Raw genomic sequence first — 115343 nt, forward strand, 5'->3', positions numbered from 1 at the left:
AATTGGGGGTTGGCCATGTCGCAATTGTACATTAAATTTGGCGATAGATTACAAGCTGACAGAGAAAATTACCTCGGAGGCTGAAAAGGCAAAACTAAAATCCTGACACAGTTCAGCGTACACTCCCCTTAAATCTTGTTCTATTTTTTTCATTAAAACTTCGCCCTTATCATGCTCTTAGCCGTTGACGTTGGCAATACGGATACCGTTTTTGGAATTTGGCAAAACAATAAATGGACTCATATCTTCAGAACACGCTCGCTTACTGAAGAACCCTCTTTCCATTATGAGACCAATCTACGGCTACATTTTTTGGAAGCCAATCTAGCCCTTGACAAAGTAGAAATTACGGTTTTGAGTAGCGTGGTTCCTCCCCTTACCGCTACTATTAAAAATATGCTTACACACTTATTTGGAAAAGCACCCGTAGTCGTAGGCCCAGAAGTGTATCCCGGCTTGAAAGTAGAAATTGAACATCCTCACGAAATTGGAAGCGACCTCGTTGCCAACGCAGTAGCAGCTTTTACAAAATATAACCGCAATGCCGTGGTGGTAGATTTTGGCACGGCTCTTACGTTCACTACCGTATCGGGTCAGGGAAAAATCTTGGGAGTAGCTATCGCTCCAGGCCTTAAAACCGCCGTAAAAGCTTTGTTTTCAAATACCGCCCAATTGCCCGAGGTTCCCTTGAAACTACCCGAATCTGCCATTGGCAAAAATACGACTCATGCCATACAAGCGGGTATTTTGCTTGGGTATGAAAGCTTAGTGAGAGGGATGATTACGCGTATACGCCGCGAACTTGACGGTGACTGTATCGCCTTGGCTACGGGTGGACTCTCCTCTATTATCGACACCTTACACGGAGAGTTTGTGGAAATCAACCGAAATCTGACCTTAGATGGTTTACGTATTATAGGTCAAAAAATTCAAAGTGAGGCAAAAAAATAAGAATGCGTCAACCAACGCATTCTTACCAACAACACTAACATCTATAGTTTAATTTTATAAGAAAGACCTATCAAAAAGCGGTTTTCTTGCTTTCCTATCAACCGATAATCGGTAAAACCAGAAAGTTCGAGCTTATGATGTTTGTTAATCTTCATCTCCACTCCTGCTTTGTTTCGCATTTGGTCAAAACTACCACCAATTTCGTAGAATAAGTCAGTGGAGATATAAGGGGTAAAGCGTGTTTTGTTAGGATACGACAATTCAAATTTGTTTCTCACATAGCTGCTATTGTTTTCGGCAGCTTGGTCATCATCTTGAAACTGATTTTGATAACGCAATCGATAGTCAAACTTCAACTTCCACAGCTTGTGGTCATAAGCCAAATCGGCATAAAATCGATTGTAGGAACGATACTCATATCCTGAGCCATCGGCATTTTTTTTGCGCCGCCCGATATATCGATAATACCCCGCCACCTCCCAATGCTTTCCCAATTTATAACCTACTCCAAGCTCTCCTAAGTAAGCCCTCAAAATCGAGAGGTTGTCGGTCAGACGAGTTTGGGCGTTAAGACTCACCGAAAGCGATTTATTGATTTTCTTTTCTACTCCTATTCCCGACCACAGCCCAATATCAGTGGCTTGGGCAAGAACTAGTTGCGGAGCCACCCATAGCGTCACAACCAAAGTTGATATTTGCCAGCCATTAGCAATAAAACGAGCGTCGGAATTAGGCATTTTCCAAAACAGGCTTTTCCAGTTTCTTTTCATTGGAGGCGGTAGTTTGGTAGTAAAAAATAGTAATGAGTGCCGAATCTTTCAAAAAATCCATATTTTGGATTTCCAAACGGTGAATGTCAAGCCCTGTCCTAGCCTGAAGGTCACGGAGCAGTTCTGCTTTCTTCTCGGGCAATACCAACTCAATTTTATCATAGTAGATATTCTTAGTTAGTTCTCTCTTCATCAGCAAGTTACCTTCTAAGAGCCAAATAGCCAGTATGATTATTCCATTTACCAAGCCCAATTCATCCCAGCTTCCTTTAATGATAGCCGATATAAGCCCAATCGAAATTAAGATAAACAGGTAAGTCATGTCTTTGGCCGAAATTCCTTCGGTACGATAGCGCAACATCGAAAACACAGCAAACAACCCAAAAGCTGCTCCCATCGACATTTGTACTTTATTGAGTAGATAGGTCACCAGAAAAATGACCAAATTGAACCCAAAAAATGTAAGGAAGAGGTCGGTTCGGCGATATATACGATAATAAATCAACCTCACCAAAATCGTTACAGTGAGCAAATCAACCGCAAGTCTTACAAAAAACTTTTCGGGGAGCTTGTTAAACCATTCAAAGGTATCGGCTACTGCCAATTCTTGTAAGAAAATCATAATTTAAGGTTTTATATTATCAATGGCCCAATCGTTCATTTTTAAAAAATACTTCAATTTTGTCTTAAACCTATTTTGCTTCACAGCCTCGTTGAGGCTAATTACACCTAAGCAATATTTGCTTAGCGAGCCTTGGCGAAGCTGATAGCGTTTCATCAAATCCAAAAACATCGAGTGCTTAAGTGAATCTTGCTTTACTTCAGCTATCACTAGCTGTTCATAGCTTTTACGAGTACTATCATTCCGAAAAGATAGATTAAGGTCAAGTGTCAAGCGCTCAGCTGTAGTACGGCTCACCAAGGTAAGCCTAGTATAATCTACCCACAAAACAGGTGTCAAAAGGCTTGGCTCGAAAGGAGTTTGACGGCGCAAAAAAGCCTGAGTTTCTTCGCCTATCGTTGGAGTAACCTTTTTGATAGGAATACGTGTTTTGATCGTACGGCCTTTATTGTTTTTAAATTTTACTTCTGTAAAACTCACATCCGTTTGTACATAATTCCGCTGTCTAATCTTATATCTATTGAATCTTCCAGCTTGGTGTTCATGATAAAACTGTAAATCGGGTGTATCAAAATAAAGCGTTTGATAATCGCACATACGCTGCCCTTCAATTTCTAATAGGCGATAATGAGGTCTTAAGTCATCAAGAATACTAGACAACATCGACAGAGGCACCAAAAATTTGGCGTCGGTTCGATTCATAAGTTTTACCCCGTCCATTTCTGCTAGTGAAATAGGCTCGTACAAACTTGCCTTTTGGACTATAGTGGGCGGAATGATAAATGCTCCCATTTATTTCAAAAAATTATTAACATCCTGATTACGAGTCACCACGTGTTGCTTTAAGATACCCAACGCAGCTGTAAAATCTGCTGTATTGGTAAGATTGGTATAAGGCGCTACTTCTTTTTCCGCCCCATTTATATAAGGGGTAATGAGAGTGGTATATTTATCAAAAAGCTCGTTCATTTTGGTAGGAGTGAAAACATTGTCTGTAAATGTCCTGACATACTGTTTGTATTTAGCATAGTACACGGCATCTGCTGCTACATTTCGGATGAGTGGCCAGCCTGTCCCCACTTCAGTCATGGCTAGAGACACAGCAGATCTGCCACCACCCCCTCCGGCCATATTGCCTCCGTTGGTCGAAGTAGAAGTCATGGACATGTTATGATCCCAAGGTATCCAAGTGAGCTTATTGGTGGGTGAATTATAGAGATAGTAGTTGTGCGCCATCGCACCATACGAATCCCAGTTGACGATGGTATTGTTGATAGCCAAGTACTTGAGGTAATTATCTACATTAAAAGTCTTCTCCAAATTGGTACGCCACTGTGTAGGGTTGGTGGTTCTATCGGTACTATTGAGAGCTGTCACAAATGCCTGCACATCGCTGTAGTCGGGAGTAGTTTTGTTGTTTTTCTTTTCAAATTGAGATTGCACAAAAGTCTGGAATGTTGATTCGGGTTTATAAATATTACCCTTATCCTCCCCAAATTGACTTTTTACCATTGTATCATCAATTACCTCCACCATGGTATATACGCCGCAGTATTTAAGGCCTTCGCCAAAGTCAATGTAGATTTTGTAGAAGGCAGTCTGAGCCGCAGCCACGCCCCCCATTCTGAAAATATCAGCTACTACTTTTTCGCGAATAAGCGAATTGTCGGAATAAGCAGGCGACATCGACAGCTCCTGAAAACCATAAAAACGCTGATTGTCTATCTCAGGATATTGGTCTTCATATTCATCCATTTTGAGGCGAAAAGGCAACTTATAAATCCCCGCCCTCCAAGTAGACGAAAGACTTGAGTTCCCTTTGAGTCGAAAGCCAACTTTATTCCATACCTTCCCATTGAACTTCATGGTAGCTGCTACATAAATAGGATCTCCATTGATAAGGTCTAAGGCACCATTGTTGCCTCCATTATTACCGTTTCCTCCAGGTATTCCACCCGAAGGAGGGTTTCCTCCGGGAGGCCCCCCCCCTTGATTCCCCCCATTGTTCATACCTCCTCCTGCTCCAAATGCTGACCCGCTTTTGGTCTGCATGTCTGCTTTGATAGCCGTCCAATCAGCGGCGGTCAGCGTGATTTCAAGACTATTCACTTTGTCTTGCGGAAATACTACTGCATAATTTGGGTCTACCCCATTGCTATGAGACTCGGTAGTCCAGTCAGGATTAGATTCACTACTAACACTATCTAGCGTTTTGTCCTTACAGGCCATAGTTATCCACATCAACGTGACGGTCAGCCCCGCATAACGAATCCATTTCATAATTAAATTTGGTATCAGGTAAGTTATTAATTTATACGCAAAATTTTTGATTGTCGTTGCAGACTACTTTTGTACTTTTTCTAGAAATTCTCTAATGGCTTTCTGACGCTCTATCACGTGGGTATTCAGTTGGGCTGTGCTATTTTTAAATTCTTCAATACTCCTCAGATAAGAATAAGGACGCCGCTCTTCCAGTTTCCCATTTACGTAAGGGGCAATCAAAGCATGATTTTTTGCAAATATTTTTTTCATGTTTTCGGTGGTAAAAATATTCTCACTAAATGCTCTGACATAGGCAATATATTGTGAAAAATAAACAGGGTCATCGGCCAAATAACGAATCAAAGGCCATTGTTTACCGACTTCTCTTATATCCAACGACACGCTACTTCCCATAGGAAAAGGAGGTGGTGAGCCAAATCCCTCGGGCGGACGAAAACCTTCAGGAGGTCCCTGCCTAGCATCCACCATAGGACGCATATTTCCGCCCCTTACCGACATCGCTTCGTTGTGATCCCACGGAATCCAAACCAGACCTCTGGTAGGAGAATGATATAGATAATAATTGTGCGCCATTCCGCCGTACGAATCCCAATTGACGATGCAATTGTTCACGGCTAGATATTTTAGAAAATGAGCTACATCAAACGTCTTTTCAAGATTAGCCCGCCACTCAGCGGCATTGCTCAAACGCAGTGAATCATCATTGAGAGCTTTGACAAAAGCCTGAACATCACCATAATCTGCCTTCTTTTTATTGTTTTTTTTCTCAAATTGGCGTGCATTAAAACGCGCTAAGGTAGATTCGGGTTTGTAAATATTTCCCTCAGAATCTCCCCACTGCGTCTTCACCATTGTATCATCAATCACTTCTACAAGAGTATATACACCACAATATTGTAGACCTTCTCCAAAGTTGATATAGATTTTATAAAATGCCGTTTGGGCAGCTGGCACACCCGCTTTACGGAATATATCCGCCGTTATTTTTTCTCGTATCAAAGAATTATCTCCCACCGCTGGAGAAAAAGACAATTCCTTGAAGCCCCCAAAATTTTTAGGTTGATGAGAAGGAATTGATTTTTTCTTTTCGTCGAAAGCCAACCTGAACGGAAGTTTGTACACGCCTTCTCCCCAAGCTCTCATCAGCGTCGAATTTCCTTTGAGTCGAAAACCCACTTTATTCCAAATCTTACCATTGAATTTCAGCGAAACAGACACGTATCGAGGCTCTCCTGTACCAAAATTCATAGGAGGACCTCCCCGTTCCGTAGCAGGACCAGAAGCTCTCTCTCTATCAAAATCCATTCGAGGTGGGCGGCTCATTTTACCAAATTCACTTTTAAATTTACTCTTCATATCTAGTCTGATACTGTCCCATGCAGCCTTTGGGAGCGTTATTTCTATAGTGTTGACCCGCCCTTGTGGAAACACTAAATTATAATTTGGTTTTGATACACGAGTTGTTTTAGCATGTTGTTGACTAAACACCTCCGTATAAAACAAAGTGGCTATCAGTATTGCTAGTAAAACCTTAGCTAGTTTCATTTTATGCTGCGTTTGTTAGGGATTACGGGAGCAAAACGCAACACGTGGCACAAACTTTAGGAAGTGTAGAAATTGGGGCTGAATGTGTAGAACAATGTTAAGAAATTGTTAAGAAAAATAATCTAATATTGTCTCACTCTAAAAAATCATGAACAATGAAGTATCTCCAGCGATACAGTGTTTTGTTGCATATATTGGGGTGGAGCGTGTTTATATGCACGCCCTTCTTGGTCTTTCCATTTTCGGAATTTTCGGAAGAGCCTTATTTCAAAAGGATGATATTCATCAAATTATTTGAGAATGGGCTCTTTATTTTATTTTTTTATCTCAATCTCCAACGATATACACCCACCTTGCTCACCACCAAAAAAGCATTACCTTTTATAGCAGCTTTTTTGGTAGGTTTTTTTATTTGCCTTTTGGTTCCCGATTTCTTACTGCGTTCGTTTGTCTTTAATGGACATGGTTTTGTCCCAAAACCTCCTACTCATTTCCGTGGAGTTCAGCCACCTCCGCCGCCTTCTTTTTTTATTCCTATTCCCCGTATTATCGCTACTTTCTTATCTTTTTCTTTTGTGTCTTTGGTAAGCTCTATGCTGGCGCTGGTCCGCGACCGCTTACGCGAACAAGAAGAAAAACAACAGATTCAACTAGAAAAAGTGGCGGCTGAGCTAGCGGTTTTAAAACTTCAAATCAGTCCGCATTTTTTGTTCAATACCCTCAACAATCTACGTTGGCTTACGCGCCAAAAGTCTGATAAAGCTGAAGAAATAGTGGTAAAATTATCTCAATTATTGCGGTACATGATTTATGAAGCAGAGGCCGAAAAAGTCCCTTTAATAAAAGAAATCAATCATTTAGAACACTACATCGACCTTCAAAAAATAAGGCTCACCTCCAAAGATGAGGTTTTGTTGATATACGAAGGAGAAATCGACTCGTTAATTATTGAGCCGTTGTTGTTTATTCCGTTTGTAGAAAATGCCTTCAAATATGGCCTACACAGCACCAATAAGAGTCAAATCATTTTCAAGATAATCGTCCAAAATAAGCAACTCATTTTTACGGCTCAAAATCCTATTTTTGAGAACAATCTCCCGCCCGAAGGACAGTCTGGTATTGGAATTCAAAATGTACGACAACGATTAGCGTTACATTATCCAGACACCCATGATTTACAAATCAAACAAGAAAACGGTATTTTTAAAGTTAGCCTCCATTTAGTTTTACAACCATGACACAACTTAAGTGTATTGCCATAGATGATGAGCCTTTTGCGCTTGAAATGCTCGCAGACGATATTGGTCAAGTGGATTTTTTGGAACTAGCAGCCACCTTTTCCAACCCGCTCTCGTCGGTAGAACTGCTTTCTGAAGGAATGATTGATTTGATTTTTTTGGATATACAAATGCCTACTCTGACGGGTATTCAGTTTTTAAAGAACCTTCAAAAACCTCCAATGGTGATTTTTATTACGGCCTATCAACAATACGCTCTTGAAGGATATGAGCTCAACATCATTGATTATTTGCTCAAACCTGTCCCATTTGAGCGATTTTTAAAAGCCTGCGAAAAAGCACAAGAATTGTTTCTACTACGTCAAAAAGATATAGTAACACCCGCTATAGCGGAGCAGAATTTCTTCTTTGTTTTTTCGGAATATAAGCAAATCAAATTGTTTTTTGATACCATCCTTTACATTGAAGGCATGAAAGACTACGTCAAAATATATACTACACAACAAGCTAAGCCTATTTTGACACGGCTTAATTTAAAAGCCATAGAAGCCAAACTCCCCGTCGGTCAGTTTTGTAGAGTACATCAATCATTTATTGTAGCACTCGACAAGATTACAGCATTTCAGAAATCTAAAATTCAGATTTCACAGACGCAAATACCCATTGGGAGTCGGTTTTTGAATCAATTTGAGGAGCAATACCGCAAGCCAAACTAACGCGCCAAAAGTACAGTACCTGTTTTGACAAAAGCTTTCCCTAAAGAATCTTTGATTTCGATACGGTAAATATAAGTTCCTTCCGAAGCCGGCTGACCGTTGATTTTTCCGTCCCAGCCGTCAAAAGCGTTATTGGTTTCAAAAAGAGGCTGTCCCCACCGATTGTAAATAATTAGCTTTGATGTATCCAAAAATTGTCCTTTAGGAGCAAATTTATCGTTGATATTATCATCATTTGGAGAAAACGCATCTGGCACAAAAACCGTAGCTTCGCGTTGAAACACAAAGAAGTTGGAATAACTAGCCCCTGCTCCTCCTTGAGGATAAGCAATGATACGATATCTAAACAATTGTTGATCAGGGTTATAAACTTCAGGATTGTAGCTCAAATTTCCGCCTACAGGTACTTGGTCTACCAAAACGCCCTGTTCGTCCAAAATCTCCAACTCGTATTGATTCACCTGAACTCCAAAGGGAGACTGAGAGGTCCAATCTACCGTTGTGGTGGTTTTGGAAGTGAGATAAACACTACAGAGAGGCGGCGTAGGTTCTGAGCGATTTCCGCAAGCATTTTCATATTGGATTTTATAACAATAAGATTGTTTTGCAGGATTTGCTTCGTTGTCGATATACAAAAATGAGTTACTTTGGGTAGCTATTTCTTTAAAATTATTGCTACCATCATCCGAGCGTAGATAAACTAACCTATAAGAATTTGTAATTCCCGAAGTAGGAGATGTACTGATTACATGTATTTTTTGGGTACTCTCGTCTACACTAACGGAGGGCGTTCTTACTACAGAGGGAATGATGTTAGAAATCGCTTTGACGCATTTGAGCGATGATACCGACTCCACACCTCCCGATAGCTGAACTACTAATTGATAGCAATATTGCTCTCCACATACTACATTGGCGTCTATTTGGGTAGTGGTACCAATACTCGGGATAACCTGAGCTATGGATGAGTTTCGGACAATTCTATAACCTAGAAAATTTGGATCCGTAGGATATTGCTTCCATTTCAGCTCATTTTGTCGATTTTGGGCAGTTACTTCTAGGTTGGTAGCACATACCACATTAGAGAGTTGCGTAGAAGTATTTTCGCAGCCGTCTTTTGCCGACAGTCTAAAGCAATAATCGTTGTTGAGAGCATTGATGTTACTTACTATCACCGTAGTAGTATCATTGGTCGTCATAAGTTGACCTGAGCTACGATAAGTCCCGTTGTTTTCGCTTACTTCTACTTCGGCAGCAGCGCCTTGGGTCCCTCTCACCAAGATTGCTACAGTGCCATTGTCGCGCACTGTTACTTTACGAATCGCCACTGATGAAAGAGGTGTAGTATTGAGAGCTATATCTGCGGAAGGTTTGACACAGCCTCCTACCACCTCACCTCCTACCAGTCCCGACACCAACACCCTAGCAGTACTGCTAGCCGAGGAATAAGTATGGAGAGATTTCATGTTGCTGCTTTTTGATACCAAGTTTGTGGTACCATCCCCCCAATCAATCCTAAATTCATCATACCGTTGCGCTGTGCTATCGTCAGGAATAGTCACTTGTACTTGGCGCCCACTACAAGCTCTTACCGTAAAATTAGGTGGATAATAAACCTCCACTGTTTGGCAAGCAATGGAGCCGGTACCATTACTAGCAAATTGTAAAATCTGATAAGTACCTTGCTTAAAATATTTGAATTTTTTTACATTCGTTAGGCCCCCGTTAGGTAATGTAGGATCCCCTCCTTTATAATCAAAAACATAAGAATCATTTGCCACTGCTCCTTCAACCGTCACCTCAAAACCGTTGTTTTGGAAAGCACACCCCTTGACTGTTCCATTCACGCCATTGACCTTGAAGCCTCCCTGAGCTGCATTGGAAGGAGGGTTTGTACACCAGTTGGTCGACTGCTGAGCATAAACACCTGTAAAACAGATACATGAAAACAAAAATAAAAGATATCTCCTCATAGCTTTTCGATTTCTACTTTCCTTCCCGCCAAAGAACGTATCTTTGTCGAAAGTTGTTTCACTAACACACTGAGTACGGTTTTGCTTTAACAAGTATGTAAGCATAAAACGTGATTTTCAACATTCTATTTCTTATCTGATACATGGATAGCAATAATAATACCAATTCCATTCCACTCGACTCAATTGAAGATGCGATTCGTGAAATTAGGGAAGGAAAAATCATCATTGTAGTAGATGATGAAGACCGAGAAAATGAGGGAGACTTCATATGTGCTGCCGAAAAGATTACTCCAGAGATGGTCAATTTTATGGTAAAAGAAGGACGCGGTTTGATGTGTGCTCCTCTTACAGTAGAACGCTGCGACGAATTGGGTCTTAAAATGATGGTCGGTAACAATACCTCTAGTCACGAAACTCCTTTTACGGTTTCGGTAGATTTGTTAGGTTATGGCTGTACTACGGGAATTTCGGCTTCTGACCGTGCCAAAACTATCCAAGCCTTGGTAAATCCTGATACGCGCCCCGAAGAACTGGGACGCCCTGGACATATTTTTCCGCTTCGTTCGATGCCAGGTGGGGTATTGCGGCGTACAGGCCATACCGAAGCCGCCATTGATTTTGCTAGGCTGGCGGGATTGGCGCCTGCAGGTGTGCTAATCGAAATCCTTAATGAAGACGGTAGTATGGCTCGTTTGCCTGAGCTAAGGGTATTGGCAGACAAGTTTGGGATGAAGCTAGTATCCATCAAAGACCTGATTGAGTACCGCCTTCGTACCGAAACGCTCATTAAGCGTGAAATCGCCGTAGATATGCCTACTGAATGGGGGCATTTTGAGATGGTTGCGTTTAGACAAACCAATACCGACGATTTACACTTAGCTCTTATTAAAGGCACTTGGGAAAAAGACGAACCTATTTTAGTAAGAGTGCATTCTTCTTGTGCTACTGGCGATATTTTTGGTTCGTGCCGTTGCGACTGCGGCCCACAGCTTCATGCTTCTATGCAAATGGTCGAAAAGGCGGGCAAGGGAGTGGTGGTTTATATGAATCAAGAAGGGCGTGGTATCGGTCTCATCAACAAATTGAAGGCTTATAAACTTCAAGAAAATGGTCTTGATACTGTGGAAGCCAATATCGCTCTAGGCTTCAAAATGGACGAGCGTGATTATGGTGTAGGAGCCCAAATTTTGCGAGATTTGGGAATTAGTAAAATCAATCTGATTTCAAATAATCCCAAGAAAAGAGTAGGCTTGATGGGATATGGTCTCGAAATAGTGGACGTAACCCCCATCGAGATGCTGGCCAACCCTTATAATGAAGGGTACTTGCTTACCAAAAGAGATAAAATGGGCCATCGCCTGACTCAATTTGCGAGTGTAAAAGAATAGCTTTTTTTAACTCTTCATATACCCATAAAAAATGGAAATCGGTGAATGTCGATTTCCATTTTTTATTAAACAACTTCCTTTTAAAACAATACCGCTCTAATCACTAGCGGACTAGAAGTAGGGTAAATGTTTTCGGAAGGATAAGAAGGATTGACGAGGCTATTGTAGCTCAGATTGTAAAGCAGCATAATGTTGAATGCTTTAATAAATCGCCCACCTATGGGTGTAGAATAGGAAGCTCCCACCAGTGCAGAATTAATCCATTTGCGACGTGCAATCCCATTGGAGAGATAATCGCGGTATTGGACATTTAAGGTTTCGTACTCTGCGTTTAGGTTGATGCTTTCAAATACATTAAACATCCCAAATACTCGCCCTCCGTAATTATCGTAGCTTTCTTTGTAGGCAGCAGTACTCCCAAACGAACGATAACGAATACTCGTGTATTGATAAGTGATACCCGCACCTAAGGCCAAGCGATCTGTTACTTGATACCCCGCCACCGGCGATACGCCAATACTGGTCACTGTTCCAAACGAAAGAGGGCCGATACTTCCCCCTAAGCGCAATTTGTCTAAAGCTGAAGGAGCACGCTCGGGTTTTTTCTTGGGAGGTTCATTCATAACCTTGATAGGTCCTTCTTCCTGCCTTACCGGAGGTGCATCGGGATTAGCTGTATTTTGGGCTAAGGCCGAAAATGCAAAAAGCCACCCAAGAACCCCTAGCATCAATGTGGTATTTCTCATGGTCTTGTTATAAATAAAAAATAAAAGATACGTTGTATAATACGTTTGAAACAAGGCTTTTGTTTCAAACGAAATTCAAAGATAAGCTATTGCGTAGTTAGCTCTCTGAAAACTTCTTCGAGGGATTTACCTTCATTTTGTAAATCTTCCAAAATACGATTGGCCACCACTCTACCTCGGTTGATAATCACAACACGATTGCAAATAGCTTCTACTTCTTGCATAATATGTGACGAAAATAATACAGTTTTTTGTTGACCAACGGTCTTGATAAGATTTCGAATCTCAATGATTTGGTTAGGATCTAAGCCAGTAGTGGCTTCATCTAAAATAAGTACGGGTGGATTATGAATCAATGCTTGCGCCAAGCCTACACGCTGCCGATAACCTTTGGATAACTGCCCAATTTTTTTGTGTTGCTCTATCTCTAACCCACACATTTCTATCATTTCATTGACTCGAATGCTAAGTTCTCTGCCTTTGAGGTCATACAAAGCTCCCACAAAACGCAAAAACTCTTTGATGTACATATCAGTATAGAGAGGATTATGTTCTGGCAAATACCCTATACTACGCCGTACTTGCATGGAGTGCTGAGCTACATCAAAACCATGGACTTCTACTTTACCGCTTGTAGCAGACAAATAGCAAGTGGTGATTTTCATGGTAGTAGACTTACCCGCACCATTAGGGCCCAAAAAACCTACAATTTCTCCGGGATTTACATCAAAACTTATATCATCGACCGCCTTTTGGCTGCCATAAATTTTCGTAAGGTTTTGGATACGGATAGACATGTTTTTTATAGAATTGGGGCGAAAATACAAAATTCTCACTTAGGGTCTTGTATCTTTGCTAGTAGGATTGAGGTAGATTATACGTTATCTGAAATTTTTTATCTTTTAATTCGCTCCAGATAACATTTAACGGACAATATTTTATGAGATTGTTTTATCGTTTTACATTCATATTTTTAAATTTATTACTAGCTCAAAATAAATTATTTGCGCAGTTTCCTTTTATTGTGACCAGCAATGTACCCACCACCAGTATCTGTTCGGGTACTAACTTGTCAGTGGCGTTTTTGGTTTCGAACGTTACTGGAAATAGCCAATATACCGTTCAGCTTTCCAACGCTAGTGGGTCTTTTACTTTCTCTACTCCTACCGTACTTGCCACTGGTACAAGTAGCCCTATTGTCGTTACTATTCCCGCCAATACTCCCGTGGGAGATTATCGTATTAGGGTCATTACTGATGTGGCGGGGGTTACGTATGTCCCGTCCGAATCTTTCACCCTACTTCATCCTGCCACAGCTACCATCAAAGGCGACACCACTATCATCAGAGGAGGGAGTGCCACCCTCACTGTTCAGTTTACAGGCAGTAGCCCTTGGACTTATACATTTACCAATACCAACACTGGCACTACTTCTACCAATCCTCTACTAGGTGCTGTACAGCCCACTGTTTCGACGACCTATACCTTACAATCTGTCAGTAATGCCTGCGGTGCTGGCACCGTAGCAGGCAGTGCACGAGTCAAGGTACTTCCTATCATCAATGCTAGTTTTACTCCTACAAGCCTTTGTGCGGGAGCTTCTTCGTCAGTAGCGTTTACTCAAATAGGTAGTTTTGATACTACCCAAGTGACATATACTGCCCAATTGTCAAATGCTACGGGGAGTTTTGGCAGTCCTATTGCCATAGGTACAGCTGCTGCTAGCCCTATTAGTGTGGTGATGCCGGGCAACCTCGCCGCTGGAACGGGCTATCGCATCAGAGTAGTAGCCAGTGCCGCCGCCTCTTCCAATACCACTAATGCTTTTACGATAAAACCCTTACCCACGGCTATCATTAGTGGCACCACTACCATCGGAATTGGCGATTCCACCAACCTTTCACTTGCGTTTACAGGTGAAGCACCTTGGACTTACCAAATCAGTGGCCGTACCGCTGCCACCACCACTACCACCCCCACCACTGTACGAGTAGCGCCCACTACCACTACTAGTTACACGCTCACTTCAATAAGCAATGCCTGTGGCATAGGTACCATGTCGGGCAATGCTCTTATCACTGTCATTCCCCGTATTAGTGTAGCAGAATTAGCTTTAGGAAGTGTCTGTGCGGGAGTAGGGGTAAGTTTGCCTTTTACTGTTAGTGGCACTTTCTCGACTGCCGTAACGTATACGGCTCAGCTATCTGATGGCGCGGGCAGTTTTGCAAGTCCTTTGTCATTAGGAACCGCCTCAAGTAGTCCTATCAATATTACTTTACCCACTACATTACCGGCAGGTAGTTTGTATCGTATTCGGGTGATTGCCAGTGCTCCTGCTAGCAGTGTAAGCAGCGAACCCTTTATACTTAAAGTACGTCCTAGTGCTTCTATTAGTGGCAATACAACTATCAATTTTGGAGAAAACACCTCTTTGGTACTCACATTTTTAGGAGAAGGCCCCTGGACGTATACTTTATCCGACGGAAGCACTGGTTCCACTTCTACCTCTCCTCTGACCCTAAACCTGACTCCCTCTCAAACCACGGCTTATACCATCACATCGGTCAAAAACGCCTGTGGAGAAGGAACTGCTACTGGTAGTGCTACTGTGACGGTGATTCCCCGAATCATGACAGAAGACTTGAACGCCGGCATCTGTTCAGGTAAAGAAACAGACATAAAATTTACGATTGGCGGCTCACTCCCAGCCAATACAGTATTTCAGGCGCAATTATCTGACAAAAATGGCTCTTTTGCCAACCCAACCATTATTGGTACGGCCAATCAAAGTCCCATTAGGGTATCTATCCCTACAACGCTCGAACAAAACGGGAAGTATCAAATACGTACCATAGCAATAAATAATGCGGCGATTGTGAGTGTTCCGTCGGCTCCTTTTTCATTGGCTCTTGCACCTACTGCTGTACTTAGCGGCGGCGGTAATTTTCCCATCAAACCTGGCGAAGAGTTTTTATTGATTATACAGCTAGGAGGTGATGGCCCTTGGACGTACGTATTGTCTGACAATACTACGGCTACTACTAGTACGTCTCCTGCTATCGTCACAGTAAAGCCCGACTTTCCGACAACGTATACCTTAAAATCAGTCTCTAATGGTTGTGGTACGGGTACGGTTTCGGGCAGTGCCACAGCCAATGTCATCATCACGAGCATTAATACAACCCAACCAGATATTTTTACGGTGTTCCCGAATCCTTCTACCAATCAGCTTTATCTCAAAACCTCTCATCCCAAAGCTCAAGAATGGGAACTGCTGGATTTGCAAGGTAGGCTAATTCAAAAACGGCAATGGGATATGAGACCTGATTTTGAAGACACTATTGATATACGTAATCTCCCTTTAGGTACTTATCTGATTCGCGTCAGAATTGAAAACCAATGGCTTCATAAAAAAATCATAAAAAAGTAAAGGCGGGAGTTCCCGCCTTTACTTTTTTAGCCTTGATGTTCTTTCCGCAACAAATCATTGACGGTTTTGACGGGGTTGAAGGTAATAAGTGGTACTTCCACAAATACCGTATTCCAATCAGACATCGAACCATTCCAGAGTCCTGGAAGCTCTTGGGCTTTTAGATCTTTACCATCTTTTGATTTTTGGGTAATAAATCCGGTATTAATATCTCTAAAAGACATCAGTGAAAACTTTTTGCCTTTGTACCCTCTCAACGAACATACCAAATCGACGGGATTGAAGTGGGTAGCGGTATCAAACAAAGCTTTTTGGACCGAATCACTCATATCAATCTGCGCTGATTCTACTACTTGAAGAGAAGTGGTACCGTCAGGATTAAGTGCCCAGAAAGGGCCACCACCTGGCTCGCCTACGTTTTTAACCATACCGCAAAGCCGTACAGGACGGTCTAGCTTTTCGGCAAAATAGGCAAGTTTTTGGGCACTACTCCAAGTTTCAAAATCTGCTGGCGGTAAAGTGTAAAGTATTTTTTCATAAAATGAAGCTAGTTCTTCAATGAGTGTATCATCTTTACCACCGTTTTCGATATTTTCTTGAAAATCGAATATCTGCTGACGATATTTCAAAAGCAATGCTCCCAATACTTTTTTGTAAACAAAAGTGGTTTCTTTGAGCTGATCAGGTACTACATTATCAATATTTTTGATAAAAACCACATCTCCGTCTTGGTCATCCAAATTGGCCAACAAAGCACCATGTCCTGCTGGTCTGAAAAGCAAACTGCTGTCCGAGTTGCGGAAAGGAGTATTGTCTATATTGACAGAAATGGTATCGGTCGAGGGCTTTTGTTCGGAAAAGTTAATCTCATACGTTACCCCAAACTCATCTTCATAATGGGGTTTTACGACGTCAATCAATGCTTCAAAACGGCTACGGTGCTCAGGCGAAACCGTAAAATGAATACGAACTACCCCTGCCGCATTGGCATAATTGGTTCCTTCAATCAAATGCTCTTCCACGGGAGTGCGAGCGCCTGTTTCATAACGATGAAATTTCAATAGCCCTTTTGGCAGATTACCATAATCTAGGCCCTTGCTTGAAAGAAGATAATCAGCGATTTTCTGAAAATTACCCGCTGCAATTTCGGTTTCAATGTCAATATCATCTTTTGCCATTGCGGTTTTGAGATCCTCAAAAAAAGCAAAATCGCGTAAACGTTCACCAAACTCTACGATAGACTTATCACTCTTGCCTTCATCTTTATAAGCAAAAAGTGATTTAAACATCCGAGTAGCGGCGCCCGAAGCGGGTACAAATTTTAATAAAGAAATATCAGCCGATTGTGCATCAAACTCCTCCACCAATGTGGCTAATTCGTTTTCCTCAACTCGTACCACTCCGTCTCCCACTGTAGCCGCTTTGAGTACTTTTAGATAAGGAAAACCTGTTTGAAAATGAGCAATTTGTTGCTGAATCGTTTCAAGTGAAATCCCTTGGTTAGCAATTTGAATAAGGTCTTTTTCCGTAAACATGATATAAGAGAAGTAGTTGAATTAAGATTATGTTTGAATGATAAATTTTCAGAATAAAAAATATATTTGTTTTGTCATATTTAATTTAAAATAACTCATAAAACAGGCTTGAAAGTAAAAAATATTTCTGAAGTTGATGACCATTTGATAAAAAAACAACATTAAAATGATTTTACGTCGTACCTTTGTATAAAAATAAATATCCGCGTATGTCTCACTCTCATCCCTCCGAACATCCCAAAAAACTCGTAGTAGTACCTTGTGCTATTTTCGAGAAGGAGGGTCGTATCTTTGCTGCTCAACGCAGTGATGGTATGTCGCTGGCTTTCAAATGGGAGTTTCCGGGCGGCAAAGTAGAAGAAGGTGAAAGCGAGGAAGAAACCCTTCACCGAGAGATAATGGAAGAGATGAGTGTTGAGATTGAAATCGGGGTTCGTTTGGCGCCTACATACAAAGAAGATACGCATCGAATCATATGCCTGGTGCCTTATATATGTCGTATTATGAGTGCCCCTATTGTACTTACAGAACATCTTCAATACAAATGGGTAAAGATTGAAGAAATATACAAGTTGGATTGGGCAGAAGCAGACTTAGGCGTAATCCAGACATTCTTCCAATACCGCGATTCGAAACTTCTCTGCCGCAATCCTAAGCTAAGAGTTAGAGTTTAATGATTTTACGCTCAATCGTCGCTCCTGCAAACACCATTTTGAGTAGATATACCCCTGCTGGTAAACTATGAATATCTACTTCAGTCTGATTTCGTTGACTTCTTCGTAAGCTTCCTTGTTTTACTACCTTAGCTTCCACATTCCACAATTCCCACTCTAAAGTTTTGTTTTGAGTAGCTTCTACTTCTATGAAAATTCTATTTTGAGCAGGATTGGGATACACCTTTATCTGACTCTCTTGAGGCATGGTACTCGTTACGAATACATTCACCCTTGCACTTCCACTCACTGTTCCTATACCACAAATATTTGTCACCGATTTTAGGGTATAAGTAGTTGCCAAGTCAGGGGAGACAGGCAGGGATACAAAACGCTCAGTAGTAGTGGCAGAAGTACTATCAGATAGTTTGTAAGTCCAAGGTGCTTGTCCTTGAAATGAGAGTTTCAATAAAGCCTTCTCTCCTAACTGTACAATTGTATCACCGCTTATGCTCGCTTTTGCACGTTGTTTGATAGAAAAGACACCCGTCGGTGCTATATTGTATACACTGACTTGGTCGGGAATTGTCCTCAATTGGTAATTTCCTCCAAATTCGACTTCTTTAGGAACCACAATTTTGATAGGGCTCTCAATACCACTGCCTATGTTTTTAGGAGTATTAAAACTGCCATTGGCATCAGACAGCTGCGCCACAAAACGGATATTGTTGGGCAAAGTACCTGCTACTTGAAAATTCAAAAATGCCGTAGTTTCGTCACATAGCACTTCATTGACTGACAAAGTGCTTGTAATTTTTGGAACTACTACTACCTGAACTCTCCCTTGGTATTCGCCATTTCCGCACGCATTTGCGAAAGTTTCCAACTCGTACAGGGTCGTCATTTGGGGGGTTATAGAAACAAGGAGGGGATTGATAGTAGTGGTAGCCGTTGCTCCTCCTGATAATTTATAAGTCCAGGGTGGCGTACCCATAAACACCAATTTCAACTCAGCACTTTTACCTGCCTCTATAGTTGTATCTCCGCTAAGGGTTGCCGTTGCTTTTTGTTTGATTGCAAAAGCATCCGAAGCGGTATACTCAAACCCAGGAGCATTGGCAATCACTCTAATTCTATAGGTTGCACTTTGCGGTATTCCCTTCGGAATTGATACACTTAATTGAGCATTTTGTTCTCCACTATTTTCTAAAAAAGTAGGTTTCTCAAAACTTCCCTTCTCATCTGATAATTGTACTCGATATTGCCACTGACGTGAGTCAGTATTTTCTACTAAATAGGCCACATTAAGATTTTGGCCTTCACAAACGGCTTGAGGAGTACGGGTCTTTATGGAAGGTTTGACGGCAATATTAACCACAAACTTTTGTTCTAAACAGCCCCATTCATCTTTTACTGTAATGACAGTATCTTGTAAAAGTCTAAAATCAAAAGTCGATGTCGTAGTTCCATCTGGCCACCGGTAAACTCCTTTCCAATCGGGTCTCAAAACTACCTTCTCTCCATGTTGAGCTTTTAAACGAACGGTTTTAGGAACATTTTTAAAAATCGTAAATTGGTCTCTTACAATGCCGTCATTACAAAGCCAATTAAAATCCAGTCGATTATCTTCTACTTCTATCACTACCGAGCCGCCATTGATTGAATTTTTGAATGGCATGGCAGGATGAGCGATTCCATTAAAACCATTGTTTTGTCCCGACGAGCCTGCCACTACATAAATCACGCCTTCGTCGCCGCCATTTTTGACGTACGCACAAGCGTTTTCTCCCCCATCATAGCGCCCTGACGAAAGGCTCGTCAAGTGCAAATCATCACGAAAGGTATCCGAAAGTCCCGTATGCCCACGCATAGGACGTGAGCGTTCGTACAAATGACTATGCCCACTCAATACCAAATCTACTTTGAATCGCTCCAAAATAGGATTTAGATTTTGGCGAATAAGCTTCAGCTGCTCTTCATAATCCGAATCATGGGAATTTCGAGTATATGGAGGATGATGAAACATCACAATCGTCCAAGGTTGTTTGTTGGCAATAAGGTCTTTTTTGAGCCATTCCACTTGAGGACTTAATGTATCGTACAATCGGTATCGGTCTTCTTCAATCCCATAAGAATCCAGCGCCACAAAATGCACATTGCCATAGTCAAAAGAATAATACATTTCGGAACCCGACACTACCCCACCAGCTTCGGCTTTTGTGGGTAAAGAAAATATCTGAAAATAAGCAATATCTCGGCGGTTTTGCGCACCCGAATAATATTCATGATTTCCCGGAATAGCCCATAATACATTGTTTTTTAGGAAGTAATCTTGATATACATTAAAAAAATTGTACTGGTATTCTTCATCGGTTCCGATAGCATAGGCATTGTCACCCAGCAGCAGCAGCACATCTGTCTGTCGATTATCTTTTTTGATGCTATTGAGATAAGCATCTCTTACTGACCTTTGATTGGGCGAGCCATCACCCATATCGCCCATTGCCCATATCCGAATTTTTTGCTTGCTGCCTGGCAAAGGAGCAGTTTTGAAATAGTAATCAACCCCTTCCTTTATTTCTCCATTGTTGTCAATCCCATAATAATAAACGGTGTTAGGTTGCAAACCTGTAATGATGATTTCGTGTTCAGTCACAACGGCATCATTTTTTACCATTTGTGTTTTGGAGTTTAATCCAGTCCCATAAAAGACTTTGGTATAAGTAGCCGCATCGGTACGCCATTTGACAACTACGCTAGTAGGGGTCCCTATTTGGAGATAAGGCCCCCTTATTAGTTTTTGGGCAAAAAGAAAAGGCGCATTTGCGCAAAAAAAACAAAAGAATAAAAACCGCTTATCAAGAAACAACATACGAAAGGTCGGGAAAGCAAAATGTCTCAACAAAATTGCGCATTTTTTTACTATTTTGCTTTTCTATTTTTAAACCCTTTTCCTTCATGAAAACCTTCAAAATTTTGGCACAGGTGACTACGCTGGTTATACTGGCATTTAGCGCTTGTAAAGCCCCTTCCGAAACTACAAAAGTACTTACCCAAGCCGACTATCCTGCCCCTCCTAAAGCTCTCAAAAAACCCCAAACTTTTACTAATCACAGTTATACACGTACCGACGATTACTTTTGGCTCAAAGACAAAAACAACCCTGAAACCATCGCCTATCTCAAAGCCGAAAACGCCTATGCCGACACCGTAATGGCAAGCACTAAAGACTTGCAAAACAAGCTTTTTGAAGAGATGAAAGGACGTATCAAAGAAGATGACCAATCGGTTCCTTTCTTTGACAATGGCTACTACTACTATACACGACAAGAAAAAGGAAAACAATACGGTATCAATTGCCGTAAAAAAGGTAGCCTCGACGCCCCCGAAGAAATCACTTTTGACCTCAACAAAATGGCCGAAGGCAAACCTGCCCTGATTTGGGGTGGCTATGATGTAAGCGACGACAATACCACCGCCGCCTATGTAAGTAATACCACAGGCTCGTATGCCGAATATGATCTCAAGTTTCGCAATCTACAAACAGGGCAAGAACTCCCAGATAAAATTGCTAAAATGGCAGGAAGCATGACTTGGGCCGCTGACAACAAAACGGTGTTTTATAGCGTGCCCAACGCTGCCCTACGCTCTTATCGAATCTATAAACATGTACTTGGAAGCTCCGCAAAAGACGAACTGATTTATGAAGAAAAGGATGAACTTTTTAACACCTATGTAGGTCGGAGCAAGACCAAGAAAATGATTGGCATTGCTTCTTCGAGTTTTACAAGCGCTGATATGCGCTGGATTCCAGCCGACCAGCCGAATGCTAAATTCAAACTATTTTTGCCCCGCCAAAAAGACATTCAATACAGCGTAGATGACTATACTGATCGTTTTTTTGTAACCTGGAAAGACCCACAAAACAAAAATCAAAAAGTATTGGAAGCTCCCAAAGAAGGTTACGAAGATCGCTCTAAGTGGAAAGAAGTCATTCCTCACAACCCCAAAGCCAAAATTGAAGGCATTGATGTTTTTGAAAAGTACATGGTCATTACCAAAAGAATCAATGGCTTACTCGAAATGGATGTACGAGAGATAGCTACAGGTAACACCAAAACCATCAATTTTCCCGAACCTGTATATACCGCTTATCCATCTGGTACACCCGAATTTAGCGCTACCAAATTCCGCTACTCATATACGTCTCTCAATCGTCCTTCTACGATTTATGATTATGATATGATTAGTAATCAGAGCACAAAACTCAAAGAACGCGAAATACCGAGTGGTTTCAATCCTGATGATTATGAAGTAAAACGCCTATGGGCTACGGCCAAAGACGGCGTAAAGGTACCGATGGCGATTGTCTATAAAAAAGGAATCGACATCGACGGCTCCAACCCTTGCTTGTTGTATTCTTATGGTTCTTATGGGTATTCGTCCGATGCGGGTTTCAATTCCAATGTATTTAGTCTTGTAAATCGTGGATTTGTGTATGCCATTGCCCAAATACGCGGCGGCTCAGACTTAGGAGAAGAATGGTACGAAGACGGCAAACTCAAAAAGAAAATGAATACTTTCACCGATTTTATCGCTTGTGCGGAGCATCTTATCAAAGAAAAGTATACCTCTTCCGACAAACTAGCAATCAACGGCGGAAGTGCAGGAGGATTGTTGATGGGAGCTGTCACTAACTTACGCCCTGATTTATTCAAAGTGGTAGTAGCCGAAGTACCTTTTGTGGATGTAATCAATACAATGCTTGACAGTAGCCTTCCCCTCACTACCCAAGAATACGAACAATGGGGCAACCCAAATATCAAGGAAGACTACGATTATATCATGACTTACTCTCCCTACGACAACCTCAAAAAGGGAAATTATCCTAATATTTTAGCGACGGGTGGTCTCAACGATTCACAAGTGGGCTACCACGAACCCTCCAAATGGGTAGCCAAAATACGTGATCTCAAAACAGATAATAACTTGGTATTGCTCAAAATCAACATGGAATCGGGTCACGGTGGAGCTACAGGCCGTTTTGATTATCTCAAAGAAGAAGCTTTCAATTATGCGTTTATTCTGACAAGATTAGGCATAAACAAGTGAAATTTTGAAGCCGTGCTGTTATCAATTTCAAGTTAAAAACAGCACGGCTTTTCATTAGAAACACCCATCAAGCTAAAATATTATTAAACTTTTGTTCTACCGCATAACGACACAAGTCACGAAAATGCATGTAAATATCGGGCTCTTCGATATCTTTCATGAGCTCCATCAGCACTTCTACATCAAACTCATAATCAGGCGCTAGTAAATAATCGTTGAGCTGCGGGCCTACTGTACGATAATAGAGTTTTTCGGCAGCATTCATATCAGTAGGAACCATGTCGGTAAATTCAAAATTATGCCATCCCACCTCTTTCAGTAATGCCGGAATGGTATAAGTATTTGGTACGTATTTACTGCTCACAATATTTAGTTCTCGTATATCGGTATTCAAAGCTCTTACGATTGCTTTTGCCGCATAGTCTACAGCTACGATATTGAGCCCTGAGCCATGATTGATCGTAATACGTAGCGGAAGATTGTTATAAGGAGTTTCTTTGATACGGTAAAAAAATGCCCCAAACAAATAAAACACCAAGAAACGGCCTATTACATGATGAGGGTAATCTATCAACCGTCCACAAATAATACTAGGACGTAGTACCTGACATTGAAGCCCATAACCTGCACATACCTTAAACAATTCTTCTTCTACTTGCGCTTTAAACTTTTCGTAATGATTCCGATACTCTACTTTGCCATAGCCCTGTGGGTCGTTGTATTCCATAGGACGATATGCAAAAGCGGTACTGATATATGTAAGTTTAAAAATATAAGGCTTCAATGCCTCTAGTAATTGAAGCGTACCATTATAATTGGTTTTTTTGATTTCTTCATAAGCAGAGGGGCTATTCCCTAAATTTACGGATGCCGCACAATGAATCAGATGATATTTGTCGCCTTTTTGCAAAATGTTCATTTCGACCTCCGAAATATTATTGAGATCAAGGTCGATTAATGTAACATTGTTATGACGGATTCTTTCCACATTTACTTGCTTCAGATAGTTGGGTAGAAGCTTTTGAGTAAACAACTCATCAAAACGCTCCATATACGTTTTGCCTGGTTTTGAACGCAGCAAAAGCACAATGTTGCCTTCATATTGATTTTCATGTAGTTTGAGCATTAGTTCATAAAATATATGTGAACCCAAAACACCCGTTACACCCGTAAGAATAAAATTAAGATTGTTTTTCATAAAATAGGTTTTTTAAGGTTAATAATGATTTTTGTGAGCAGGGTCAGTAGGGAAGTTATTATTGAGCTGTTGAATCCTGGCATTGTACCAATAGAATACTAAAGCCGACATAACAAAAGCCATAAGGATAACCAACACAACCTGCAATCGGAAGTTGTTTTTGATAGACCGAAGAATACGTTTAGTGTACATGCAGCAAAAATTGAAGGCTGCGAGAAAGAATACAAAAAACAAGCGTTCCAAAAACGTTACTTTTGATAAACGCCTACCAATCAATCAGATACGAAACCATTAAATCATAGCGATTACTTCATCTATGCTACCATCTTCGGGGAGGTGAAGTTTATTGCGAAGCCGATAACGGTACTTTCGGATAGCAGAAGGCCCTACGCCAAGTATATTGGCCATATCTTTGGGCGATAAGTTGAGCTTGCTCAATACCACAAACCTGATTTCGGCAGGTGTCAAATCAGGCATTTTTTGTTTTAATCTGGTCAAAAAACCTCGATGTACTTGCTCAAACATATTACGAAATTCGTCCCATTGTTCGTCTGTCAGAATGGTAGATTGCTGTAATTGAAATATAATATCGTTGCGGTTATCTTCCGTTTTCTTCTCTCGATATTGTTCCAATTCGTTGGAAAACTGGTCAATCAACTCCGTTTTTTGTTGAAGCGCCTTCGTAAAATCGTTGAGTTTGGCTTCGGCATTTTTTTTATCGTCTTCCAGTTTTTTGCGCTTCAACCGCTGATTATTAATAAACAATAGAGCAATGATACTGCTCAAAAAAATAATAATGAGCAATGCATTTCGGATAAGGGTTTGTTTTTTTCGTTCAAAATTAAGCGCCTGCTTTTCTTGCTGATATTTGCTTAGTACAACTTTGTGCTGAGCCGTAGAAAGCTGAAGAGCATTGTACTGACGATTGAGGCTATCTTTGATGACCAACGATGAGTCACGATATTTATACGCTAGGGCATAATTGCCGTTATGAGCATAGACTTTCGCCAAAATATCGAAAATATCTTTAGCCACCGACATCCGTTCTTGAATCCATTTTTCTCCAAATTTCTCTTTCCAAATCTTATAAGGTTCTAGGGCTTTTTGCTGCGCAAGGAGGTAATTTTGTTCTAATAAAGCTATTTGAGCCAATGCAATACAGGCTTCACTAATCCCAAACTTTTGGTTTGTCTTTAGGGCATAAGTATGGCAAAACTCCATTTCTTTCTTCGCCATTGTGTAGTTTTGGGACATAAAATAAGTATGTCCTATGTTAAGCCTTGAAATCAGAATCCAACTAGGGTCGTTTTTTCGTAGGGCAAATTGGTTTAGCTTTTGAAAATAAATCATCGACGAATCTAGCTTTCCCAATTCACGATACGACAACCCTATGGTATTGACCAAACCGGTATTTCTTTCGTAAAGATTGTTGGATTCGGCTACTGCTTTGGTCAAATAGTGAATAGTATTCTCAAAATCCCTAAACTGATAATACGCAATGCCAATGTCATATAAGTAGTCTATTTTGTGGGGAAAGTCTCTAATAGTGAAGTTTTCGTATTTATAAAACGCCTCTATGTATAGTTCAAAAGTAAATGCGTAGTTCTTACCCAAATCACGTAAATAATTGGCATACGCTTGCATGGCTATCACCTCCAAATAGTGTTTGTCTTTGGAAGAGAAATTGTCTACCAAATAATTATAGTCGTGTAGATTGGTCGTATAACTTCTACTGCCTTGCTGTAACCTATACCTAAAGTATTCTAAATGAAGGCGTTCGATTAAGGCCTGATCACCTTTGTTTTTTGCCTGAGTTAGATAGGGCTTAATCAATTGATTGAAAGCTACAGTATCTTTTAGTCTTTGATCTGATTGGGTTTTAAAAATAGAATCGATGAGTTTTTCGCGAGAGGCAAAATCAGAAAAAAAAATATCGTTGGCTTGTCCGAACGCAGGGCTAGCCAAATAACACAATAAGAACAGCAATGTAGAGTATTTCATGTGCTGTAAAAATAAGCCTAAAAGCAGACATTCTAAAATAGATGCTTGATTCGTAGGCATTTACCCCAAAAGTATCTGACAGTGTTTAGTATTTATTACCTTCCCATCTCGAAACCCATAAAAAACCCCTGATTTCCTCGACAGAAATCAGGGGTTTGGTTTTGAGAAAACAAAAAAGAAATTAGCTCGCTACTTCAAGTTTTATTTTTAGTAAAAACTCATCCATCTCTATGGCAGAGCCATCCAAATCAGCTGGCAAATCCAACGAAACCTATGTGGGTTTTGACCCGTACCAAACTCACAAAACCTTCATAAGTTTGAAAGAATCACTTCCTTGGGTTTGTTGGACACCCGTTATCTTATTTTCACTATCCTTTAAAAAAGTGAATTCGCCTCTCGGAACTTCCAAAATAAAAAAATCAGTATCGCTGGTAAAATACAATTTCATCTTCCCCCCGTTTTGAACCGCATATACATCTTTTCCTTCTTTTTTTATCGATACCTTAACATCGCCCAATTGATAATCTCCTAAATACCTATTTAGGAATGCATCATTCACCTCAACTACCTTTTTTTGCTGGGGGTTATAAAATCCTTTCCAGTCATACACCTTAGCCACACTATTAATAATCTCAGGAATTATGGAAGTAGTGGCGGTATTGGCCATCACAACCACGCCATTTCCGCCTTCTATACTACCATAATATTGGGCTACAAAACCTTCATCTACCCCTCCATGCTGAAAGTAAGTTTGCTCACCTTTTTGATCAACAAAAACTCCTAAAGCCGACGATTTATCAATAAAGGGTGTTAGGCGTAATTTGGTCATAGATTTTGAAAGGACCTTACTGGATTTTCCTTCCAAGGCCAATTGCGTCTCAATAATATAGCGAGCCAAGTCGCTTGGGTTAGTCCATAAGCCGGCCGCCGCTTGTTCGGGATAAAGATGATAATTCCCCTTGATTGCTTTCCCTTTGTTGTTATGAGCCGTGGCAAGTGGTTTGCCTGAGGCGGGTGGCTGAGTATAGGAGCTATTAAGCATACCCATAGGTTTCAATACATTTTCCCACATATAGACATCATACGGTTTTCCAGTAATATCTTCCACCATAACTTGCGAAATCGTAGTACCTCCGCCTGAATATTGAAATTTTAATCCCGGCTCAAAAGCCGACCTAACGGCAGAAGTATTTGCTGGTTTAGCGCCGTCCAAAATTTGGGCGTAGGTAGGTAAAGGCTTTCCTACTTCATAACCTGGAAATCCATGAATCGTCAACCCTGCTGTATGGCTTAGCAAATTGGCAGTCGAAATCTTCTTTCCCTTAGAAAGCTCATTGTAAGGAAATTTCCATGATTTTAGGTAATTATTAATATCAGCCGACAAGTCTAGCTTTCCTTCTTGGACCAATTTCAAAACTCCAACGCCGTTGAGCGATTTGCTAATCGAGCCCGCTTGAAATAATGTCGCTGTAGTGACGGGTTGCTTCGTGTTAATATCCGCCCAACCAAAACCTCTTGCCCACTCAATTTTATAGTTTTTAACGACCGCAATACTCACCCCATTTACTTTATGGAATGCCATGCGATCTTGAAGGGTAGCCTCAATTTTAGCCCCTTCAATCTGTACCCACAATCCTAGATTATTTTCTACTTCTTTGATTTTCTTTTCAATATCAGGAGCATATTGTATGTCTTGAGCAAGCACAAATCCATGTCCTGAATAAAATAATAAAAATAACAGTGCGCAACAGGTGGAGAAAGTAGTTTTCATAGCAATAAAAGGTTGGGATTAAAAAATAAAAATGGGTAGAACAAAATCGATACAATTTAAATTTACTACAAAATGAGATACAAAAAAATCCCTGATTTCTTCGGAAGAAATCAGGGATTGGGTTTTAACAAGTACCTAACACACTAGCTCGCTACTTCAAGTTTTATTTTTAGTAAAAACTCATCCATTTCTATTTCGGTGGCGGAGCCATTCAAATCAGCCGTCAAATCCAACGAAACTGCCTGCACTTCCTGACAGATATAATCGCGATTGGTAACGATTGCTGCCGCGAGTTCTTCGTTGTTGTTTTGGAGAGTTACCTTGATTTTGTCAGTAACTTCCAAACCACTGTCTTTGCGCAAGTTTTGAATACGGTTTACTACATCGCGTGCGATACCTTCGCGACGAAGCTCATCGGTGATGGTCACATCCAAGGCTACCGTGAGGCTACCCTGACTAGCCACTAACCATCCTGGCACGTCTTCGGCAATGATTTCGACATCATCGCGCAGGAGCGTAAATCCAGCCACTACCAATGACCCTTCTTTTTCAATCTCTGCAATACCTTCTGCGCCAAGGCCATTGATAATACCCGCTACTTCTTTCATTTTAGGACCATATTTAGGGCCCAAAGCTTTGAAGTTTGGTTTGATTTTTTTCTTCAAAATACCGCTGTCGTCACTCACAAACTCTACGCTTTTGACGTTGACTTCGGTCATAATGATAGGTGCTACGTGCTCAATTTGCTGACGTATTTTCTCGTTCAATACCGGAATCAACACTTTCGTCAACGGCTGACGCACTTTGATTCGGTGAGCTTTGCGCAATGAGTGTACCAACGAACAAATATCCTGTGCCAGCTGCATCGACTCTTCCAAATCAGCATCTACCCACGAAGGCTCATAAGTGTGCCAATCCGTAAAGTGCACCGATGTATGTTTGAAAGGCGTGTTTTTAGCAATCGACTCTTCGCGCACGTGCTCGGTGAGGTTGCGATAAAGCCAATCACCAAAGAAAGGCGCAATCGGCGACATCAACTGCGCTACCGCCGCCAAACAATGCTGGAGCGTTTGGTACGCAGCTCGCTTGTCGTCGGTCATTTCGCCTTGCCAAAAACGACGACGACACAAACGCACATACCAGTTGGAAAGGTGATCACACACAAAATCCTGAATCGCCCTTCCCGCTTTGGTAGGATTGTAGTTGTCGAAATGCTCGCCTACTTCTTTGACCAACGAAAACACTTTGGAGATAATCCAACGGTCTAGCTCAGTCAATTTTTCTTTAGGGAGGCGATCAAACTGCTCAATGCTATACCCGTCGAGGTTGGCATAAAGCGCATAAAAATTGTAGGTATTAAACAACGTTCCGAAAAACTTACGCTGCACTTCCGCAATACCATCAATATTGAATTTGAGATTGTCCCACGGTTCGGCATTCGTAATCATATACCAACGTGTGGCATCGGGACCATAAGTATCAATGGTCGAGAAAGGGTCAACGGCATTGCCGAGACGTTTCGACATTTTGTTACCATTTTTATCCAACACCAAGCCCGTTGAAACGACGTTTTTGAACGATACAGAATCAAACAATAAGCCCGCAATCGCGTGTAAGGTAAAGAACCAACCGCGCGTTTGGTCAACTCCCTCAGAGATAAAATCGGCGGGGAAAGATGTTTTTGCATCATCATCGGCTGTACCACCCATGCTTTTGGGATACTTATCGAGGTTTTCGAAAGGGAAGTGAAACTGCGCATAAGGCATCGCGCCCGAATCAAACCATACATCAATAAGGTCTGGCTCACGGTACATTACTTTTCCACTAGCCGAAACCAAAAAGATTTCGTCAACATACGGACGATGCAAATCAAAAGCTTCGGTACCTTGTGATTGCAAGAAAGCTTCATTTTTAGCACGCTGTTCATCACTCAACGCTCCACTCTCTACCGCTTTTTTGAGTTCAGAGGTTAGCTCTTCTACGGAGCCAATACAAATCTCTTCGCCGCTTTCGGTACGCCAAATCGGCAGGGGTGTTCCCCAATAACGGCTACGGCTCAAGTTCCAATCTACCAGATTTTCGAGCCAATTGCCAAAGCGCCCTGTTCCAGTACTTTCGGGATTCCAGTTGATGGTTTTGTTTAATTCTACCAAGCGGTCTTTGAGTTTGGTAGTAGCAATAAACCAACTATCCAATGGATAATACAACACAGGTTTATCGGTGCGCCAGCAATGCGGATAAGGGTGCTCGTATTTTTCTACTTTGAAGGCTTTGTTTTCCTCCTTCAACTTGATAGCGATGAGTACATCGGTAGGCTTGAAATCAGGCTCGTTGCGTACTTGATCCGAATAGTATTCTTCTTTGACAAAACGCCCTCCAAATTCACCCATTTCTTTCACAAAACGCCCTTGTTTATCAACGATAGGCACATCTTTGCCGTTTTCGTCGCGCACCATGATAGGGGGCACGCCGTTGGCTTTGGCTACTCTAAAGTCATCAGCACCAAAAGTAGGCGAAGTATGAACCACCCCCGTACCATCTTCGGTCGTTACAAAATCACCCAAAATCACTCTAAAAGCCTTATCTTCATCTTGAAGTGGCTGGATGTAAGGCAACAATTGCTCGTACTGAATATCTTCCAAATGCTCCCCTTTAAACTCCAAAAGCACCTTCCACGGAATCACCTTATCGCCCTCTTTATAGGTCGACAAATCAACGTCCTTGCCTTTTTCTGAGAAATATTTCCCTACCAAATCTTTCGCCAAAATCACATTGATGGGCAGATGAGTATAAGGGTTGAAAGTTTTGATAAGTACATAATCTATTGCTGCGCCTACTGTGAGGGCAGAGTTGGCTGGGAGTGTCCAAGGGGTAGTCGTCCAAGCCAAGATATAGATATCATCACTATCGGCGGTATCAAAAAGGTAACCCGATTTTCCCGTCAATTTTACCTTAAACTGAGCCACCACGGTCGTATCTTTTACCTCTTTGTAAGTACCAGGCATATTGAGCTCATGCGAACTAAGCCCCGTGCCTGCCGCAGGCGAATAAGGCTGAATAGTATAACCTTTATACAAAAGGTTTTTGTCGTATAGCTGCTTAAGAAGCCACCAAAGACTCTCAATGTAGTCGTTTTTGTACGTAACATAGGGGTCGTCCATATCCACCCAATAGCCCATTTTTTCGGTCATCGTGAGCCATTGATCCGTAAAACGCATTACGGCTTCCCTACATTTTTTGTTATAGTCTTCGATACTAATCTTTATACCAATATCATCTTTCTTGATGCCTAGTTCTTTTTCTACTTGTAGCTCAATAGGCAAGCCGTGTGTATCCCAGCCTCCTTTGCGCTTCACTTGATAGCCACGCAGGGTTTTGTAACGACAAAATATATCTTTAATCGTACGAGCCATCACGTGGTGAATCCCTGGCGTGCCATTAGCCGAGGGAGGTCCTTCATAAAAAGTAAACGACGGTGCCCCTTCGCGTACTTCGACAGATTTTTCGAAAATTTGGTTGTCTTTCCAAAACTGAAGGATGTCTTTGCCTACCTGAGCATAGTCCAATCCTTTGTACTCTTTGTAGTTCATCGGGCCTTTTTTTTTATTAAAATTGCCGTTGGTTCATAATCCCTATTAGTTTTGAAAATACTAATAACCGATTATTGACAACGGCCTCAAATTAGGAGTGCAAAGTTATGAATTTTTCGGGGAAGTAGCGGTGTAGCTCTCTGTTGCCGTTGAGTATAGATGCATACATTAGAAGTATTGACTATCTTTACTCGACACAACCTAATATTATTTCACATTGAAGTTCCTGCGCACATTAGGATATTTCCTTTTCTTGTTTTTGTTCTGCCTAAGCATTTTAGAAATACTTTACAAATCCCAATTATGGGACTTTTATAGTGCTGAACTCAGGGCATTTAATACCCCTTCCATTCTACAAAATACTTCTAAAAAACCCTTTTTGGGGGTATTTGGAGATTCGTTTAGCGCCACCAACGACCCTTACGTAAATACCCTCCGTGATAGTCTTACTTCTTTTTGTATTGTGAATCATGCCATTCCGGGCACAGGCATTTTAGAAACCAACTTAATAGCCTCTCAGCGCATGAAACAATTCCCCGCTTCGGTTGTCATCTATCAAATATATATCGGGAACGATTTGGTAAATATTCGTAAACAACCTAATTGGAGCACCCTCCCTTTTCTTAAAAACTGCTACTATGGCATTACAAACTATCTAAAACTACCAGAATGGCTTAATTACAAATTGAGTCAAAAAGCTTTTTTTTATAAATTTAAAAGGCAAACTCTTGATCTCAATCCACGGTATCAAGACGAAGAGGGGTTCGAACCAGAAGCTTTTTCGACTTATGAAAAACAACTCCTTCGCGCGGAGCCTACCCTTATTGAAGAAACTGTGCTGGTAGAAGGTAACAGAAAAAAAGATGTACAAGTTCTTTATCAAAACCTAGACACCTTTGTAGAGAAAGTCACAAAAACAGCCCAAAAAATTTATATTTTGGTGTACCCTCATGCTATGCAAGTCAATGACTATTATCATCACAAATACCTAAAAATGGGCTTCTCAACTCCTCACAAAGCAGCATTTATGGATGAAAATTATCCTTTTGTTCGACATCTTACCCAACATTTTGCCAACAATAAGCAAGTTATAGTTATCAATCCTTTAAAGATAATTCGGAAAAATGATAGCCCAAGTCACCGTACTTTTTTTGAAAATGATTTTCATGCTTCTAGTTGGGGACAGCAGATAGTAGGGGCAGAATTAGCCAAGATTATTGCCGCCAACCAATAACCTTGGCTGTATGAGTTTAATCAGGCTTCACGGTACTTCCCCCCGACAAGTCGGGACGGACGTCAGGACGCCCCCGATAGCGCAACGAACTTGCTCCGCTGGCTTTTACGATTAAAGTTTTATCGACCAATACGCGCGCATCACTTGCTCCCGACAATTCCAAATCAACATAATCTACCGGATAGTCGAAAGCCTCCAGCGTAGATGCTCCCGATAAGTCACCGACCAATGAAGCACCTTGTCCATGTAAAGTGAGCTTAGAAGCCCCCGACAAATCAATGTCTGTTCTTTCCCAATCTCCATCGATGTTGGCTTTTGAAGCACCTGATAGCTCAATTTCCATGTCTCTGGCACCCGAAAAGCCCTCAATATCAGCATTTACAGCTCCTGAAAAATCAATTTCTCTCAAGGCAGGCATCGTAATGTCTATCTCCATTTCATAACGACGAGAGCGCCAGTTTTTATACCGTATCACTAGCTTTCCACTTCTATCCACAAAGGCATCGAGGTCACTTACATCACGACGGTCGCCGTAAGCTACTACCTTAAATTGGCTTCCTTGCTGTACCCGCACTCGAAACGCACTTTCCATTTCTAAACGGTCAAAATCCCGTAGATTTAGTGTTTTTGTATCAGGGTTTTTGGGTTCGAGAAGACCGTCATTGTTAATGAAGATGCAAGACTGTAAAAAACCTAATACCAATACAAAGGTGACAAATTGAGTAAAAGTGATTCTAAAATTTTTCATGACTGTTATGAATTAATATAAAACTCGTTTTGGAAGTATGACAACTCATTGACGGCACTCCCCTATTTTTTTGCGGAAAAAAGTATTTTTTTTTCTGCTATAAAAAAATCATACGACGCATAGGGGGAAGGCCGAGGACAGTTGTCTTATCCCAAATGAGGTTTTAACCTTGATTTTTAACAACTCGTCACAAAAACGACCCTGTCGTTACGGGCAAAGCATTACCTTTGTGCCAAAACGATACGTCATTCGTGCAATTAACGGACACACAAATACTTAGCGCCATTCGGCAAGGAGATGAAAGGGTTTTCGAAACTATATTTCGAAAACACTACGCCAGCTTATGCACCTATGGGCGTTCGATTTTGCATGATGCCGAAGAGGCTGAGGAAATTGTCCAGACAGTGTTTGTGAATATTTGGGAAAAACGAGAAGAGCTTGAAATTACGCAATCGCTAAAATCGTACTTATTTAGAGCCGTGCATAATCATTGTCTCAATCGCATCAAACACCAAAAAGTACGAAACGAACACCAAGAGTACGCCACGTATTATCAGGAAACGACGTATGAGTCGGTAAGTGACACGGTTTATAAAAACGAGCTAGAAACCCAACTTTCGTTGGCCATCGAAAAATTACCCGAACAGTGTCGTATTATTTTTAGATTAAGTCGTTTCAATGAATTAAGGTACCAAGAAATTGCGGATCAATTGGGGTTGTCGGTCAAAACCGTCGAAAACCAAATTGGAAAAGCACTCAAGATTTTACGCACCGAGCTGGCAGATTATCTGCCGATTTTGGTGGGATGGATTTTAAGTGAATTTTAAAACCGTGTTGGAGAAAATACCTTCTTTTACAAAAAGTTTATGTTATAACAACACTCGATTTGAATTCACATCTACATATTCCCGACGATTTACTGGCGCGGTATGTTGCAGGAGAAGCCTCTCCTAGCGAAATGCACCAAGTAAAAGAGTGGTTGGTGCAATCAGCCAACCATGAGGTGGAATTGTTGCGTTTTCAGCAGATTTGGGAGGCCTCGCAAGAAGTAAAACCCACCATCAAAGTAGATGTAGACTCCGCTTGGCAAAAAGTCAAATCCAAAGCGGCACTTTCTGCACACATCTCAAATGAAACCCCTGCACAAAGGACTGTGCCTGTGGAGATAGCCCAAAGTTACCCCAAAGTCAGACCTCTGGGGAATACATCTTACTTTTGGCGTATTGCAGCAAGTATTTTAGTAATGTGTGGCTTAGGATGGCTAGGCTATCTACTCCTGAATCAGCCCCAAGAAGCTAAAATGGCGCAGATGATAGAAACCCAGAAAAACACCGTCAAACAGACCTTGCCTGACGGCACTACTGTCTTTTTAAATCAAAATTCGGTACTTAGTTATAAAACTGATTTTGGAGAGCAAATACGGGAAGTGTCACTGACAGGAGAAGCTTATTTTGACGTAAAACGCGATGAAAATCATCCTTTTGTTATCAAAGCAAATGATACTGAGATACGGGTATTAGGTACATCTTTCAACGTCAAAGCTTACACCAAAGCCGTAAATGTAGCGGTGACCAGCGGCAAAGTGCAGTTTTCGACCTCAAAAACTAAAACTGTATTGGTAAAAAACGAGACAGCTACCGCCCAAGCCGATACTATCATCAAGCTACCATCGCTAGATATCAATGCTATGGCTTACCGTACGCGGGTTTTTGTATTCGAAAAAACCAGCTTAGGGGATGTAGTAGCCTCACTTAGAGAAGGATATCAAACTGACATTCAAATCGACAAACGCCTTTTGAATTGTCAACTCACCGCCCGCTTCGAACGCGAAAGCCTCGATAATGCTTTGGCAGTTATTGCCGAAACGCTCAACCTTAAGGTCACTCACAAGGGTCAAACGATACTGCTCGATGGGCAAGGATGTAATTAAGTAAGTACTCTCATTGTGAGCTATAATCACAACAGCCATGAAATCTATTTTTCTAAAAAAACCTTCCTGCTGTTTATACAAGCAGCCCAAGATGAATTTATTCAAGTCTTTTATTTGTGTTGGAATCCTTTTATTGATTTCGGCGTCGAGTTGGAGTCAAACCTCGACTTTGGACAAAGCCATTAGCCTCAAAATCACCAATGAACGCCTTGAAGAAGCATTAAAGATCATTGGCGAACGGGGAGGATTTAATTTCTCTTACAATCCCAAAGAATTTGACATCAACCGACGTATCACCCTTATAGCATCAGGCAAGGCGGTAAGGCAAGTGCTAGATGAGATTTTTAAAGGAGGCGCAGCTTATAAAGAGCGAAGAGGGCATATTATTCTTCAAAAAGTAGAAGTTCAGACCGAAAAACCCAAAGATATTATTATCAATGGTTATGTTTTTGACCGCGAAACAGGTGAGCGGATTGCCCAAGCCAGTATTTTTGAAAAACAAACCCTGATTTCGGCGGTTTCCAACAAGGCCGGCTATTATCGCCTAAAACTCCCTGCTTCTCTTCCCAATCCGCAGCTAGAAGTACGTAAAGAACGATACTTTGGGTATAGCACTGCCGTTACGGCTCCCTCTTTAGATATAAGTTTACTCCAAATGCCACTTGATAGTCGGCTTCAGCCGCTTTCGCCTCAGGTAAAAGCTGCCACACTGCCTCCTTCTGACACTCTCAAAGTAAAAGTGCCTGTAGCACCTTCTCCCCCGATGCTTGTGTCAGTGGATACGGTCTTTAGCCCATCTAAACCTAGACGACAAATCATAGAAGATGTAGAACAAACTTTTGTGGATGCCTTTGCTTCTGCCAAGCAAGCTATTCACATCAAAAACGTAAAGGATACGCTCTATCGTCCGTTTCAAGTTTCTTTTTTACCTTTCATTGGTACAAACCACGTCATGAGCGGTAATGTCATCAATGCCATCTCCTTCAATATCTTTGCAGGGTATTCACTGGGGGTGACAGCCCTAGAAGTCGGTGGTTTTGCCAATGCTGTACGTGGTAATGTGCATGGTGCTCAAATAGCGGGATTTGCCAATGCCGTCGGCAATAGTGTACATGGATTACAAGTATCAGGATTTGCTAACGCGGTTTTAAGAAATTTTGAAGGTTTACAAATTTCAGGCTTTGCCAATGCGACAGGAGGTCACCATAGTGGCTTACAGATTGCGGGATTTACCAACCTCACAGGCCGAACTTTTACTAACGGCTTACAAATTGCGGGATTTGCTAATGCTGTTTTAGGAACTACCAAAGGAGTGCAAATTAGTGGTTTCAGCAACTTAGTTTTGGGAAATCTATATGGCTCTCAGATAAGTGGTTTCGCCAATATTGCTACCAAAAAAGTGAGAGGAGCCCAAATCAGTCCCTTTTTCAATTATGCTCATCTTCATCAGCAAGGTATACAATTATCTCTCTTCAATTACGCTGATTCGTCGGGGGGAGTGCCTATTGGCCTTTTTAGTTTTGTAAGACGAAATGGCTATCGACGTTTGGAAATAAGCACAGACGAACTCAACTACGCTAATTTAACCTTCAAAACTGGGGTCAATGCCTTTTATAACATTCTCACCATCGGCGGAAATTTTGGAATTGCCAACAAACCCCTTTATACATTTGGCTATGGAATAGGCTCGGCGATTCGATTGGGCAGAGGCTGGATGACCAACATAGACCTCACTGCCAACAAAATCATGGAAGAAGTCAATCGTTTTGATTCCGTCAACGGACAGTTTTATCGTATTGCTTTAGGTTTAGAAAAAAAACTTACTCCACAATTAGCTTTATTTGCAGCAGCCTCCCTCACAGGTCTCACCGCCCAGCCTGGCTATCTTAAAGTGGACTTATCCCGTCTGTATCAGCCCTTTCCAGTGACCTCGCTTCAAAATGGGCTAGAGTTTACTAATTGGCTAGGATTTCAGGCAGGAATAAGGATCTGTAACCGTTAACAATCGTTAACCAAAGAGAGCGTTACTCTTTAAAATACGACCGTCTAAAAGTCGTTAAATGGGTAAAGCTTTTATTGAGATATGGACTAATTTTTACGTAACTTTTTTATTTTTTATTTAACCATCTTCTAATACTAATGAAAAGATTACGTCATACACTAACAGCCTTGTTTGTTGCATTTGTAGGTTTGTCGAGCCAAGCACAAGTATCTATCGGAGCGCGCGGCGGGGTGTCTTTAGCCAAAACCATGGGCAATGGATTTATCGAAAACTTTACGGGGCAACTCGACTATATAGTCAGTGGAAATGGGGCTTTATTTTTGCAAGTTCCTATTAGTGGAGGTCTGTCGTTTCGTCCCGAAATAGGTTACCGACAAAGCGGAGCAGGTATCACTTCCAATAATCTATTGGATCTAATAGGAGCCAATTTACCTTTAGGTGGTAGCCTCAAACAACGCCTCACTTATATTCAAGCTCCGATGTTGTTGCAATATGACTTTGGATATGAAGATAGCCCTGTTAGACCTTATGTTATATTGGGTCCTTCTCTCAACTATCTCGCAGCTGGAAAAATCGTTTCGCGTGCCGATTTATTCTTGTTTCAAACTCCTCCCTCGCGTACATCGATTGGCTTAGGCTCATTTTCTCGTTTTGAATTAGGAGGTGCAGGTGGCTTGGGCGTAAGTTTTGATTTAGGCGTTGCCAAAATGCTCATTGAAGGTCGCTACGAGCGTGGGTTTACGCGCGTCTATGACTCAGGTATTGTACGCATACCGGTACACAATCAAAGTTTTAGTTTATTAGCAGGGTTTTCGATTCCTTTGGGTCGATAAAAATAACTTTAATCAACGGTTGCATCCCCTCAGATGCAAAAAAGGGCTGGCTCTGTCTTGAGTCAGCCCTTTTTCATACGTATAATTCTAGCTAAAAATTTATTTTTTCAGCCAAGTAGAGATATATAATACAGCATGAATCGCGGCAAAAATCAAAGAGAAATAAAATAATCCTGTATCTGCCCCGTCGGTTTGGGCATGGTGTACAAAAGCAATAACCCCCAGCGCCAACGCCAATACCAATCCCGAAAGACCAATGATTTTATAATCGCCAGCGAGAGTGTGTAAGCCTCCCGATAGTTTGCTATGCTTAATACCATACCACAGATATACATCAAATCCGATAATCATCCACACAATCAATCGAATCCAAGTATCAAGCGGTAAGAAAGCCATCATAAAGAAACAAGTAGCTACTCCCAAAATAGGTACCAATGGCACCAATGGAGTTTTGAAAGCGCGAGGAGCATCTGGCATTTGCTTACGCATGACGATGATGCCGATACATACCAAAATAAATGCAAACAAAGTACCTATACTGGTCATTTCGCCTACTACCCGTGCAGGAATAAAAGCCGCAAACAAGCTCACAAAAACCATGAACATCAAGTTGCTTCTTACAGGAGTTTGGAATTTAGGATGTACCTGTGAAAACACGCTAGGCAACAAGCCATCTTTGCTCATACTGAAGAAAACGCGTGTTTGTCCCATAAGCATCACCAGAATGACCGAAGCATAACCTGCCAAAATCGCTACAATGATAGCGCGGTTGAGCCAAGGATAATCTGGCACAATCAAACCGGCTGCATTGGGAGTACCCATGTGTTCGATCGCTACTGCTACTGGCGCAATTCCATCTTGTCCTTTAAATGAGGTATAGTTGGTCACTCCTGTCATTACGTGAGCAAACAAGATATATAAAATAGTACAAATCGCTAAAGAAGCCAAAATACCGATAGGCATATCTCGACGAGGGTTTTTGGCCTCTTGAGCTGCTGTACTTACTGCGTCAAAACCTATGTAAGCAAAAAACACAATCGCTGCCGCTCTAATAATACCGCTAAAACCATACTCACCAAAAGTACCAGTATTGTCAGGAATATAAGGCGTATAGTTTTCGTTATTGATATATTTCCAACCTAAAATGATAAAAATAATCACTACCGCTACTTTCAAAGCCACAATGATACCATTGACCAAGGCACTTTCTTGGGTACCTTTCATCAACAACAAACTCATCAATATCACAATAAATACCGCCGGCAGATTGATCATTCCTCCATCCCACGGTCCTACAGTGAGGGCATGAGGGAGATGGACATCAAAACCTTCTAAAAATTTAACCAAATAACGGCTCCAACTTATACTTACAGTAGCAGCTCCTACGGCATATTCCAACACCAAATCCCAGCCAATAATCCAAGCGATAAATTCGCCCATAGTGGCATAAGAATAAGTATAGGCACTGCCTGCTACAGGAATCATCGACGCAAATTCGGCATAACATAAGCCCGCAAATCCACATCCAAGGGCAGCAACGATGAAAGAAATGGTAATGGCTGGTCCAGCCTGATTGGCGGCAGCTCCACCCGTAATGGAGAATAATCCCGCACCAATAATCGCACCAATGCCAAGCGCAATCAAACTACCCGCACTGAGTGTTCTTTTTAGTTGGTTACCTTCTCCCGATGATTCATGTATCAGTTTGTCTAAAGGTTTTCGAATCCAAAGTTGATTTGCCATTCTTTGTTAGGTTAAAGTTTTACGATACAAAATTAGGTTTGTGAATGAAATGTGGTTGAAAAATACGTTGTTATCGGCTTGTTACCAAACAATTACAACAAAAGTTATTTTAAGTACAAAAGAAAAGTGGTTAGTGAGTGACAAGTCAACGTCCTGTATAATAATCTACTGACTTCGACTCTCAACGACTAACCACTTATGATAAATCACCTAACTATTTTTTTAGAGAAGGCTTAATGAGTGGGGCTTTCTTTTCTTTTTTAGCCTTTTCTTCTTTTTGCTCTTCTTCTTGAGGCATTTCTATTTCCTGCATGCCACCACGAGGTGTATCAGGGAAGTCCGAAATCAAACGGGCAGGAGCTGGTCTTTTAGACTCATCGGTTTCTTCTTTAGACTGTGCACGGGTAAGGGCATCAACTACAATCGGAGTTGCTACAAAAAGTGAAGAATAAGTACCAACAATGACCCCAATCAACATCGCAAAAGAGAATCCCCGAATTACCTCTCCGCCAAAGAAGAATAATACGATAAGTACCAACATCGTAGAAAGACCTGTTACGGCGGTACGGCTTAAGGTACTATTTAAGGCATTATTAATAATCACCGGTATACTTTCCTTCTTGTTTCGATTGTCTCTTAAATATTCGCGAATACGGTCAAATACAACTACCGTATCGTTCATCGAATAACCCATAATCGTAAGAACAGCTCCAACAAAAGCCTGATCTACATCCAACGAGAAAGGTAAAAGGCCATTAAATATAGAGAATATTGCTAAAATAATAAGTACATCGTGAAACAATGCTACCACACCTCCCCACACGAAAGCGAGCTTCCGGAATCGTAAGAAAATGTATAAAGAAACTACCAAGACCGCTAAGAAGATAGATTTCAACGAGGTAATGATAAGATCAAAAGCAATGGTCGGTCCTACTTTTTGAGAACTTTGAATCGTAGATTTGTTACCTGATAGTTTGGTCAGCCCTTCGTTAAGTTTTGCAGCTGCTCTTTTATCAGAATCTGCCGCTGAATCATCTACCAAATAGCTCGTAGTGATTTTAACTTGTTCGTTGGCGGCAATACCCGCACCCCCGTACGTTTTTACCTCAGGAGCACTGCCAAAAACCTCAGTAAGAACCTCACGAACATCTGATGTACTAACAGGATTTTCAAAACGTACTACATAGCTACGTCCTCCTTTGAAATCAACACCAAGGCCAAATCCTTTAAAGATGACAGAAACAATACCCAACGCGATGATAGTCGATGAAATAATGTAATATAGACGACGGCGTGATACGAAATCGAAATTCGTGTCTTTGAATAGGTTTTGAGACCAAGTTGCAAAAAACTCAATTTTATAGCCTTTAGCTACCCACCATTCCAAAATCAAACGTGAAACAAATAAAGCCGCAAAAAGAGAAGTAAGGATACCTATCACCAATGTAGTAGCAAACCCTAAAATAAGCCCTGTTCCTAGAAAGAAAAGGATAATCCCCGTAAGAAGGGTAGTAACGTTGGAGTCTAATATAGATGAAAGAGAGTTTTTGAAACCATCAGATATTGCCAACTTAATATCTTTCCCCATCGCAAGCTCTTCCTTAATCCGCTCAAAAACAAGTACGTTTGCATCTACCGCCATACCTATCGTAAGTACAATACCCGCAATACCTGGCAAAGTAAGCACCGCCCCCAAAGAAGCCATGATACCCATTAAAAAGAATAAGTTGATTATCAAAGCGATATCCGCAATAATTCCGGCTTTGTTATAATAAATAACCATAAAGCCTAACACTACCAACAAACCTACCAAAGATGATATAATACCAGCCGTAATAGATTCAGATCCCAAAGTAGCTCCTACGACAGCTTCTTCCACAATATTTGTTGGAGCAGGTAATTTACCAGCTTTGAGTACATTGGCCATATCTTTGGTCTCGTCAATCGTAAAGCTTCCCGTAATACTTGAGTTACCATTGGGGATTTCATTTTGTACGTTTGGTGCCGTATACACAAAGCCATCCAAAATGATAGCGATAGGACGTCCAATATTAGCAGCAGTAAGATTTTTCCATTTACGAGCACCTTCAGTATTCATTCGCATACTTACCTCTGGACGACCTCGGTCATCATAGTTGTTGCCAGTAGCATCTACTATTACATCGCCTTCAAGCGGTGCTTGTCCACTTGGCTTTTTAATAAAATAGATACCTACTATCTCGTTACGTTTGTCGGTAGTTACAATCCCTTTGCGATCCCACATCATGTAAGCATCAGAAGGAAACATCGCTTTAACTTCTTGACGGCTGAAAAGCTCATTGACACGAGCTGTGTCTTTTGCATACACCCCTAATTGACCTTGTGAAATAGGAACAAACAAACTAGCCAAACCTGTTTGGTTAGCCGTAGAATCTTTGGCGGTAGAATCCGCTTTTGCCCCTTTGGCAAGTTGCGCTGCCAATCCTCCACCCACAGCAGTTGTATCAGCTTTTGCATTTGCTTTCTCTGCGATTTTTTTCTCGGCATCTAGCTGAGTCAAATACGCTCCAAAAGCATTTAAACCAGGAGATACTTCATCAAGTGTATATACTTCACAAAATTCCAATTTAGCAGAACCCGTCAAAAGACGACGAACACGGTCAGGGTCATCTACCCCAGGCAATTCAATCAAAATACGCCCCGAACCTGGCAATTTTTGGATGTTAGGGTTTGCTACCCCAAATTTATCAACCCGCTGCTGGATAATTTGAAAGGCACGGCTAGTAGCACCATCTACTTCTGTCTTCAAAAATTTGATTACCTCTCCATCCGAAGAACTGCTATTGATTTTACCACGGTTGGTGCTGTTTGAAAATACTTGAGCCAATGAAGCATTAGGCGCGATTTTCTTGTATTCGCTCGCAAATAAGTCAACAATATTGGCCTGACTTGATTTTTGAGCTTCAATAGCCTTTTTCAAAGCTTCATTGAACTGGCTATTGCGAGCGCTTCCTCCAGCCAATCCTTTCATGATGTCAGAAGGTGCTACTTCCAACACTACGTGCATCCCTCCTTGCAAGTCAAGACCCAAGCCAAGCTCACGTTGGGTGACCTCTTGGTAGGTTGAACCAAGAAATACTGGTTCACGGCGAATAGAGTCTAAATAGTGCTCTTTCTTTTTAAGGTCGACAATCCCGTCTTTTCCAGTAGCATATGCTTCGGCTTTGCTCTGAATATTACGCGCCACAAAAGTAAACGACAGATAATAGACGCTCAACAAAGCTACTACTATCGTCAAAATCCAAATACCAAGTCTGTTTTGCATTTTTTTATTTAGGAAACAATTGATTGAATGTAATTTAAATGAATCTGGGAGAAGACATAGTATGCCTCCAAGGATACGCATAGGTATCTACAAAACTGGCTCTTTGATAAAAAAACACAACGAACCAATACTTTTCAACTCCTAAAGACTAGGGAGCGTTGATCGCGATAAAATGCCCGAAAACGTTTCGGAAAAAAGAGAAGAAATAATAAAATACGTCAAAGCGTTTGGGAAGAGTACAAACTACTGGTAGCTCGAAGCTAAATATAGTAGGTAAAAAATAAAAAGACTGCTCAAAATCAAACGAAATAGCAGGGGCAACTACTGCCTCAATCGACATTTCCTGAATTACAGGGCGCTCATCTTTGGCTTGTTTTTCCTTGTCGGTCTTAACAGCAACTGGCTTCTTAACATCCAACTTATGCAGCACCATAGAGCGCCCCACTGTTGCAGTCAAGAGGAGCAACAATGCAAGCGATGCTGTAGTTAGTTTAGTAAGTAGCTTTTTCTGTTTCATATGTCTTTATTACCGTTGCCTCATCAACGAATCAAAATGAGGGCGTTTTTAAAGCGCTCGCAAAGTTCGTACCATTTTTTTTTCAAAACAATACCTCCCTTTCACACTTCACTATATTTTATCTATATTTTTCTTAAAAATCTTACAAAATCAAACATTTTAAAGTACTTTCCTCTAAAATAAAAGCTATTATTTTTTATTTTTTTGATAAAAAAAGAGCTTTTAATACATAAAAATTTGGTTTTTGTGCTCAATATTGGCTCCGAAAACGCTGTTTTTTACAAAAACACAGTATGATTTTGCCATGTTTTGACACAAGACAACAGAATTTTTGGTTATAATACAATACGAATATCAGACGTTGTTAGTTGTGAGTATTGCACTGATAAATGTCAGCAGTTATTACCAACTATTTAACCATTTTGTACCAGCTATTCATACTTAGCCTATTGTTAATAACCCCTCCATAAACAACATGCAGACTTTAAAAATATCTTACCTTCAATTATTGAGTTATACGTTAGGAATATTGGTGCTAGGAGCTTGTGGGCGTCCCGTTTCTACTCCCAACGGAGGCCTTGGAATCCCTATCAAGCTAGCCAACGCTGACTATCCACTTGATATTTTTTACGAAAAACAACCTACTAATCGGCCCTATACTGAACTCGGCCCCGTGAAGGTAGAAAAGTCGGTACCCCTTAGTGAAGCCCAAACCAAAGGAGGAAGGATGATTTATAGGGGCAATGATGAAAGTCAAAAACGCGCACTCCTTGACCAGCTTATATTACAAGGCGTAGGTATGGGTGCCCACGCCTTGGTCAATGTAAAATACCAATACTATACCACCAAAGATTATCAAGGGTTTGTGATGGAAGGAATTGCCGTGAAATATGGCAATATGCCCTCCCCTCGATAATCTAGTGTGCTTCTAGCCAATTTTGGCCTACCCCTATTCCTGTTTCCATTTTTACGGGCAGAGGAATAGCGTTTACCATCAACTCGTTGACTTTGTGACTCAATAGCTCTACCTCGTCGCGATGTGCATCAAAGATTAATTCGTCATGCACTTGCAAAATCATCTTTGATTCGAGATTCTCTTTTTTCAGGAAGTCGTGGATATTAATCATGGCCACTTTGATCATATCAGCCGCTGAACCCTGAATAGGCGCATTGATGGCGTTTCGCTCCGCAAAACCGCGCGTCGTTTGGTTTTGTGAATCGATATCTGCCAAATAACGTCTCCGTCCCAAAATCGTCTCTACATATTTGTTTTCGCGTGCCTTATGGATGGCATTATCCATGAAAGTTTTGACCGACGGAAATTCTTGAAAATAAGCTTTAATAATTTCGCTTGCTTCGCCTCTTGGAATACCCAATCGTTGCGCCAATCCAAAAGCGGAAATTCCATAGATAATTCCAAAGTTGACCATTTTGGCTTTACGTCGCATTTCGGAAGTTACTTCTGCAAGTTCTACCTTAAACACTTTGCTTGCCGTACTCGCATGAATATCCAAGCCATTGTTGAAGGCTTCGAGCATCGTCTGGTCTTGGCTAAAAGCCGCCATGATTCGCAATTCAATCTGTGAATAATCGGCCGACAAAATCACAAAATCTTCGTTTTTAGGCACAAATGCTTTTCTGATTTCGCGTCCGCGTGGCGTTCGTATCGGAATATTTTGGAGGTTGGGATTGGTACTACTCAAACGCCCCGTCGCGGCTACGGCTTGGTTGAAAGAAGTATGAATCCGACCGGTGTTGTTATTAATCAAAAGAGGTAAAGCGTCTACATAAGTAGACTTCAGTTTCTGTAACTCTCTATAATCCAATATTTTTCGCGCGATTTCGTGCTCTGCTTCAAGATCAGACAAGATATCTTCGCCCGTGGCATATTGTCCAGTAGCTGTCTTTTTGGGGTTTTTAATAAGTTTGAGCTTTTCAAATAAAACCACTCCCAATTGTTTGGGTGATGAAATATTAAACTCTTCGCCCGCTAATGCAAAAATTTCGGTTTCGACTTGCTTCATATCGGTATCCAATACACCCGACATTTCTTTCAAGGTTTGAAGATCTACCCTTACTCCTTCACGCTCCATATCAGCCAATACTGGCACCAAGGGAATTTCCACACCTTTAAACAACTTATCAGCCTGATTTTCAATCAACAAAGGATGCAATTTTTCTTTTAACTGAAGTGTAATATCCGCATCTTCGGCGGCATATTCTACCAGTTTATCTATTGCCACTTCACGCATAGTGAGTTGCTTGGGGCCTTTTTTTCCAATCAACGCTTCAATGGCCACAGGTTCATAATTGAGGTAAGAGTTAGCCAAAATATCCATATTATGCCGTTTATCTGGCTCAATCAGGTAATGCGCCAACATGGTATCGTACAAGGGTCCCTTTATTTCGACGCCATAGTTTTGTAATACTGCCAAATCATACTTGAGGTTTTGGGCAATTTTTTCAATTTTGGGATTTTCTAGCACCTCCCTAAAATCCTCTACTACCTCTTGTGCAGCTTCACGGTCTGCTGGTACCGTCACAAAAAAAGCCTCTCCGCTTTGATAGGCAAACGATATTCCTACTAGCTCAGCATCGATTGCATCGATAGAAGTAGTTTCGGTGTCAAAACAAAATGAATCTTGTAAGCTTAAATAATAAGCCAAAGATTTTCGCAACTCAGGGGTATCAATCAAGTGATAACGATGAAATGTATTAGCTACGGTTCGTTTTTCGGTCGAAATACTTTCTACAAAGCTCGTGACAGCGGTTTTGTTGGGCGTAGGCTTGGATGGCTCCGATGTAGGTGTAGGTGTACTTTCTCCAAACAAACTCAACTGACCGTTGCTTGCAGGGGCAGATACTTGGGCAGAAGTAGGGCTAACGTCGGTCTCACCTAGTAAACGCTTCCGTAGTGTTCTAAACTCTAGTTCGTCTAACAACTCTGACAACAATTCTCGGTCAGGCTCACACATAAGCAAATCCGATTCGTCAAATTCGATTGGGACATTGACATCAATTTTTGCCAATTCCTTCGAAAGTATAGCCTTATCGGCACCATCCACTACCTTTTCTTTGAGTTTCCCGGTTAATTTATCGGTATTGGCCAGAAGGTTTTCTACAGACCCAAATTCCTCTACCAATTTTTGGGCTGTTTTTTCTCCCACGCCCGGAATGCCAGGGATATTGTCAGAAGCATCTCCCTGCAAACCAAGCATATCTACTACTTGGCTTACGTCTTTGATTCCCCATCGTTCACATATCTGCTGCGGTCCCATGATTTCTACTCCTTTGCCCAATGCCGCGGGTTTATAGAGGTAGATATGCTCTTCTACAAGCTGTCCGTAATCTTTATCAGGAGTCATCATAAAGACCTCAAAACCCTCGCGTGCGGCTTTTTTAGCCAACGTACCTACGACATCATCCGCTTCGTAGCCGTCCAATTCTAAAATAGGAATACACAAGGCCTTCAACAATCGCTTTATATACGGTACCGCAATAGTTATATCCTCGGGTTGCTCTTGGCGCTGTGCTTTATATGCCTCAAACTGAATATGTCGAAAAGTGGGTTTAGGAGTATCAAAAGCGACACCCAAATGAGTAGGCTTCTCATCTTTTAGGACTTCCAATAAAGAGTTGAGAAAACCAAATACAGCACTCGTATTCAACCCTTTAGAAGTAATTCTTGGGTTTTTGATAAAGGCAAAATGAGCGCGATAAATCAATGCAAAAGCATCTAGAAGAAAAAGCTTTTTGTCTGGTTTCATGGGATTTTTAATCAGTAATTGTTACAAAGAACGGAAAGTTTGGAGAGATTTTTGACAGTTGGAAACTACCTTTTGCATTTGTTCGTTAATTTTATGTTTTTGATAAAGTATAAAAAATGGAAAACCCAATTAAAAACGACCGTTGGACGGTACGTTTACCGATTTTATTGAGCATTACCCTTGCCGCAGGTATTTTGCTCGGTGCTACTTTTTTTGGAGGCAGTAAAGGCATGACCGATGTAGCAAGAGGATATACCAAGTTTAAGGAAGTCCTTCAACTCATTGACAATAATTATGTAGATACTGTAAATACCGACGATTTGGTGGATTATTCTATCACCAAAATGCTTGAAAAACTTGATCCACATACTTATTATTTCAACCCCAAAGATGCAATAGCGGCTCGTTCTCAGCTGGAAAGCGGTTTTGATGGCATTGGGATTGAATTTAATCTCTATAAAGATACAGTATACGTAGTGACCCCTCTCGTAGGTGGTCCTTCTGAGGCGGTGGGCATCCAAGGAGGTGATAAAATCCTGAAAGTCAACGATGAAGTTTTTACAGGAAAAAAAGTAGACAATGCCTTTATTTTTTCCAAACTACGCGGCCCAAGAGGAAGTGCCGTCAAACTGGAAATCCTGCGCCGCAGTGTTCCTAAACCTCTGGTATTTCAGCTTCGCCGCGACCGCATCCCCACTTATTCGGTTGATGCCTCTTATATGATAGACAAAGAAATCGGGTACGTAAAGGTGACACGCTTTTCGGAATCTACTTACGATGAGTTTAAAAACTCGATTACTAACCTCAAAAGCCAAGGCATGAAAAAGTTGCTTTTGGATTTACGAGGCAACCCTGGAGGATACATGGATCGTGCTACCAACATGGTAGATGAATTATTATCGGGTGACAAACTGATTGTTTATACCGATGGTAAAGACGACCGCTATGACCGCCAAACCAGAGCCAAAAATCTAGGCATGTTTGAAAACGGTAGTGTAGTGGTACTTATTGATGAAGGAAGTGCTTCTGCTTCTGAAATCGTAGCTGGAGCACTTCAAGACCACGACCGCGCACTTATCGTTGGGCGACGTTCGTTTGGCAAAGGGCTTGTACAAATGCCCGTCAACTTATCTGACGGCTCCGAACTTCGCCTAACTATCTCCAGATATTATACTCCTAGTGGACGTAGTATTCAGAAACCTTATAAGTCGGGAGATCTTGAAAGCTACGAAAAAGACCTCAAAGAACGTTTTGCGCATGGGGAGCTTTTTGTAGCAGATAGTATCAAAAACAACCCTAAACTTCAATTCCGGACTGATGCGGGTCGTATCGTGTATGGTGGTGGTGGAATTACTCCAGATGTATTTGTACCGCGCGACACGAGCATGATGACGCCTTATTTGTATGAATTGTTTAGTAAAAATATTATTCGCGACTTTGCTCTAAATTATGTAAGTCAAAACAAAAAACAATTTGAAAAGCAATCTTTTGCAGAGTACCTCAAAACCTTCACTGCCAAAGACAGCGATTTAGAGGGTATTGTAAAAAATGCCACTGCCGATGATATCAAATTCAATGAAAAAGAATTTAACCGCTCTAAACCTTACATTCGGACTTATCTCAAAGCGATGATTGGTCGCTATGCTTATCAGAAAAGAGATAAAAATGCGGGTCTCAACAACGAGTTTTATCAAGTAATGGCCGGACAAGATGAAGGAATTCAGAAAGCACTCACGCTATTTGACGAAGCCGAAAAACTCGCTCATGGTAATGTAAGTTTGAAAGACGAGAAAAAATAAGCTTTATGAGCGGAAAATCGGTCAATTACTCCCGTACTACCATCACCGAGCTGATGATACCTGCCTATGCCAATTTTGGTGGAAAAATACACGGAGGGATTTTATTATCACTTATGGATAAAGTCGCTTATGCGTGCGCCTCCAAACACGCTGGTACGTACGTTGTAACAGTATCTGTAGAAGGCGTCAATTTTTTACAACCCATCGAAGTAGGAGAACTCGTATCTCTACATGCCTCGGTCAATTATGTAGGACGAAGTTCGATGGTGGTAGGTATTCGGGTCATTGCCGAAAACGTACGCACAGGCACCCAAAAGCACACCAATACTTCTTATTTTACGATGGTAGCCAAAGACGATGATGGAAAGCCCACGGAAGTTCCTCCATTGGTGCTAGAAAGTAAAGAAGATAGTAGGAGGTTTTTGGAAGCTATCAAGCGGCGTGAACTCAAAGCACTGTATGCGGGAGATTTTGACAATGAAAAAGTCCGCATGAAATTAGAAGAAAATTTACACCTTCTCGAAAAAGAAAGATGTATCATAAAGTTTGAGAATGGGAAGTAGTCACTTCCCATTCTTAACATTTTTTATTTTGCATACGCTACAGAGCGCATCTCCCGAATCACCGTCACTTTTATCTGTCCAGGGTATTGCATTTCTTTTTCTATCTTTTGAGAAATATCGAAAGATAGTTTACCTGCGGCTTCGTCGTTTACAGCTTCTGAATTGACGATTACGCGTAATTCACGTCCTGCCTGAATCGCATAGCACTTATCCACTCCAGGAAAATTAGTAGCCAATGCCTCTAAGTCTTTCAAGCGTTGGATATAAGACTCCATCATTTCGCGACGAGCGCCAGGACGAGAACCTGAAATCGCGTCACACACTTGGATAATGGGCGACATCATACTCGTCATTTCGATTTCGTCGTGGTGCGCTCCTATGGCATTGCATACTTCTGGATTCTCTTTGTATTTTTTGGCAAGCTCCATTCCCAAAATCGCGTGCGGTAGCTCTGATTCTTCGGGCCATACTTTTCCAATATCGTGAAGGAGACCCGCTCTTTTTGCCAATTTAGCATTCAATCCCAATTCAGAAGCCATAGTAGCGCAAAGACGTGCCACTTCACGAGAGTGCTGAAGCAAGTTTTGGCCATAAGAAGACCTAAAACGCATCCGTCCAATCATCTTCACAAGCTCAGGATGCAAACCATGAACCCCCAAATCAATCACCGTACGCTCTCCTATTTCGACGATTTCATCGTCAATATTTTTCTTGGTTTTGGCCACTACTTCTTCGATACGAGCAGGGTGAATACGGCCGTCTTGTACCAATCTATGCAGAGACAAACGTGCTATCTCACGGCGAACTGGGTCAAATCCTGAAATCACAATAGCTTCGGGGGTATCGTCGACGATGATTTCGCAACCTGTAGCCGCTTCTAATGCACGAATATTCCGCCCTTCACGACCGATAATCTTTCCTTTGACATCGTCACTTTCGATATTAAAGACGGATACCGTATTTTCGATAGCATGCTCTGAAGCCGTACGCTGGATGGTCTCAATAACAATCTTTTTTGCCTCTTTAGTAGCCGTAAGCTTGGCTTCGTCGATGGTATTTTTGATAAAGGCCGAAGCTTGAGTTTGGGCGTCTGCCTGAATAGCATCTATCAGTTGAGCTTTGGCTTGCTCCGCAGTAAGATTGGCGATACGCTCCAACTGCTCTACTTGGGAGCGGTGCATTTTTTCAGCTTCTTCACGGCGCTTATTCGCAACTTCGGTTTGCTGCTCTAGGTTTTTCTTTAAAGTCTCCAACTCATTCTCACGGCGCTTATTTTGCTCCGTCATTTGATTGAGTTGTTGTTCACGTTGTTTGATTTTCTGCTCATTTTGCAGAATAATCTGTTTCTTTTTATTTGACTCATCCTCAAACTCGGATTTGAGTTTCAAGTATTTTTCCTTGGCTTCAAGAATGCGGTCTTTTTTGATGTTTTCAGCTGTTATTTCAGCATTCTTGACAATTTCCCCCGCTCTTTGCTGGGCGTCTTCTTCGGTCTTTTTATTAGATTTTTTGAGGACAAAGTACACTATTGCTGCTCCCACGGCGGCCGAAACCGCAGCATCAAGCAAAAAAAACAATATATCCATTTGACATCTGTGTTTAAGGTTCTACATATTTTCCTTTAAACCAGCATACGTTAGATATACATAACTGAAGCTACCAAATAATTTAATTTTGGTTCGATGGACTGAAGTATTTTTGTAGATAGTCTAAGTGTTTGAAAACTGTAGACTCTATCACGTCTATATCGTTATCTCCTTTGAGGCGAGCTACCATAGCATCAAGGCATACCATAGCCAATACTCTTTGAATATCTTTCTCACCTTTTTCTTTCATTCGAACTTCTACTTGGGTATCAACTATTTTGGCTGCATCTCTCATAAAAGACTCCTCGTCGTCTGAGTTGGCCCAGACTTCGTAAGTTTTATCGGCTATTTTCACCTTTAAAAGTCGTCTTTTCGGTTCTTTTTCCATGAGTTGAGTCATAGCTTTTGTAACAACGCTATGGTTTCTTCTATGTATCGAATGTAATCGTCCAATTTGGTGTTCAGTTGCGTAATCGCGTCTGCGTTTTTCTGGTTTTTTACAATTATAGACAATTGTTTGAAATTATTTAACTTTTCCCTCAAAGAAACTTCTTTTTCGCGCAATTGTTTATTCTCAGCTTTTAAGTTTCGGGTTTCTTGACGCAATGATTTGAGTTCCGCCACTTGGCGTTCATATTTTTTTTCGAGTGCTTCAAAACGGATTTTTAGCTCAATATGAGCGGCTTTTTCGTGACCAAAAGCCGCCTGCAAAGCCGTAATACTTCTTTCAATAAACAAGAACTGAAAATTCAGCTCATCGAGCAACCTATCATCTTCAAATGTTGCTAGTTTATTTCCGGTGTACTTAGACATCGCATTTGCAAAAATCAGTGTGTATTACCTCTCCTACTCCCTACATTTATTTTCTGATAACAGCCCCCAATTCCTTTTCAAAACCTAACATCAGTTTTTGCATGGCTTTGTCAATGACTTTATCGGTCAGGGTCTGGGCTTCGTCTTGGAGTGTAAAACTCACTGAGTATGACTTTTTATCAGAACCAATATTCTCTCCCTCATACACATCAAATACGTTGATATTCGTCAACAGTTCTTTTTCGTATTTGTGGGCTGTTTGTCTAATCTGCTCAAAAGTCACAGCTTTATCCAATACCAAAGATAAATCACGGCGTACTTCTGGAAATTTAGAGACTTCCGAAAAACGAACTTTATCGTTGTATTGCTTAAGCAAGTACGCCCAGTCAAAATCTGCATAAAATACTGGCTGCTTAATGTCTAACATTTTGGTAAGCTTGCTTCTGACTTGACCAAAACTCACCACCGGTTTTTTCTTGACAGTGTACGTAAGGCCATACTCAAATACTGACTTATCGGTCAATTCCTGCTTATCTACATTATGTACCCTGAATGCATTTAAAACTAGATGCACTTGGGCTGCTAAGTCATGAAATGCCAATTTTTGATCTTTGGCTACCCAGCTTTCCGCCTGCTGATGCCCCGCCATCAATAGTATCAAATGCGATAATTCTTTGTATTTACCTTCTACTTTGTGGTAGGTTTTACCAAACTCACAAAGTTTCAAATCTCGTTGACGGCGATTGAGATTATATGCCAAACTCTCCAAGCCTGAAAACACCATAGTTTGCCGCATTACCGATAAGTCTTCGCTCAAGGGATTCAGTATTACTACATCTTCGCCCACAAAACTTCCTCGTACAGCATCATTGTAGATGGGCTTCGTGAGAGAGTTGGTCATGGTTTCGTTAAATCCATTGGCAGCCAACAAATTTGCAATTCGTAATTTCTGTTTATCGGGATCTACCAAAGGAAAACCTGACAAAAAGTTGGCAGAGAGATGGTCAGAAAGCTCAATATTATCAAACCCAAAAATCCGCAAAATCTCTTCGATAATGTCAGCTTCGCGGGTCACATCTACCCGATAAGGCGCGACGGAAGCCACAAACCCTTCTGAAGTTTCGTCCAATATCTCAATGTCGAGACTTGTCAAGATTTGCTTTATCAGCGCACGGTCAAGGGTTTTTCCAATCAAACGGTCAATATTGCGGAATTTGACTGGTATATTATTGTTAGGAATGGGATTGGGGTAAATATCCACTACTTCTGAAGTGGTCTCTCCACCTGCTACTTCTTGAATCAGCAAAGCAGCGCGTTTGAGAGCATATACCGGCATGTTGGGGTCAGTACCTCGCTCAAATCGGAAAGATGCGTCTGTTTTGAGACCGTGGAAAGTTCCGGTACGTCTAATCCACGCTGGCGAAAAATAAGCTGCTTCCAAAAATATCCCTGTCGTGCTTTCAGTCACGCCCGATTTGGTACCACCAAACACCCCCCCGATACACATAGGTTCTTCGGCGTTACAAATCATCAAATCATGCTGGGAGAGTTTTCTTTCGACACCATCAAGCGTCACAAAAGGAGTACCAGCTTCTAAGGTTTTGACGATTACTTTATGCCCACTGATTTTAGCGGCATCAAAAGCGTGCAACGGCTGCCCTAGTTCGTGACAAATATAGTTGGTAATATCCACCACATTGTTGATAGGACGCACACCCACTGCCTGCAATTTTTCCTTCAACCAATCGGGAGATTCTTTGACCGTCAGCCCCTCCATCAAAATTCCGGCATAGCGCGGACAGGCTTCCGAATTTTCGACGATTACTTCTACCCCTGAAGCAGAAGGTGCTTCATTGGCTATGAATTGATCAATGGATGGCCATTCTATCTCACGATTCAATACTGCCTTGAGGTCACGTGCTACGCCAAGATGCGAGGCAGCATCGGCACGATTGGGGGTAAGGCCGATTTCGATGACATAGTCGGGCAACAATCCAAAGTATTGAGCAGCAGGAGTACCGTTGGCCAAATCAGTGTCCAACACCATAATACCCGCATGAGATGCGCCTAATCCAATTTCATCTTCAGCACATATCATCCCTTCTGAGGGCTGACCATATACCTTGCGTTTTGAAATCGTAAAAGGTTCTCCTTGGGTAGGGTAAATCGTAGCCCCTACGGTAGCTACTACTACTTTTTGCCCAGCTGCTACATTGGCAGCTCCGCATACGATGGTAGAGGGCTGTTCGGTTCCGATATCAACCGTAGTCAAGTGAAGGGTTTTTTCTTTGACCGCAAAAGGCTCACAAGTGAGCACTTCTCCTATTACTATTCCATTGAGGCCACCCTGTACTTTTTCCACAGGTTCTATGCCTTCTACTTCTAGTCCCGTAGCTGTCAATAGTTTACCTACTTCTTCAGCAGACTCCTCAATATCAATTAGTTGTTTAAGCCAGTTATAAGAAATTTTCATAAAACATTCAGTCCCAATATTGATTGGGTGTATTTAAAATTGTTTTAAAAGTCTAAGTCTTTTACTTAAAACTTTTAGTTTAGACTGCAAAATTAGAGGATTTTGGGGAAAGCCTATAACTAGTGGTCTTCCTTATCTCGGAAATTATTCACTAGCAAACCTTATTTCTATTTATCAAAGTTTTTTTCTCCTGCTTCTATTCTTACTGGCAGGGTGTTTTCTTTGGGAGGAATCGGGCAGGCATAGCTTGCGTTGTAGGCACAATATGGATTGTATGCCACATTGAAGTCGATAAGAAGTTTGTTGTCTTTCACATCTTCTGTTTTAAAATCAAGATAGCGCCCTCCTCCGTAAGTTTCCTCAGGTGCTGTGGCATCGCGAAACAAAATAGAGAGACCTTTGTCGTGTTTATAAATCAAAAGACGATATACATTCAAATCGGCGGCTTCGCTTTCTCCAGGCAAGGTGAATTCAGCAAATCCATATTTTTCATAGGTTTCTTTGCTACCATCCGTCATTGGGACCGATACCTGCTTGTCTGAAGCAGCGCTATGATAAGGAATCACTTTGGCCTCAACCTTATAAGTAGGGTCAGGAGCGAAATAATGCAATCCTTTAAAATTAGATTTGTCGGCAATCGGTGAGCTATCAGAATTTCGATAAAAGTTATCTTTATCCTTACGTTCTTTTTCTATTTGAGCAACATAATCATCGACCGAAACGGTTGTTTCTTCTCCCAAAAAAGTATACCCAATAATCCCTATGATTACCAAAAAAATAATACCTACAACAAATTTATTTTTTAACATATTGATTCTTTGTTTGAAAAGAAAAACAAAAGGGTTAGAGGCTAAGTCAAAACCTAACATCTAACCCTTAATGTATAATTATTGCTACAATATTGCCTTTTCCAAGGTATTTTTCACGCCGTTGGTCATCATATCTGTAAGATATTCGGTGATGGTTTCGGCAAATCCTTCCAGTTTTGTTAAATCAGCTTCCCATATTTTAGTATTGCTCAATACTGTTTGTACCAACTCCCCTACTGACTCTGTCGTAACTCCTTGCCATTTCTCATAGAAATAAGCTGCTTGTTCGTCATTAATGATATAAAAATCTTCACCTCTTTGGCCATAATAATGCTCATTTTGTTGTTTTACGGCTTTCATAAACAACAAATAAGCCGCAAATCCAATAGCAAACAAACGAGGAGCCTTGCCAAACTGCTGATAATAACGCCGTATGGTAGTGGCATTACGAGCGTTCATTTTGGAAGTTTGCTGTAGCGTAATTCCAATGAGTTTTTGTTGAATAAACGGGTTACGATAACGATTCAGGATATCCCCCGCAAATACTTTCAACTCATCCATTTGTTCGTCAAAAGGCAAAGTAGGTACGATTTCGTCATAAATGATGTTCTCGTAATACTTCGACATAGCAGGGTCGTTCATGCACTGAAACGTAATATCAAATCCACTTAAATACCCTAGTGGCGCCGAAGCACTGTGACTACCATTGAGAATACGAAGTTTACGCTCACGATAGTAGGAAATATCTTCGTCAACGATGACGTTGGGGTGGATTTGCTCAAACGACAATACTTTTTTAACTCGCTCATCGCCTTCAATCGCCCACAAAAGATAAGGCTCCGCAACGGTCAATAATGAATCTTGGTAGCCTATCTTTTCTTCAAGAGCGGCATGAGTGACCGCATCTGGCTTACCGGGCACAATCCTGTCTACCAAAGAATTACAGAACTTGACATGGTATTTCAACCATTTGTTAAATAATTTTCCTAATTCATTGTAAGCAGAAAGTTTCTCGACACATTCGCGTAGCTTGAGGCCATTATCAGTAATAAGCTCGGTAGGAACTACTACGACTCCTTTGTCTTTTTTGCCACCATACGTCCGAAAGCGCTCATACAAAAAAGCCGTCAACTTGGCCGGAAAAGACTGGGGAGGGCTTTGAAAGATATTTTCCTCAACGTATTGAATGCCTACTTCTGTGGTATTAGAAATAATCACTTCTAGATGCGGATTACGAGCCACTTGAAGAATACTTTGCCAATTGTCTTGCGCCGAAATCACCCTACTGACCGCCGTAACCGTCGTAGCTTCATCGATCGTATTTCCTTCTCCGTCGACACCCCGCACACAAACCGTGTAAAGACCATCTTGGGCAGCAAAATCGTCGGCTGAACCAGCGGTAGATTTCACAACTACAATACGCCCACTAAAGATATGCTGCTTGTTGGCTTGGTCTATAAGATAGTCACACAGACCTCTAAGCAATACTCCTGTACCAAATTGAAGTACTTTTACTGGTAGGTCAAAAGTAAATTGATTTTCGCTATCAACGATTTGTTTGGAAAGTTGAGGCATGATTATCTGGAATATTTGTATTGTTTGGTGAGTCAAAAATGTTTGTATTGGCAAACCTAATAAATTTTACGCAAAACTTATCTTTGTGACGACGAAAGCCTTTAAAACTATAATGGATTTTTTCACTTTTTGACATTTAATCTAAAAGCATAGGTAAAGCAAAACCTGCTTTTTAAAAAAAATAAAAAATGGCCAATTTTATTATTTACGACGATTCCAGCATACGTCCTTGGTTATTACCTTTTACTTTTACTCGTCCTGTTTCTGAAATTCGGTGTGGGATTTGGACATTGACCCAAAAATGGCAGCATTTTCTGAAAGCAACACCCTCTTTCTTGACCGAATCTTACCTTCAAGCCAAATTCCCACTCCTCACTACCGACGACAATGTATTTTTGAACGGTGCCGTCTGCGCAACTAAATCCATTGCCCAAGCGATTGGGCGTCTTAATGAAGGCGAAGCATTGATAGGAAATGATTTGATAATTGCCTACCGCTCGCCTTATGAGGTTGTGAATCCCAAAAATGAATTAAAACTTATTTCTTTTATTGAGTCTTTTACGGTTATTCAGCGGATATGGGACATTTATGGTGAAAATGGTGCTCAAATTAAGGCCGATTTTGAGGCAATCACGCACAATCGTACAAGTCAACCTATTGACGACCCTTACACTCATTGCTATGCACCTCATCAAATTTTTGTAGAAGAAGGAGCAAACATTCGTGCTTCCATTTTAAACGCTCAAAACGGCCCCATTTATATTGGCAAAAACGCCACCATTCACGAAGGAAGCGTCATCATGGGACCTTTTTCACTCGGCAATGATGCTACTGTAAATTGGGGGGCTAAAATGCGGATGAATACAAGCATCGGGCCTTACTGCAAAGTAGGGGGAGAGGTGAGCAATTCGGTGCTATTTGGTTGCAGCAATAAAGGCCATGACGGGTTTCTGGGCAATTCGGTCTTGGGAGAATGGTGTAATTTGGGTGCCAATTGCAATAACTCTAACCTCAAAAACGATTATACTAACGTAAAACTCTATAGCTATGCCACTCACACCCTCGAAGACTCCAATCGTCTTTTTTGTGGGTTATTTATGGGGGATTTTACCAAAGCAGGCATCAGCACTATGTTTAATACTGGTACAGTAGTGGGAGTCAATGTAAATGTATTTGGGGCAGGCTTCCAACCCAAACATATCCCTTCTTTTACTTGGGGTGGCGCCGCAGAAGGTTTTACAGAATACCGCCTCGAAAAAGCGCTCAAAGTAGTTGAAGAAACCATTAGCAGAAAAGGTGAGCCTTTTACAGAAAATGACCAAGAAATCTTAAAACACGTGTTTGAAATCACACGTCCCTAACACGAAAAGCTATGGCATTATCGACCTTCCAACTCCTAGTTTCGCCCTACCTAAATCATAAAATAAAGTTCATGGTTATTGTGGTATTAGGGATGATGTATCATGACGGACATACCCAAAATGATACACTGTGGCTTAGAGGAAAGGTTGAGAATCTATCATTGAGACTTTATCGCCGTGCCCCTGAAGTCGTGGTATCTAGAACCAATATTTTACGTCCCAATCGGGTGATTATTAAAGTGGCACCACTACAATCCGACGGAAGTTTTGAACTAAAAATCCCTTTAGTTTATCCAATTGAGGAATGTAATCTTTCTTATGCCAACATGAGTGTGCCTTTCCTAGCCACCAAAGGAAAGAGTAATGTCAAAATCAACGGCGATTCGCTCGACAAAGCCAACTTACCTCTTCTTTTTGAAGGTGTGCTCGCCAATATCAATAATCAACATACTCGCTTTTGGGCAGCTTTCAATAAGTGGCTTATTACTAATCCTGAAAAAAAAGAGAGTACAGACAATATCAATCGTTTTTGGGAAACACTCACTACCGAACGAGAGCGCCGCACTGCCTATTTTAGTTCTTTTTTTTCCCAACCAGAACCTTTACTAAGTCAGTGGGTTCTTTCATCTTTCAGCGATATTATGGTAGCTAGGTTTTATGACCAGCTGCTCCAAACCGACGCTCCTTTTCCTACTTCTTTCACTAGTCTTGTTGCCTTAGATACCACCCAAATCCTCACGTTCTCTAAAGCGAATAGTTATGACAAATTTATACAACATACTGTCAATACTACCCCTACCCCCAAAGAGTCCACCCTGCCTGTGAAGTTACTTTCTACCCTTATTTTAGAAAATATTCCCAATCTCAGCGAAGAAGAAAAAGAACGCCTCTTTTCATTTACAGAAAATGGCGTCGCCAAAATGCGTGATATTAATTTTTTAAATACACTTTTTGAACGAAGAAAAGACATCATGCAACCCTTGAGTATTTTTGAAACTTACCTCAAAAAATACGCAAGTGCAATCTCCACAAAAGAACTTGATTATATCCAAGCCAACTTTTATGCCCGCTATATCAATAGCGCCATGCCACAAACCATGGAACTTTGGTATCATCATATACGTCCCAAGATTTCAAATCAACTATATAAAATATCCTTAGACGAACTACACCACAACGAAAACTTAGATTCTACCCTTATCAATAAAACCTACCGCCAACTCAGCGAAAATGCACAAGTTAATATAAATGAAGCCCTAGAACCTATTTCAGGTGTATATCTCCACCAAAATGCCGTTGCCGACGGAAATGCAGTTTGGGAAAAAATCAAAAGACATTATCGCGGTACACCTTTTTACGTCATTTTTTGGACCAACGACGATCTTGGTCTCCAAAGTTTGGAAGAAGCGCGACTCCTTAGAAATTTATATTCTGAAAAAGAATTGCCTTTTGTGTACCTATGCGAACAGGACTCCGGAGAAGATTTATGGGTACAATCTGTAATTAAAAACAAAAACAGAGGCTTACACATCAAGCTAACGGAAGAGCAAAACGATTTTTTTGTGAATTCGTGGGGAATTACCCGCGTACCTCATAGTGTGCTTGTAGACGCTACAGGCAAATACATCAGCCGCGACGCGCCCTTACCTAGCGACCAAAAAGGCTGGGAAAAAATTCATAATAAAATCTGGCGCTAAGCTTCTTTAGGAGTAAACTTAGGTTGAAGAATAGGATATAAAACCACCGACAGTAAAATCACCAAAGCCCCCACATAAAATCCCGTAGTCATACGCTCGTGAAGGATAAAATAGGCCAAAATCATGCCGTATACAGGCTCTAAATTGATAGTAAGGTTGAGCGTAAAAGGGGAGATTTTGCGTAGCAAATGAACCCCTGCCGAATAAGCATATACCGTACATACCAATGCCAATATCCCAATCCAGAGCCAATCAGAAGGAAGGGGTAGAAGCTCGCGAGAGGTAAAACCCTCGCCCAACGACACTCCGATGATACCAATAAGCATGGCAAGCGTGGCTCCATTCATTTCATAAAATGTAATCAAAAGAGCATTGTGGCGAGTCACAAGGCGACTGTTGGCAATCGTAAAAAGAGCGGCCAAAAATGCCGAAACAAGAGCCAAACTCAAACCTAACGACTGGTCAAATTCGAATCTAAAAATAAGATAAAGTCCTGCTATCACCACTAGACTCAACAATACTTCCAATGGCCGCACGCTTTTACGATTGAAAAGAGGCTCCAACAAAGACGTAAAAAGAGAAGTAGTAGACATCCCCGCCAAACACACCGAAGCACTAGACACATGTGCTGACCCAAAAAATGTAAGCCAATGTAAACCCATAATCACCCCTACGCCGAGCATCGCCCAACGGTCATGAGTAGGGACTTTTTTCCATTCTTTCCAAAGCCACAATACTATCGCTAGTCCAATTGCCGCTAAAAGAGTTCGGAAAAAAGTCAGGCTTACGCGAGAAAGAAAGGGATTCACTAGCTTGCCCAATATAGCCGTAAACCCCCAAATAAGTACTAGAAAGTGTAAGTGTAAATAATCTCCTAATGTAGGCTTAGGTGCATTGCTCATGAAAGTTACGTTTGAAAGCAACAAAAGTAAAAGTTTAGCGTCAAATCTCCCTAACTGTGGGGAGTTCTCCTTATTTTTGTGCTGTATTTGGGTGCCTCATATTTTTGTTTTATCGCAAATTTTGAAGGCTTAATAGGGAATTTCGTGCAAAACGAAGACTGTCCCCGCAACTGTGAGTTTCGTCGAAAATCGCTCTCTTGCTTCTATACACCACTGACGATTTGAATGTCGGGAAGGTACCGAGCGATGAAACAAGTCAGGAGACCTGCCCAAAGCTTTTTTTATCGCCACGTACGGAGGATTCGTAGCCTAACCACATTCCAAATTTATGAAACAAACATTCAATCCCCGCGTTCTGACACTATTGTGTTTTATTTTAGCTATTGCGCTGATTCGTATTTTAAACGTCGCTCAGCCTTCTCCTATTTCTAATTTTACGCCCATTGGTGCAATGGGGCTGTTTGGAGGTGCTTATTTTAGTTCTCGCTGGAAAGCTTTCACTTTTCCTCTTTTAGCACTTTTGGTGAGTGACCTTGTCGTCAATGCGGTAGTGTATCGCGGTCAGTATGGCTTTATTTATGATGGTTGGTATTGGGTATATGGCATTTTTGCTTTGATTGTGGTGTATGGCAAAGTGTTATTAAACAAAATCAATATCAAAAATCTGCTCCTCGCCTCCGTAGTAGCAGCACTATCGCATTGGGTCTTATCCGATTTTAGTGTATGGCTCGCAGGGGGTACAGATCTTCGTACAGGTTTGCCTCTTAGTCGCGATTGGTCGGGCTTGGTACAATGCTTGGCTCAAGGTTTTCCCTTCATGCGCAATTTCTTAGCCGGCACCATCGCCTACAGTGCCCTCTTGTTTGGAGGCTTTGAGTTGCTACAGCGCCGTTTTCCTCAACTTGCTTTGGGTAAATAATGACGAAGGCTTTCATGAATTGGTCGGGCGGAAAAGATTCCGCCCTGTCTCTTTATCATATTCTACAAAATCACACCTACGATGTAAAGTACTTGCTGACATCGGTCAATGAAGCCTTAGGGCGTGTATCAATGCACGGTGTCCGTGAAGATTTACTAAACTTGCAAGCCCAACGCATAGGGCTTCCGCTCATTACATTGCGCCTACCCGAGACTTCCTCTATGGAAGAGTATAACCTCCGGATGAGCGATACCCTTCGTCCCTTAGCAGAGGCAGGCATTACCCATTCTATTTTTGGAGATATTTTCTTAGAAGATTTGCGCCAATACCGTGAAAATCAACTTACAAAAGTGGGGATGCAGGGTAGCTTTCCCCTTTGGAAGCGAGACTCGCAAGAGTTATTAGCGGAGTTTTGGGATTTAGGATTCCAAACCATAGTAGTGAGTGTCAATGGTAATTACCTCGACTCTTCTTTCTGTGGGCAAATCCTCAATCAAGATTTCGTTAAGAATCTTCCAAAAGGAGTAGATGTATGCGGCGAAAATGGCGAGTTTCATACTTTTGTGTTTCAAGCTCCTTATTTTTCCAAATCCATTGATTTCGAAAAAGGCGAAACCGTCGAGAAAATATATCAATACAAAAACGCATCAGGCGAATCTCTTCAGTCTACTTATTTTTTCACTGATTTGATACCTACTATACCATGACTCATTCTAATATTACCAAAGACGCTATCCGCAAGATATACCATACTCCGCTTTTAGAGCTTATTTACCAAGCAGCTACGGTTCATCGTCAACACCACGACCCGCAGGAAGTTCAAGTCTGCACACTACTTTCTATCAAAACAGGCGGATGCCCTGAGGATTGCGCTTATTGTCCACAAGCGGCTCGTTACCAAACAAATGTACAAGCTCATAAGCTGATGGAAATAAACGAAGTACTAAGTGCAGCCCAAAGAGCTAAAGATACTGGAAGCACACGTTTTTGTATGGGAGCAGCTTGGCGCGAAGTACGCGATAACCGCGATTTTGACCGGGTACTGGAAATGGTAAAAGGGGTTAATAAAATCGGCTTAGAAGTATGCTGCACATTGGGAATGTTGAGCGAGTCTCAAGCTCAAAAGCTAAAAGATGCAGGTCTGTATGCCTACAATCACAATCTTGACACGAGTGAAGAGTTTTATGGAGATGTCATTTCGACCCGCACCTACGATGACCGACTCGACACCCTGCATCATGTTCAAAAAGCTGGAATTTCGGCTTGCTCAGGCGGTATCATTGGAATGGGAGAAAGCGACGAAGACCGCATCGGAATGCTCTACACCTTGGCCTCTCTTCCTACCCCTCCCGAATCGGTACCTGTCAATGCTCTAGTGGCGGTAGAAGGCACCCCTCTTGAAAATCAGAAGCGTGTTTCGGTCTGGGAAATGATACGAATGATAGCCACCGCTCGTATTTTGATGCCCAAAGCTATGGTCAGACTTTCGGCGGGCAGAGTCAACATGAGTGCTGAAGAGCAAGCGTTATGCTTTTTGGCAGGGGCTAATTCTATTTTTGCGGGCGAGAAGCTTCTAACCACCCCAAATCCTGAGATTGATGCCGATGCGGAATTGTTCCAAACCTTAAATATCAAACCTCGATCTGCGTTTAAAGAACAGGCTCTTTCTTTGGTCTAAAGAGTTAAAAAAGAGTCTTTATCAAACGCCTTTCTGTTTTCCTAATTTCCTTTTTATTAGGTCAGGCTACATAAAATCCATTACTTTTGTACTTTCTTTCGTTATGTGATTAGATTTGCTGATGTTAGAATTTGATTGATATAAAATGCCATCACTAAAACCCACCAAAGGAAAATTACTCATTGCCGAACCGTTTTTAGGGGATCCTAATTTTGAACGGAGCGTCGTTTTTTTGTGCGAACATAATGAGCGAGGAACTTTTGGGTTGGTTTTTAATCAAACTACCAATTTATTTCTCAACGATGTTTTGCAAGAACCGGTGGCCAACAATTTACCCTTGTATCTAGGCGGACCTGTTGAGCAAAATACTTTACATTTTTTGCATCGCTTATCTTTTATTGAAGATGCTATTCCGGTAGGTGAGAATTTGTTTTGGAGCGGTGATTTTGAGCAAATTATCAGCATTTTAAATGCGGGAAAAATAACCGAGCAAGATATCCGTTTTTTTGTAGGATATTCGGGATGGAGCGCGGGACAGCTTGATGATGAGCTAAAAAGGGATTCATGGATTGTGGCCGAAACAGACGCCGCTTTTATTTTTGATACTCCTACCGACCAATTTTGGCGCGCTGTATTGCGACGAATGGGCGGCGAATATCGCGTAAAATCACACTACCCTACTGACCCAAGATTAAATTGATTGTTTATACATAATACCTTGTGGGATAGAATCCCTTCGCATCACATTTTTTTGCAACATTATCATGAATTTAAAATTTAAGTTTTTAGCTCTTTTTTTCACAGTAGCTATTGCTACTCAGGCTCAAACTGTTTATATGAAGCCTCATTTGGGATTAAGAGCTGGGTTAAACATCTCACGGAGTACTTATTCCCCCAACTTTATTTATAATCTCAAGGCTCAATCCCACCCTAACTTAGGTGTTTTTTACCGCTTTCGTACCAAAAAGTGGGTGTTCCAGCCTGAATTACAGCTTTCGGTACGCGGAGGTACTTTTAAGGGAGAAAACGAAATCGTTAAAAATAACCTCAATTATGGAAGTTTTGTACCCGTCCTTGGCTATATTCTTACAGAAGGATTAACCTTTGAAGTTGCTCCCGAGTTTAGTTATTTGCTCCATACTCCCAATACGATTGTACCCCTTCGCCGCAACGAAATGAGCTTGGGCACGGGTCTTAGATTCGACTTCATGGATATGGCCGAAGATTTTAGCCTCAATATCCGGTATATTCATGGCCTCAACAATCTATCAACATCTCAGTCGGAGAGTTTCTCTAATCGCACCTTGCAAGTATCGGTCATTTATAATCTTTACAAAAAGAAATAGACGATACTGCTAAGCCCACAAATAAAATTTGGTTTTTAAAATCACAGTTGTACTTTTGTGACATGAATAACAACATAATCAATATTGCATATTGGTGGCGTACTCATTCTATCGGATGAGCAAGTAGCCTTGTGTAATATTGGAGTGTGTACCAGCGGCTCGTTGCTCATCGCAGCGAGCCGCTTTTTTTATTTCTAAGACATTATCATCAAAACCTACCAATCTAATTCACATATAACAATGGTTCAGACTGCCTTTACCGTCACTACAAAACATCGTAAATTGTTGGGAGATATGCTTACTCCCGTAGGAGTTTATCTTAAATTACGCGACAAGTTCCCTTATACTGTCATGCTTGAAAGTGCTGAATACCACGGCATGGAGCATGGTTTCAGCGTTATTGCGTGTGATCCAGTAGCCTCGTTTGTGATTGATGAAGATGTAGTAAGCCAATCTTTCCCCGATGGTTCTGAAGAGACATTTCCTCTTACTCGTCGTAAGCAAGCCATGCAAACCTTACAAGAGTTTATTAAGCGCTTCGATGCACCTAAAAACGAGTACCCTTTCATCAATGGGGGGCTTTTTGGGCATATTACTTATGATTCGGTAGAATACTTCGAAGATATCGAAATTCAAGAAAAAACACCCGACAATGCCATCCCTCAGATGGTTTATCGCGTATATCGTTTTGTGATTGCCTTCAATCATTTCAAAGACGAAGTATATCTCTTTGAACATGATTACGGAGTTACTCGCGAAGACAGCCATCATAGCCGTAGCATGGGAATGGACTTGGAATCTTTGGAGATGATTGTGAAAGCACCCAAAATGGCCACTTTCCAATTTAAGGCTGCTGCTGAAGAACAAAGCAACGTAACTGACGATGAAATGTCTGAAATCATCCAAAAATGTATTAATCACTGTCTGAGAGGCGATGTATTTCAGATTGTACCTTCTCGGCGTTTTAGCAAAAAGTTTGTGGGTGATGAATTCAACGTTTATCGCACACTTAGGTCTGTGAATCCCTCGCCTTATTTGTTTTATTTTGATTTTGGAAGCTATAAGATTTTTGGATCTTCGCCCGAAAAACAAATTTACATTAAAAATGGACACGCTGAGATTCACCCAATTGCGGGTACATTTCGACGCACTGGAGACGATGAGAAAGACGCCGAACTGGCTCGCCAACTAGCTGCCGACCCCAAAGAAACTGCCGAACACGTAATGCTTGTAGACTTAGCGCGCAACGACCTCAGTAGAAGCTGCGATGTGGTCAAAGTAGAAACTTACAAAGAAGCTCAGTTTTTTTCGCACGTTATTCACTTAGTTTCGAAAGTTACTGGCAAAATGAGCCCTGGGGTCAACCCTCTTCAGCTAGTAGCTGATACTTTTCCGGCTGGCACTCTTTCTGGCGCCCCTAAGCACAATGCCATGACAATCATCAATCGCCTCGAAACTACCAATCGGAGCATTTATGGTGGGGCATTAGGGCACATTAGCTTTAGTGGCGATTTCAATCATTGTATTACGATTCGTACTTTTTTGAGTAAAAACAATACTTTGTTTTATCAGGCCGGTATGGGAGTAGTAGCCAAATCAAACATTGCTTCTGAGATGCAAGAGGTGCATAACAAACTGGCAGCTCTCCGAAAAGCAATCGAATTGGCTAATGAATTGTAAATAGCCTTTTTATTCTTTATTACTAAAGTTTCTTTATCTTTGTTTCACTTATTGCATACTTTTTGCATAAATTAACAGGGAGGTTAATTTGTAATCACTTTCAACGTATGAGGGGATATTTTATACTATTGGCAGTTTTTGTTTCCACACTTACATTTGGACAGGGAGGCATCAATCTTACTACCGTTGGAAATACTACACCTTGGTCGCCTCAAGGTGTTTTGACAAAGACATTTCTGGACGTAGGGACGCCCGCAGTCAACGTAACTGCTACCGTAGAAGGCGATACTCGCCGTTTCAACAACAGCACTCCTCGAAACGACTCTCGCGGGCTTTGGCTTAGTACGTCTTTAGGAACACCCCTTGAAAGAGTTACTGTTACCTTCAATTTTAGTTCACCTGTTACAAACCTTTCGTTTAGAATTCTGGGGGTTGACCGTGACCTTAGCTTTAGTAACTATCAAGATAGGGTAGCTATTGACGGTCGAGATGCCACAGATGCTGGGATAACCCCCGAAATTTCTTATAATCCTTCTACAGCTTATTTATCTAATGGGGAGCTCCCTCATATCAAAAACATATACGGTTTTACTCCTGACCCTTATGATAGCACCTCGACAGAGGTAGTTTTTCGGAATGTAGGTGTCAAAAAACTCACCCTTACTTTTGGGAGTGGACTTCTCGTCCGTGAAGGCCCACTCACTACCCAAAGTATTTTTATTTCAAGTTTATCGTGGTCAAATGTAGTGCCTGTCCAGCTCATTTATTTTCGTGGACAAGCTGAAAGCAATCGTGTACGTCTTAATTGGGCTACTGCCACCGAAACCAACAGTGATTATTTTAGTATCGAAAGAAGTGTAGATTTAAAAGAGTTTTTGCCGATTGGTAAAATAACCTCCCTAGGCGAATCCCGTCAGCGTCATGAATACAGTTTTTTGGATGAAGCTCCTTTGCCAGGGGTCAATTATTATCGACTCAAACAAGTTGACAAAGACCTCGCGTTTGAATACTCTAAAATCATTGCGGTAAGTTCGCAGTCTCAAGCTTCCGATTTTGTGATTTATCCGAATCCCTCCGATGGCAAAACAATCAAACTACAATTTGATAATATTGAGCTAGATGCTCTTCGACTAGTCAATATGGTAGGTCAAGAAATCCCCTTTGAAATACAAGCGTCTTCGACCAATAGTCTTACCATTCGGCCTTTTCAGGAACTTCGCTCAGGGCTTTATTTTATTACTTATGCAACCCTTGGACGCAACAGAATCACACAAAAGCTGTGGGTGAGTCAGTGACGATGACTTATGATGTAATTATAGTAGGCGGAGGTCATAATGGTTTGGTAGCTGCGGCATATCTGGCCCAAGCGGGTAAATCTGTGCTACTGCTTGAGCGAAATGACTATCTCGGAGGAGCCACTACCTCTCAACGTATTTTTCCCGAATACGAGGCATATCTTTCGCGTTATGCTTACTTGGTAAGTTTGTTTCCTGCTAAAATCATTCAAGACTTAAAGCTATCTATTCAACTCAAACGTCGAAAAACTGCCTCTTTTACTCCGTTCATTAAAAACGGAAAATCGTCGAGCTTACTTTTAAGCAATGTTGATGAGCACCTCAATACTCAACAAATCAAACAGCTACATCCTAAAGATTATGAAGGGTACCAACGAATCTTGTCGTTGCAGCAAATATTAGCCACTAAGATTTGGGACTCATTTTTGTGGCCCCTTCATTCCAAAGAGGACTGGGAAAAATCGCTTAGCAATTCTGACGAAAAATCGGCATGGCAAGCGCTAATAGAGCAGCCCATTGGGCAGCTGATTGAAACTTTTCTGCATGACGATATTCTACGGGGTGTAGTGTTGACTGATGCCAAAATCGGCACTTTTACTCATGCACACGACCCAAGTTTGCTCCAAAACAAGACTTTTCTTTATCACGTTATTGGCAACAAGACTGGAGAATGGCGCGTACCAGTGGGAGGTATGGGGGCAGTGGTAAGGGCGATTGAGGATACTGCACAAAAAGCGGGTGCTACTATGATTACCGAAGCCTCAGTGGAGCTTTTGCATTTAGGAACTTCTTATCATACCATTGGCTATCAAAAAGGCAACCAAGCATATGAAGCAAAGGCAAAATACGTGTTGATGAATGCTTCTCCAACAACAATCAATAAACTCCTTAACAAAGCCTATACTCCTTCTCTCTCTAATGAAGGAACGGCTTTTAAGGTTAATATGCTTTTACGTAAATTACCCAAATTAAAAGCAAATGATGTTGCTTCAACCGAAGCTTTTGCAGGGACATTTCATATCAATCAATCTTATGAGCAGCTACAAATAGCTTATGAGGAGGCTAGTAGGGGTCATCTTCCTTCACTTCCTCCCTGCGAAATCTATTGCCACACACTGACCGATACTTCTATTCTCTCACCTCAACTTGCCCAAAGTGGTTTCCACACGCTAACTCTTTTTGGGCTTGATATGCCTTATAGTTTGTTTAAACAAAACACCGATAACCTAAAAAAGTCAGTAGTAAAGGCCTATTTAGAGGGTATTAATGAATATCTAGACGAACCTATCGAAACCTGCATTGCTCAAAATAGCGACCAATCTTTATGTATTGAGGCCAAAACGCCTTACGACTTAGAGCAAGAGCTAGGCTTACCACAAGGCAATATTTTTCATGATGCACCTAGCTGGTTTTTTGCCGAAAACACCACCGAGATAGGAAGCAGAGGAGTAGAGACCGAATTTGAAAGGTTGTATATATGCGGTTCGAGTGCCAAGCGCGGAGGAGCCGTAAGTGGTATTCCGGGTTACAATGCAGCTATGAAAGTCCTAGGGTTATGATTTTGCTAGGCAAATTCCCGTTGGATTTCTTCTTTCACTTTTTTGAGGGCGTGAGCAGTAGGGTTTCGGTTGTCTTGAATGATTTTTTCAAAAATCTTTTTAGATAATTCCAGCGGTGATGCCTCCGCAGGAATATCCGCAGCCGCTTGGTTAATGAGCGTAATTACCTCTTGCTGAGCAGCCCTAATATCTTCCCATACTTCAACACTCATGTACACTTGTTGCGACAAATTATGATTGAATTCTTCTCTTACTTCTCTCAACAGAATCTGTTGAAATTCCAAGGCATGAGTAGCCGAGCCATTGAGTCTAATAAGAAGGTTGTTGGGACTGATACGTTCCAAAAAGAGACACATCCTCTCATAGGCTTGAAGACGAATCGGAAGTGTGATTTCTATTTGTTTTCGTTTTTGGTCAAGGTGTTTTTCGTCGACTTGTTTTTTCAAAAAAGCCGTTATAGTCAGATACATTGCATATAAAACCAAAGCTGAGGGAACAAGAATTTTTAGTAGGTCCGTGACGATTTCCATGGGTTTGTTGTTTGCACTTTACAAGATACGTTGCGCAAAGAACGCAAACAGAAAGCAAAATAGTACGCATTAATGAAGATAACCTATAAAAAACCATGTTAAATACTCCTCCTGTACGTATTTCGGCTATTGCCAAACAAGAAATAATAGACACTTTAACAAGCAACAAAATTCCGGAAATATATGGTCTAAGAGTAGGGATAAAAGGAGGTGGATGTAGTGCCCAGTTTTTATTAGGTTTTGATTTACCTACCGAAAACGATCAAATTTTCGTTATTGATAGTATTAAAGTTATTATTGATAAAAGGCATTTGATGTACGTGATTGGCACGGAAGTAGACTTTGAAGAAACAGAAGAAGGGGCGGGATTTACGGTTATAAAATAACCTTGATTTTATTATGAAGTATGCCTAATAATGGAAGGAGCCTTCTAAATTTGTAGTATATTAGTCGTCTGGTTCACAGACGATTACTTAATACTGAACTAGGATTAACGGTGGCTTATCATTTACTTAGTTATTAATTCTAACTTTTGGCACGATTTTAGGATTATGTCTGTCAAATTATCAAAAAACAAGCTAGGGGTTTACGTGCAGAAAATTAGCAGACATATTCTGGCCATTTTGGCTTTGATTTCGTTGGTATTAGCTTTGCTATCTTTCTTCTTTTTTGAAAAAGGAGCGTTAGGCGCCACCGAAGAAAAATATTTTTCGGCCGTAAAAGAGCGAGTTAGTCACGAACTAAGCATTTCTCAGCAAGAATTAGCTGCGACGATAGCCTTGCTCTCCCAAAATGCCAACACGCAGTTTTCGGATTTACGTCGTCCGACCAAATACCCTTACTACATCTACCAAAATGGTCGCTTGATTTTTTGGTCCGATTATAGGTTCATCCCTGATTATGAATCGATTCGACGTATTACCGAAACCCAGCTTGTCAATTTCGAACAAGGCAAATATCTCGTAAGCCGTCAACAATACATCCGACTCCACGACCGTATCGATGTGGTATCGGTAGTTAATCTGTACCGTCATTACAACAACGAAAACAATTACTTTCAATCTGGATATAATTCAGACCTGTTTACTATTGACCCTGAATCGATATCGACCACCGCTGGCCCTGTTTATCAAAATGTACTTGACCCTCAAAATCGGTTTTTATTTTCGATTTCTCCCCCCAAGTTTGATACGCACCAAAACCAATCCACCCCAGTCAATACCATCATTTGGGGTTCATTAGCCGCTTTATTTTTTGGAATTTATATTTTCCAGTGGGTATTTCGGTGGAGTCGTCACAAAAGCTATGACCGGGCTTTTATCTTGCTTGCAGCCTATCTGGTTTTACTCAGAGCCGGAATGATATATTTTGGAGTTCCGTTTCTTTTTTCCGAAACAGACCTCTTTAACCCCAAATTTTATGCTTCATGGATTGCTCCATCGGTAGGTGATTTACTATTGAATTGTATTGTTTGCTTTATCTTATCTCTGTATTTAGCTGATTTTTATTTTCGTTTCAAAACCTATCATCACCTTCTAAAAACATCCCAAAATCTCAAAGTCTTCTTATCTATTTTGTGTGTTACGTTGAGCTTTGGCGTATTTTATGGTTGTTTTTCAGAAATCACCAACATCTACGAAAAATCTCAATTTACGCTAGATATCACCCTTAGCATTTCGTTTACCCTGCTCAAGATTGTGTGTCTGGTAATATTCATTTTTATTACCAGTATTTATTTTCTGCTTACTCACTTTCTTGTCAGTATTTTCATTCGATTCAACTCCAATCGCTCGCGTGCTATTTTCGTGTTTTTGATTGGGATGGTGTTGGCAATGATCATCTTATGGGTGTCTGGAGCGGCCATTGATTGGATTGTGATTATTCACGCTCTTTACTTCCTCATACTTTATTTTTCGCGTTTTCCTCGCATTTTATATACCTTTCGCTATCGTACTACGATTTACTATTTTACGGGAGCTTTTTTCTGGGCTATAGTCACTACCTATGTAGTATACAATGAAGAAGATCAAAAAGATGTAGTTAATAAAAAAGAATTTGGACAGAAAGTAATCGCCGAAAATGATGGCTTAGGAGAGTTTTTATTGGATAAAGTGAGACTATCCATTGCCAAAGATGTTGATATTCAGAATACATTCACGAAAGATACTATTCTGTCACGTGAGCGCATTCAACAAAAAATCAAGAGTATTCATTTAGATAAATATTTCGATAAATACGACATTGAGGTATTATCGTTTAAAGCAGATGGAGAGCCTCTCGACAACACTATTTCAAAGCAGACATTTGATGAGTATACCCGCTACTATCGACAGGCCAAGTATCAAACAAGCTATCCTTCTCTCTTTTTTATCAATGACATTGTCAACAATTTTAAAAAACAGTATTTAAGTCTGATTGATATTCAGAAAGATTCGGTGCTTGTGGGCAAAGTGGTTCTTAACCTTAACCCTCGCGAGGAACAACCCAAGAATGTCTACCCTGAACTTTTGATGGATAAAAAGTTTGTACAAGCGCCCGAAACTCGTCAGTACAGCTATGCCATTTATGATGCCAACAAACGCCTAGTATATAGCGCAGGTAGCTATAACTATGACCGCAAAATGCCCATTGCCGAATTGGAAGGTACGGATTTGTTTGAGGAGGGAATTTTGCTTTATAGCTACAAACACGTAGGGAGCCGTGACAAAAACAAGCGCTATGTAGTAGTATCTTCAAAATCCTATCCATTCAAAAACATCATCTCCAATTTTTCTTTTTTATACCTCATTTTGGTATTGTATGTTATTGGAATCATTGGTGTATATGCTCTCAAGTATGGTTTGCGGCGATTGAAAATTAGCTATACCAACAAAATTCAAATTTTGTTAAACGTAGCGTTTTTCCTGCCTTTGATTCTCATTGTAGTCATCACGTTGAGTGTCATTAATTCCAACTACTTCAACAATCAAGAAAGTACTTATCTAGCCAATACCAAAAATGTAGTAATCAATTTTGCGCCTTATCTTGAAGAGCATTTGAAGGGTAGTAGGAGCAAAGACTCTATGGAAGAAGAGCTTGGAAAAATAGCCCGCGACGCCAATGTTGATATCAACTTTTTTGACGAAACAGGACAACTATATACCACCACTAAACCACTCATTTATGAAAGCAAACTTCTTTCAAAATGGGTTAATCCTGAAGCTTATATTCACCTGCTCCAAGATCGCGAAAATGAGGTATTGCTTAATGAGTCGCTAGGCAACAAAGAATACCGTACTGCCTATGTCACCGTCAAATCAAGCCATACAAGTCGCCCATTAGGAGTATTGAGTATCCCTTATTTTGACTCAAAACCCGAACTTGACCGCCAAATCATCGAGGTGATTTCAACAATTTTGAGCGTCTTTGCCATCGTATTCTTAATCTTTTTGGCTCTTTCTTATTGGGCATCCAACATGCTCACGATTCCATTACGAACCATGACTCAGAAGTTCAGACGCATCAATCTTCACCAGCTGAATGAGCCGGTAGATTGGAAATCAGACGACGAAATTGGACTGCTTGTGGAATCATACAATCAGATGTTGAAAAAACTAGACGAAAGCAAAGAAGAACTGGCCAAAAACGAAAAGCAATCGGCTTGGCGTGAAATGGCCAAACAGGTAGCACACGAAATCAAAAATCCGCTGACTCCGATGAAATTGACCATTCAGCAGCTTCAGCGTACCATGCTTCGTGACCTTCCGCCTAACTTACCTCAAAGTGAGAGAATTAGGCGTACTTTTGAATCTTTGATTGATCAAATCGACAACATTAGTGATATCGCCACTTCGTTTTCGGATTTTGCGAAAATGCCTCTTCCCAAAAACGAGCTTTTTGAAATATCGTCGGTACTCAACAAAGCCGCCGATCTCTATGCCGACGACCCTAAGATTGTGCTTAAAAGAGATATTCAAAGTCGACGCGTCAATGTAATGGGTGATAGGCAGCTGATTGGACGAATCATCACAAACCTCATTATCAACGGTATACAATCAGTACCAGCCGACCGACGCCCCGAAATATCGCTACGATTGCGCACCGATGAAGGCAATGTTTATATTGAAGTTCAGGACAATGGCAATGGAATTCCAGAGTCCATTCGTCCGAAGGTGTTTTTGCCTAACTTTAGTACAAAACAGGGAGGCTCTGGCTTGGGTCTTGCTATCGCCAAAAGAGGAGTAGAACACGCTGGTGGCAATATTTGGTTTGAGACCGAAGAAGGCATTGGTACTACCTTCTTCTTGTCTCTTCCTTTGACCCATTCGGCTCAGCTCTCTGAATTGAGTCTAGCCAAATAGTTTTTATTTAATACTAATACTCAGCACTGGAATATCCGAATGATTAACGGTGTCTTCGGTCATGCTTCCTACCAGAAGGTGAGATAACCCTCTTCTCTGGTGCGTCGCCATCACAATCAAATCGATATTTTGTTCATGGGCAAAATTCAAAATAGCATCTTCTTCATTAAACACATTTTGTTTTGATACATAAAGCGTCGCATTTTTAAGCCCAGACATGGCCACCAACTGATTTTTCTGAGCTTCTATCGCTTCATCATTTTCAAAATGGGCGGGATTGTTGAGATAAAGTAATGAAATATCTCCATTGAAAATACCTTGCAAACTTGCTAAAGTGTAAAATGCCTTCAATTGGTCGTCTTTTAAGGTAGTAGGAAATACTATTTTTGAAAAAGACTTGACCGCAATCGGCACCGCAAGCACGGGGCATTTAGCGCGGCGAATTATTTTTTCGGTATTAGACCCTACCAAAAACTCTTCAAGCCCCGAAGCCCCTCTCGTTCCCATCACAACCAAATCAATGGCATGGTCTTTCACCACTTCTTCGATTACACTGGCCATCGGTCCCCCAATCACCGCTGTCTGGATTCTTACCCTTGCAAACTTACCATTGTCGGCTATTTCACTAAGTGTTTTTTTTAGGCTTTCGGTCACCATATCCAGATATTCATCCTCAATCGCCTTGTCATAAAGATAATATTCGGCCAAGGGAGTCGCGGTTACCATTTTTTCGTTGGCATGTAATAGCATTATCTCCGCATTGGTTTTCAGAGCAATATCGGCAGCCACCTCCAACGCATATTGTGCATACTTTGAAAAATCGGTTGGGACTAGGATCTTTTTCATTGACGTAATTGGTTAATGTATATGATACCTCAATGTAGCCCAATGCCTTTTTTCAAATCATGACGAATATCAACACAACTTCCTGATTTACATCACCTAAGACTGCTTCTTCAGAAAATATCTCGCTTTACTCATCAGGATACCCATATCTGTGCTTAATTTTGATATCAAATACTACAAGCATACGAACTACGCCGATGAATCTTTTTAAAATAAGTTGGGCTAACCTCAAAGACAAAAAACTGAATAGTTTTCTCAGCGCCCTCCTCATGACACTTGGGATAGGCATCATCTCCATGCTTTTATTGCTAAACAAACAACTTGATGAACAGTTTAGGCGCAATATCAAAGGCATAGACATGGTAGTAGGGGCCAAAGGGAGCCCCTTACAATTGATTTTGTCTAGTATCTATCAAATCGATTCTCCGACTGGCAATGTATCGCTGGACGAAGCGCAACGTATCATAAAAAACCCCTTGGTAAAAACGGCGATTCCATTGGCCATGGGCGACAATTATATGTCATTTCGCATCGTTGGTACTAATGCCAAATATCCAAATCACTTTGAAGCCAAACTCAAAGAAGGAAAGCTTTTTCAAACTACACTTGAAGCTACCCTGGGAGCAAAAGTAGCCCGAGTGACAGGCCTTAAAGTCGGCGACACCTTCTCTGGAGCTCATGGTTTTGACAATATGGACGATGTGCATGGCGATAAGAAATACAAAGTAGTAGGGATTTTCGAAACCAACAATTCGGTCGTTGACCAACTCATTTTGACTGATATATCGAGTGTCTGGTCTATTCATGAGCATGCGCAAGAAGGCCCCAATGTCACTTCTATGCTTACGGGAGGAGATTCGACTCAAACCGATGACCCCAGTCAAGAAATTACTAGCTTGCTTATCAAATTTCGGAACCCTATGGGTATGATAGCTCTTCCGAGATTTATCAATGAAAACACCAAAATGCAAGCCGCCTCAGTAGCTTTTGAAATCAATCGCTTGTTTTCCTTACTTGGAATCGGGATTGATACTTTGCGGGCGATTGCCCTTCTTATCATCTTTATAGCGGGGGTGAGTGTTTTTATTTCTCTCTACAATTCGCTTAAAGAACGAAAATATGAAATGGCGCTCATGCTTTCAATGGGAGCCACTCGCACCAAACTTTTTGTAATGCTACTCTTAGAGGGTATTATGCTGGCTTTGGTAGGGTACGTAGCAGGTGTGATTTTGAGCCGAGTGGGTTTATGGCTCTTTAGTAATGCTGCCGAATCTGACTATCATTATTCATTTGCTGACTTTGGTCTTTTGTCAGAAGAAGTGTGGTTGTTAGGCGGAGCTATTTTGATTGGTATTTTGGCCGCTGCAATACCTTCTTTGGGTATCTATCGCATCAACCTTTCTCGCACTTTGGCCGAAGAGTAAGATACTATTAGTATTGTACGTGATGCAGTATAGAGCCTCTCATATAAAGAGGCTCTATACTGCATCACTTTTTTTCTTAAAAAAATTCTATTTAGTATCAATGTTTTTCACAACCTTTTGACTCACTAACAGAGGTTTATCTGCACATCTTCATTTTTGGTATCTTTCTTTACCTCAAATAAGCGCATTGTTGTATCTTTAAGTTTAAAATATTTTTTTAACCCATGAGAAAACTACACTTCATCATTATTCTGGCATTGGCTACGGGTTTTACAAACCTTAGTTTTGCCCAAAGATCCGCTACGACGGATTATCATGCCAACAATCGTTTTGAGCAATTAGGAACAGGGCTTCCCACTCCCAACACCTATCGTAGTGCGTCAGGAGCACCAGGGAAGGATTACTGGCAACAACGCGCCGACTATGACATTAAAGTAGAGCTTGATGAGCCCAACAACAAAATCATTGGAAGCGAGACAATCACTTATTTCAATCAGTCGCCCGACGCCCTTCCTTATCTTTGGATTCAGTTAGACCAGAATCTTTTTGCCAAAAACTCTCCCGGACCGATTTCGCGTACTGGCGACCTTGGAAATCAGACTTCTATGGCAAGTTTGGCGACTATTTCGGATATGCACTATTCCAATGCTGACTATGGTTACAATATCTTGTCGATAAAAGACACAAAAACCGGCAAAGCGCTTCCATATACCATCAATCAGACGATGATGCGGATTGATTTGCCCCAACCTATTTTGTCAAAACAGAGTTATTCTTTTTCCATTGACTGGAATTATCGCATCGTTGAGTTTTCAAAAGGTGGACGCCGTACTGGTTTTGAAGCTTTCAAAGATGGCAACAATGTATACGAAATCGCCCAGTTTTATCCTCGCTTGTGCGTGTATGACGATGTAACAGGATGGCAAAACAAACAATACTACAGCCAAGGAGAATTTGCTCTTACATTTGGTAATTTCAAAATGGCAATCACCGTCCCTAACGACCACGTTTTAGGAGCTACTGGCGAACTTCAAAACCCCGCCCAAGTGTTGACTCCTTCGCAATTGAAAAACTTTGAAAAAGCAAAAACATCTGATAAAGTAGTGGTTATTGAGTCACAACAAGACCGCGAAAAAGCCGAAAAGGGTAAACCTACTGGAAAGAAAACGTGGATTTTCAAAGCCGACAATGTGCGCGATGTCGCTTTTGCCACTTCTCGTAAATACATTTGGGACGGAAAAATGCAGGAAGTAGCCGGTAAAAAAGTACTCTGCATGTCGTTTTATCCCAAAGAAGGAAATCCACTTTGGGGAAAATATTCGACCGAAGTGGTGGCGCATACCATCAAAACTTATTCTAAATTTTCGGTAGATTATCCTTATCCAGTCGCTATCTCCTGCCACGGGCCAGTGGGCGGTATGGAATACCCCATGATATGCTTCAACGGTGGCCGCCCTGAAGCTGACGGCACTTATTCTGAAGCTACCAAATACGGAATGATTGGGGTGATTATTCATGAAGTAGGCCACAATTTCTTCCCCATGATTGTCAACAATGACGAACGCCAATGGATGTGGATGGATGAAGGATTAAATACTTTTGTGCAATATCTCACCGAGAAAGAATGGGATAGAGACTATCCGACTCGACGTGGTGAACCTCAGGCTATCGTAGATTATATGAAGCAAGACCCAAAAAATCTGGTGCCTATCATGACCATGTCTGACAATCTCATCAACGCTGGCGCGAGTGCCTACGCAAAGCCAGCAACCGCTTTAAATATCTTGCGCGAGACCGTCATGGGACGTGAATTGTTTGACTATGCCTTCAAAGAATATAGCCGCCGTTGGGCTTTTAAGTCGCCTACTCCTGCCGATTTCTTCCGTACCATGGAAGATGCTTCGGGTGTAGATTTGGATTGGTTCTGGAAAGGTTGGTTTTATACTACTGAGCCAGTAGACCAAGACTTAGTAGAAGTAGAATGGTTTGCGGTAGATACCCAAAATCCTGATCTCAACAAAGCCGAAGCTAAAAAACAAGCTGACGAAAAACGCAACACCGTGGCTCGTCAGCGCGACAAAGATTACATCAAAGAGTCGGTGGTAGAGAAAAATCCTGACATGAAAGATTTTTATAATATCTACGACCCTTACAAAGTAACCGACACCGACAAGAAGAAATACGAAGCTTATCTGGCAAGTCTTTCGCCCGACGAGCGTAAATTGGTAGAATCAGGCTTGAATTTTTATACTTTGAAAGTCAAAAACAAAGGTGGTTTGCCCATGCCTGTGATAGTGAAGATGCAGTTTGAAGACGGAACGGATTCGGTGGCTCGTTTTCCAGCGGAGATATGGCGTTTGAACGACCAGCAGGTATCGAAGGTGGTGACGACGAAGAAGAAGGTAGTGCAATGGACCTTGGACCCATATCGCGAAATCGCTGATATTGATGAAGAGAGCAATCACTTCCCACGTCAGCCAGCGCAGCCTACGCGTTTTCAGTTGTTTAAAGGAGGCGGTTTTCAGCGAGGTGGTGGCAGCAATCCCATGCGTGAAGCTCAGCAAAGCCAACAGGCCAAACCCGCGCAACAAGGTGGAGCTAACAAAAACTAAAAATTTACGGCGGAGTCAATCTCCGCCTTTTTTATAAATCCACTGTATGAAGTTGCCGATTGCGTACCGCTTTTACCCATCTTTGCTCAACACTTATTCGCGATTTTTACAAGGAAAAATAAGTGAACAAGAGCTACTTGACCGTATCAATCGTGTACCTATTCCCCAAACAGAGGCTCAGTTGCGTGGCGTATCATTTGAGGATGCAGTATTGAAAGGCATTGGCGAAGACCAATTTGATGCCAATATCTTAAGCGAAGTACGTCAGCGTCTACCCAAACCTATCGTCCAAACCCAAGTGTATTGTCAATACCAAATCAATGATGTGTTGATTTATGGTTTTGTGGATGTACTAGGTCGCAAAGAAGCCCTTGATCTCAAAACCACCTCCCATTACGAACCCCATCGCTTTCAGCAAGATCACCAAAATTTTTACCTTCCAGCGCTCCATACACGAGGAGTTAAGCAAATGAGGTATTTAATCACCGATTTTGCACAAGTATATGAAGAAGTGTACGAAACTAACCTTGATTTTGAAGGGCAATTAGAGGAAGTGTATAGCTTCAAAAGCTTTCTTAGCGAGCATAGAGATTTGATTACTGATGCCAAGGTTTTTAGTAGAAAAAAGTAACTTTGCGACACATAATCCTCTTTCTACCACTAAGACACTAAGATGCACTAAGAAATGACTAAAAAAGAAGTCAATCAAGTAGCCTACGCAATTGTAGGTTGTGCCATAGAAGTTCACAAACAAGTGGGGCCAGGACTATTGGAATCGGTATATGAGATATGCCTTGTGCAAGAGCTCAAAGTAAAAGGTTTCCAAATAGTGAGGCAATTGAGCGTTCCTATCACTTATAAAGGCGTTCGATTAGATGCTGAATTACGATTAGATTTATTAGTAAATGACTGTGTCGTGGTAGAATTAAAGGCTGTAGAAAATCTCATTCCACTTTATGAAGCGCAGTTATTAACTTACATGAAACTGTTACAAAAACCTAAAGGATTGCTCATTAATTTTCATACCGAAAACATCACAAAAAGCATTAAGCCTATGGTAAATGAGTTTTTCTCTATTTTACCTTAGTGACAACTTAGTGCCTTAGTGGTTAAATTAAAATGAAACTCTGGCAAAAAGAAACTACTTCTATCTCTGAGAAAATCGAAAAATTCACCGTCGGGCGTGACCGTGAAATGGATTTATATTTGGCTCCCTACGATGTATTGGGCAATATCGCTCATGCCACCATGCTCGAAAGCGTAGGATTATTGGAAAAAGAAGAATTAACTCTTCTAAAAGCAGAATTGAAAGCCATTTACGAAGAAATCCAACAAGGAAAGTTTGAAATAGAAGACGGCGTAGAAGACGTACATTCCCAAGTAGAGCTACTCCTTACCCGTAAACTTGGCGATGTAGGAAAAAAAATACATAGCGGACGTTCACGCAACGACCAAGTCTTGGTGGACATGAAGCTTTTTACCCGAAACCGCCTAGAAGAAGTCGCTCTGGCCTCTAAAAAATTATTCGATTTATTGATTCAACGCTCCAATCAACATAAAAACGATCTCCTACCGGGCTACACGCATTTACAAATTGCCATGCCTTCTTCTTTTGGGTTGTGGTTTGGGGCGTATGGCGAAGCTTTGGTAGATGACATGAGCGTGATTCAGACCGCTTATAAACTTTCCAACAAAAACCCTTTGGGCTCAGGAGCGGGCTATGGTTCGTCATTCCCGCTTAACCGTACCATGACTACTCAATTGTTGGGCTTCGAAACCCTCCATTACAATGTGGTGTATGCGCAGATGTCGCGTGGGAAAACCGAACAAACGGCTCTTACGGCTATTGCAGCTTTGGCAGCCACCTTGTCTCGATTAGCAATGGATGTATGCTTGTACAATAGTCAAAACTTTGCTTTTGTCACCCTCCCCGATGATCTTACCACAGGAAGCAGCATCATGCCTCACAAAAAAAATCCTGACGTAGCCGAGCTATTACGTGCCAAAACCAATCGATTGAAAGCCCTTCCTACCGAAATTACAATGGTAATGAGCAATTTACCTTCGGGCTATCACCGAGATATGCAGTTGTTGAAAGAATTGCTTATGCCAGCTTTTGACGAAATACTCGACTGTCTTGATATTACTCACTTTATGCTCCAACATCTGCAAGTAAAACCCAATCTTCTGGCCGATGCTAAGTACGATTTATTATTTAGCGTCGAAAGGGTCAACGAGCTTGTAGTACAAGGGGTACCTTTCAGAGATGCTTATCGACAAGTAGGAAAGGAAATCAACGAAGGCACTTACCAAGCCTCACGCGATTTAAAGCATACCCATGAAGGCAGCATTGGTAACTTATGTAACGACCAAATCGCTATTCTTATGGATACCGAAATGCAGCGTTTTGGCTTCGATAAAGTACACGTAGCTGTTGAAGAATTATTAAAATAATCGTTTACTTCCACTCTTTATTTTTTAAAATGGAGAGTGGAAACCCCTCCCCTAGTCTTTCGGCTTTACAAATAATCTCAACAACCCCACAACCGACACTACCACCAAAGCTATCACCCACAGTTTATTCGTAGCGTTTTGATTGGGATTTTCGATGAGTTGTCTTATCTCTTGTGCTTCTAGTCCGACCCATACCGCTAGCACAGTACGAGGTATCATCCCCAAAAACCCACCTAGCATTATATTCTTGATTCTTACTTTCATAAGAGCAAAAACCAAGTTGGTGAGGGCAAAAGGTAAGACTGGAGAGAGCTTCGTAAAAAACACAAAAGTAAATTCATCCTTGTGTACTCTATTCAGTACCTTCGCTACTTTAGGGTATTTTTTTACTTTTTCTAATAAAACATCTGTATCCAACTGCCTCACAAAAATATAAACTAGCCCAATAGCCATTAGATTAAGCAATACCAAAGGTACAATAGCCTTCCATCCCAAAAAATATCCAAATCCAAATGCCAGCAAAGTGGGGGGAATCAATGCTAAAGCACAAGCCAATGCGCACCCTAGACATACCAAGACCCATTCATAAGTATGAAAATTGGCAATCAAATTTTCGTTTTGAATAATCCACGCCCCTACTAACGAACTTGTCAGAAATGGAAGTATTGTCAAAAAAAATGCCGAGAGACTCGGCATCAGGGAAGTATTTTTAAAAGACATAATTCTCTACAAAAGGCTGCAAATTTACCTAAATCTCTTAAGCATAGGTATTCAACATTACAGGCATCACTAGCATCAATATATCTTCATCATCGTCTTTCTCCATCGGAATCACAATCCCAGCTCTATTAGGTGCCGACAACTCAAAAGATAAGGTAGTAGCATCTAAATTATTGAGCATTTCAATCAAAAACTTAGCATTAAAACCAATCTCCATTTCATCTCCATTGTACTCACAAAGTAGACGTTCATTGGCTTCATTGGCATAGTCTAAATCTTCGGCCGAAATCACAAGCTGATTTGGTGGCGTCAGTTTCAGACGAATTTGATGAGTGGTTCTGTTCGAATAAATTGAAATACGGCGCAAAGAATTCAAGATTTCTCCTCTGCTAATGGTCAATACGTTAGGATTATTAGTCGGAATCGCATTTTCATAATCAGGAAAGCGCTCGTCAATCAAACGGCAAATCATCCTAATATTGGCAAAGCTAAAAAAAGCATTGGCTTGGCTAAACTCTGCTTTTACCGCAACGTTTTCGGAGGGCAAAGAAGATTTGAGCAGATTTAGAGCCTTACGTGGAATAATCATCGTCGTATCTACTACCGATTTGACATCATAACGGCGATAACGAATCAAGCGGTGACCATCCGTAGCTACAAAGGTGGCATAATCTGAACCCAATTGTAAAAATACCCCTGTCATAGCGGGTCGAAGCTCATCGGTACTTGTGGCAAATATGGTATTTGCAATGGCATTTTGAAGAGCTACAGACGACAACTCTACCGAAAACGAACGATTGACCGAGGGAATTTTAGGAAAATCAATGGGATTTTCCCCCGCAAGTTTATAACGGCCATTGTCCGAAACAATCTCTATTCCAAAAGTATCGTTATCCACATTGAGTGATATCGGCTGCTCTGGTAGGCCACGAAGCGTATCCAATAATAATTTGGCTGGAATAGCTATTGCCCCTTTATCCAAAGATTCTACCTGAAATTCCGTAATCATTACGGTTTGCAAGTCAGAAGCCGTAACAGTCAATAGATTAGTATCTAATTGAAAAAGGAAATTTTCGAGAATAGGAACAATAGGGTTGGTAGAAACGACGCCGTTGATAGCCGCGAGTTGTTTTAACAACACTGACGACGATACAATGAATTTCATAGCTAGATTTAGATATTATTTAATCAACAAAATTAATAAAAATCAAGCTTAAATCAAATTAAGAGTATTGGGTGGCCTTATTTCTAAGATAGAAGTCAGCCAAAACCAGCGCAGCCATTGCTTCCACGATGGGCACCGCACGAGGCAGCACGCAGGGGTCATGACGACCTTTGCCTTGCACTACTATTTTTTCTCCTTCTTGATTTACGCTTTCTTGGTCTTGCATGATGGTAGCTACCGGCTTAAAAGCCACTTTGAAGAAAATATCTTCGCCGTTTGAGATTCCTCCTTGTATACCTCCTGAGTGATTGGTGCGGGTTCTTATTGTTCCGTTTTCGTCGGTATAAAAGGCGTCATTGTGCTGCGACCCTAATAATTCTACCCCCTCAAAGCCACTACCATATTCAAAACCTTTGACAGCGTTGATACTCAACATAGCCTTTCCCAATTCGGCATGTAGTTTGTCAAATACTGGTTCTCCCCACCCTACTGGTGTACCAGTAATGACGCAGTTTACTACTCCTCCAATAGAGTCACCTTTTTTTCGAATTTCATCAATATAGTCAAACATAACTTGAGCCATCTCAGGATCAGGGCAGCGCACCGCGTTGGTATCTGTCAAACTCAAATCAAGTTCCTGATAGGGTTTCGATAGTTTGAGCTTTCCTACTTGGGATACATAGGCTTGGACACTTACTCCAAGGTGGTTTAGCAATATTTTGGCTAATGCTCCAGCTGCTACGCGTGCTGCTGTTTCTCTGGCAGAGCTTCTTCCACCTCCTCTATAGTCTCTTACCCCGTATTTGGCTTGATAGGTATAATCAGCATGCGAAGGGCGATATTGCTGTGAAATATGCGAATAGTCTTTGCTCCGCTGATCTTCATTCCAAATAACCATAGAAATAGGAGTTCCGGTAGTTTTTCCTTCAAAAACTCCTGACAAAACCTGTACGGTGTCAGCTTCGCGTCGCTGAGTAGTGATACGTGATTGCCCCGGTTTACGTCGATCCAGCTCTTGTTGGATAAACTCCAAATCAAAATCTAGCCCAGCCGGACATCCTTCTACTATTACCCCAATAGCCGCCCCATGCGACTCGCCAAAAGTGGCTATTTTGAAAATTTTTCCGTATGTGCTACTCATTATTTTTTTAAAATATAAATCATTCCAATCAACATCAACACCACTAAAATATTAGCTATATTTCTGATTATCATTTGATAATTGACAACTGCTACTGCCGAATCCCATTGCTCAATTCCCATATAAATTGACTCGGCTTCTGAGGTAGCTAGCTGAGTTGTCATCATATCTTCACCCGTTATTACTAGTTTTAAGTTAGAGTGAAGCGTATCGTATGATTGTTTTTTAGGGTTAAAATAAACCCAGAAAACTAGGTTGTTCAAATCAAACTCTCCGTGTTGTTTAGGAATAATTTGATAACTGAAAGTTTTTTCTCCGGCTATCTTGCCTTTCTGTCTCAGTACATTATTGATAATGTCGGGAGAGTATATATCAAACAATGAATTATTTGAAAACGTCGGTTCTCTTATAGCCTGAATATTGCCAGTTCCTTTGATTCGAAAATCATATTGATAACTTTTGCCTGTCTCCAACGAATAGTTACTAATTTTTTCTTCAAGTTTAAAATCTCCCACGATTACTTGATTGCGCAATGGGTGAGGAGGAAGGTTCAAAACATTAATCGATAATGGCTTAGAAGTAAAAGTCTGTAACGCCGCTACTTCTTCCCCTGAGGCATTTTCTTTGACCGTTTTCATCGTCCAACTTACTGTCGGAATCTGAATAGTTTGATTATTGAGCGGAAAAAAAGATGCTTGGTATATTCTGTATTCCATAAAACGCTTGCCTCCAATCTCGACAGGAATCGTTGGGATTTCTTGAATTCCAAAATTTTCTTCCCAACAACTCGCTGGTTTAAGCGATTTCAACACTTTTTCAAGTTGTTTTTCGACCTCATAAAACTCCATATCAGTGGCATTGTTTTCGGATACAAGCAGCGAAAGCCTAAGATTAAAACCTTCTTGAACATATACTCGCCTTTTGTCTACCGCCACCACTAAAAAAGCGCCTTGGGCTGCCTCACTTTGCATTTCGGGGGTGATTTGTGAGGCTACATCCATTTCTTCTTCCTCATCTTCAACTTTACTAGCTTCTACCACTACTTCTATTCCTTCCGACCTAAGTACCTGCTTGTTTACCAAAATTTCTATAGGACCAGTATCAAAAGTACCAGCCTTAAGTGGATAGTAGTTTTGAGAAATGGTATAGGTTACAAGCGTATTTCCGCCGATTTTATTGGTAAGACTTGAACGGGAGCTTTCTCTTTTTTGAAAGTTTTTTATGTTGTCAGGGAATGTTACCAAAGGAGCTTGGTCAAATCCTGTAATCTTAACTGAAATCGTAAATGGCTCCTGAAGATTGATGGTAGTACCTGTAAATTCAACCAAAAATGGATTTTCGGCATTTTGTGCACCTACTGTAAATATAATGCAAAAAAAAGTAAAAAAAAGTATATATTTGCCGTGTATTTTCATCGCGAAGTATTAATGCAAAATTAATAGACCCTTTTAACATAATTTCAATAATTACGCGTTAATTTTAAAGAGTGCTCCATCCTCACAATTGTTCTTTCTAAATTCTGAACCTGCTATGGCAACTATGTTAGATTTTATCAAGCTTGTACTTGTAAAAGTCAGTTTTGACAAAAAATTATTTGAAAAGGAATTACGTAAAGCACTTAAAGTGTTGTTGCCCAATGACGTTAAAAAGCTTAAAGCTTGGTGTTATGAACATTTTAGTGACAAATACCACGTCATTCTTAATCAGTATTTTAGTAGGCATCAACTTGTGATTTAATAATCACTTTTATGGTGCAAAAAAAGCCTCTCGTAGCTAATACGAGAGGCTTTTTTTATGACCAAAGCTAGCCTAAGATTTTTTGGCTGGAGCTTTTGAAGGAGTCTTAGCGGCAGGTTGAGCAGGCTCAGGTGCCGGCGGATTCAAAAACTCGGTCGCTGTTTTATTTCCTGGATCTATTTCTAAGAGTTTCGTGAACCACTCTTTTGCTTTAGCTTCATCTTTTTGTGCAGTGAAAGCATAAGCTCCTAAAACTTGATAGAAAAGCTTCAAGTTACTTTTTTTGGTATCATCCATTGGAGCAGTATCAGCAGCTACTAATTTTATGTAGTTTTCCATCAAAGGAATTGCTTTGCCATTTTCCATTACTTCTTCTCTAGTATAGGCGAAGTAGTTGGCCTTGGCACGCTGGGCATATGGATACAAAAAGTCTGGCTTACGCTCAATCATCTGGATGTAAAGCGAATCTGCTTTTAAGAAATAGTCACGTTTCTTTTCACGCAAAGATGATGAATCAGCGCCCGTAGGGAAAATACGGTTTGCTACGTTATAAATAGGCAATGAAAGGTTCACTAAATCTTGTAAAGAGGGGTTCTTTTCCCACTTCAAGGCTTTTTCGTAATAAGTAATTGCCTTTTCATAATCTTTAGCTCCATTGTAAAAAGCAGCAATTTCTTTATAGCCATTTTCTACGGTATCCATTTCTGCTGCTTTTTCGAGATTAGCAATCGCCGCCATAGTATCTGCTGGTGAAACTCTCAACATTGAATTACCTAGATAGCGATAGTCGTTATCAATAGCTTTTTGAGGGGCTTTTTGCAAAAACTTCTTCAAGTTTTCGATTGCTTTTTCATATTGATTCTCTTTATACGCAGCCCATCCCAACATACGATACAACACATCGTTGTCACGACCACTTTGCATTACTTTTGTAGTTTTGGGGCCTACTTTTCCAAACTCTTCGGCAACGAAGTTGAATTGGGCGCTTCTTAGAATCTCATCGTCAGTAGCACATGTACCCAACTTTTCCACATAAGCATCCATAAATTTAGATGCATTTTTGTATTGACGCACAAAGAAATAAAGTTCAGCATATTCTTTATTAGCAGGTGCGTAGTCAGGATCTACTTCGATTGCTTTTTTGAAGTTGGTTTGTGCCAATTCATAGTTACGACCTGCCCAATAGATTTTTGCTACTTTCGCAAATGCTTCCCCTAAGCTAGGGTTTGCATTGATAGCATCTTCGTACGCAGATACAGCCGGCCCTGCTTCTCCTTTTAAGAAGAATGCATCACCTTTTGACATATAAACTTCTTGGTTTTTAGAACCATTTTTAAGCATTAATGCAATAGCGATATCGGCAAGTTCAACGGCGCGCGCAGGGTCTGTTGTTTTATAGATTGGCTTCATAGAGTCAATCATAACATACCCTGTATAAGCTTCGCTAATACGTTGGAGTACTTCGATATTTTTATTTTTGGTTGCTTTTAAAATTTCTGCGAAGGTAGTTTGAGCACTAGTACGATCTCCTTGAGCCAAAGCCACAGCTCCTAGTCCTACTTTGTTGAGGTTATCTTTGCTTTTCGGATCAGCTGCTAAGCCTTTTTCAAAGGCTCCTCTAGCGAGATCCGGCTGCTTAGTACGTAGATAATAATAACCTAGATAAAATTGATTTTCAGCAGAAGGTGTGGCCGTTGCCAACTTTTCAAATGTTTCTTTAGCCAAACATGACTGATTGCCATCCAATTGTTTTAAACCAGTGGCAACATCTTGGGCAATAGCCTGACTGCAAACGAACGCACTTGCGGAAAACGCTACTAACCACGATTTGAATCTAATGTTCATCTTTCAGTAGGTTGTTGTAAATGTGGGGTGATAAAAAAAATTTGTGATTCAGAAACGGGAAACAAAACTATAAAATTGTGCCTTAATCGAAAAATTTTATATCTCTTTCTTTAGAATTACTTCTCGATTAAATGGTTTTGCGGGCCAAAGGCCACATTTTTCAATAATTAAACTTCCAACATCTCGCATTATATAATTGAGTAGTCCACTTCCTAAACCAGAATGCATTTCACGGCTAATCACATATACTTTTCGCGATAAAGGATAACGTTTAAGCCCCAATCCTTCTTGGAAAGGTTGATAATATTCATCTAAAGCAGCGTCTGCTTTGGAAGCAACTCCCATCACTCTCAATCCTTGGGATAGCTCTGCCGTAAGTGGGGCATCACCGTCACTAAGCCAATTTACACCGATAAAACCAAGAGCTCTAGGGTTTTGTCTTACATATTCAATAACAGCCTTATTAGAGCCTGCCGAAAAAATATTAATTCCTTGGATGTTGGTCAAACCAAATTTGGTCATCACATAGTTGAGATTGCTAGAATTTGCATTATCAAAAACCAATGTGATACTCCCTTTTTGATTTCCTCCTTTTAACTCTTCCCACGTTTTTGTTTCACCATTAAATACAGACGACAATTCTTGTATAGTAATGAGGCTATCAGTATTGGAGCGATTGGTGAGAAGAGCAACTCCATCGGTAGCGATGTGTTGAGGATTATAGCGAATCCCTTGAGATTTCAAGTTCTTTTGTTCATCACTTGTGAGTTCGCGAGTAATAAAAGCCAATCGAACACTATCTCTCAACACCATAGATATGGCTATTTGCTCAGGTTGGTACAACACATTGAAGTGTGTTTCGGGATAGGTATGTTGATATGCTTGTGTAATCTGCTCCACCATCGGCTGAAGCGATTCGTCAGAGGCAATAGCAATAGTACCGTGAGAAGTCGAATCTTCCGATTTTTTGCAAGAAGTCAACTCATAGCCCATAAAGGCTATAATTATTAATACATATAAATAAAACCTATGAATCTTCACTTTTTTGCTGATCATATCCACGATAAAACCTATAACCTCCGTACACTATCAACAATGCTCCAAATAAGTATCTTAAAATTCCCGATGGTAACATACCAAAAGTAGCGGAGGAGGCCACCAAAAAGAGGCCTCCTCCAAAATATGCCAGCCCAACGGCTATTGACAATAATGCCATGAGCCGATTATGAAGTGGTTTACGCTTCATAATTGTCTTACTCCAATACAAAGCTAATTGGTAAGTTGTACTTCACCCGTACGTTACGACCAGATTGCTTTCCAGGTTTCCATTTAGGCATACCTTTTACTACGCGGATAGCTTCTTCGTCACAACCAAATCCAAGGCCTTTTAGTACCGAAATATCTTGAATACTTCCATCTGTATTTACTACAAATGTCATAAATACTCTACCTGATACGTTGGCCCGAGAGGCAGCGGCAGGATACTTAATGTTTTTGCTTAAGTATTGTCCTAAAGCGGCCATTCCACCTGGGAATTCGGGGTTTTGCTCTACCACTTGGAAGATTTGCTCTTCCACAGGAGCAGCTTCTACTACTTTCACCTCCTCTTTTACGGGAGCAGTTTCTTCAGGAGCGATAATAGCCTCTTCAGCGTTGGCATCTCCTTCTTGAGTTTTATCAGCTACTGCTGCTTTCTCCAACTCCTCTACTACTGGCGGAGGTGACTCTTCTGGCACTTCCTCATCTTTCTTTACTTCAGGAGGAAGGAACTTGATAGTGGCCACTTTAGGCAACTCTATCGGAGGAGGTGGCGGCGGTGGTGGTTCATTTGGGTCAATTGGCGGTGGTGGTATTTTCATCAAGTCGATTTCTTGCATGAATTGTTCTTCTTCTTGCTTCGGAATCAGACTGATGAGAGCTGGAGAAAGCATCGCCAATACAAACAACCCTATACCAATAAACATGGACTTGGTCAATGTGGGACGATATGCTTTCCGGAGGTCATACGCACCATACGCTTTATTGCGATTCTCGAATATGATATCATCGAGAGTGACCGCGGATGCTTTAGTTTCAGCCATTGCGTTTGGATAGTTTTTTGATTACGATTAATCTGCTTTATCTCCTAAAAGTTCTTTTTCAGAAGTAGTAAGTGCATCGACGAGGGCGTATCGCTTACTTTTGGTTACTGCCATTTCGTCAAGCGCATCTACCATGTTTTTGTAGGTACTGCTTTTGAGGGGTTTGATAACCACCACAAACTGACTTATACCTTTTTCATCCTTACCATGTTCCCGGTCAACTTGCGCTTGAGCCTGAAAAATCAAAGTACGCAAATCTGGGCCGTAAGAGATTTTTTTCAAATCAGTTTTGGCTTTGTCGTCATCAGCAGCAATTCTATCTAATGCCCATACAGTGTTGTCTTTCCCCAAAAACAAAGTCAATACTTTTGAGGCTTTCAAAGGTTCCGTATCTTGCGGTTGATCCTTGTTTTGCTTATCTGGTACCGCCAACGACATTGATGAAGGCTTGCTAAGCGTAGTGGCCAAGATGAAGAACGTAATGAGCAGGAAGCCCAAGTCCACCATCGGAGTCATATCTACGCGAGTCGAGGCTTTTTTACTGCGGACTTTCTTATCACCATGTCCGCCACCACCACCTTGTGCTATTTCTGCCATTTCTTTAAAATTTTAATAGTGGTTTGGTTATTAATCTGCTTTCCAGCCCGCTGGTGGTGCTTCTGTTCCGGTGATAAGGTTAAATTTGTTGATGTTTTGAGCTTGTAATGATGCCATTACATCCTTAAACACTGGAAATTTCGCTACATTATCACCTTTGATTGCAATACGCAAGTCTTTGTTGGCACGGCGAGCTTGATAAATCCACTTAGCCAACTCATTTTGGGCAGTTGAGTCTGTAGGGATACCTGGCTGAGGAACTTCCTTCATTTTGTCAGGATTAGTTACTCCTACATTCAACCATTGAGGTAAAGAACGGATAGGGACACCAAAGTTAGCTTGGAGTGAAAATACTTTCTTTTGTTTGTCAGTAAACTGTATACCTTCAGTTTGAGAAATATTTTCTAACATACCAAGGCGAGTTACCTGATTGTCCACCCCAAAATACACTTTTCCGTCTTTGCCTATGCTAATAATCATAATATCCTTATCGGGAACTTTGATAGCCGAGATAGAAGAGGGCGTTTCGATAGTAGCCGCATCTTGTGCTTTAAACTGAGCCGTCAAGATAAAGAAGGTCAGCAACAAGAAAGCTACGTCGCACATTGCCGTCATATCCATCATCGGATAGTTCCGCTTGGGTTTTACAGCAGGCATAATACTTTCGGTTTAAATTGACATTACAAATATAAAACAATAACAAATACTAAGCAAATATTTATATATAATTTTTTTATATATACCGCATTTGCTTTCAGCTCTCGTAATTAGTTGTGAGCTGAGAAGTTTTGTTGAATGCTCAATCCGACTTCGTCAATTTTGTAAGTCAATGTATCAATACGGCTAGTGAAATAGCTATACATGATAGTTGCAATGGCAGCAGTACCGATACCAAGTGCCGTGTTTACAAGAGCTTCAGAGATACCTGTTGCAAGAGCACCAGTATCAGGAGCACCTGTATTACCCATAGCGGCAAATGCACGAATCATACCCAATACCGTTCCAAGAAGAGCAGTCAAGGTAGATACTGAAGCCAAAGTCGCAATGATAGTCAAGTTTTTCTCAAGCATTGGAAGCTCAAGTGTAGTAGCTTCTTCAACTTCTTTTTGAAGAGCTGCCAATTTTTGATCTTTAGTCAACTCAGTTTCGGTACGAAGCTCAATGAACTTGTGAAGAGCTGTTTTTACTACGTTACCTACTGAGCCTTTTTGTCTGTCGCACTCTTTGATAGCAGCTTCAATCTCATTTTTGTCAAGAAGAGACTTCACTTTGCGAACAAACTCATCAATTGAACCTGAACCATTGGCACGGCCAAGGATAAAGAAACGCTCAATTGAGAATACTAATACCGTTAAGAAACAGGTAAATAATAAAGGTACGATGGGTCCCCCTTCATAAACGATACCAAAATAATCACCTGATTTTGGTCCCTTTTCGTGGTCGCCATCTACGAAGTGACTAGGGTCACCGCAAATGTATTGATAAACCAAGTACGCGATAACCAACAATACAGGAATGACCAGAATGGGGTTGAGACCACCAGCTGATTTTTTAGGAGCGGCCGCCTTGGCCGGTGCGGGAGATGTAGCCTTCTTTTCCATCAGACTTACTTTTAGGGTTTAATTGAAAAAATAGTTTAAGTGTTTGCGCTGTAAAGAAAACGAAAATTTTAGATGGTTAATGATTTCACCAAGAAAATTTTTGTTGGCATTTTTTTAAAATAGTTACAAAAAATGCGGTACAAAGCTATGATTTTTCAGAAAAAAAACTGCTTATCAGTCTATTAGTTTTTTTTAATTTTTTTAAAATCTGTCATCACTAATGAGTAATAATAAGATTTTTTTGCCTCCTTTTGTCCTCTTTCTTACTTCTTGCATAGTATCAGTACCACACTTTACTTGCTTTTACTCTTGTCTCTCTTAAAGTCCAGTCTCTACTTTGTATACCTTCTAATATTACTAAGAGTTTAATCCAAAGTACGTTTCGTTTTAGTTTTACTCTACAAAAATTTGTCATGTCAAATAGTTTTACCAAACTGTTTGGGCTTCTACCTCTTACTAGGTCTCAAGGATACCAATCTCACTTTCAGGTATATTACGAAACATTATACAGGGTTTTTTAAGACATTAAACTTACACTCTAAAAATTTTATATTTTTCTCATTTTTTCACTCTATAGGCCTTCTACACCCTACTTTCTAATCTCGTAAGGGTGCTTTTTTATAGTAACTGAGATCTTGATTCTCTTTCTCTTTGATGCCAAATAAGTATATTTTTCGTACATAATCAAACTTTAATGAGGCATAGTTGGCACGATTTATGATTTAAGCCATCATTATGGAATCCTTCTTAAAAAACACTCTTTTAATCGTCTGTACATTCGTAGCTCAAACTGTGTGGGCGGGTCATACCAGTGATTGTGATGACATCGTGGCTCCTACTATCAGTAGCGAAAAAAGTATAAGCTGTTCAGGGCAAGCTGTCTTGTTAAAGGCTTCAGGCTGTGAAGGTAAAGTAGTGTGGTCAAATCACAAAACTGGTAATTCTGTTTTTGTATACCCTACCCAAACTTCTAGCTATACTGCCTATTGCCAAAAGGATGAATGTAAAAGTGCGCTCTCTAATAGCATTACGATTCTAATCAATACCCCTACTACCCCCATAATCAAAGCATCAAACAATAAAATCTGTTTGGGAGAGTCGATAATATTAAGTGCAACAGGCTGTGCCGGAGAAGTGATTTGGTCTAATGGAGTAACTGGAAACGAAATTACGGTATATCCTACCAATACCACTAAATATACTGCTACCTGTCGCAATGAAGGCTGTATTAGCTGTTTTTCGGATGATATTATCATTACCATAATGGGCGGAGAGCCTTTAAAACTTACTGCCACCAAGTCTACAATCTGTGCTGGTGAGACGACTTCTTTGGCAGCCCAAGGCAATTGTGCAGGAGCAATCAGGTGGTCTACTAACCAAACAGGTAGTAGCATTAGTGTTTCACCCCAAAATACAACTGAGTATTGGGCTCATTGCGAAAGCACCACCTGCGATATTGTCAAGAGCAGTGTGTATGTTTCGGTAGTACCTCCCCTTCCTCCCACTATTACTGCCTCAAAAAATACTCTTTGCGCCGGCGAAAATCTTATCTTAACCGCCGCTGGCTGCACAGGCATTGTAGAATGGGGCAACGGAATGCAAGGACAATCTATTACGGTTACTCCTTTAGAAAACGCCCAATACATCGCTTATTGTAAACGTGGCGATTGTAAAAGTAGCCCTTCCCAGGCCTTTAAAGTTTATGTAGGCAGCAGTATACCCTCACGCCCAGAAGTCGTCACCGAAATGACAAACCAATGTCCGTTTGTTACGGTAGACTTATCGTCAGCCTTACTCAAAAAAGCACCTACGGGAATATCCTACGAAGTCCATACTAGTTCTTCTCCTAGTTCTCCTTCTCTTAAAGAAGTGGGAGCTATTAGCGAAAATCGTACTTTCTACTTTTTTGCCCGTCATATGGCCACTGGATGTATGAGCGAGCCTGCGGCTGTTAATGTCAAACTCCAAGCTTGCACTCAATCGCTTGCGCTCTGTACGACCAATCCCGCTACGGCGAAAATCACCAAAACTGAGCAAACTACTCTTCACAACTACCTTTTAGAAGGCACAATAGGGGGAGTGGCAAGTAGTGCCCAATGGATTAGTAATGGTACGGGTACTTTTAGTACGACCAATGGTCTCACCACCATTTATACACCTTCTTCTGAAGATCGTCAGGCCGGAAAAGTAACAATCAGTTTTGTCAGTGATGATCCTGATGCCGAAGGCCCTTGCAAAGCAGGTAGCGATATCATAGAACTCGCGCTTCAACCTAACCAAAGTGCAGCAAAAGAAATGGTAGGTATTAATAAAACTTTAAAAGGATGGACCAGTGCTGGGACTAATACCTACGAAATCGAGTACCTCCTTCAGGTGGTGAATATGGGTACTAATACTCTAAAACAAATACAAGTCATAGACAGCCTAGATAAAACTTTTCGGAGCGGTGCAGTTGTTCTCACCCCTCCTGTCGTAAAAATTGTCGAGCCGTCGGTAGCAACTTCGCCACTAGTCGATACCTCTTACCAAGGGAGCAACAATCATTATCTGCTTTTGGTACCCGAAACTACGTCTCTTGCGGCTGGGCAAGCTCTTACACTATCTTTGATAGCTAAGGTTGACTTTACAAACGCAACTGACAGTATTTTTAATAATACGGCTTTTGTATCTGCCATTGATATCAAGGGTCATACCTTAATTGACCAATCCACCAATGGCAACTGGCCTGACATTAATCAAAATCAAGATCCAAGTGATGATCTTACTCCTACCCCTCTAGCACTTAATAATCTAAAAGGGAAAGATAATGATGTTTTTATACCAGAAGGATTCTCTCCTAACTCCGACGGTATCAATGATTTCTTGATTATCAGAAAACCCCAAAACTTACGTGCCTCTCTCGAAATCTATAATCGTTGGGGAGGTCTTATTTATACTGCCGACGACTACAAAAATGACTGGAATGGAGGGATATCTTCCCAAAACGCCCTTCCTGCTGGCACCTATTTTTATATTGTCAAGCTGAGTGATGGTCGAGAATTCTCTAAGTTTTTGACAATAAGTCGCTAATCACAATTCGTTGAAACTAATATTTACAAAAACAGGGACGGGACTTAAAACCATATACCCATGATGAAATTAAAACATCTTTGTTTGGTTACGTTATTTGCAATGACGACAGTAATGGCTCAAAAGCCCATTCGTGAAACATTGCTTCAACAGGCCAATCGCCAATTTGATTTACAAGCTTACGCCAAAGCTGTTGCCCTCTATCAAGAAGCACTAGAAAATGGCATGACTCCGCTCGAACAACGTCAACACGCAGAGTTAAACATGGCTTATGCTTATTTTCGATTAGGGGACAACCCAAAAGCAGAAGAATTTTATAAAAAAGCTCTGGCCGATAATACCACTCTCAAAGGTGCTTCTATATACCATTATTTGCACTATGCCAAAGTCTTAGCCAATAATGGTGACATGCGAGCCTCTCAACGCTACTATGAACTTTATGAAGCTACAAAAGCTACTGAAGACAGAAAAAGTCAAGAATCCCTGACGCTAACCAAACGTAAAATTACCTACCGACTCGATTATTTAGCTATCAATACTCCAAATGCGGAATTTAGTCCCACTTATTTTAAAGACGGACTTGTTTTTGTATCAGGTAAGGCGCCAGCTGCTATCTCATCTGAAGCACCTGAGAAAGGATATTTAGATTTGTTTTATATTGCAAAGCCAGACGAGATAAAATCAATAAGCTCATTAAATGCTGAAGGAGTAGAAGAAGAGGCTAAAGACAATACAAAGCCTACTCGCACCCAAGGAAGACGACTAGGTTCTGATGCTTACACTCGTGTTACTTCAAATGATTCAAAATCCCTAGGTACTTATAACAGCTACGGACTCGATGACCTACGAGGCAGTAAAGGTGAAGTGGTACGCCCAGGCAAACCTGTGCCTTTTAGTAAAGCCCTCAATACTCGTTTTCATGAAGGCCCTGCTACTTTCAGTGCTGATGGCTCGCAGATTATTTTTACCCGCAACAACTTCAACGAAGGACACAAAGGTGTAAGTGAGGACAATAATGTCAAACTTAAACTTTACAGCGCTCAATGGGGAGCTGATGATTGGACAAATATCAAAGAACTTCCTTTCAATAGCGATGACTACTCAACGGCCCATCCTTCTTTAAGCAAAGACGGCAACCTTTTGTATTTTGTATCAGATATGCCCAATGGCGTAGGAGGAAAAGATATTTATGTTTCTCGTCTCGAAAACGGTCAATGGACTTCCCCTGTCAATCTCGGTAAAACATTAAATACCCGGCAAGATGAACTATTTCCTTTTGTAGATGACCGAGGAAATCTTTATTTCTCTACCGCAGGTCGTAAAGGTGGCTTAGGTGGACTAGATTTATACTATGCCATTTTGAGTAAAGACGGCACAAAAGTCATTGAAGTAATTCATCTTGATGCTCCTATCAATTCCAAAGGAGATGATTTTGGCTTAGTGACAGATGGTGCTCGGACAATGGGATATTTTAGTAGCAACCGTCGAGATGGAGATGACGATATTTATCGTTTTACGCGCGAAAGTTCCATGTATGAATGCCGAGAACTTCTAATCAAAGTATTTGAAAGTGAATCTATGCAACCACTCGAAGGAGCTACCATCACTGTACGGTCTAAAATCGGAGGAGAACCTTTAGAAAAAGGACTAGAAACTAGTGCTAATGGATGGGCACATCTATGCTTAGCTTCCGATAATGATTTTGTCTTTACGGTATCGAAAGAAGGATTTATCGACAATACTGTGGGCTTCTCTACCCGTCATCTTACCGACGATAAACCTACAAGATTAGAAGTAAGTATTAGCCAACCCACCGGAGTAGAACCAATCACAACATCCAACTTAGAAAAAAAAAAAACTTCGGCCAGTGACTCTCTCCAAATTTTAAAACATTCTAAAGTAAAAGGAGTAGTCAGGACAGAAACCAACAGCCAACCTATCGAAGGAGTACTAGTAAAACTTAGAAATGAGTGTGACAAAAAAATATATGAAGTAATCACGGGTCCAGACGGTAGGTATGAATTTGAAATTTCGGAAGGTTGTGATTATACACTCATCTACTCAAAAGATACTTATGGAACCAATACCCTGAAAATCAAAAAAGTTCCTAAAAAAACCCCTCCAAAAGTATTGTCTAAAGATGTTGGCCTACTTAAAAAAGGAGATATTGTACAACTTGATAATATTTATCATGACCAAGGAAAACCAGGCTTAAGACCCGACGCAGCTCGTGAACTCGACAAAATTGTAGCTACTATGAAGCGCTATCCCTCTTTGCAAGCCGAAATACTATCGCATACTGATAGCAGAGGAGATGCAAACTCCAATAAGGTACTCTCTCAAAAAAGAGCTCAAGCTGTGGTAGACTATATGGCCTCGAAAGGTGTAGCTCGCTCTCGTATGAAAGCTACTGGTATGGGTGAAAGCATGCCCGTCAATGGCTGTGTAGATGGTGTAATATGTACCGAAGCTGAATATCAAAGAAATAGAAGAACAGAGTTTAAAGTACTAGAAATTAGATAATTAATCAATTTTATTTAATACTAAAAGAGAGCAGGGCATATACCTTGCTCTCTTTTTTATTGAGGTTCATTGATAAAAAGTCTATTTTTGGCAGTTGCTTTCATATTTCTATTATCAGTACCATAACAAACACTAAAAGCATCCAAAATGGGTCTTCGATCTTCGTTAAGTAAACCACTTGCCAAGTATATTGCCAATCAGCAACAAACTTGGATGTACAACGCTCCCGCTTTTCAAAATATTTGGTACAAAAAACTAGTTAATCAAGCAAAAAACACTGCTTTTGGAAGAGACCACTTCTTCAAAGACATTCATTCTTATGAGGATTTCAAGCAAGCAGTGCCTGTTAGAGATTACGAAGATATTAAAGGCTATGTGCAGCAAATTATTGAAGGGAAGGATGATATTCTGTGGCCTGGCAAACCGCTCTACTTTGCTAAAACCTCTGGTACTACTTCAGGGACCAAATATATACCTATCAGTAAAGATTCTATACCCAACCATATCAATTCGGCACGGGATGCGTTACTCAACTATATCAACGAAACGGGTAAAGCTGCCTTCTTAGACAATAAACTCATTTTTTTATCTGGAAGCCCTGTATTGGACACCAAAGGAAGTGTACCGACGGGTCGGCTTTCGGGTATTTCTAACCATCACGTGCCCGCCTATCTCCGCACCAATCAGCTACCGAGCTATGAGACTAATTGTATCGAAGAATGGGAGGAAAAATTGGATCGTATTATCGATGAAACGATTCATCAACCTATGGGATTAATTTCGGGTATTCCTCCTTGGGTACAAATGTATTTTGACCGAATCAATGCCCGTACAGGCAAACCTATCAAAGACGTATTTCCTACTTTTGAGTTATTTGTATATGGTGGGGTTAACTTTGAGCCTTATCGTGCCAAATTATACGATTCTATAGGTAAAAAAATAGACTCTATCGAAACTTACCCTGCTTCGGAAGGTTTTATTGCCTATCAAGATTCGCAACATGCAGAGGGGCTTTTACTACTTGCTGATAGTGGCATCTTTTTTGAGTTTATTCCGACAGATGAGTTTTTCAACGAAAATCCTTCACGCTTGTCTTTAGAAGAAGTAGAAATCGGCAAAAACTATGCTCTCATTATCAACAACAACGCGGGGCTTTGGGGGTATTCGCTAGGAGACACGGTCAAATTTGTATCAAAAAACCCATATCGCCTTTTAGTCACTGGCCGCATCAAGCATTTTATTTCGGCCTTTGGCGAACATGTCATCGGAGAAGAAGTAGAAAAAGCTTTGAAATATGCCATGCAGCGCCATCCTGAAACCGAAGTTGTGGAATTTACAGTGGCGCCTATGGTCTCTCCTTCCGAAGGTCTTCCTTATCATGAATGGCTTGTTGAATTTGCGACTCCTCCTAACGACCTTCAACAATTTTCCTTAGATATTGACAAACGTCTTACCGAACTCAACGTATACTATGACGACTTGATTTCGGGTAGTATTTTGAGACCCTTAAAAATACATTCTTTGCCAAAGAATGCATTTATTAACTACATGCGCTCCCAAGGAAAGCTCGGTGGACAAAACAAAGTACCCCGATTGTCCAATGACCGAAAAATTGCCGATGTAATCGTAAGACTCTAAAACTAGGCAAGCTTTCCGAAGAAATAGCATTACAGGATTTATCCTACTATATCACTCCCTTTTGACTCATAACCATGACCAAAAGGGAGTTTTTTATATCCAATTTTCATCATTTTGGTATAATTTTTGCTGTATTTTTTATACTTTTATTAAGATTTTTAAAATTCCAACAAAACAGTTTTAAGATAACAATTTGATTAATGTATATCCTAAAAATGCACTTATAAATACCTCTAAAAATACGTCACTTTTAGGACTGTTTGGCATACTATTTTTACCGTTAAATAAGTTTTATTTTGTAATAAAACTTAGGGTGTTATATTGCAACTAACTGATACTCTTAGCTTAATTTTTTTGGCGGTTGCACAATTTTTAACTAACTTTACGTTAATTATGCTGTTCAGCTATGAAAAAACGATGTAAAAAAGCCTTTTTTTGAGTATTACATCGTATTGTTTAACTAACCAAAAATCGTTTTGAAAAGAAGACAATGCATCATCTTATCAACGCTTCTATTGTCAAGCGGAGTAGTTAAAGCTGAGGGCTTTAACGAATCTTCATGTATTCGTTTTTGTGACGAGCCGCTACCCGTTTACGAAAACAAAGTGCTTAATTATTTTCAGTCGGCTTTGCTGCACACAGCTAGCTTACCGCTACCTCAAATCAAAGCCAAAGCAGAGAAGTTTTTTAAGGTCATTGACCCCATTTTAGAGCAATATCAAGTACCCAGAGATTTTAAATATTTGTGTGTTGTTGAAAGTGCTCTTAACCCAAAAGCTATTTCTCATAAAGGAGCATATGGGTATTGGCAATTTATGCCTCACACTGCACGCGCAATGGGACTGGTCATTGACAACAAAGTTGACGAACGTGAAAACCTCGTCAAATCTACTCACGCAGCTTGTCAGTACTTTTTAAGCCTATACAATGAGCTAGGCTCTTGGTCGTTGGTGGCAGCCGCTTACAACGCAGGCCCCACTAAGGTGAAAAAGTATCTGAGCAATCACGGAAAAACAAACTACTATCATTTACGGATTAGTACCGAAAACCGTAAATATCTTTATCGGGTTTTGGCGGCGAAAGAACTCTTCACTCGCCCCATAATGTATAAAGCAGTAGTTGAGGAAGGGCTGAGCCTTCAGAAGTACATCATGCGGCATGGCGTTGCTTTAGGACTTATAATGCCTCCTAAAGTAAAACTTAAATCATCTCACAAAGACAAACTAGAAATCGAAGTATTTTCTTCTACATTTAATGAAGGAATTTTAACTGGCTTCGAAGATTTAGTGCCATTGTCTTTCAAACGCAAAGGTGATTTCAGACGTTTCAATCAAGAATTGTACGAAGATTTGGAATTGGCGCAAAATCAAGAAAAAAGAAAACGGCTCATATGGTGGCGAGCCCCTAGGCTGAACACTCGCCGCCGCAACGACTTGCAAACGCTTCTTTCGGAAGCTCGTAGCAAGCTTGGCCGACAGCCTCTATCCAAGACAGGCTTAGCATAATTAAACGAAAAGGCCATCCACACGGATGGCCTTTTCGTTTTGAAGCATCTATAATAAATTAAGAGGCTTGTTTTACCAACTGTACGTTGACGTATAGTTTTACATCATCACTCACTACTACCCCCCCCGCTTCAGTCACCGCACTCCAGTTAAGATTGAAATCTTTACGATTCACTTTTCCACTGATTTCGAAACCTACTTTAGAGTTTCCATAAAAGTCTACCATAGAACCTCCGTAAGTGGCTGTAAGTGTGACTGATTTTGTAACTCCTCTCATGGTCAAATCCCCAACAACTTCGTAAGTTTCTTCGTCTTTCTGAGTAAAAGAACTAGAAACAAAAGTAAGTTTAGGGTGGTTTTCGGCATCAAAGAAATCGGCGCTTTTTAAGTGAGCATCGCGCTGCTCCATGTTGGTATCAATGCTGTTGACATCAGCGCTGAATTGTACACTTGCTCCCTCAAAACTATCGCCTTCTGTTTCAGCCGAACCTTCAAAGCTTTTAAAACTTCCTGTAACTGTCGAAATCACTAAGTGTTTTACTTTAAATTGGATTTCACTGTGAGTAGGGTCTATTACCCAGCTGGTTTTTCCTTGAGTTGCCATTGTTGTATAATGTTTTTTTTGTTCTAATCTTGTTTGACGATGCAAATATATATGTATATACATTTAATGTCAAAACATTTTATACATTTTTTTTATTTTTTTATCAATAGATATTTATATACTTCAAAATACTATTTCTCACTGTATACCATTTTTAGAATTCTCACAAAAAATTAGGCCAGCCCATGAGCTGACCTAATTTTGGGGCAACTTATCAGCATTAAGCTAATTCAAAAATCACCTCAATTTCGATGGCTGCCATTCGAGGTAGAGAACCCATCCCTACTGCACTACGTGCGCCTACCCCTTTTTCATCACCCCATATTTCGGCAAATAGTTCACTACAACCATTCATGACGTAGGCGTGTTGTTCGAATTCGGGGATAGCATTAATCATTCCCAAAATTTTTACTACTTTATTGATACGATCAAGGCTGCCAAATTGAGACCGTAACGTAGAAAGCAGCAAATATCCTGTTTTGCGAGCGGCCTCTTTAGCTTGGTCGGCATCCAAATCTCTTCCTACTTTTCCGGCGATGAGGCTGCCATCCAAGTCAAGAGATATGTGGCCTGAAATATAAGCTAAATTTCCTGTCACCACGACAGGAGTATAAACTCCCCCTTTGGCGGGAGGAGAAGGCAAGGTAATACCAAGATTGGCTAGGTTTTGTTCTGGAGTCATAGAAATAGATTAATTCGATTGAATTGTAAGTTTTGTACCTGTTGTATTTTTAGTGAGTGCTTGGCGCAGTTGGTCAGCATGACAAATCGTAACCTGTCCTACTCCATTTTTTAGCGCATTAAAAGCATTATCAAGCTTTGGAATCATTCCTTTATAAATCACCCCAGCCGCTTTACAAGAGGCGTATAGCTCTGGTGTAAGTACAGGAATGATAGATTCTTCGTTTTCGGGGTCTAAAAGCACGCCTTTTTTCTCAAAACAATAAACCAGATTCACATCGTACAATTCCGCTAATGCCACTGCTACCGACGACGCCATCGTATCAGCGTTGGTGTTGAGCATGACTCCCAAAACAGGGTCGAAAGTCAAGGGAGCTACGATAGGAATAAGTTTACTTTTTAAGAATACTTGAATTTGCTTGCTATTTACTTCATCAATATCTCCCACAAAACCATAATTGATAATAGGCTCTACCGTCTCGTTGACGGGGCGCTTATGAGCGCGTATGATACCCGCATCCGCTCCTGTCACTCCTAGGGCATTGACTCCAAGCGATTGAAGAGTTGCCACTATGTTCTTATTTACCAAACCTCCGTATACCATCGTCACTACATCAAGCATAGCGTGATCAGTAATGCGCCTACCGTCAACCATTTCTGTCGGAATTCCTAACTTTTCAGCCACTTGTGTTGCGATTTTTCCACCGCCATGCAGTAAGATTTTGTGACCTTTGAGTCCAGCAAAAGACTCCAAAAACGAGCGAAGTGCTTCTGGATTGTCAATTACGTTTCCGCCAATTTTGACGACGAAGAGTTTTGGTTTCATATCAATTATACATTTTGTGTTATTTTCGCTTCAAAGTTACACACTCATGCTTCACAAAACACGCGGTATTGCCCTCAATTATATTCGCTACCGCGAAACTTCAATCATTGTAAAGATATATACGGAAGAATTTGGCATTCAGAGCTATGTCGTAAATGGTGTCCGAACTGCTAAATCTAAAACCAACAGAATTGCGTTGTTTCAGCCAATGACTTTACTAGATTTGGTGGTATATCACAAAAGTAAAGAACAGACAATTCACCGCTTAGCAGAAGTAAAATGCAGCTTACCTTTCAAAAGTCTTCCTTTTGATTTTATCAAATCTAGCATTTCGCTATTTATCACGGAACTATTGGTCAAAACACTGCGCGAAGAAGAAGCCAATGCCGCTTTATTTGAGTTTTTGAATGAGTCCATTATTTATTTAGAAGAAAGCGCCGAAGGATTTGAGAATTTTCACTTGCAATTCTTAGCTAAATACTCCTTTTATTTAGGTTTTGGTATCGACACCGTCCGCGAAATGGAGCAACAACTCGCCGAAAATCATTATCCTTATACCTTAGATGCCCCCATGAAAGAGGCACTCCAAAGATTCATTTTACTTCCCTTTGATTACCCCAATTATTTGGATCGCCAACGTCGTCAACAGCTTCTCAATACCCTCATTTTCTATTACAAAACTCACCTAGAAGGCCTTGGCGAAATCAAATCATTGGAAGTACTGCGTGAAATCATGAAGTAAAACTGCCTTACTAAATATCCATTACCGTAAAAACAACACTCGTAGAATAATTGCTGGCAGGTATCAAAACTGATATTCCACGGATTTCGTACTGAATAGGTACATCAAAACGATTGGAAAACCCTCTAAATATCTCCTGATTACTTCCCGAAAGTTGCACATAACTTGTGGTACCATTGGGGGAAATCGTGCCTAAAACAGGGGTCAGAATACCGGTACCATCTCCTGTTTTTCGAATCCAAAGCGATAAATTTGAATTCCAAGACGCATCTTGCTTATAGACAAGCACTCGCCAGCTTGTCAGCAGAGCTAAGCCTACCGTTATGGTAATAGTGCTTTGATTAGCAGCACTTGTGGCGGTAGAAGCATAATTACTCCCTGCTTCTGTAATAGTAGTAGCACTAGCATTCCAAGTAATACCCGTTGCCGAAATGTTTTGCCCTAAAGCATTACTCAGATTTAACCAATACAAAATACAGATGCAGCTTATATATTTCATCAATTATCGATAATAGTGTAAGTTATGGTCACAGTATTGGAAAGATTATGGCGCAATTGTCCGTAGTTATCTATTTCTAAGCTATAAGTCAAATTATAGCCATTTGTGCTTCCTGTCCCAGTGTAAGCAGCACCGATACCTGTCACAATATTTTGAGAAGTAGTACTTAAATAAACATTGGACAGAGGTGTGCCAAGCGTTCCTGCTCCTACTCCTGTATAGGAGCCTAAATTAAGCTTAAGTTTAACTCCCGTAGGCACTGCTCCTGCCGTAATTTGGGCCGTAATACGCCTACTCCCACCCGTAGTTATAGCTGAAGTAAAATTTAGCCATTTGGAAGTATTAGTAGAAGGAGTAGTAACAGGACTCCCCGCTTGGACAGGCGCTTGTAAAGCCAATGTAATAGATGCATTGGAAGGCTCTATATCTAAAAGTGCTACTGTTGGCAAATTTAGATTAGTTATCACTGAAACAGTGCTCTGTGCTTTTACTCCTAAACATCCATATCCTAAAATCAATATGATACACCATTTCATTCTTTAGCTCCTAGATAAAAATTATTCTCTGTAAAATGGATTTTTCGTTCAATCGGTTTTACTTTAAAAAATAGCTCATGAGAAGCCTCTTCCGTGACTTCTACATCACTGACAACATTATCTATTTTATATTTTTCGCCATGGCCCGGTATCCATATCATCACTTTCCACGGTCCAGGCTTTACTTCTTTAAAGGTAAAAGTATCTTTGTCGCTCACTTTTGTCACATAGCTTTCGGTATCGTTATAAAGCTTTGCGAGGATAGTGGGCTTGTTGGTAAGTAGTTCTTTAGTACGTGTTTGTGTACTTTTTTCAAACATTACTTTTCCCATCACTATCCCTGCTTTTGAGAAAGGTATATCGACATAATAACTGCTATCGGATTTTATTTCTATTTCCAAAGGGGTAGCAATCGCCGGTATATCTCCTATTTGCATCGACGACCTCACTAGGGTAATGTAATATTTATTAGGCAGCAGATTGTTGATAGCAAACTGCCCATTTCGGTCACTTACCAGCTTTTGGTCACCTATCTGTAAAATCACACCATTTTTCCTGACATTAGCAGGGCCTGTTATTTTGCCTTTAAGACTCCCCAGCTTTGTGTTTTTGGCAATAGGCGGTCTGAGCTTTAAAGTATATTTTATACCTAAATACAGCGTATTTTGCTCCGTAATATTGGGATAATAGGCCTGACTCCCCACTATACTCAACTGATGATGTGGAAGATTGAGATTGGCTTGTAAATCAAAAAAAGAGCGTTTTTCAGTAAGTTCGTCAATCGTATAATTGTTTCGATACAAAAGCGACAAATCAAAATATTTCTTAAACTGAAGCCTCAGCGTTCCTCCATAAAACATAAAATCTTGTAGTTCATTTTGCATAGAATACCTATTGGTACGTAAGTATTCTACATTGCCCCCCAACGCAAAAACTTTCAATATCACTACCTGCGCTTGTATCATACCCTTGATAGACACCCGGCTTGAATCTTTATCGGGCGATACGAGCAAATTGTGAGTATAGCCATAGTTGCCATCCATCCAAAGATTAAATCGGCGGGTGTTGAGAAAATGAGTATATCTTATAAATTCTTCTTTAAAATTGAATTTTTGAGGCATAACGCGGTCTTCTCGATGAAGTTCATTATAACTTAACACAAAACGATTACGGGTATTAGGGCGTAGAGTCAGCTCGGCTATGTTGCTCTTATAATAAGGGGCTTGACTAAAAACAGTCACGTCCAAACTTGGGTTGATTTGATTATAGTTGCCAATCGCCCCCAATGTTAGTTTTTTGGTAATTGCATAGTAAAGTGAGGCATTGAGCAAGCGGCTATCATTATAAAATCCATAGAACTGTTGCCCTGCATATACCACATTAGAGAAAAAACGAAGCCTTTGGGTCGAAAAACTTAACCTACCAAAAGCCCCCCAATCAAAGCGGTCGTTGGTTTGGCTACCTGTAGCTTCCGCCTCCAACCATATCCGTTCTTTTTTGATGTAAGTAGATAGTCCTAAAAAATTGGTTTCTAGGTTTTGTCCATTGTAAACATGTTGTTTTGACAAAAAATTAACCCCAATAGCACTTTTAGGAGTAGGATTGAATACATAAGCTCCTCCCATTATTTTTTTTGTATCTGGAAAAAACCTAGGTTCTTGATAAAATCCCGATACTGTAGAACGCCCCACTGAGTGATCTACTTTAAAACCTCTTCCAAAACGACTTAACTCGATAAGGTTTGTAAATACTAAACTATAGTCTGCTAATGCCAAATCGGTATGCTGACGAGCCGAAGGCTTGTATGAATAATTGAGGGAATATTGCTCATACGACCCAATCGCCGCATAGCCAAATTGATTTTGGCTACGTGCTACAAAATCAAGATAATGCTTCTGAGAAAAATCTAAATTCCCCCCACCTCGGATATCATATTGAAAGCCTTCGCGTTGTTGATTTACACTTCTAAAAGTATGATACAATACCCCTACCTCTACTGGAAACCGTAAATAAGGGTCGCTTTTTTTGTTTTTGGCTGCATATACGGGAATACTTTTTACCTGATAAACAGGCCGGCTTGTATCCCCAAAACTTACTTTTAAATCCGAATTAACAATCCACATATTGCTTTCGGTATAAGGTATAGATTGATGCACCCATACACGGACTGATTCATTCTTTTCTAACAAAAGGGAACTTTTATGACCCTCTATTTGTCCTCGGCTACTTTTTAGCTCTATTTTTTCTTTTTCATTGCCCAAATTCTGAATCAAGTATTCAATTTTCAGGGTTTCACCTTCTTTGACATATTCAGGATAAACAAGCGGGGTAATTTCTACCTTACGAAGTTTTTCTACCCTTATCTTTATCTCTTTACTTTCTTTTTCAAAACCTTTTTCCCAAGTTCTAAACAACACAACATACTCTCCTGCTGAAGTAGTACGGGGGGTAGCTACGGTATAAGAATAACTCAAAACCCGTGACTGATTAGTGATTTGGGGCAGCTTCTTAGCCAATACTTGCCAATCTTTAGGCAGATTGAAGGTAGTACCAAAGGTAGGGTCGTAAGGTTCGTCACGCTTTATTTCAACAAAGAGCGTAAAATAATCTCCGGGTTTTATTTGCTGGGGTGGATTCAGAATGACAATAGAAAAATCCTCTATCGCAAAGCCAAAATGAGACCACACCAAGAATGGTATGACGCAAAAGTATTTCTTCACGGTATCTATCTCATGGATATTGTCAGTCTATCTCTATGACCAAATTGGTCCCAAACAGATTTTGTCCATAGTCGGCAATCAATACAGCCTCATATTTGCCAGAAGGAAGGTCTTTGATTTCGATATCAAAATCCTTACACGTGAAAGGATATACTTTTTGAGAAGGTGCTTCCAATGCCAGAAGTTTTTGCCCGTCTTTGCCATATATCTCCAACATAAGCTTAGGAATTACCATAAACTTCCCAAGGTTTTTGATTTTGGCTTGCACGATTTTATGCTTTGGGTCCGCTTTTTTGAAGACTACATTCTCAAAATGTAATTGAGGGCTTTCAGAAATTCCAATATCCAATACTACCTGAACGGCATATCTGATTCGAGATTCTATCGCCAAGCTCCCTTCTTTTTCTTTGAAAAGTGGGGGCGCTCCTTCTACCATGAGCACCCCCCAATAAGAACCACCTAAAGTCGAATCTTGTGGAATACGGATAGTATAAAGAATCTCATAGCTTTCGCCCGCTTCCAAAACTTTTTCGTCAATGTTGGTTTCCAACCATTTGCCCAAAGTTCTGGGATCGGCACCTACTTCCACAAAATCGGTTTTACCGTCACAAGTCTGAACCAATCCTTTTTTATATACCAAGACTTTTTCGGGACTTGTACCTACATTTTTGACCTGAATCTTTCCATTCATCGCCTGCCCTTGATTCCCCGAATGTATATGAGTCAGGCCATTCAAAACAATGATTTTGGCCGATACCCATCCACTAACTAACATCAGACTAATAGCCTGAATAAAAAACTTAGCCATATGTCGTACAAAAATTAATGAAATGGATCGGATTCCTAAACTTTACCCTTTGGGGGAGTTATTGATCTGAAATAGTGTAGGTGACGGTAACGGTGGTGCTAGCATCGTGCTTCAAGTCTGAATAAGCACCTGAAGCAAGCGCCAAATTATAGGTCAGCTGATGCCCATTATTGGCACCATCCCCTGTGTAGCCGCTTCCGATACCGGTTAGTAAGGTTTGGCTACTACCACTCAAAGTGAGTGTAGAAGAAGCAGAATTAGCAATAGTCCCTCCTCCATTCGACCCCGACGGAGCAGCGGCTTGCAGAGTTAAGTCTGCTCCACTCGGTACCGTGCCACTCGTAATCTGCACGCTTACTGTTCGAGAGGTCTCTCCTGTAGAAGCTACAATAGATGAATAATTGAGCCAAAGAGAATTGTTAGCTGTTGGGGCTGTGATGGGATTTCCGGCCTCGGTAGGCGCCGTAAAAGCCAAAGAGATATTCTTTGAGCCACTAGGTTCGATATCAAGAAGTGCTACTTCAGGAATCGTAATCTGAATGGTGTGGGTATCATCCTTGTCATCTTGCGCAAATGATGAAGTACACACACCTAGCATTGCGAGAAAAACTAGGTTGCAAAAAACATTTTTCATTTGGTTAATCTGGTTACGTTAAAATATATAGTTATGAAAAGGGCAAAGCGTTTAAATTGGTAATTAATAACTGCTCGAACCAAATCTCCTCTTCTGAAAAATGAACATATACAACTCTTCCATAAATACGTTTAAGAAGTCTTTACGGAAGAAATAGACATGAACTTTATGCAACTTATATTAACCAAATTTAGGGCAACTTTAAAGCCATTTTATGCATCACCCCCTAAATGTAACCGTTAGGAATAGACAAAAAACTCTTACAACAAACACCTTAGCTAAATGGCGCTTGCTTTGAAGCAGTGTAAGCCTAGAAGAAATAAGGAAGGAATTTCAAAACAATCTATCAAAAACTATGCCATTTAAGCTCTTTTTGTCAAGAATATTTTTGGCATACAAATTATCGCTATGGCCTTAACATTGTGCCAACTTCATAGGACTTAAAATTCGGGGGTACTTCTCCAAAAGATTGATACGAATCAGTAGTATAAATATGGTCAATTCCTGCTATTGTAAGTCCTCGACTAAAAATACCGTGGCTTACTACCAATACCACATTGCCGGCATTACGACTCTTAAGCAAGGCTGCAATACCTGCAAACGTGCCTCCTCCGTCGCAAATATCATCGACGATGAAACAAGTCTTTTGCTCAAAATTTTCTTCAAAAGTTTTGAAACCTGAGAGCTGTCCGGTGCTTACATCTCGGTGTTTGATACACTCTGCTACGTCATGTACGCCAAGTTGCTGAGCTACGTTATAAACCTTCTTTAACGCCCCCGAATCAGGTGAAACCAAACAATAGTTATTATTGGTGGAGTATTTTTCGGTAAAATCGTCAATAGCCATTCTAACCAAGATTGCATTATCAATCGCTACCGAGCGATTGACCAAGGCCGTGGCAACATCAGAGTGTGGGTCAAAAATTTTGATTCTTTTGAAGTTACCTAGATTCAAAATATCAGCTACAATTTTTAAAGAAAAAGGCTCACCACTTGTCATCACCCGATCCATGCGTGCAGCCATCAAATACGATATGTATAATTCCACTTCCTCGACCTCCGCAGTGTCTAAAGCGTTTTTGGCAGCCAATACCAAAAACAAATCATTCATATTTGAAATACGAGCTAAGATACAGCAGCTTTTAACCTCATGTACTGTATTTAAATCAAGCTTAATATGAGGCTGACCATCTGGAAAAGTAAAAATTTGAAATAGAATCTCAGAAGAGAGGGGAGAAATTAAGTTGAGCGTTTTCATAAAAGGCTGTATGTAAGTTTTGTTATTGGTTGCGTCCTTTTTCGTCAGGGTATAAATTTTGTACTGTATCGCTTTGCCAGTACTGATGCGTATCTACATCTAAAAGAGTAAGTTTACCATAAAATGCCGCTCCAGTATCTATATTCCAGACATTGTATCGATGCATGGGGGTTTCAAACCCATATCTTATGGTAGGTGTATGACCGATAAAAATTTCGTTAAACATTTTCAATCGTCGCGGAAACAAATCAGGATTGAGACCACTATCTATCACCATCGCCGTTTCCCAGAGGGTTCTATCCCAAGCAAGATTGTCGGGGTACTGTTCTTCTTCCGGCCCATACACTGACGTATAACCTGCGTGTACAAAAAGCCGATTTTGGCCATCGATATGATAAAATTTCATGCCGTTGAAGAAATTCAAATGTACCAAACGCATGTCGATAGCAACATCCTGATAGCTTTTGGCGGTACTGCTCCCACCGTGCATAAGCCAAGTATGGGGGGCAATGCCCGCATCTAGCCATCCCTCGCACCACAAATCATGGTTTCCTTTAATAAATACACATCGATGGCTTTTTTCTAAATCTATCAAAAATGATATTACTTGCGCCGACTCACTCCAGCCATCTACGTAATCGCCCAAGAAGATAAGCGTATCATCCGTTGAAACATCAGCTCTTTCAAGTACCTGATGCAATGCCCGCAAACCTCCATGTATATCCCCGATGACTAGCGTTCTTTTCATGCTTTATTGTGTTTAGGTCAAAAAGGATAAATTACTTTGCCTCACCCTTTCTCTAATTTCTTCCAACTTCCAATCTACCAACAATTTGCCATCTTTAAAAACTGTTTTCAATTCTCCCTGCGCTTCTTCTTCCCAAGTACATTGGTCTTTCAAGATGTATTGCCCCGTAGAAGTATCACGATGTACAGCCATCAAGCCCTTGGCTGATTTTTTGGTGCCGTCGTCGGTTTTGGGGTCTTTAAAAATATCACGTCCTTGGTGATTTACCTCTCCATAGGTAGCTTTCATCGCAAACCCAAAGGTATCACGCGTGACGTATTCGTAAGTGTAAGAGCCAATCCCGAGCACCACGTTGTAGCTTGCAAAACCTTTTTGTTTAAGACCTTCTAAAATCGCAAGCTGTCGAGCAGGAGTGATACTATCGCCATAAATCAATCCAATGTGACTATCCAATAACTTGTATCCTTGAGGAGTAATTGTACCTCCAAAAGTTTCCCACATACACTCGATTGCTCCTTTGTAAGCAGGGCTTCCTTGGGGAGCATCAGTATCGCCCACAATGATTTTGACAGGGTCACCACTATCAGGCCGAATCACCACTTTGCCATCTCGCACCAGAATTTGCGATTTGAGTTGGGGCAAAAACTCCGTAATAACCTGCCAAAAATCCCAAGTATCAGACACAATTGATACTACACCCGTCGGGTAAACTTCCATAATAAGACGCTCAAAGGTACTTATCTCTGCATCTTGCGTACCCATACACATTACGCTGTGCTCTGTAGCGGGTACTGAGCCACCAATCAGCTCTTGGTCGGCATCGGCATTATAATATTGCTCCAAAAAATCAATCGCAGGAATGGTATCCGTACCCGCAAAAGACAATAAATGCCCCGCTCCACTCATGACGGCATCTTCGATACCCGACATTCCCCGAAACGAAAAGTCGTGTCCTTGCCAAGGCACAAAACTCAAATCTTCTCCTACGGTAGTTTGCGCGTATTTTACGAAGGTTTCCCAATACTCCGCTGCGGTAGTGGCTGAGGTAGAAGGTTTCCATAAGATAGCACTCATGAGGGTTTCGAGCATATTAGTAACCCAAAAAAACGCTGGATTTGTATTCCAAATCGTAAGTACAGGTACTCGCATAGGTACACGAGTACCTTCGGGCAGGGCTTTGATTTCAAGGGGCAAATACCCCAAATCATGCAGCGCTTCAATGTGATCGTAAGTGATGCTGTCTTTGCCGAGATAATTATCGATACAACGTTTGTACAAACGCATCACATCTTCTTTGGGCAATTGGAAAAAGTTTTCGTCAAACTGTCGAATTAGGTATTCTTTGATAAAATACTGTAACCCAAAAAATACGATTTCATTTACTTCTTCATTGCGTGATTTGCGAGGAGTAAAATTTGAATACACCAAGGTAGTGCCTTCGGGATATTGAAATTTGTGGCCAACTTTGTAGCCATCTTTTAAGAGAACGGGGAGTGTTTTCATGACTGTATTTTAGATTTTAAATTGAAATCCTTCTTCGATGAGTTGTTCATAACGTGTTTTGTCGAAAGCAAACATCTCAGCAGGGCGGCTTTTGAGACCTTCGCGGCGTTCGCCAGTAGCTTTAAGAACACCGGTCGCCATGATTTTTTTGTAGAAATTACGGCGGTCGAGCGATTGCCCCAAGATGCGTTCGTATAAGTCTTGCAGCTCCGTGATGGTAAACTTTTCGTTCAAAAGCTCAAATCCCACGGGTTGATAAGTCACCTTAGAGGCCAATCGCTTCCGTGCCAATTCAATGATATGCTGGTGGTCAAACCCCAAAGTGGGCAAATCGCTGAGCGGACACCAACGTAAATCATGAGCCATATTACCCACCACCAAATTATATTGACGTGGATTGACCAAGGCAAAGTAAGAAACCGCAAGAACACGCCCGCGCGGGTCGCGGTCGAGACTGCCAAAAGTGTAGAGTTGCTCTAAATATAAGCCTGCCAATCCTGCCTTGCTCGATAAGATACGCTCTGCGGCTACCTCAAAGGTTTCATCAAGACGTAAAAACCCGCCCAAAAGCGTCCAATGATTGGCAAAAGGCTCCTCTTTACGATGCAAAAGCAATACTGACAGCTGTTGGGTATCATATCCAAATACCACGCAATCTACCGTAACTGACGGGCGTGGGTATTGAGAGAGGTCGTTGTTCACTTTACTTTGTGTTTTGCTGACGCAAAGTAAAATCAAAACAAATTAACCCGCAAATCATTTTGCGTATTTTTTACACAAAATGATTTAACGGTCGTTTTATCCTAAAATAAGGGAAGCAGTAATTTCTATGAAGTCAGGGCTAAAGCCCTAGTTTTTAGTTTATCAGACTTTCTAAGTTTTAGAAACTTGGAAAGTCTACTCATTAATTATCTTGAATAAGTAGCTCTTAATACAAAAGCTACAATAGGCGAAGGGTCTTGGAGGCTATGAGGGTGGTGCTTAACGCCGGGTTTGTGGATGACCATGATATTTCCACCTAAAGCTTTGACTCGTTTTTCGAACAAATCAGTATTTTCATCCATAGGTACTACCTCATCGGCATCTCCACAAACATGAAGCATAGGAAAACCTGCTTTGACGATTTTATCGACATTGTCAATCGGGCTTCCTTTAAACTGAGCTGCTTCTTCTTGCGTTTTTAAGTTATAATCTTCTTTGAATACCTCCCAATCACGCTTGCTGCCCGGGCCGCGTCCTTTGCCACCGGGCCAACTTTTGAGGTCGAGCACGGGGGCATCGGCATATACACACGACACTTTTTCGGGATTGACCATACCCCAATTATAAACATACACTCCTCCCCTACTAAAACCTTCAAGCGCCACTTTCGAGGACAAACCCGCTTTGGTCATCAAAGCATAATATTGATTCCAAATATCAATCGCTTGACTATTGCCAAACAACTCCGCGACATCACAATATACCACATGAAAGCCCCGTTCCAACAAAGCGCTATCGGCCTGAGGCTCATGTCCCCAAAACCGTGCTCGCCATATCCAAGGCGCCGTTAGTCCTATCTGACGTGGTTTGACAACTTTGGCCTGACGTCCATTGAAGGTAAAAGTAGCCATTTCAAATCCACAAAATTTACCTAACTGCTTATCGGCAGGTAAAGCTTGAAAAATATCAAATTCGGGAGATGATTGGGCGCGTAAGATTGGAGTAGACATCCCAAAAACCAATAACAGGGTGAGGGTTTTCAAATAACTCATGAAAAAACTAATTTTAGATTTACCCAGTAAAGTCTTTTTCTGACCAAATCTATTCTCCACGTTATCGTTAAATTTAGAGAGGATTGAGGGCTTTTCTGTCTCTCTTTTATTTCTTCAAACTTTTCGATTTCACCGACACAAAGTGCCGATTAAGATAGATTCTTTAAAACAAAAGCATGAAATATTACTTTTATTAAAGAATTTTGTCGTGCTTTTTTATTCAAAACTAAAACCAATATGAAAAAACTACACCTTGCAGCCGGCTTGTCTATCCTAGGGCTGCTGTCTTTTATCAAAACCGACGACCCCAAGCCCGTTAGGGGTCTTGATCTCTCTGGAATGGATTTGTCGGTAAGTCCGCGTGAAGATTTTTTTCTTTATGCCAACGGTGGATGGCTCAAAAAAGCCGAAATCCCTGCTTCCGAAACGGCGTGGGGTTCTTTCAATATTTTGCGTAACAACAACACAAAAAACCTAAAAGGAATCTTGGAAGAAGCTGCCACAAGTAAAGCTCCTGCAGGGAGTGTAAAGCAGCGTGTGGGAG

The 115343-nt window shown here is 40.9% G+C and carries 91 protein-coding genes and 1 riboswitch (1 of these 92 running past the window's edge); of the genes, 38 read left to right on the top strand and 53 right to left on the bottom strand.

The window, feature by feature from the left end; genetic code table 11:
* The first annotated feature begins 171 nt into the window (after window positions 1–171).
* Window positions 172–951: a type III pantothenate kinase gene (locus P1X15_RS14405; protein ID WP_277338829.1), complete on the top strand. Its 780-nt coding sequence runs from the start codon at window positions 172–174 to the stop codon at window positions 949–951.
* 41 nt (window positions 952–992) lie between these two features.
* Here P1X15_RS14405 and P1X15_RS14410 read toward each other — a convergent pair whose 3' ends face one another.
* The 5 genes from P1X15_RS14410 to P1X15_RS14430 form a co-directional block, all read right to left on the bottom strand.
* Window positions 993–1721 (bottom strand): DUF2490 domain-containing protein, encoded by a 729-nt coding sequence (locus P1X15_RS14410; RefSeq protein WP_277338830.1) that lies wholly within the window; start codon window positions 1719–1721, stop codon window positions 993–995.
* Window positions 1681–2343: a DUF4956 domain-containing protein gene (locus P1X15_RS14415; protein ID WP_277338831.1), complete on the bottom strand. Its 663-nt coding sequence runs from the start codon at window positions 2341–2343 to the stop codon at window positions 1681–1683. The genes P1X15_RS14410 and P1X15_RS14415 overlap by 41 nt, the downstream gene beginning before the upstream one ends.
* 3 nt (window positions 2344–2346) lie before the next feature.
* Window positions 2347–3135 carry a polyphosphate polymerase domain-containing protein gene (locus P1X15_RS14420; RefSeq protein ID WP_277338832.1) on the bottom strand — a complete coding sequence of 263 codons (789 nt, stop codon included), beginning with the start codon at window positions 3133–3135 and terminating at the stop codon, window positions 2347–2349.
* The gene (locus P1X15_RS14425) at window positions 3136–4623 is read right to left on the bottom strand and encodes a CotH kinase family protein (protein ID WP_277338833.1); all 1488 of its coding nucleotides are present in this window, start codon (window positions 4621–4623) and stop codon (window positions 3136–3138) included.
* Window positions 4624–4686: 63 nt separating this feature from the next.
* Window positions 4687–6171, bottom strand: coding sequence for a CotH kinase family protein (locus tag P1X15_RS14430; protein WP_277338834.1), 1485 nt, complete (start codon window positions 6169–6171; stop codon window positions 4687–4689).
* Window positions 6172–6326: 155 nt separating this feature from the next.
* Between P1X15_RS14430 and P1X15_RS14435 the strand changes: the two genes are divergently transcribed.
* Both P1X15_RS14435 and P1X15_RS14440 read left to right on the top strand, forming a co-directional pair.
* On the top strand, window positions 6327–7409 hold the full coding sequence (locus P1X15_RS14435) for a sensor histidine kinase (protein WP_277338835.1): 1083 nt from the start codon (window positions 6327–6329) through the stop codon (window positions 7407–7409).
* The gene (locus P1X15_RS14440) at window positions 7406–8125 is read left to right on the top strand and encodes a LytTR family DNA-binding domain-containing protein (RefSeq protein ID WP_277338836.1); all 720 of its coding nucleotides are present in this window, start codon (window positions 7406–7408) and stop codon (window positions 8123–8125) included. Before P1X15_RS14435 ends, P1X15_RS14440 begins: the two co-directional genes overlap by 4 nt.
* Here P1X15_RS14440 and P1X15_RS14445 read toward each other — a convergent pair.
* On the bottom strand, window positions 8122–10098 hold the full coding sequence (locus P1X15_RS14445; RefSeq protein ID WP_277338837.1) for a gliding motility-associated C-terminal domain-containing protein: 1977 nt from the start codon (window positions 10096–10098) through the stop codon (window positions 8122–8124). The two genes, P1X15_RS14440 and P1X15_RS14445, sit on opposite strands and share 4 nt — an antisense overlap.
* Window positions 10099–10241: 143 nt before the next feature.
* Here P1X15_RS14445 and P1X15_RS14450 point away from each other — a divergent pair, with 143 nt between their 5' ends.
* On the top strand, window positions 10242–11489 hold the full coding sequence (locus tag P1X15_RS14450) for a bifunctional 3,4-dihydroxy-2-butanone-4-phosphate synthase/GTP cyclohydrolase II (RefSeq protein WP_277338838.1): 1248 nt from the start codon (window positions 10242–10244) through the stop codon (window positions 11487–11489).
* Window positions 11490–11569: 80 nt separating this feature from the next.
* On the opposite strand, the gene P1X15_RS14455 is transcribed toward P1X15_RS14450, so the two are convergent.
* Together P1X15_RS14455 and P1X15_RS14460 are read right to left on the bottom strand one after the other, a co-directional pair.
* A complete protein-coding gene (locus P1X15_RS14455; protein WP_277338839.1) occupies window positions 11570–12235 on the bottom strand; it encodes a hypothetical protein in 666 nt (221 codons plus the stop codon).
* An 86-nt stretch (window positions 12236–12321) separates the two neighbouring features.
* Entirely contained in the window at window positions 12322–13032 is a 711-nt protein-coding gene (locus P1X15_RS14460) for an ATP-binding cassette domain-containing protein (protein WP_277338840.1), read from the bottom strand.
* A 143-nt stretch (window positions 13033–13175) separates the two neighbouring features.
* Between P1X15_RS14460 and P1X15_RS14465 the strand changes: the two genes are divergently transcribed.
* Window positions 13176–15665 (top strand): T9SS type A sorting domain-containing protein, encoded by a 2490-nt coding sequence (locus tag P1X15_RS14465; protein ID WP_277338841.1) that lies wholly within the window; start codon window positions 13176–13178, stop codon window positions 15663–15665.
* Window positions 15666–15691: 26 nt separating this feature from the next.
* Here P1X15_RS14465 and P1X15_RS14470 read toward each other — a convergent pair whose 3' ends face one another.
* Complete coding sequence (locus tag P1X15_RS14470; RefSeq protein WP_277338842.1) at window positions 15692–17200, bottom strand: DUF4301 family protein; 1509 nt, start codon at window positions 17198–17200, stop codon at window positions 15692–15694.
* A 209-nt stretch (window positions 17201–17409) separates the two neighbouring features.
* Here P1X15_RS14470 and P1X15_RS14475 point away from each other — a divergent pair, with 209 nt between their 5' ends.
* Complete coding sequence (locus tag P1X15_RS14475; protein ID WP_277338843.1) at window positions 17410–17874, top strand: (deoxy)nucleoside triphosphate pyrophosphohydrolase; 465 nt, start codon at window positions 17410–17412, stop codon at window positions 17872–17874.
* On the opposite strand, the gene P1X15_RS14480 is transcribed toward P1X15_RS14475, so the two are convergent.
* Window positions 17864–20755, bottom strand: coding sequence for a metallophosphoesterase (locus P1X15_RS14480; protein WP_277338844.1), 2892 nt, complete (start codon window positions 20753–20755; stop codon window positions 17864–17866). The genes P1X15_RS14475 and P1X15_RS14480 overlap by 11 nt on opposite strands.
* 56 nt (window positions 20756–20811) lie before the next feature.
* On the opposite strand from P1X15_RS14480, the gene P1X15_RS14485 reads away from it, so the two are divergent.
* On the top strand, window positions 20812–22965 hold the full coding sequence (locus P1X15_RS14485) for a S9 family peptidase (RefSeq protein WP_277338845.1): 2154 nt from the start codon (window positions 20812–20814) through the stop codon (window positions 22963–22965).
* A gap of 67 nt (window positions 22966–23032) precedes the next feature.
* Here P1X15_RS14485 and P1X15_RS14490 read toward each other — a convergent pair whose 3' ends face one another.
* From P1X15_RS14490 to ileS, 5 genes are all read right to left on the bottom strand, one after another.
* Entirely contained in the window at window positions 23033–24163 is a 1131-nt protein-coding gene (locus P1X15_RS14490) for an SDR family oxidoreductase (protein ID WP_277338846.1), read from the bottom strand.
* Between the two features lie 18 nt (window positions 24164–24181).
* Window positions 24182–24355 carry a hypothetical protein gene (locus P1X15_RS14495; RefSeq protein WP_277338847.1) on the bottom strand — a complete coding sequence of 58 codons (174 nt, stop codon included), beginning with the start codon at window positions 24353–24355 and terminating at the stop codon, window positions 24182–24184.
* Between the two features lie 99 nt (window positions 24356–24454).
* A complete protein-coding gene (locus tag P1X15_RS14500; protein ID WP_277338848.1) occupies window positions 24455–26164 on the bottom strand; it encodes a hypothetical protein in 1710 nt (569 codons plus the stop codon).
* 298 nt (window positions 26165–26462) lie between these two features.
* Entirely contained in the window at window positions 26463–27935 is a 1473-nt protein-coding gene (locus tag P1X15_RS14505) for a serine hydrolase (RefSeq protein WP_277338849.1), read from the bottom strand.
* Between the two features lie 143 nt (window positions 27936–28078).
* Window positions 28079–31525 (bottom strand): isoleucine--tRNA ligase, encoded by a 3447-nt coding sequence (ileS, locus tag P1X15_RS14510; RefSeq protein WP_277338850.1) that lies wholly within the window; start codon window positions 31523–31525, stop codon window positions 28079–28081.
* Window positions 31526–31742: 217 nt separating this feature from the next.
* On the opposite strand from ileS, the gene P1X15_RS14515 reads away from it, so the two are divergent.
* A complete protein-coding gene (locus tag P1X15_RS14515; RefSeq protein WP_277338851.1) occupies window positions 31743–32759 on the top strand; it encodes a hypothetical protein in 1017 nt (338 codons plus the stop codon).
* A gap of 16 nt (window positions 32760–32775) precedes the next feature.
* Here the strand turns inward: P1X15_RS14515 and P1X15_RS14520 are convergent, their stop codons facing one another.
* A complete protein-coding gene (locus tag P1X15_RS14520; protein WP_277338852.1) occupies window positions 32776–33507 on the bottom strand; it encodes a head GIN domain-containing protein in 732 nt (243 codons plus the stop codon).
* 251 nt (window positions 33508–33758) lie between these two features.
* Here P1X15_RS14520 and P1X15_RS14525 point away from each other — a divergent pair, with 251 nt between their 5' ends.
* The 4 genes from P1X15_RS14525 (at window position 33759) to P1X15_RS14540 (ending at window position 38272) form a co-directional block, all read left to right on the top strand.
* Window positions 33759–34334: an RNA polymerase sigma-70 factor gene (locus tag P1X15_RS14525; RefSeq protein WP_277338853.1), complete on the top strand. Its 576-nt coding sequence runs from the start codon at window positions 33759–33761 to the stop codon at window positions 34332–34334.
* 59 nt (window positions 34335–34393) lie between these two features.
* On the top strand, window positions 34394–35437 hold the full coding sequence (locus P1X15_RS14530; protein WP_277338854.1) for a FecR family protein: 1044 nt from the start codon (window positions 34394–34396) through the stop codon (window positions 35435–35437).
* Between the two features lie 91 nt (window positions 35438–35528).
* On the top strand, window positions 35529–37439 hold the full coding sequence (locus P1X15_RS14535) for an STN and carboxypeptidase regulatory-like domain-containing protein (protein ID WP_277338855.1): 1911 nt from the start codon (window positions 35529–35531) through the stop codon (window positions 37437–37439).
* 137 nt (window positions 37440–37576) lie between these two features.
* Entirely contained in the window at window positions 37577–38272 is a 696-nt protein-coding gene (locus P1X15_RS14540) for a porin family protein (RefSeq protein WP_277338856.1), read from the top strand.
* A gap of 99 nt (window positions 38273–38371) precedes the next feature.
* On the opposite strand, the gene P1X15_RS14545 is transcribed toward P1X15_RS14540, so the two are convergent.
* The 3 genes from P1X15_RS14545 to P1X15_RS14555 form a co-directional block, all read right to left on the bottom strand.
* Entirely contained in the window at window positions 38372–40015 is a 1644-nt protein-coding gene (locus P1X15_RS14545) for an amino acid permease (RefSeq protein ID WP_277338857.1), read from the bottom strand.
* Between the two features lie 214 nt (window positions 40016–40229).
* Entirely contained in the window at window positions 40230–43319 is a 3090-nt protein-coding gene (gene secDF / locus P1X15_RS14550; RefSeq protein ID WP_277338858.1) for a protein translocase subunit SecDF, read from the bottom strand.
* Window positions 43320–43467: 148 nt separating this feature from the next.
* Window positions 43468–43836 carry a hypothetical protein gene (locus P1X15_RS14555; RefSeq protein ID WP_277338859.1) on the bottom strand — a complete coding sequence of 123 codons (369 nt, stop codon included), beginning with the start codon at window positions 43834–43836 and terminating at the stop codon, window positions 43468–43470.
* Window positions 43837–44311: 475 nt separating this feature from the next.
* Between P1X15_RS14555 and P1X15_RS14560 the strand changes: the two genes are divergently transcribed.
* Entirely contained in the window at window positions 44312–44752 is a 441-nt protein-coding gene (locus tag P1X15_RS14560; protein WP_277338860.1) for a hypothetical protein, read from the top strand.
* Window position 44753: 1 nt separating this feature from the next.
* Here P1X15_RS14560 and polA read toward each other — a convergent pair whose 3' ends face one another.
* Window positions 44754–47603: a DNA polymerase I gene (polA, locus tag P1X15_RS14565; protein ID WP_277338861.1), complete on the bottom strand. Its 2850-nt coding sequence runs from the start codon at window positions 47601–47603 to the stop codon at window positions 44754–44756.
* 116 nt (window positions 47604–47719) lie between these two features.
* Here polA and P1X15_RS14570 point away from each other — a divergent pair, with 116 nt between their 5' ends.
* Both P1X15_RS14570 and P1X15_RS14575 read left to right on the top strand, forming a co-directional pair.
* Complete coding sequence (locus P1X15_RS14570) at window positions 47720–49402, top strand: S41 family peptidase (RefSeq protein WP_277338862.1); 1683 nt, start codon at window positions 47720–47722, stop codon at window positions 49400–49402.
* Between the two features lie 5 nt (window positions 49403–49407).
* A complete protein-coding gene (locus tag P1X15_RS14575) occupies window positions 49408–49965 on the top strand; it encodes an acyl-CoA thioesterase (protein ID WP_277338863.1) in 558 nt (185 codons plus the stop codon).
* A 23-nt stretch (window positions 49966–49988) separates the two neighbouring features.
* Here P1X15_RS14575 and rny read toward each other — a convergent pair whose 3' ends face one another.
* The 6 genes from rny to P1X15_RS14605 form a co-directional block, all read right to left on the bottom strand.
* A complete protein-coding gene (rny, locus tag P1X15_RS14580; RefSeq protein ID WP_277338864.1) occupies window positions 49989–51551 on the bottom strand; it encodes a ribonuclease Y in 1563 nt (520 codons plus the stop codon).
* An 82-nt stretch (window positions 51552–51633) separates the two neighbouring features.
* A complete protein-coding gene (gene zapA / locus P1X15_RS14585; protein WP_277338865.1) occupies window positions 51634–51939 on the bottom strand; it encodes a cell division protein ZapA in 306 nt (101 codons plus the stop codon).
* An 8-nt stretch (window positions 51940–51947) separates the two neighbouring features.
* A complete protein-coding gene (locus P1X15_RS14590; RefSeq protein WP_277338866.1) occupies window positions 51948–52364 on the bottom strand; it encodes a hypothetical protein in 417 nt (138 codons plus the stop codon).
* Window positions 52365–52410: 46 nt separating this feature from the next.
* Entirely contained in the window at window positions 52411–54837 is a 2427-nt protein-coding gene (pheT, locus tag P1X15_RS14595; RefSeq protein ID WP_277338867.1) for a phenylalanine--tRNA ligase subunit beta, read from the bottom strand.
* Between the two features lie 167 nt (window positions 54838–55004).
* Window positions 55005–55646, bottom strand: coding sequence for a DUF1684 domain-containing protein (locus P1X15_RS14600; protein ID WP_277338868.1), 642 nt, complete (start codon window positions 55644–55646; stop codon window positions 55005–55007).
* Between the two features lie 84 nt (window positions 55647–55730).
* A complete protein-coding gene (locus P1X15_RS14605; protein ID WP_277338869.1) occupies window positions 55731–57221 on the bottom strand; it encodes a tagaturonate reductase in 1491 nt (496 codons plus the stop codon).
* 188 nt (window positions 57222–57409) lie between these two features.
* Here P1X15_RS14605 and P1X15_RS14610 point away from each other — a divergent pair, with 188 nt between their 5' ends.
* Window positions 57410–58582, top strand: a complete 1173-nt coding sequence (locus P1X15_RS14610) for a putative sugar nucleotidyl transferase (protein WP_277338870.1) — start codon at window positions 57410–57412, stop codon at window positions 58580–58582.
* 11 nt (window positions 58583–58593) lie between these two features.
* Complete coding sequence (locus P1X15_RS14615; protein ID WP_277338871.1) at window positions 58594–60279, top strand: hypothetical protein; 1686 nt, start codon at window positions 58594–58596, stop codon at window positions 60277–60279.
* Here P1X15_RS14615 and P1X15_RS14620 read toward each other — a convergent pair.
* Window positions 60276–61181: a DMT family transporter gene (locus P1X15_RS14620; RefSeq protein WP_277338872.1), complete on the bottom strand. Its 906-nt coding sequence runs from the start codon at window positions 61179–61181 to the stop codon at window positions 60276–60278. The genes P1X15_RS14615 and P1X15_RS14620 overlap by 4 nt on opposite strands.
* A gap of 72 nt (window positions 61182–61253) precedes the next feature.
* A riboswitch (cobalamin riboswitch) is annotated at window positions 61254–61469 on the top strand.
* A 40-nt stretch (window positions 61470–61509) separates the two neighbouring features.
* Between P1X15_RS14620 and P1X15_RS14625 the strand changes: the two genes are divergently transcribed.
* The 8 genes from P1X15_RS14625 (at window position 61510) to P1X15_RS14660 (ending at window position 69658) form a co-directional block, all read left to right on the top strand.
* Window positions 61510–62100: a DUF6580 family putative transport protein gene (locus P1X15_RS14625; protein ID WP_277338873.1), complete on the top strand. Its 591-nt coding sequence runs from the start codon at window positions 61510–61512 to the stop codon at window positions 62098–62100.
* Entirely contained in the window at window positions 62100–62807 is a 708-nt protein-coding gene (locus P1X15_RS14630) for a diphthine--ammonia ligase (RefSeq protein WP_277338874.1), read from the top strand. The genes P1X15_RS14625 and P1X15_RS14630 overlap by 1 nt, the downstream gene beginning before the upstream one ends.
* Window positions 62804–63778: a biotin synthase BioB gene (bioB, locus tag P1X15_RS14635; RefSeq protein ID WP_277338876.1), complete on the top strand. Its 975-nt coding sequence runs from the start codon at window positions 62804–62806 to the stop codon at window positions 63776–63778. The genes P1X15_RS14630 and bioB overlap by 4 nt, the downstream gene beginning before the upstream one ends.
* Before the next feature lie 145 nt (window positions 63779–63923).
* Window positions 63924–64478, top strand: coding sequence for a YqgE/AlgH family protein (locus P1X15_RS14640; protein ID WP_277338877.1), 555 nt, complete (start codon window positions 63924–63926; stop codon window positions 64476–64478).
* A gap of 64 nt (window positions 64479–64542) precedes the next feature.
* Window positions 64543–65124 (top strand): outer membrane beta-barrel protein, encoded by a 582-nt coding sequence (locus P1X15_RS14645; RefSeq protein WP_277338878.1) that lies wholly within the window; start codon window positions 64543–64545, stop codon window positions 65122–65124.
* A gap of 240 nt (window positions 65125–65364) precedes the next feature.
* Window positions 65365–66804: an anthranilate synthase component I family protein gene (locus P1X15_RS14650; protein WP_277338879.1), complete on the top strand. Its 1440-nt coding sequence runs from the start codon at window positions 65365–65367 to the stop codon at window positions 66802–66804.
* Between the two features lie 107 nt (window positions 66805–66911).
* Window positions 66912–68099, top strand: a complete 1188-nt coding sequence (locus tag P1X15_RS14655) for a T9SS type A sorting domain-containing protein (protein ID WP_277338880.1) — start codon at window positions 66912–66914, stop codon at window positions 68097–68099.
* Window positions 68084–69658 carry an NAD(P)/FAD-dependent oxidoreductase gene (locus P1X15_RS14660; RefSeq protein WP_277338881.1) on the top strand — a complete coding sequence of 525 codons (1575 nt, stop codon included), beginning with the start codon at window positions 68084–68086 and terminating at the stop codon, window positions 69656–69658. Before P1X15_RS14655 ends, P1X15_RS14660 begins: the two co-directional genes overlap by 16 nt.
* Window positions 69659–69663: 5 nt before the next feature.
* On the opposite strand, the gene P1X15_RS14665 is transcribed toward P1X15_RS14660, so the two are convergent.
* Window positions 69664–70188, bottom strand: coding sequence for a hypothetical protein (locus P1X15_RS14665; protein WP_277338882.1), 525 nt, complete (start codon window positions 70186–70188; stop codon window positions 69664–69666).
* Window positions 70189–70283: 95 nt separating this feature from the next.
* Here P1X15_RS14665 and P1X15_RS14670 point away from each other — a divergent pair, with 95 nt between their 5' ends.
* Together P1X15_RS14670 and P1X15_RS14675 are read left to right on the top strand one after the other, a co-directional pair.
* Window positions 70284–70574: an iron-sulfur cluster assembly accessory protein gene (locus P1X15_RS14670; protein WP_277338883.1), complete on the top strand. Its 291-nt coding sequence runs from the start codon at window positions 70284–70286 to the stop codon at window positions 70572–70574.
* Window positions 70575–70778: 204 nt separating this feature from the next.
* A complete protein-coding gene (locus P1X15_RS14675; RefSeq protein WP_277338884.1) occupies window positions 70779–74528 on the top strand; it encodes a PAS domain-containing sensor histidine kinase in 3750 nt (1249 codons plus the stop codon).
* A 3-nt stretch (window positions 74529–74531) separates the two neighbouring features.
* Here the strand turns inward: P1X15_RS14675 and P1X15_RS14680 are convergent, their stop codons facing one another.
* The gene (locus tag P1X15_RS14680; RefSeq protein ID WP_277338885.1) at window positions 74532–75374 is read right to left on the bottom strand and encodes a universal stress protein; all 843 of its coding nucleotides are present in this window, start codon (window positions 75372–75374) and stop codon (window positions 74532–74534) included.
* Window positions 75375–75571: 197 nt separating this feature from the next.
* Here P1X15_RS14680 and P1X15_RS14685 point away from each other — a divergent pair, with 197 nt between their 5' ends.
* The 5 genes from P1X15_RS14685 (at window position 75572) to argH (ending at window position 81864) form a co-directional block, all read left to right on the top strand.
* Entirely contained in the window at window positions 75572–76798 is a 1227-nt protein-coding gene (locus P1X15_RS14685) for an FtsX-like permease family protein (RefSeq protein WP_277338886.1), read from the top strand.
* A 224-nt stretch (window positions 76799–77022) separates the two neighbouring features.
* Complete coding sequence (locus tag P1X15_RS14690; protein WP_277338887.1) at window positions 77023–79410, top strand: M1 family metallopeptidase; 2388 nt, start codon at window positions 77023–77025, stop codon at window positions 79408–79410.
* A gap of 46 nt (window positions 79411–79456) precedes the next feature.
* On the top strand, window positions 79457–80041 hold the full coding sequence (locus P1X15_RS14695) for a hypothetical protein (protein ID WP_277338889.1): 585 nt from the start codon (window positions 79457–79459) through the stop codon (window positions 80039–80041).
* A 54-nt stretch (window positions 80042–80095) separates the two neighbouring features.
* Window positions 80096–80497, top strand: coding sequence for a GxxExxY protein (locus P1X15_RS14700; RefSeq protein ID WP_277338890.1), 402 nt, complete (start codon window positions 80096–80098; stop codon window positions 80495–80497).
* Between the two features lie 32 nt (window positions 80498–80529).
* Window positions 80530–81864: an argininosuccinate lyase gene (gene argH, locus P1X15_RS14705; protein WP_277338891.1), complete on the top strand. Its 1335-nt coding sequence runs from the start codon at window positions 80530–80532 to the stop codon at window positions 81862–81864.
* A gap of 51 nt (window positions 81865–81915) precedes the next feature.
* Here the strand turns inward: argH and P1X15_RS14710 are convergent, their stop codons facing one another.
* From P1X15_RS14710 to P1X15_RS14765, 11 genes are all read right to left on the bottom strand, one after another.
* On the bottom strand, window positions 81916–82560 hold the full coding sequence (locus P1X15_RS14710; protein ID WP_277338892.1) for a TVP38/TMEM64 family protein: 645 nt from the start codon (window positions 82558–82560) through the stop codon (window positions 81916–81918).
* A gap of 61 nt (window positions 82561–82621) precedes the next feature.
* Window positions 82622–83749: a DNA polymerase III subunit beta gene (gene dnaN, locus P1X15_RS14715; protein WP_277338893.1), complete on the bottom strand. Its 1128-nt coding sequence runs from the start codon at window positions 83747–83749 to the stop codon at window positions 82622–82624.
* A gap of 58 nt (window positions 83750–83807) precedes the next feature.
* Entirely contained in the window at window positions 83808–84890 is a 1083-nt protein-coding gene (gene aroC / locus P1X15_RS14720; protein ID WP_277338894.1) for a chorismate synthase, read from the bottom strand.
* Entirely contained in the window at window positions 84890–86305 is a 1416-nt protein-coding gene (locus P1X15_RS14725; protein WP_277338895.1) for a BatD family protein, read from the bottom strand. The genes aroC and P1X15_RS14725 overlap by 1 nt, the downstream gene beginning before the upstream one ends.
* 394 nt (window positions 86306–86699) lie before the next feature.
* Complete coding sequence (locus P1X15_RS14735; protein ID WP_277338897.1) at window positions 86700–88352, bottom strand: lipopolysaccharide assembly protein LapB; 1653 nt, start codon at window positions 88350–88352, stop codon at window positions 86700–86702.
* Window positions 88353–88568: 216 nt separating this feature from the next.
* On the bottom strand, window positions 88569–89465 hold the full coding sequence (locus tag P1X15_RS14740) for a PstS family phosphate ABC transporter substrate-binding protein (protein WP_277338898.1): 897 nt from the start codon (window positions 89463–89465) through the stop codon (window positions 88569–88571).
* A gap of 34 nt (window positions 89466–89499) precedes the next feature.
* Entirely contained in the window at window positions 89500–89718 is a 219-nt protein-coding gene (locus P1X15_RS14745) for a hypothetical protein (RefSeq protein ID WP_028663689.1), read from the bottom strand.
* Window positions 89719–89725: 7 nt separating this feature from the next.
* The gene (locus P1X15_RS14750) at window positions 89726–90553 is read right to left on the bottom strand and encodes an energy transducer TonB (protein ID WP_277338899.1); all 828 of its coding nucleotides are present in this window, start codon (window positions 90551–90553) and stop codon (window positions 89726–89728) included.
* A gap of 27 nt (window positions 90554–90580) precedes the next feature.
* Entirely contained in the window at window positions 90581–91150 is a 570-nt protein-coding gene (locus tag P1X15_RS14755) for a biopolymer transporter ExbD (protein WP_277338900.1), read from the bottom strand.
* Between the two features lie 30 nt (window positions 91151–91180).
* Window positions 91181–91807: a biopolymer transporter ExbD gene (locus P1X15_RS14760; protein ID WP_028663686.1), complete on the bottom strand. Its 627-nt coding sequence runs from the start codon at window positions 91805–91807 to the stop codon at window positions 91181–91183.
* Window positions 91808–91917: 110 nt separating this feature from the next.
* Window positions 91918–92751: a MotA/TolQ/ExbB proton channel family protein gene (locus P1X15_RS14765; RefSeq protein ID WP_028663685.1), complete on the bottom strand. Its 834-nt coding sequence runs from the start codon at window positions 92749–92751 to the stop codon at window positions 91918–91920.
* 735 nt (window positions 92752–93486) lie between these two features.
* On the opposite strand from P1X15_RS14765, the gene P1X15_RS14770 reads away from it, so the two are divergent.
* The 4 genes from P1X15_RS14770 (at window position 93487) to P1X15_RS14785 (ending at window position 101486) form a co-directional block, all read left to right on the top strand.
* Window positions 93487–95820, top strand: coding sequence for a gliding motility-associated C-terminal domain-containing protein (locus P1X15_RS14770; RefSeq protein WP_277338901.1), 2334 nt, complete (start codon window positions 93487–93489; stop codon window positions 95818–95820).
* Between the two features lie 60 nt (window positions 95821–95880).
* Window positions 95881–98343, top strand: a complete 2463-nt coding sequence (locus P1X15_RS14775) for an OmpA family protein (protein WP_277338902.1) — start codon at window positions 95881–95883, stop codon at window positions 98341–98343.
* 147 nt (window positions 98344–98490) lie between these two features.
* Window positions 98491–99981 (top strand): GH3 auxin-responsive promoter family protein, encoded by a 1491-nt coding sequence (locus P1X15_RS14780; protein WP_277338903.1) that lies wholly within the window; start codon window positions 98491–98493, stop codon window positions 99979–99981.
* Window positions 99982–100457: 476 nt separating this feature from the next.
* The gene (locus P1X15_RS14785; RefSeq protein WP_277338904.1) at window positions 100458–101486 is read left to right on the top strand and encodes a lytic transglycosylase domain-containing protein; all 1029 of its coding nucleotides are present in this window, start codon (window positions 100458–100460) and stop codon (window positions 101484–101486) included.
* Between the two features lie 58 nt (window positions 101487–101544).
* Here P1X15_RS14785 and P1X15_RS14790 read toward each other — a convergent pair whose 3' ends face one another.
* The 3 genes from P1X15_RS14790 to argB form a co-directional block, all read right to left on the bottom strand.
* Window positions 101545–102090 (bottom strand): YceI family protein, encoded by a 546-nt coding sequence (locus P1X15_RS14790; RefSeq protein ID WP_277338905.1) that lies wholly within the window; start codon window positions 102088–102090, stop codon window positions 101545–101547.
* Window positions 102091–102310: 220 nt separating this feature from the next.
* Window positions 102311–102772, bottom strand: a complete 462-nt coding sequence (locus tag P1X15_RS14795) for a RidA family protein (RefSeq protein ID WP_028663680.1) — start codon at window positions 102770–102772, stop codon at window positions 102311–102313.
* A 9-nt stretch (window positions 102773–102781) separates the two neighbouring features.
* Window positions 102782–103597: an acetylglutamate kinase gene (gene argB / locus P1X15_RS14800; RefSeq protein WP_277338906.1), complete on the bottom strand. Its 816-nt coding sequence runs from the start codon at window positions 103595–103597 to the stop codon at window positions 102782–102784.
* Between the two features lie 46 nt (window positions 103598–103643).
* Here argB and recO point away from each other — a divergent pair, with 46 nt between their 5' ends.
* Complete coding sequence (recO, locus tag P1X15_RS14805; RefSeq protein ID WP_277338907.1) at window positions 103644–104339, top strand: DNA repair protein RecO; 696 nt, start codon at window positions 103644–103646, stop codon at window positions 104337–104339.
* Between the two features lie 10 nt (window positions 104340–104349).
* On the opposite strand, the gene P1X15_RS14810 is transcribed toward recO, so the two are convergent.
* The 10 genes from P1X15_RS14810 to P1X15_RS14855 all read right to left on the bottom strand — a co-directional run bounded on the left by P1X15_RS14810 (window position 104350) and on the right by P1X15_RS14855 (window position 114799).
* A complete protein-coding gene (locus P1X15_RS14810; protein ID WP_277338908.1) occupies window positions 104350–104838 on the bottom strand; it encodes a hypothetical protein in 489 nt (162 codons plus the stop codon).
* Window positions 104838–105374 carry a hypothetical protein gene (locus P1X15_RS14815; RefSeq protein ID WP_277338909.1) on the bottom strand — a complete coding sequence of 179 codons (537 nt, stop codon included), beginning with the start codon at window positions 105372–105374 and terminating at the stop codon, window positions 104838–104840. The genes P1X15_RS14810 and P1X15_RS14815 overlap by 1 nt, the downstream gene beginning before the upstream one ends.
* Window positions 105371–108094 (bottom strand): hypothetical protein, encoded by a 2724-nt coding sequence (locus P1X15_RS14820; RefSeq protein ID WP_277338910.1) that lies wholly within the window; start codon window positions 108092–108094, stop codon window positions 105371–105373. The genes P1X15_RS14815 and P1X15_RS14820 overlap by 4 nt, the downstream gene beginning before the upstream one ends.
* Before the next feature lie 22 nt (window positions 108095–108116).
* Entirely contained in the window at window positions 108117–108902 is a 786-nt protein-coding gene (locus P1X15_RS14825; protein ID WP_277338911.1) for a hypothetical protein, read from the bottom strand.
* 58 nt (window positions 108903–108960) lie between these two features.
* Entirely contained in the window at window positions 108961–109536 is a 576-nt protein-coding gene (locus P1X15_RS14830; RefSeq protein ID WP_277338912.1) for a hypothetical protein, read from the bottom strand.
* A 406-nt stretch (window positions 109537–109942) separates the two neighbouring features.
* Window positions 109943–110794 (bottom strand): ribose-phosphate diphosphokinase, encoded by an 852-nt coding sequence (gene prs / locus P1X15_RS14835; protein ID WP_277338913.1) that lies wholly within the window; start codon window positions 110792–110794, stop codon window positions 109943–109945.
* A gap of 22 nt (window positions 110795–110816) precedes the next feature.
* Window positions 110817–111542 (bottom strand): metallophosphoesterase family protein, encoded by a 726-nt coding sequence (locus P1X15_RS14840; protein WP_277338914.1) that lies wholly within the window; start codon window positions 111540–111542, stop codon window positions 110817–110819.
* 12 nt (window positions 111543–111554) lie between these two features.
* Window positions 111555–113045 carry a nicotinate phosphoribosyltransferase gene (locus P1X15_RS14845; protein WP_277338915.1) on the bottom strand — a complete coding sequence of 497 codons (1491 nt, stop codon included), beginning with the start codon at window positions 113043–113045 and terminating at the stop codon, window positions 111555–111557.
* A 9-nt stretch (window positions 113046–113054) separates the two neighbouring features.
* A complete protein-coding gene (locus P1X15_RS14850) occupies window positions 113055–113747 on the bottom strand; it encodes an NrtR DNA-binding winged helix domain-containing protein (RefSeq protein WP_277338916.1) in 693 nt (230 codons plus the stop codon).
* 206 nt (window positions 113748–113953) lie between these two features.
* Window positions 113954–114799 (bottom strand): S9 family peptidase, encoded by an 846-nt coding sequence (locus tag P1X15_RS14855; RefSeq protein ID WP_277338917.1) that lies wholly within the window; start codon window positions 114797–114799, stop codon window positions 113954–113956.
* A 237-nt stretch (window positions 114800–115036) separates the two neighbouring features.
* Between P1X15_RS14855 and P1X15_RS14860 the strand changes: the two genes are divergently transcribed.
* Window positions 115037–115343 carry the beginning of a M13 family metallopeptidase gene (locus tag P1X15_RS14860; RefSeq protein ID WP_277338918.1) on the top strand. The gene runs 1724 nt beyond the window's last position, so 307 of the gene's 2031 nt are visible here — the first part of the coding sequence; it begins with the start codon at window positions 115037–115039; its stop codon lies off the right edge, out of view.

The sequence above is a fragment of the Runella sp. MFBS21 genome (genome assembly GCF_029433105.1).
Classification (GTDB): domain Bacteria; phylum Bacteroidota; class Bacteroidia; order Cytophagales; family Spirosomataceae; genus Runella.

Bases quoted from the DNA above. Each gene is read 5' to 3' on its own strand.
- P1X15_RS14405 (WP_277338829.1), top strand. From the start codon at position 172: ATGCTCTTAGCCGTTGACGTTGGCAATACGGATACCGTTTTTGGAATT.
- P1X15_RS14410 (WP_277338830.1), bottom strand. From the start codon at position 1,721: ATGAAAAGAAACTGGAAAAGCCTGTTTTGGAAAATGCCTAATTCCGAC.
- P1X15_RS14415 (WP_277338831.1), bottom strand. From the start codon at position 2,343: ATGATTTTCTTACAAGAATTGGCAGTAGCCGATACCTTTGAATGGTTT.
- P1X15_RS14420 (WP_277338832.1), bottom strand. From the start codon at position 3,135: ATGGGAGCATTTATCATTCCGCCCACTATAGTCCAAAAGGCAAGTTTG.
- P1X15_RS14425 (WP_277338833.1), bottom strand. From the start codon at position 4,623: ATGAAATGGATTCGTTATGCGGGGCTGACCGTCACGTTGATGTGGATA.
- P1X15_RS14430 (WP_277338834.1), bottom strand. From the start codon at position 6,171: ATGAAACTAGCTAAGGTTTTACTAGCAATACTGATAGCCACTTTGTTT.
- P1X15_RS14435 (WP_277338835.1), top strand. From the start codon at position 6,327: ATGAAGTATCTCCAGCGATACAGTGTTTTGTTGCATATATTGGGGTGG.
- P1X15_RS14440 (WP_277338836.1), top strand. From the start codon at position 7,406: ATGACACAACTTAAGTGTATTGCCATAGATGATGAGCCTTTTGCGCTT.
- P1X15_RS14445 (WP_277338837.1), bottom strand. From the start codon at position 10,098: ATGAGGAGATATCTTTTATTTTTGTTTTCATGTATCTGTTTTACAGGT.
- P1X15_RS14450 (WP_277338838.1), top strand. From the start codon at position 10,242: ATGGATAGCAATAATAATACCAATTCCATTCCACTCGACTCAATTGAA.
- P1X15_RS14455 (WP_277338839.1), bottom strand. From the start codon at position 12,235: ATGAGAAATACCACATTGATGCTAGGGGTTCTTGGGTGGCTTTTTGCA.
- P1X15_RS14460 (WP_277338840.1), bottom strand. From the start codon at position 13,032: ATGTCTATCCGTATCCAAAACCTTACGAAAATTTATGGCAGCCAAAAG.
- P1X15_RS14465 (WP_277338841.1), top strand. From the start codon at position 13,176: ATGAGATTGTTTTATCGTTTTACATTCATATTTTTAAATTTATTACTA.
- P1X15_RS14470 (WP_277338842.1), bottom strand. From the start codon at position 17,200: ATGTTTACGGAAAAAGACCTTATTCAAATTGCTAACCAAGGGATTTCA.
- P1X15_RS14475 (WP_277338843.1), top strand. From the start codon at position 17,410: ATGTCTCACTCTCATCCCTCCGAACATCCCAAAAAACTCGTAGTAGTA.
- P1X15_RS14485 (WP_277338845.1), top strand. From the start codon at position 20,812: ATGAAAACCTTCAAAATTTTGGCACAGGTGACTACGCTGGTTATACTG.
- P1X15_RS14490 (WP_277338846.1), bottom strand. From the start codon at position 24,163: ATGAAAAACAATCTTAATTTTATTCTTACGGGTGTAACGGGTGTTTTG.
- P1X15_RS14495 (WP_277338847.1), bottom strand. From the start codon at position 24,355: ATGTACACTAAACGTATTCTTCGGTCTATCAAAAACAACTTCCGATTG.
- P1X15_RS14500 (WP_277338848.1), bottom strand. From the start codon at position 26,164: ATGAAATACTCTACATTGCTGTTCTTATTGTGTTATTTGGCTAGCCCT.
- P1X15_RS14505 (WP_277338849.1), bottom strand. From the start codon at position 27,935: ATGAAAACTACTTTCTCCACCTGTTGCGCACTGTTATTTTTATTATTT.
- ileS (WP_277338850.1), bottom strand. From the start codon at position 31,525: ATGAACTACAAAGAGTACAAAGGATTGGACTATGCTCAGGTAGGCAAA.
- P1X15_RS14520 (WP_277338852.1), bottom strand. From the start codon at position 33,507: ATGAAAAATTTTAGAATCACTTTTACTCAATTTGTCACCTTTGTATTG.
- P1X15_RS14535 (WP_277338855.1), top strand. From the start codon at position 35,529: ATGAATTTATTCAAGTCTTTTATTTGTGTTGGAATCCTTTTATTGATT.
- P1X15_RS14540 (WP_277338856.1), top strand. From the start codon at position 37,577: ATGAAAAGATTACGTCATACACTAACAGCCTTGTTTGTTGCATTTGTA.
- P1X15_RS14545 (WP_277338857.1), bottom strand. From the start codon at position 40,015: ATGGCAAATCAACTTTGGATTCGAAAACCTTTAGACAAACTGATACAT.
- secDF (WP_277338858.1), bottom strand. From the start codon at position 43,319: ATGCAAAACAGACTTGGTATTTGGATTTTGACGATAGTAGTAGCTTTG.
- P1X15_RS14555 (WP_277338859.1), bottom strand. From the start codon at position 43,836: ATGAAACAGAAAAAGCTACTTACTAAACTAACTACAGCATCGCTTGCA.
- P1X15_RS14560 (WP_277338860.1), top strand. From the start codon at position 44,312: ATGCAGACTTTAAAAATATCTTACCTTCAATTATTGAGTTATACGTTA.
- polA (WP_277338861.1), bottom strand. From the start codon at position 47,603: ATGAAACCAGACAAAAAGCTTTTTCTTCTAGATGCTTTTGCATTGATT.
- P1X15_RS14570 (WP_277338862.1), top strand. From the start codon at position 47,720: ATGGAAAACCCAATTAAAAACGACCGTTGGACGGTACGTTTACCGATT.
- P1X15_RS14575 (WP_277338863.1), top strand. From the start codon at position 49,408: ATGAGCGGAAAATCGGTCAATTACTCCCGTACTACCATCACCGAGCTG.
- rny (WP_277338864.1), bottom strand. From the start codon at position 51,551: ATGGATATATTGTTTTTTTTGCTTGATGCTGCGGTTTCGGCCGCCGTG.
- zapA (WP_277338865.1), bottom strand. From the start codon at position 51,939: ATGGAAAAAGAACCGAAAAGACGACTTTTAAAGGTGAAAATAGCCGAT.
- P1X15_RS14590 (WP_277338866.1), bottom strand. From the start codon at position 52,364: ATGTCTAAGTACACCGGAAATAAACTAGCAACATTTGAAGATGATAGG.
- pheT (WP_277338867.1), bottom strand. From the start codon at position 54,837: ATGAAAATTTCTTATAACTGGCTTAAACAACTAATTGATATTGAGGAG.
- P1X15_RS14600 (WP_277338868.1), bottom strand. From the start codon at position 55,646: ATGTTAAAAAATAAATTTGTTGTAGGTATTATTTTTTTGGTAATCATA.
- P1X15_RS14605 (WP_277338869.1), bottom strand. From the start codon at position 57,221: ATGCCTCAACTTTCCAAACAAATCGTTGATAGCGAAAATCAATTTACT.
- P1X15_RS14610 (WP_277338870.1), top strand. From the start codon at position 57,410: ATGGCCAATTTTATTATTTACGACGATTCCAGCATACGTCCTTGGTTA.
- P1X15_RS14615 (WP_277338871.1), top strand. From the start codon at position 58,594: ATGGCATTATCGACCTTCCAACTCCTAGTTTCGCCCTACCTAAATCAT.
- P1X15_RS14620 (WP_277338872.1), bottom strand. From the start codon at position 61,181: ATGAGCAATGCACCTAAGCCTACATTAGGAGATTATTTACACTTACAC.
- P1X15_RS14625 (WP_277338873.1), top strand. From the start codon at position 61,510: ATGAAACAAACATTCAATCCCCGCGTTCTGACACTATTGTGTTTTATT.
- P1X15_RS14630 (WP_277338874.1), top strand. From the start codon at position 62,100: ATGACGAAGGCTTTCATGAATTGGTCGGGCGGAAAAGATTCCGCCCTG.
- bioB (WP_277338876.1), top strand. From the start codon at position 62,804: ATGACTCATTCTAATATTACCAAAGACGCTATCCGCAAGATATACCAT.
- P1X15_RS14640 (WP_277338877.1), top strand. From the start codon at position 63,924: ATGCCATCACTAAAACCCACCAAAGGAAAATTACTCATTGCCGAACCG.
- P1X15_RS14645 (WP_277338878.1), top strand. From the start codon at position 64,543: ATGAATTTAAAATTTAAGTTTTTAGCTCTTTTTTTCACAGTAGCTATT.
- P1X15_RS14650 (WP_277338879.1), top strand. From the start codon at position 65,365: ATGGTTCAGACTGCCTTTACCGTCACTACAAAACATCGTAAATTGTTG.
- P1X15_RS14655 (WP_277338880.1), top strand. From the start codon at position 66,912: ATGAGGGGATATTTTATACTATTGGCAGTTTTTGTTTCCACACTTACA.
- P1X15_RS14665 (WP_277338882.1), bottom strand. From the start codon at position 70,188: ATGGAAATCGTCACGGACCTACTAAAAATTCTTGTTCCCTCAGCTTTG.
- P1X15_RS14670 (WP_277338883.1), top strand. From the start codon at position 70,284: ATGTTAAATACTCCTCCTGTACGTATTTCGGCTATTGCCAAACAAGAA.
- P1X15_RS14680 (WP_277338885.1), bottom strand. From the start codon at position 75,374: ATGAAAAAGATCCTAGTCCCAACCGATTTTTCAAAGTATGCACAATAT.
- P1X15_RS14685 (WP_277338886.1), top strand. From the start codon at position 75,572: ATGAATCTTTTTAAAATAAGTTGGGCTAACCTCAAAGACAAAAAACTG.
- P1X15_RS14690 (WP_277338887.1), top strand. From the start codon at position 77,023: ATGAGAAAACTACACTTCATCATTATTCTGGCATTGGCTACGGGTTTT.
- P1X15_RS14695 (WP_277338889.1), top strand. From the start codon at position 79,457: ATGAAGTTGCCGATTGCGTACCGCTTTTACCCATCTTTGCTCAACACT.
- P1X15_RS14700 (WP_277338890.1), top strand. From the start codon at position 80,096: ATGACTAAAAAAGAAGTCAATCAAGTAGCCTACGCAATTGTAGGTTGT.
- argH (WP_277338891.1), top strand. From the start codon at position 80,530: ATGAAACTCTGGCAAAAAGAAACTACTTCTATCTCTGAGAAAATCGAA.
- P1X15_RS14710 (WP_277338892.1), bottom strand. From the start codon at position 82,560: ATGCCGAGTCTCTCGGCATTTTTTTTGACAATACTTCCATTTCTGACA.
- dnaN (WP_277338893.1), bottom strand. From the start codon at position 83,749: ATGAAATTCATTGTATCGTCGTCAGTGTTGTTAAAACAACTCGCGGCT.
- aroC (WP_277338894.1), bottom strand. From the start codon at position 84,890: ATGAGTAGCACATACGGAAAAATTTTCAAAATAGCCACTTTTGGCGAG.
- P1X15_RS14725 (WP_277338895.1), bottom strand. From the start codon at position 86,305: ATGAAAATACACGGCAAATATATACTTTTTTTTACTTTTTTTTGCATT.
- P1X15_RS14740 (WP_277338898.1), bottom strand. From the start codon at position 89,465: ATGGGCTATGAGTTGACTTCTTGCAAAAAATCGGAAGATTCGACTTCT.
- P1X15_RS14745 (WP_028663689.1), bottom strand. From the start codon at position 89,718: ATGAAGCGTAAACCACTTCATAATCGGCTCATGGCATTATTGTCAATA.
- P1X15_RS14750 (WP_277338899.1), bottom strand. From the start codon at position 90,553: ATGGCTGAAACTAAAGCATCCGCGGTCACTCTCGATGATATCATATTC.
- P1X15_RS14755 (WP_277338900.1), bottom strand. From the start codon at position 91,150: ATGGCAGAAATAGCACAAGGTGGTGGTGGCGGACATGGTGATAAGAAA.
- P1X15_RS14760 (WP_028663686.1), bottom strand. From the start codon at position 91,807: ATGCCTGCTGTAAAACCCAAGCGGAACTATCCGATGATGGATATGACG.
- P1X15_RS14765 (WP_028663685.1), bottom strand. From the start codon at position 92,751: ATGGAAAAGAAGGCTACATCTCCCGCACCGGCCAAGGCGGCCGCTCCT.
- P1X15_RS14770 (WP_277338901.1), top strand. From the start codon at position 93,487: ATGGAATCCTTCTTAAAAAACACTCTTTTAATCGTCTGTACATTCGTA.
- P1X15_RS14775 (WP_277338902.1), top strand. From the start codon at position 95,881: ATGATGAAATTAAAACATCTTTGTTTGGTTACGTTATTTGCAATGACG.
- P1X15_RS14780 (WP_277338903.1), top strand. From the start codon at position 98,491: ATGGGTCTTCGATCTTCGTTAAGTAAACCACTTGCCAAGTATATTGCC.
- P1X15_RS14790 (WP_277338905.1), bottom strand. From the start codon at position 102,090: ATGGCAACTCAAGGAAAAACCAGCTGGGTAATAGACCCTACTCACAGT.
- P1X15_RS14795 (WP_028663680.1), bottom strand. From the start codon at position 102,772: ATGACTCCAGAACAAAACCTAGCCAATCTTGGTATTACCTTGCCTTCT.
- argB (WP_277338906.1), bottom strand. From the start codon at position 103,597: ATGAAACCAAAACTCTTCGTCGTCAAAATTGGCGGAAACGTAATTGAC.
- recO (WP_277338907.1), top strand. From the start codon at position 103,644: ATGCTTCACAAAACACGCGGTATTGCCCTCAATTATATTCGCTACCGC.
- P1X15_RS14810 (WP_277338908.1), bottom strand. From the start codon at position 104,838: ATGAAATATATAAGCTGCATCTGTATTTTGTATTGGTTAAATCTGAGT.
- P1X15_RS14815 (WP_277338909.1), bottom strand. From the start codon at position 105,374: ATGAAATGGTGTATCATATTGATTTTAGGATATGGATGTTTAGGAGTA.
- P1X15_RS14825 (WP_277338911.1), bottom strand. From the start codon at position 108,902: ATGGCTAAGTTTTTTATTCAGGCTATTAGTCTGATGTTAGTTAGTGGA.
- P1X15_RS14830 (WP_277338912.1), bottom strand. From the start codon at position 109,536: ATGAAAAATGTTTTTTGCAACCTAGTTTTTCTCGCAATGCTAGGTGTG.
- prs (WP_277338913.1), bottom strand. From the start codon at position 110,794: ATGAAAACGCTCAACTTAATTTCTCCCCTCTCTTCTGAGATTCTATTT.
- P1X15_RS14840 (WP_277338914.1), bottom strand. From the start codon at position 111,542: ATGAAAAGAACGCTAGTCATCGGGGATATACATGGAGGTTTGCGGGCA.
- P1X15_RS14845 (WP_277338915.1), bottom strand. From the start codon at position 113,045: ATGAAAACACTCCCCGTTCTCTTAAAAGATGGCTACAAAGTTGGCCAC.
- P1X15_RS14855 (WP_277338917.1), bottom strand. From the start codon at position 114,799: ATGAGTTATTTGAAAACCCTCACCCTGTTATTGGTTTTTGGGATGTCT.